This is a genomic window from Alterinioella sp. (assembly GCF_058343375.1).
This window is the reverse complement of sequence record NZ_JBTUJH010000007.1, coordinates 1-81209: the sequence shown is the minus strand read 5'-3', so window position 1 is coordinate 81209 and position 81209 is coordinate 1. Positions and strand designations below refer to the sequence as shown.

Sequence of the window (81209 nt, the reverse complement as noted above, 5' to 3'; positions counted from 1 at the left end):
GTCGCGCCAAATCGAATTCACCGGCCGACCCGAACGCATTCGATTGCGCGAACGCTGCCTCGGTCCGGCCGATGAATGCTCGAATCCGATCAGGCGCGACGCGCTCTAATTGAGGCCGTTATAGCCGCCGGTGCTGCTGCTGCTGACCGTGGCCAGGAGCAGGATCAAAAACAGGATGGGCACCAGAAGATGGCTCTCCTCGAGGCCGACACCGGTGGCATCCTGGGTGACAATCTCGACCGGCATGGTCGGTGCGGTCTGCGCCTGCAGGCCCGTTGCGCCCAAAAAAGACAAGGTGGTCGCTGCCGCCAATAGCGTTTTCATCATGTTCTCCCCCTGGGGACCGAGTGACAGCAAGGTCCAGCTTCTTGTTGATCCAAATCCTTTCGCATGTCGCGGGCGAAAGCAAGGCTCGCAGTCGATTCGCCGCAGTTGACGGCGGAAGGTGCTGATATCCTTGACGATCTGTGGCGGTTCAGGGCGCGGCCAAATTGACACGGTATGCATGCGCCATGATTCGCCCAAGCTTGATTCGCAAGCCGATCTGGGCTTGGCTGGTCGGGCTGCATCGCAAATCTGCCAAAATTTGACGTTGCCGGGGAATTTGAGAATGATTTTACGCCGAACTCTTTTGGGTGGGGCTGCTGCGTGCCTTGCCTTGCCGGCCATTGTCGGGCGGGCCAATGCGCAGTCGGGGCCGGATTATTCGATACCGATTGAATTGACCCAAGGGGGCCCTTCGACCATCACCCGCGTGCCGACCAGTCAACCGGTTGTCGCCATGACATTCGATGACGGGCCGCATGCAAGCCTGACACCGCAATTGCTTGATATTCTGGCGGCGCGCAATATCCGCGCCACCTTTTTTGTTCTGGGCCGCAGGGTGAACATGTATCCGCGCCTGACGCGGCGCATCACTGTTGAGGGCCACGAAATCGGCAATCACAGCTGGAGCCACTCACGCCTGACATTGCTTGGCAATGAAGGGCTGATGCGCGAACTTGACAACACCGCATTGGCCGTTCAGCAGGCCGCGGGCCGAGCGCCGGTTATCATGCGCCCGCCCTATGGCCTGCTGTCGCAACGTCAGCGAAATCTGATCAGCGAGTCCCGCTACCTGCCGACGATCTTGTGGTCGGTCGATCCACAGGATTGGCGCCGACCGGGCAGTTCGGTGGTGGCCAATCGCATTGTCGCCGGTGCCCATACCGGCGCGGTCATTCTGGCCCATGACATCATCGGGGCCACAATTCGTGCGATGCCCGCTGCGCTGGATGGGTTGATTGCGCGCGGCTTCCGCTTTGTCACGGTGTCGGAACTGATCGGATGGCCGCGTTGGAATGAACGCAACATCACGCTGCGATACGCGCAGGCCAACCATGGTTGAGCCGGTTTCAGAGCATGTCGTTCAAAAGTGGGAACCGGTTTTGAGCTTCTCGGACATGCGAAAACAAGGCGTTAGAGCGTCTCGCGTGAATGCGAATGAACGCGACGCGCTATAATTGCGCCCTGGCGCTGGTGAAATCATTTTCCGGGCGCTACGCTGTCGATGAATTGGAAACAATCATCGGACGGGGGCATCATGGCCACATCGGCAAAGACCAGCAAAGCGGCGACAAGCGGCAGAAAAACGGCGCGCAAATCAACTGCCGCCGGCAAGACAGTGACCACCGCCAGAACGGCCGCCAAAACGGCCGCCAAGCCGCCAGCCAAGGCCAAGCTGACCGGCGTAACCGCTGCCCCGGACGCTGTCGCGCAGGCAAAGGCCCCGCCAGCCCCGGTCTTCAAGATGCAGGACCTGATGCAGGCGTTGGAGGGAAAATCCGAGCTCAAGCGCGGCGAGTTGCGCCTGACCGTGGGCCATGTGCTGGAGGCGCTTGGCGCGGCCCTTGCCAAAGGCCATGACATATCGCTGCCCGGATTTGGCAAGATCACCGCCAAGCGGCGCGAGGCCAAACCCGGCGGTGAACAGATAATTGCGCGGATCAAGCTGAACACGCCCGCGCCCGACCCGGTGCGCACGCCCACCCCCGGCGCGGACTGATTTCCTGCCTGCCCCCTCTTGCGGCGGGCGAAAACCGGCGATAAACCCCATTCCTGCGGCGGGTGATTAGCTCAGTGGTAGAGCGCTTCGTTCACATCGAAGATGTCAGGAGTTCAAATCTCTTATCACCCACCATTTTCCCTGCAGAAGTTCGCAATCCATCCGGGCCGCTCTTGTCGAAACATGGCGTCGGGTCGCTAGCTGAATGGACAGTCCGATGACCCTGCCCGAGTTGTGGATCCTGCGCCATGGCCAGACAGAGTGGAATGTCGCCGGGCGTTTGCAGGGCCATCTCGATTCACCGCTGACGGAAACCGGCCTTGCACAGGCCGCAGCACAGGGGCGCATTCTGGCACGCCTCCTGCCGCCGGATGTGACCGTGATCAGCAGCCCGTCGCCGCGCGCGCTGATCACCGGCCAGATCGCCTTGCCGGGCCATCAGATCGCACAGGATTCGCGCCTGAAAGAGATTGACCTGGGCCAGTGGCAGGGCCGCAGCCTGGCCGATCTTCGGGCCACATATCCCGAAATTGCGGCCGACCCCGATCCGAATCTGTGGAAGTTTCACGCGCCCGGCGGCGAAAGCCTGCCCGCGATGCAGGCGCGGCTGCGTGGCTTTCTGGCCGATCTGACCGGTCCTGCGGTGCTGGTTACGCATGGTGTCACGTCGCGGCTGATGCGGTGCCTGATCCTGGGCCTGCCGGTTAGCGCACTATCGGATATGCCGGGCGGGCAGGGGGTGGTGCACCATTTGCGCGATGGCGTTGCACGGGTGCTGGCCTGAATTTGCGGCGCGCATTGGTTGAGGGATTTCCGGCAAGATCCGCTTGGCGGGCAATCACGACAGGCGGCGCCTCAATCCGCTGAACGATCCGGGGATGGCGGGGCAGCCTCTGCGTTGCCTGCACTGCGATGATGCCAGATTGCCGCGGTCGTCAACCCGGCAATGCCCAGGCCCAACGAGACCCAAAAGCCGACATTGCTTTCGCCTTCCAGCGCCTGCGCCCCAAGATGGGCCAGCACGAAACTGGCCGGAATGATTCCCGCCAGCGTGGCCAGCCCGAACCGCCAGAATGTGATCCGGCTCAACCCGGCCGCATAGCTGATCGCGTCGAACGAGACAAAAGGCAAGAGGCGGCTGATGAAGACGGTGGCCATCAGGGCATTCTGCGAGCCGAAAAACCGGTTCTCCATATGTGCGCCAAGCCAGCGTTCGACATGGTCGCGGCCCAGATAGCGGGCGATGACAAAGGCCAGAAGCGCGCCCAATTCAGCGCCGATCGCCACCAGAACGGTGCCCCAGAGATGACCATAGACCAGCCCCGCCGCCAGCGCGATAGGGGCGCTTGGAATCGGGCTTGCCACAATGGCCAGCGTCATCAGCCCGATGACGGCAAAAGGCCCGACCGGCCCGGCCCGCATCACCAGGGCACGAATGCTTTCGGTGTCGATGCCGTTCAGCGCAGCGTTGATCGGCCCCCAGAACAATATGGTCGCCGCCAGGGCCACAAGGGCAATGGCCATGGCGATCAGGCGTTTGGGCCGATTTGGTGGTGTCATGGATCCAGCGGCCCCACGCCATAAAACAACGGCAGAAAGCCCGCCGCCAAGAGATCGAAGATCACGCAGAACGGTCTATACCATTTCGGCACCGAGACACCAAAGCCGGGTCTGCGATGGGGCAGGTCCCGAACGGCACCGCTCCTGTTCCTCTATCGCTGTGTGACCCTGATACGTAAAGGGTCGGCCCGATGGAAGGTCAATACCGTCTCTTGCCCGGCAAAGAACGTTCCTGTCACATCTGGTCGACCGCTTTCTTGAGGCCTTCGGTCACTTCGGCGGCGATCACCATCAGCTCATCGTTTTCGACCGCCGACATGGAGGCGGCCGGATCAATCGCGGTCACTTCGGTGCCTTCGGGCAATTCGCGCAGAATGACATTGCAGGGCAGCATGACGCCGATCCGCGGTTCGGCGGTGATGGCGCGATGCGCGTGGCGCGGGCTGCAGGCACCCAGAATGCGATAGCCGTCGATGGTGGCCCCGATTTTCTTTTCCAGCGTGGCCTTGACGTCGATTTCGGTCAGAATGCCAAAGCCCTGTTCCTCCAGGCTGTGACGGATGAGAATTTCAGCATCTTCCATCGTCGTGTCATTCAGCACGCGGGTATATCCATAGCTCATGTCGGTCTCTTTTCCTGTATCCTGGTTTTCTTGCGGCGCAGGTGGGTCTGGCGGCGTGAGCGAAAGAATGCCCACGCCGCCAGTGTCGGGTCAATTGCCGTTTGACATATTTTCCCCGTTCATGGCGGGCATCTGGCCATCTGCTGCTGCGCTGCCGTTCATGGCCGGCATCTGGCCGTTTCCTGCTGCGCTGCCCATCATGCCGCCCATCTGACCGGTCGCGCCAGCGCCACCCATCTGAGCTGCGCCGACCATGCCAGCCTGTGCCATCCGGTCGACCCGTGCCGTCATTTCATCGGCAGTGATCGCGCCGTCACCATCGGCGTCAAGAACTTGAAACCGGTCGACCATGGCTTCGCGCACCATGCTCAGATAAAGCTCCTGATATTCGGCCAGCGACAATGTGCCGTCACCATCCCGGTCATATTCGGCCAGTTCGGCCAGCAGCCCTGCACGCATTTCCTCTGCGGTCACGGTGCCGTCTTCATTGGCGTCAAACCCCTGCATCATAGCCGCATTTCCGCCGCCCATCATGCCGCCAGCGCCGCCGCCCATCATGCCGCCAGCACCGCCGCCCATCATGCCGCCCGCGCCGCCACCCATCATGGTGCCGCCCTGCATCGCGGCCATCTGCTGCATCATTTGCATCATCTGCTGCATCATTGCATTCTGGCCGCCGCCATGCGGCCCGCCCTGGCCTGCGCCCGGGCCATGGCCCAAACCATAGGTTCCGACCTGGCCGACCGTTTCTATCTTGGCGGCGTCGTTGGCGTGGTCTGCGTCGGCAAGAGCAGCCGATGTGAATGCCAGAGGCGCGGCTGCGGCCAGCGTGATCAACAAGAGCGGTTTCATGTGTAGTCTCCAATTCCAATTCCAATTTGAAACCAGAACGTGATCGCTGGCGTTCATATTTGCTAGGGCATGCCCCGCCCGATTGTGTATCAGTTCGTCACGGGAGTGGCCGCTGATACAAACGGTGACAATTTCCTGGCGGAAACGCCGGAATGAATATCGTAGAAAGGGTAAATGAAACCGGAAAGCCCTCATATCCTGGTGGTGGATGATCACCGCGACATCCGCGATGCGGTCACGCGTTTTCTGCAAAGAAACGGGCTGCGGGCGACATCCGCCATCGACGCGGCGGATATGGATCAGAAGCTCTCGGTCGGCAGTTTTGACCTGATTGTTCTGGATGTGATGATGCCGGGCGAAGACGGGTTGTCGGTGTGTCGGCGCCTTTCGGCAGAGGGATCGCCGCCGATCATCATGCTGACGGCGCTTGGCGAAGACACGGATCGTATCATCGGGCTTGAGGTCGGCGCTGATGATTACCTGCCCAAGCCCTTCAACCCGCGAGAACTGCTGGCCCGGATCAAGGCGGTGCTGCGACGCAGCGAAAGAACCGAGACGCTGGCCGGTCGGTTGGCCGGGATGACGGTTCGGTTCGCGCAGTGGACGCTGGATATGGATCGCCGGGCGCTGGTATCGGATGATGGGGTTGAGGAAAGCCTGTCCAATTCCGAATTCAGGCTGCTGTCGACCTTTCTGGAACGCCCGCGGCTGGTGTTGAGCCGGGAACAGTTGCTGGATCTTACGGCGGGCCGCTCGGCCGGTCCGTTTGATCGCACGATTGACAATCAGGTCAGCCGGTTACGCCGCAAGATCGAGGCCGATCCGATGCGCCCCAAGATCATCACCACGGTTCGCAATGGCGGCTACAGCCTGTCCACCGATGTGGAAATCGAATCATGATCGGGCGGTTTTTCATGAGCTTGCGGGGGCAGCTTATCCTTTTGCTTCTGGGGATTTTGCTGGCCGCTCAAGCCGTGGCGCTGCTGTTTTTCGTCGATGAACGCTCTCTTGCCGTGCGCGCGGCCCTTGGCTTTGAGGCGACAGGGCGGGCCGCGAGTGTGGCGCGCCTGCTGGAAGAGGCGCCGAGCGATCTGCATGCCGCCATTTTGCGCGCGGCCAATTCCCCGCTGGTGCGTTTCGAGATGACCGACGAGCCGGCGATCGGAATCAGCAACGAACGTGATTCCGGCCCTGTCGAGGCCAGAATCAGGGCCCTTCTGGACGATCCGTTCACCCGTGAAATTCGGGTCGATGTGCACGAGGTCGAAGGCACGATCCTGCCCTTGCCACATCTGTCATCCGGTGTGGCCAATATTCGTTCCGCGATGACCGGCGGTGATATGTCCACCATGATGGGCAATGACATGTCCGCCATGATGGGCAACGACATGTCGGCACTGGAAATGAGCATTTCGGTTGCGCTTCTGGGCGGCGGCTGGCTGAATGTCCAAACCCGGTTCGAGCGGCCCCCGCTGCAATGGGCCTGGGGATCGACCATTACATTCGTTCTGACGGCGGCAGGTCTTTTGGCGGCCGGGTTCTGGTTCCTGATGGCCCGAATTACCGGCCCCCTGCGCGATCTTGCGGTGGCCAGCGAACGCCTGGGCCGCGGCGAGGATATGGAGCCTGTCGATGCCACCGGCCCGACCGAGGTGCGCGATCTTACCGCGGCTTTCGGGATCATGCAGGAACGTCTGACCCGATTTGTCGAGGACCGGACCCGCATGCTGGCGGCAATTGGTCACGACCTGCGGTCGCCGCTGACGGCGCTTCGGGTGCACACCGAGATGGTCGATGACGAAGAAACGCGCGACCATATGGTCGCCAGCATCGAGGAAATGCAGGGGATGCTGGACGCGACCCTGTCTTATGCGCGCGGCGTCCGTGCCTCGGAACCCTCCGAGCGGGTCGAGATCGGCGAGGTTCTGACCAATATCAATCAGGCCATGCCGACACAGTTTGCGCTTGCGCCGGGGCCGAAGTTGGCTATCTCGGTAAGGCCTTTCGCGTTTCGGCGCGCATTGCGAAACCTGATTGAGAACGCGCAACGATATGGCGGCGATGCGCGGGTCACGTTTGAAGAACAGGACGGCGTTGCAGTGATCGAGGTTGCAGATCAAGGACCGGGTATTCCCGAGGATCAGCTGGAAGAGGTCTTTGCCCCGTTCCAACGGCTGGACCGGTCCCGGTCGCTGGATACGGGCGGGCACGGTCTGGGGCTTTCGATTGCGCGCAGCATATTGCGCGCGCATGGCGGTGATGTGACACTGGCCAATGCGCCCGGTGGCGGGCTGGTGGCACGTGTTACGCTCCCCATAGACACCACAACCGGCCCCGACGCCGCCGGGCCGGGCACGTCTTCGGCAGATTCAGCGCCATTCAACGACTACCAACCCGCATCGCGGGCCAATTCATGAGGCAAATATGATCCCTGAAATCGGCCAGTTTTCTCTGGCAATCGCCCTCGGTTTTGCCTTGGTTCAAAGTATCCTGCCGATACTTGGGGCCGCGCGCGGCAATGTGCTTTGGATGCGCAGCGCGCATGCGACATCGCTGGCGCAGGTCACCTTCACTCTGATTGCGTTCGCGGCATTGGTGCGCTCCTTCGTGGTCAGCGATTTCACGGTGCTGAATGTTGTCGAGAACTCAAACTCGCTGAAGCCGCTATTGTTCAAGATCGCGGGCTCATGGGGCAGCCACGAAGGCTCGTTGTTGCTATGGGTGCTGATTTTGACGGTGTTCGGGGCCGCGGTGTCGGTCTTTGGCAACAATATCTCGGAAGGCTTGCGGGCCCGGACCTTGTCGGTGCAGGCCTGGATCAGCGTCGGCTTCTTCAGTTTCATGCTGTTTACATCGAACCCGTTCGAGCGCGTCTTTCCGCCGCCCCCCGATGGCCAGGATCTGAACCCGCTGTTGCAGGATATCGGCCTGGCCTTGCATCCGCCGCTGCTCTATTTCGGCTATGTCGGTTTCTCGATCGTGTTCTCCTTCGCGGTTGCGGCCCTGATCGAGGGCCGTGTCGATGCCGCCTGGGCGCGGTGGGTCCGGCCCTGGACGCTGGCAGCCTGGATGAGCCTGACCGGCGGCATCGCCCTGGGATCGTGGTGGGCCTATTACGAGCTTGGCTGGGGCGGCTGGTGGTTCTGGGATCCGGTCGAAAATGTCAGCTTCATGCCCTGGCTTCTGGGCACTGCGCTGTTGCATTCGGCGATTGTGACCGAAAAGCGCGGCGCGCTCAAAAGCTGGACCATCCTGCTGGCGATCCTGACCTTTTCGCTGTCGCTTCTGGGCACGTTCATCGTGCGCTCGGGGCTGTTGACCTCGGTTCATGCCTTTGCGGTCGATCCCGAACGCGGGATGTATATCCTGGGGCTTCTGGGGCTGACCATCGGCGGGTCGCTGATCCTGTATGCCTGGCGCGCGCCGACGCTGGACCCCGGCGGTCTGTTTCGCCCTGTCAGTCGCGAGGCGGGGTTGTTGTTGAACAACCTGTTTCTGGCCACGGCCACCGGAACGGTGCTCTTTGGCACGCTTTATCCGCTGTTTGTCGAGGCGCTGGTGGGCGAACGCCTGTCGGTCGGTCCGCCCTTCTTCAACGCGACCTTCATCCCGATCATGCTGCCGCTGGTCATCCTGATGGGGTTCGGGCCGTTCCTGTCCTGGAAACGGGCCGATCTTGCGGGTGTGATGCAACGGTTGAAATTTGTCCTGGTGTTGTCTGTTCTGACTGCCTTGGTGGTCTGGTATCTGACCGAGGGCGGGCCGGTGCTGGCGTATCTGACCATTGCCATCGCGGCCTGGCTGTTCATGGCGACGCTTCTGGAATGGGCCGGGCGGATCCGGTTGGGCAAAGTGCCGCTGCGTGACGCGATGCGCCGGGCGCGCAACCTGCCCCGCGCAGCCCATGGGATGACACTGGCCCATGCCGGGCTGGCGGTTCTGATGTTCGGCTTTGTCGGGTCGACCGCCTGGAAGTCAGAGCAGGTGGTCTTTGTTACCCCCGGATCCGAGATTTCCATCGCGGGCTTTGACGTGCGCTTTGACGGGGTCGAACGGGTGACCGGGCCGAACTATGTGGCCAATCGCGGCACGCTGACGGTTTCGCGTGACGGGGAATATGTGACCACGCTCTATCCCGAAAGGCGCAACTACCCGGTGGCGCAATTCAGCACCACGGAATCCTCGATCCGGTCCACCGTGGCGGGCGATCTCTATGCCTCATTGGCCGAACCTGCCGATGCGCAGGCCAGTGCCGAAGGGGCCTGGACCCTGCGCATTCTCTATGAGCCTTTGGTGCTGTTCATCTGGACCGGTGCTGCGATGCTGATCCTGGGTGGCGGGCTGTCATTGTCGGACCGGCGCTTGCGTGTCGGTGCCCCCCGACGCGCAGCGGCGGCCACGGCCAGGGCCCCTGCGGCCACAACACCGGCGGAGTAATCTGATGAAACGTATCCTGTTCGCAAGCCCGGTGCTGGTCGCCCTGATCTTTGGCGGGTTTTTCCTGTGGGGTCTGAACCCGGAGCGCAACCCCAACGCGATCCCGTCGGTGCTGATTTCCAGACCGGCACCGGAATTTACCCTGCCCGAGGTGGCGGGCACCGGTGTGCCGGGCCTCTCGCGTGCCGATCTGGTGGGCAATTCGGGGCCGGTGGTGGTCAATGTCTTTGCCTCCTGGTGCGTGCCCTGCCGGGCCGAACACGCGGTTCTGACCCGGATGGTCGAAGAGGATGGCGTGCGCCTCTTTGGCATCAACTACCAAGATGAGCCCGAGGATGCGCTGCGCTGGTTGAACGAATTGGGCAACCCCTATGAGCGGATCGGATCCGACCTGAACGGGCGCGTGGCGATTGACTGGGGGCTGACCGGCGTGCCCGAAACCTATATCGTCGGCGGCGACGGGACGGTGCTTTACAAATATGTCGGGCCGATCCTGGGCGAAACCGCGATCCGCCAATTCAACACCGCATTGGCGCTGGCACGCCAGGAGGGATCGTCATGATGGCGCGTGTGATACTGATCCTGATGCTGGCCTTTGCTCCGGTCAGCGCGGTCTTTGCGGTCGAACCCGATGAGATGTTGTCCGATCCCGTGCTGGAGGCGCGCGCGCGCGACGTTTCACAGCAGTTGCGCTGTGTTGTCTGTCAGAACCAGGACATCGACAGCTCCAATGCCGGCATCGCGCGTGATATGCGCCTGCTGGTCCGCGAGCGGATCCTTGAGGGCGACAGCAATGCCGATATCCTTGACTTCATGGTCGTGCGCTACGGCAATTTCGTGCTGCTGCGCCCGCCCTTCTCGCCACAGACCTATGCGCTTTGGCTTGCGCCGCTGGTGCTGGCGCTGGTCGCGGGCGCTGTCGGAATTGCCGTCATTGGCCGGGTCCGCCGGCAATCGGCCCGCCCCGATGATCTGACCGAAGCTGAAGGGGCTGCGATCCAGACCCTTCTGGATGCGGATGCAAAGGACGAAACACAACCATGATGCTGATGTTGATTTTTGTAGGATTGGGCGCTCTCGCCCTCCTGTTCATGCTGTTGCCGCTTGCGGGTGGGGCGGAAGCCAATGATGACCGTGATGCAGGCGCGATGGCCGTGCTGCGTGACCAGTTGGCCGAGATCGGGCGCGATCAGGCGCGCGGTTTGATCAGCGAGGCCGAGGCCAGGGATGCTGGTATCGAGGTCAAGCGGCGGCTGCTGGCACTATCGAAGGCACCCACGGTTCAGAAACGGTCAACCACGCGGGGCGGATGGGTTCTGGGGGTTGCGATTGTCGTGGTCGGTGCCAGCGGCGTCGGGCTTTACAGCAAATTCGGCCAGCCCGATATACCGAGCATGCCCTTCGCCGAGCGCACCGCCGAGCGGGAGGCTTCGGCACGGATGGTCGAACTGGCCGATGAACTGCGCTCGCGTCTGGTCGCCAGCGAAGATGGCGGCCCGCTTGATGGCTGGGTGTTGCTTGCCCAAACCTATATGCGGATGAATGATTTCACCGGTGCCGTCGAAGCTCTGGCCGTCGCCACGGCGTTGCCTGATGCGACCTCTGCGACCTTTTCGCAAGCGGCGGAAGCGATCATTGCCTCAGAGAATGGCGTCGTGACACCGCCCGCACAGGCGTCGATTGATCGCGCGCTCGAGTTGGAGCCGCTGAACCCGGCGGCGGTCTATTATCAGGCGATTTCGCTGGATCAGGCCGGGCGCACCGCGACGGCCTATGATATTCTGGTCGACCGTATCGGTCGGGAAACCGAGATCACGCCTTGGATGGAATTCTATGTCGCCCGGATCAATCAGATCGGTGCCCGACTGGGCCGTCCGCCGGTCGGGCCGATGATGCTTTTGTCCAGCGCGCAGGGCGCGCCGGGCCCAAGCGCCGATCAGATCACGGCCGCCGCAGACATGTCGCCCGAAGAACGCGCGGCATTCGTGCAATCCATGGTTGACCGGCTTGCCGCACGGCTGCAGGACGAACCCGATGATCTGGAGGGCTGGCTGCGACTGGCCAATGCCTACCGGGTTCTTGGTGATGACGACGCGGCCCGCAATGCGCTGATCCAGGCCGAACCGTTGCTGCCGGAGGATGGCCCGCAGCGGCAGGCATATGAGGATCTGTCGGGCGATCTGGCAGACTGAAGCAGGTCTCGCCAATGGCTGGGACATGATGCGGTGTTTGGCGCGTTGAAGTCCTGGATTTCAACGCGCCAATCGATTCAGGCTGGTCTGAATGTGCTAGGGGCGGGGCCTCAGTTCCCGGCGGCCAGATTGCGGGTGGCCGCCTCGCGCAACGCCTCAAGAACCGCCTCGGTGCTCAACAGTTCCGACAACACGATGCCGTTCGGCGCGCCGGGACCATAGACGGCGTTGAAGGGAATGCCGTAGCGGTCGAAGGAGGCCAGATAGCGCGAGATATCCTCGTTCGGGCGGGTCCAGTCGGCGCGCATCGCGATCACGCCGGGTGCGGCCAGTTCGCTGACCACCGGTTCGCGGTCCAGCACCAGCAGCTTGTTGGCCTGACAGGTCAGGCACCAATCCGCGGTCACGTCGACGAAAACCACATCCCCCTGTGAGACATGCCGGGCAATCAGGGTGCGGTCGAACTCGGCCCATTCGGCCTGAGTAACCGGGGTCGCCGCCGCGGCCCGTTCGGCAAGCTGATCGGCGGCAATGATCGGGGCCAGCGCCAACACCGCGATGCCAACCCATTTCGGAGTGTTCGGAATACGGCGCAGGGCGATCACCGCGATCAGGGCCAGTGTCAGACCGACGGTCGCATAGGTGGCGGTCGGGCCCGCGACACCCGACATGACCCAGATCAGCCAGCTTGCCGTCGCGACCAGAAGCAGCCCCAGAACCGCCTTGAGCACAATCATCCAGCGGCCCGGTTTCGGCATCAGTTGCGCCAGGCGCGGATAGGCGGCGACGGCGAAATAGGGGGTCGCAAGGCCAAGGCCCAGCCCCGAAAACACCACCGCGATATCGACCGCGCCACCGGTCAGCGCAAAGGCAATCGCGGTGCCCAGAAACGGCGCAGAACAGGGCGTTGCCAGCACGGCGGCAAAGGCCCCGGTGGCAAAATCTCCGCTATGACCGGCGCGCGCGCCGCTATTGGCCAGCCGGGTCTGCAGCCCGGATGGCAGCGATATTTCAAACAACCCCAACATATTGGCGGCAAAGACCGCCAGGATGACAACCATCAGCGCCAGAAAGGTCGGGTTCTGGAATTGCAGCCCCCACCCGACCGTGACGCCAAACCGTTGCAAGCCGAATGTCACCGCCGCCAGGAACCACATGAACGCCATCACGCCAAGCGCCGAGGCCAGAAAACTGCTGCGGATGGTGCCAAGGCTTTTGCCCTTGCCCGACACCACCGAGGCCAGCTTGATCGACAGAACCGGCAGCACACAAGGCATCACGTTCAGGATCAGCCCGCCGACAAAGGCCAGCAGCGCGATCCAGGCCAGCGCGGAAAATGTGGTTTGCGCCTGTGTCAGCGTGAAGGGGGCGGGGGGGGCTTCGGTCAGCAACGTGGCGGTCAGCGTAGCGGCGCTATCGCCATCGGTAATTGTGATCGTGGGGGTGGCGGGGGCCTCTTCATCCAGGCTCAGGATCGGGAATTGCGCCCACAGCTCGGTCTGGCCGTTGCCAAGGCGGATATCGGGGGGTCCAAAGGCGGTATAGTCGCCCATTTCGGGGAAGATATCAGGGGCGTCAAAGGCGCTGGTGCCGCGTGCCGATAGCGTCAGGGTGCGGGCCTCCTCATCCACGAAGGCGGCCATTTCGGCCACGATCCCGGAGGCCCCTTCGACCGGAACCAGTGCGGCAAATCTTGCGATCCGGTCGGCCGATTGCTGATCAATAAGGCTGACCTGTGCCGACGAGCTCGCGGGCAGGTCGATGGTGAAGGTAAAACTGTTCGGCACGCAGACATCCGAGCAGACCAGCAGATCGACATCGGTTTGCAGACGGGCCGCTTCGCCGGGGCGTTCGAGATTGATCCGCACCGGCAGCACAATCTCGCCCGAATAGCCGAAATTCTGAATGCCAAAGGCGGTAAAGCGCTGCGGCGCAGGCCAGAGGATTTCGACACTGGCGACATTATCGGAGGCCGAGAAATCCATCTCGGGCGGCAGACCGACTTCGCCGGGGCTGCGCCAATAGGTTTTCCAGCCCTCGGTCATGGAAAGGTCCAGACCCGCCGATATCGAGGATGCGCCCGGTGCGATTGCGTTTTCGACCGTGATCAGCACCGCCTCGACAGCGACCGTGCTTTCGGTGGCCGAGGTCGCGGCCGATGCCGGCAGGGCAGGCGGCAAACCTGCGGCCAAGACGACGGCAATTGCACGGAAGGTGGCTTTCCATTTCATCAGGTTTACTTTCACGATTTAGGTCTTTGCGGGGTTGGATGCGAACAGGTCACTGGATCAGATAGCCTTCGCGGCCATCGGCACAAGCGACCCGGTAAACACCTTCTCCCAGATCCTCCACAGATTGGCAGCCGCTCTGCGCAACGGCAGGCAGATAGTTCGACGTGCTTTGCGTCACGATGTTATTATAGGGGCATTGCTGCGAAAGCGAGCCGCAGCCAGCCACGCCAAGTAAAATTACCGCGAGATAGCGGCGTTTGAACCGAAACCGGGGCAGGGGCCATTTGGCGATACCGCGGCGCGGGGCCCGTGCAATTTGCGTGTTCACAGTCCAATCCATGACGTTGTCACCTCGATTGGGCCCAATAAGGGCGTTCCTGCACTGGAAGGTCAACGTTACATACGGATACAAAAATCCCTGCGATGCAGACTGGCCCGCAGTTGACGTTCCGCCTCAGGAATGTTGGATATGGGATGCACAGCTATGTTTCGAGCGCAAAGGCAGTCATGAATAATAAGGATAATCTCTCGATTTCACGCCGGAATCTGTTGATTGCAGGCGCAGGCGGGGCGTCAATGATGGCGGCACCGTCGGTTTTGCTGGCCACCAGTGACACTGCGGGTGGCCCCACAAGACGCAACATATCTTCCTTTGCGCTGCACGAATGGCAGGATTATTTTGATGCGCTCGGGCCGGGCGTCATCATCTCGGATACCAACCGGCGGGTGTTGCAGCACTGGACCTCGGATGGGGAAATGCGGGTCTATCCGACCTCGGTTCCGCTTACCGATGAACTGACCCGGCGCGGTTATACTTCGGTGGTCGAGAAACGCGAAAATCCGGGTTGGGCCCCGACGCCGTCGATGCGCATCCGCAATCCGGAATGGCCGGCATATGTGCCCGGTGGCGATCCGCTGAACCCGCTTGGCACCCGTGCGCTGTATCTGAGCTGGCAGTATTACCGCATTCACGGGACGGCGGATTCGCGCAAGATCGGGCGGCGGTCGTCGAATGGCTGCATCGGCCTTTACAATGAACAGATCGAAGAAGTGTATGATCGCACCCCATTGGGCACGCAGGTCATTTTGATTTAGGGCACTTCGGATTTCATTACCCTGGAAAGTTTACTTGATGTCAAAAACAGGCCTTAGGATCGGCGCGATCATCCTTGTCGGAATTGTTGTGCTGGCAGGTGTTTACCTGACCCGCGATCCGCAGAGTGCGCGCGAAAGCCAGACTGCAAATGCACCCGCAACCGGGGGGGTCACTCTGGATCCGGCAAACCCGATGGCGGCACCCGATACATCCGGGATCGAGGAATTCGGGGCCCTTGTCCAGATCAACCTGCCGGACGAGTTGTCGGCACAAGCCCAGATCGGTGAGCGGGTGTTCAATGCCGCCTGTTCCGCCTGTCATGGCACCAACGCGGCCGGGCAGAACGGCGTCGCGCCGCCGCTGATCTTTACCACCTACAGGCCCGGTCACCATAGCGATGGGGCGTTCCTGAACGCCGTGCGCAATGGCGTTCAGGCGCATCATTGGGAATTTGGTAACATGCCGCCGGTTGAGGGGCTGACCAATTCCGATATCGCGGCACTGGTGCGCTATATCCGGGAAATTCAGCGTGAGAACGGAATTTTCTGATGGGCCGCGCAGGCCGAGAGGCGTGACGACGGTTACCCGGGCATGGATGGCCCCGGCATCTGACGATTGAACCCAACCAGCGGGCCAGCTGCATGTTGAAGGACAGTGTGACCATGCAAACCAGACGACAGTTCATGGCAAGCTCTGCGGCAGCGGGCCTTTTTGCAGGCGCCATGCCGCATATGGCCCGCGCCACCACGGATTTCGAGATCATCGAGGCGCGCGCCGCGACGGTGCAACTGGCCCCGGCGGGCTACCCCGCGACCGATATCTGGGGCATTGACGGTGCCATTCCAAGCCCGGTTCTGCGTGTTGCCCAAGGCGCGCGGCTGCAACGACGTCTGCTCAACAGCCTGCCACAGGCAACGACGATGCATTGGCACGGAATCGCGATCGACAATGCCATGGATGGTGTGCCGGGCCTGACCCAGGATGCCATCGCGCCTGGTGCCAGTTTTGACTATGATTTCATCGCACCCGATGCCGGAACCTACTGGTATCACTCGCATAATCAAACGGTCGAGCAGGTCGCCCGAGGGCTGCGCGGTGCTCTGATCGTGGAAGAGGCCGATCCGATCGAGGTCGATCGCGACGAGGTTCTGGTGCTCGATGACTGGCTGATCGACCCCGAGACCGGACAATTGACCACCGATTTCGCCTCCGCCCACAGCCGCAGCCATGCCGGCCGGATCGGCAATCTGGTGATGACCAACGGGGTCTTTGACATGGCCCTGAATGTGCAGCGCAACCAACGCCTGCGTCTGCGCCTGATCAATGCCGCCAATGCCCGGATCTTTGGCCTTGGTCTGATCGGGCTGGAGGGTTGGATGGTGGCGCTGGACGGGATGCCGCTGCCGGTGCCCGAGCCGGTCACCGATACGTTCACGCTTGGACCCGGACAGCGGGTCGACCTGATTGTCGATGTCATGGCCGAAGATGGCGAAACCGCGTTTCTGGTCCGCGCCGAGAATGGTGGCGCGCAGTCACAGGTCACCTTTCAGGTCAGCGGGCTGGCCAGCCTCGCGCGCCGTCCCGCGCCGGGTGCCTTGCCGCCCAATCCCGATCGGGCGGTCGATCTGTCCGGCGATGTGGCGATGCTGGAGCTGAACATGCAGGGCGGCGCGATGGGGGGGATGCGCCAGGCGGTGCTGGATGGCGAATCGATGAATTTCCGTCAATTGGCGGCGGCCAATCAGTTCTGGTCCTTCAACGGCATGGTCGGCATGACGGATACACCGCTGGCAAGTTTGGGTCGCGGCCAGACCGCGCGCCTGTCGGTCTTGAATGACACCAGTTTTCCGCATGCCATGCATCTGCACGGGATGCATTTCCGCGAAGTCATGGCCGATGAAAGCCTCGGGCCGCTCCGCGATACGCTGTTGATCGGCAGGGATGAGCGCCGCGAAATTGCCTTTGTCGCGGATAATCCCGGCGATTGGCTGTTTCATTGCCACATGCTATCTCATGCCGTGGCCGGAATGATGACATGGGTCAGGGTCGCATGAAAAACACCTGGGCAATAGGGGCGGTCAGCCTGGCGCTTGTGGCGCTCGGGGTCGGCGCATTTTCGGTTTCGGGTTCGGCCGGGGCCGATCAGGACAGGCCACGCCTGGTGATGCCGGACACGGTCGATATCGAACAGGGCGCGGCTCTCTATGCCCAAAGCTGTGCCGCCTGCCACGGAACCCAGTTGGAAGGGCAGCCCGATTGGCGCAGCCCCGGAGCGGACGGGATTTTGCCGGCACCGCCGCATGATGTCAGCGGGCATACCTGGCACCATGCCGATCGGGCTTTGTTCGAATATACCCAGTTGGGCGGGCGCGAGGCGCTGGCTCTGCAAGGTCTGGATTTCGAGAGCGGGATGCCCGCTTTTGGTGACGCTCTGAGCGATGCGGAAATCTGGAATATCCTTGCCTTCATTCAATCCACCTGGCCCGACCGGAATAGAGAAATTCAAGCGTCACGAACCGAGGCCGACCTGGCCCGAGGAGATTATTAATATGAAAATGATGATACGATTGGCCCTTGCCGCCTGGCTGGCGGTGTTTTCTCCGGCGATTTTGGCAGCCCAGGAGCTGAGTGAGGACCGGGTCCGCGAATTGGTGCGCGAAACCCTGCTGGCCAACCCCGAGATTTTGATGGAGGCGATCGCGGTGCTTGAAAGCCGCGCCGCCGAAGCCGAACAGATGTCGCGCGCCGAAATAATCGAACAGCAGCGCCTGACGCTGGAACGCGATCCGAATGCGCCGGTGCTGGCCAATGCCGATGGCGACGTCACGGTTGTTGAATTCTTTGATTACAACTGCCCCTATTGCCGCCGTGTGATGCCGACGGTCGAGGCCCTGACCGAGGCCGATACCGGGGTGCGCCTTGTCTATCGGGAATGGCCGATATTGGGCGAGGGGTCGGTTTTTGCGGCGCGGGCGGCGCTGGCAGCGCGCGAACAGGGGCTTTATGAGGAATTTCATCTGGCCATGATGGGCATGTCGGGCCGGGCCGAAGAACGCTCGATTCTGACCATTGCGCGCGAGGTTGGTCTCGATGTCGATCAGCTGCTCATCGACATGGAAGCCCCGGAGGTTGATGAACATATCCAAACCTCGATCCGGCTTGCCGAAATGTTGGGCATTACCGGCACGCCGACATTCATTATCGGGACGAACCTGATTCCGGGTGCTGTCGAACAGGCATCCTTGCAGGCCCTGGTCGATGAGGCACGGGCATCTGCGTCAAATTGACGGAGATATCTTGCTTTGCACATATTTTGTACGAAAATTTGGCGGTGTCACGGCAACAGGTGGTGGACGAAATACCCGTTCACCAAAGCGTGAATGGATCGTTTACTTTATAGAGATCACCATTGAAGCAAGAAAGTGTCGAAGGAGGATGTCACATTGAGTTTTAAAATTGATCGGCGCGGGTTCGCGGCCGGGGTAGGTGCTACGGCCCTTTTGGCGGCAAATCCGGGTTCTGCACACCCGTTTGAAATGCCCGAGCGGTTTCTGCCGCAGCTCGTGAATACCGGGCAAGAGGATTGGTTGCCAGGCGAAGTGCATGTCGACCCTGACAATTTCTTCCTCTATTTCATGCTGCAAGACGCCATGGCCATTCGCTATGGGGTCGGCGTGGGGCGCGGCAATCTCTATCATGACGGCATCTTTACCGTGCAAGACAAGCAGGAATGGCCGCGCTGGCGCCCGACCGATGCGATGATCGAACGGGATCCCGATGCCTATCTGCAATATATTGATGGCGTTGAGGGCGGACCCAGCAACCCGTTGGGCGCGCGGGCGCTCTATCTCTATGATGACAACAACCGCGATACCTATCTCAGGATCCACGGCACCAACCAGCCAAGCACGATTGGCGTGGCGGTGTCGAATGGCTGTGCGCGTCTGACCAATGAATATGTCACCGATCTTTACCCGCGGGTCGCTATGGGTGCGCGCGTATTCCTGCATCCCAAAGTCACCACAGCCTGAATCGACGGTGGTTCCTTTGAATGTTGAATCGTGAAACCCAAGGTCGCCGGGTCAGGCGGCCTTGGAGTCATACCCGGCAGTAGAAATTGCCGATTGCAGGCTGGCATCGTCCAGACCGCTGTCGATATCGACAACCCGATTTTCCATGTCAAATTCGATTTTCGCAATTGGATCAACGGTCTTCACGGCGGATTCAATGGCCGATCTGCAGTGGCCACAGCTCATTTTGGGAACAGAAAAACGCATCGTTATCTCCTTGATGCCGGGTGGGTGTCTGACGCCGATATGGAACGTTGCTGCACCGGAAGGTCAAGACCGGCAGAAAAAATGATTTCGGCCTTGACCTTCCAGCTACTGGAACCCTTATCTACCTCGCTGAATATGATTCAGGAGACGATAAATGTCCGCGACAGCAACCCCCAAAACCCTCAGCATTGATGGCATGACCTGCGCATCCTGCGTTGGCCGCGTCGATCGCGCCCTGTCCGCGGTCCAAGGGGTGCGCGATGTGACCGTAAACCTGGCCACGGAAAGCGCGGCTCTGGTCGTAGACAGCGCGGAGGCTCTGAAAGATGCGGTCGACGCGTTGCAGGATCTGGGCTATCCGGCCCGCACCGGGCGCGTGACCCTCGCGATCACCGCCATGACCTGCGCATCCTGTGTCGGGCGGGTGGACAAGGCGCTGGCAAAACTGCCGGGTGTTGTGGAAGTTTCGGTCAATCTGGCCGCCGAGACCGCCCTGGTCACTTTTGTCGAAGGGGTTGTCAGCACCAGCGATCTGGCCAAGGCTGCCACCGATGCGGGCTATCCGGCATCCGTGCTCAGCGCCGATGCACCGCTTGACCGGACCGCCGAAAAAGAGGCCGCAGCGCTGCGCGCCCGGAACAAGACGATCCTGGCCGCGGTTTTGTCGCTGCCGGTTTTCCTTCTGGAAATGGGCCCGCATATCTTTCCGGGTCTGGGAGATGCAATCGGTCGGACCATCGGCCACCAGAACAGCTGGCTGATCCAGTTCGTGCTGACCTCGTTTGTTTTGTTCGGGCCGGGCAGGTCGTTCTACACCAAGGGCTTTCCGGCGCTGTTCAAAGGCGCGCCCGATATGAACAGTCTGGTCGCGTTGGGCACTTCTGCTGCCTACGCCTATTCGCTGGTCGCCACTTTCGCGCCCGCGCTGCTGCCTGAAGTTGCGCGCGCGGTCTATTTCGAGGCCGCCGCCGTCATTGTGGCGCTGATCCTGCTTGGCCGCTATCTTGAGGCGCGCGCCAAAGGCCAGACCGGGGCTGCGATCCAGACGCTGTTGGGGCTGCAAGTGCGCACGGCACGGGTCGAGCGCGACGGTGAAATCGTGGATGTGGCGCTGGAAGACCTCGCCACCGGCGACATCCTGATCGTGCGCCCCGGGGAACGGGTCGCGGTCGATGGCGAAATTGTCGATGGCAACAGCCATGTCGATGAAAGCATGATCACCGGCGAGCCGATCCCGGCGGAAAAGACCATTGGCGATGCGGTCACCGGCGGCACCGTCAATGGGGCCGGCAGTTTCCGGTTCCGTGCCACCCGGGTGGGGGCCGATACCACATTGTCGCAGATCATCCGTATGGTGCAGGAGGCCCAGGGGGCCAAGCTGCCAATTCAGGATCTGGTCGATCGGGTGACCATGTGGTTCGTGCCCGCAGTGATGATCCTGGCCGCCCTTACAATCACCGTCTGGCTGTTTGTCGGCCCCGACCCTGCGATCACCTTTGCGCTGGTGGCCGGTGTCTCGGTTCTTATCATTGCCTGCCCCTGTGCCATGGGTCTGGCCACGCCGACCTCGATCATGGTGGGCACGGGCCGCGCCGCTGAAATGGGCGTGCTGTTTCGCAAGGGCGATGCCTTGCAGCAACTGGGCGATGTCACGGTGGTGGCGTTGGACAAGACCGGCACCATCACGATGGGGCGCCCGGAGCTGACTGAACTTGTTCTGGCCAACGGGTTTGAACGGGCTGATCTGTTGTCGCTGGTGGCGGCAGTCGAGGAGCAATCCGAACATCCGATCGGTGAGGCCATTGTGCGCGCGGCCCGCGCCGAAAATGTGGGCCGTGCCGAGGTGACCAGCTTTGAGGCAATTCCCGGTTACGGCGTTCATGCCACGGTGGCGGGCCGTGATGTGCTGGTGGGCGCGGATCGTCTGATGGCGCGCGAAGGCATTGCGGTTGGTGATCTGGCCACAACCGAGACCGAGCTGGCCGCCAAAGGGCGCACGGCGCTGTTCGCGGCGGTGGACGGCAAGGTTGCCGCCGTCATCGCGGTCTCGGACCCGGTCAAACCTGCCAGTGCGGCGGCAATCCGTGCGTTGCAGGATCAAGGCCTGAAAATCGCGATGATCACCGGTGACAAGCGCGAGACGGCCATGGCCATTGCGCAAGAGATCGGCATTGATGAGGTGATCGCCGGGGTTCTGCCCGATGGCAAGGTTCGCGCGATCGAGGATTTGCGCGCCGATGGTCGCAAGGTTGCCTTTGTGGGGGACGGCATCAATGACGCCCCGGCGCTGGCGCATGCCGATGTTGGCATCGCCATTGGCACCGGCACCGATGTGGCGATTGAATCGGCCGATGTTGTGCTGATGTCGGGCGATCTGGCGGGCGTGGTCAATGCCTTCGAGGTTTCCCGGCGCACCATGCGCAATATCCGGCAGAACCTGATCTGGGCCTTTGCCTATAATACGGCGCTGATCCCGGTTGCCGCTGGCGTGCTTTATCCGGTCATGGGGGTGCTGTTATCGCCGGTCTTTGCCGCTGGTGCAATGGCGCTATCATCGGTATCGGTGCTGGCCAATGCGCTGCGCCTGCGCCGCATCAAGACCGCCATGCGCGAAGGCGGCGGCGGCGCGGTGGAGGTCGCACCACCGGCCCCTGTCCTGCAACCGGTCGCCGCAGAGTGACCTTGCTGACCCACCAAGAGGAGAGACAGCCATGAATATCGGCGATGTTGCAAAAGCCGCGGGCGTGCCTGCGAAAACCATCCGCTACTACGAGGAAATTGGCCTGATCCGGCCCTTGCGCGGTGGCAATGGCTACCGCGCGTTCCGCGATACCGACGTTCACAAACTGGCCTTTCTGGGTCGGGCGCGGGCGCTTGGGTTTTCGATCTCCGATTGCCGCAACCTGTTGCAGCTTTATGAAGATGACGGGCGCACCAGCGCCGAGGTGAAAGTTATTGCCCAGGAACATCTGCAAGAGATCGAAGGCAAGATCCGCGATCTCGATGAGATGCGGGCTACATTGGCAGATCTGATCTCGTCCTGCGCTGGCGATCACCGGCCGGATTGCCCGATCCTGTCATCGCTGGCGGATCGAGATAAACTGTCCTGATCCGCGCCACGCGTTTTAGATGATGCCGCGTCCCGGGCGAAGCTGATCCAAAGGCTGCTATTGCAAAATTGGCAGATACCGGCCATCGGGCCCCAAACAGTGCATTCCGGTCACGGTTGCTGGCTGAAAACGACCGGAAAATTGCGGTTTTCGTCAGAATTTCCTTGTTTTGCCCCTGATTGCATGGTTACACAAAGGGGCGGATGCGGCACGGGACGTTGACCATGCCCCCGCGGTTCACCCCCCGTTGAACATATTCGGACATAGTAGGGACAGCCGCTTAGAACACCGCAAACTCCGATCTTGGGGACCATGACCGGACATCCGGCAGCGGCCTTCAGGAATGAATGACCCCAGGACCACTGGAACAGATACAGACACATGAGATCATCTAAAAACCGCTCGCGGTCGAAGGGCAACCGCAACCGCACGATGGGTAATATCACCAATCGTGTGTTCGACAGCTCTGGCCCCGAAAGCAAGGTGCGGGGAACCCCGCAGCAGATAATTGATAAATACAATCAATTGACGCGCGATGCGCAGTTGGCGAATGACCGCGTGGCTGCTGAGAATTTTCAGCAGCACGCGGAGCATTATACCCGCATGTTGGGCGAGGCCCTGCGTGAGCAGGAGGCCAAGCGCATCGAGCAGGAGGCGCAGCAGGCACAACATGCGCAACAGGCCCAGGCCCGTGCCAATCGCCAGCAGCGCGATGATGCCAGCCAGCCCGGTGCCGCGCCGTCCGACCACAGAAGCCAGGCTCAACCTGTGGTTGTCGCCCCGCCTCAAGCCGCGCCACAGACCGCGCCGCAGGGTAAATCCTTTGATTCCGTCATCGACATGCCGGGCGATGCGACATCGGGTCTGGTCGAAACGCCTGAAAACGCGCCCCGGCCCAAACGCAGCCGGACGCGCAAACCGGCAAAGCAACCAACCAATGAACCCGCGTCGTCGGATGAAAATGGCCCGAAGGCTGCCGAATAAAGCCTGTCTCGCAATAGTTGAGACAGGGGGGATCGCCGGGCGCGTTGAAATCACTGATTCCAGGCAGCGTCAGGTGATACAGGGTTTCTCAGACATGCTATAGGTCTTGTCGGCCCGCTCAGATCAAGGCGATCTGACGGGCCAGTGCGCAGAACCCCTCGACCGGCACCTGTTCGGCCCGGTCGGTGGGTTTCAGCCCCGCCGCGATGATCCGATCCTCGATATCGGGCGCGATCCCCTTCAGCGCCGCGCGCAGCATTTTGCGGCGCTGGTTGAATCCGGCTGCAACAATGCGCGACAGAATGCGCGGATCAGCGGCAAAGCGCGGCTCGGGCAGGGCCGCAAGATGGACCACGGCAGAATGGATTTTTGGCGGTGGCGTGAAGGCTTCCGGCGGCAGGGTCATGACGATTTTCGCGGTTGATCGCCACTGTGCCAGGATGGCCAGGCGCCCGTAGGTCTTGGATCCCGGCCCGGCCACGATCCGGTCGGCAACTTCGCGCTGAAACATCAGCGTCAGGCTGTCCCAGAGCGGCGGCCAGGCAGGCGGTGTCAGCCAGCGCACCAGCAATTCGGTGCCGACATTATAGGGCAGGTTGGCCACGATTTTCACCGGTGGCGTCAGATGCGCCGCCCAGTCCAGATCCAGCGCATCGCCATGCAGCACCTCAAGCCGCCCCGGATAGGCCGCTGCAATCTCGGCCAGGGCAGGCAGGCAGCGGGCGTCCTTTTCAACCGCGACCACCCGGCGCGCGCCTTCAGCCAGCAATCCCCGCGTCAGACCGCCGGGGCCGGGGCCGACCTCCAGCACGTCACAGGCGGTCAGATCCCCCGCCGCGCGGGCAATCTTGGCGGTCAGGTTCAGATCCAGCAGGAAGTTCTGGCCAAGCGATTTGCGCGCGCTGAGCTCATGCGCGGCGATGATGGCGCGCAGAGGGGGAAGCCCGTCTATCGTGGTCATGGGCCATCTCCGGAAATCATTGAAAAACACCTATTCACGGGCTTCTTGCGCATCACCGCTTTGCCCGTTGGGCGGCCATATCGCGCGCCATTCGCAGTGCTGCGACCATGCTGGTGGCATCGGCGCGGTCTTGCCCCGCGATGTCAAGCGCGGTGCCGTGATCGGGCGATGTGCGAATAAAGGGCAGCCCGAGCGTGACATTGACGCCGCCCGAAAAATCCAGCGTCTTGATGGGGATAAGCGCCTGATCATGATACATCGCCACCGCCACATCATAGCGCGCGCGGGCGGCGGCATGAAACATCGTATCGGCGGAATAGGGACCGCTGATATCCATCCCCTCGGCGCGCAAGCGATCCAGCACCGGGGCAATCAGCGCAATTTCCTCGGCCCCCATCGCGCCGCCTTCGCCGGCATGCGGGTTCAGCCCGGCCACGGCAATGCGCGGCGCGGGCGTGTTGAAATCGCGGATCATGGCATCATGGGTGATGCGCAGAGTGTCGCTCAGCAGGTCGGGCGTCAGCGCTGTGGGCACGTCCGCCAGCGGAATATGGATGGTGACGGGAACCACCCGCAGCGCGTCGCAAGCCAGCATCATCACCACGCGCGGCGTGTTTGAAAGTGCGGCCAGATATTCGGTATGGCCGGGAAAGGCAAAGCCCGCGCCATCCTTGAGGGCCTTTTTATGGATCGGCGCGGTGCACAGGGCCGCCGCCGCGCCGGTTCTGACCAGTTCCACGCCGCGTGCGATCACGTCGATCACGCCTTGTGCGTTTTGCGCCGTGGGGGTGCCGGGCCGGGCCGGGGCGCCAAATTCATGTGCCAGCAGGGGCAGGGAATCGGCGGCGACGCCCGCGGCGCGTATTGGGTCGTCGATCACTGCCAGGGCCATGCCGAGGCCTGCGAAATGGCGCGGGTCTCCGATGGCGAAAAACGGCAGGTCGCGGCCCAATGCGGCACGCGCCTTGACGATGATCTCAGGGCCCACGCCTGCCGGTTCGCCACAAGAGACGGCGACAGGGGGCTGGGTCATGGATTTTCGTCGATGATGGCATCGGCGCGCAATTCAGCCAGATAGCCATTGGCGTAGCTTTCGATACGGGCCTGAAACAGGGCGTCGCGCACTTGCTCGCGGCCGCCTTCGGGCAGTTCGACCGAACGCCCGCAAAGCATTATGAATAACAGCTGCGTGCCGCCCGCGCGGGTCAGCGCCATGGACACTTCATTGGCATCGAGCCGCGCCAGTTCAATGGTGATATCGCCGGGCACGTCGGCCACCGGCAGGCTGGTGATCGTGAACCCGCCGGGGCGCAGGCCATACAGGTCATCGCAGGTATCCAGACTGTCGCGCAGCGCAATCGCCTCGGCCATTGCGTCAGCCCCGCCGGGGATCAGCACTTCGGCATATTCCACTGCCGTCACCTCAGGCGTGACGAAGCCGCGTTCTTCCAGCCCGCGCAATTGGAAAATGGCAACCGCATTGCCAAGCGGCACCGGTTCGGTGACGCCGCCAATGGCCATCGGCAACAAGATGGCGCGCAATTGCGGTGGAATGCTGGAGAGCGGCCGCCAGCCCAACCCGCCGCCCTGCTGCGCCGAACCTGACGCCGAATATTGCCGCGCCGCCGCCGAAAAGCCGCCGATCGAGCCATCCAGGGTCTCGGCAAGCTGCGTAATGCGCGCGCGCGCTTCCTCTGCGGTCTCGGGCGTGACCGGGATCACCAGTTCGGCAAAATTGATCTGCGCCCCTTCATCGCTGGCAGCAAGGGTCAGGGCGCGGTCGATCTCATCTTCGGTAATCTGCGCGCGCGGGCCGAAACGCTGCCGCACGACATTTCGCCAGGTCACCCCTGCGGCCACGAAGTCACGAAACGATTCCTCCGAGATGCCTTCGTTTTGCAAGGCCCCCAGAAAGCTCTGCACATCCATATTGGCGCGGGCGGCAAATTCTTCCATCCCGGCTTCGATCTGTTCGGCATCGGCGCTCAGGCCCAACCGGTCCCCGACCTCGGCCTGCAAGCGTTCCTCGATCAGTGTCTCGCGGGCGCTTTCGGTAAGATTTCCAGGTGCGTTCAGAAGCTCCAGAAAGCGCGCGCGCTGGTCGATCTCGTAATAGGTGACGGCGCGGCTGTTGATGGTCACCGCCGCCGAAAACGGGCTTTGCTGCGCCGAGGCCGCACCGGCGGCCAGACACAGCGCCAGGGCACCGATTACGCGGGGAAGTCGAAAACTCAGGTTTGCTCGGGTCGTCATCGTTTTTTCTATCCGTTCATTCGGTTCAGGCATCCGGGGTCACTGGCTGCAGCTGCGGGCAAATTGGCGCCCGTCGCGGGACGCTCCAAAACCGTTCAATGCCACCGTCAGACCAAATTCCGTTGCCGGCTCCAGGGTAGCCGAGGTTGTGAAGCGACGCGAGAGCGAAAACTCCACCGCGATACATTCGGTTGCATAGGCAACCGCCAGTCCCGCGCGGGTGGGCTCATTGGCCTCGAAATCATAGCGCCAATCGACCGACGCCTCCCACGGGTTGTCGAAATTATAGGCGGCATCAAAGGCCCATTCGGCCATATCCTGCGGACGTCCCTCGGCCGGGTCGGCCTGAAGCCAGGTCAGCGATGAGGCGACATCGAAGAATTCGGCCTGCCAGGCCAGCGACAATTCATTGGATGTGACATTGAAAGCATCGCTGAACAGAGCGCGGTTCATCAGCAGAAAATCGGGCCCGAATTCAAGCGAGGTAGAGACCAGCCAGTCGGACCGGGGGCCATCAAGGCCGGAGCCTTGGGTGAACTGGCCATAATTGCGGTCCCGAAAAACGCGCCCCACCGTCAACCCGAGCGACCAGCCAAGCGGGTCGTCGCGGGTATAGGTCAGGCCAAAGGCCAGCCGTTCCCCGATTTCATGGCCATCGGCACCGGGAAACCGGTTAAGGGAAAACAGGTTGCCTTCGTCAAACTCGACCACGCCGCTGTCTTCGTTGGGCACGGCAGGCGTGGTGTGGGGGGCCCAGACATATTGCACCACCGGCTCGATCAGATGCGACACGCCGTTGCCATTGGCGCGCAGCAGCGGCCAGCGCAGTTCGGCGGCCAGAAACGGCGTCGAACGGGTGATGATGTTTTCATAGCTGCTGTCCTGCTGGACATTGTAGATATCGCCCAACCATTGCGCCTCGACCGCGCCCAGCATGCCCGCCGGCAGCACCCAGTCGCGCCGCCAATTGGCGTCAAAGCTGAGCCGCGCCACATCGCGACCCGTCACATCGGCATCAGACCGGCGCAGGGCGCTGTGGGTTGCCACGCCAAATGTGGCGATGCCGCCGATCATGCCCGGGGCAAAGCGGCGGATTATTTCGGCATCGCTCATCAATGTCGGCAGGGTGAAATTATTGTCGGAATCGCGCAGCGACCGGAACCGGGTCAACGAGGCCTCGATATATTCATCGCGCCGGGCCCGGCTGACGGTCAGGCTGCTGTTCAGCCGATCCTCCTCGGAATAGCCATAGCTGAGCAGATAGGCCGGGTCCGAGACGGTCTGATAGTCGAATTCCAGAACATAATCGCGCGGCAGATCGAACCAGCCATCGGCAAATACATATGATCGCGGGTTGTCATCCGTCAGCCCATCCCAGCTCATGGCACCGTTGATCTCGACAAACCCATTGCGAAAGGCACGCCTGAACCGAGCCTCGATAGATTGGCTCTGCCCCAGCGTCACATAGGGGGTCAGGGTCAGGTCGGTGCTCTGTCCGAGGGTGATGAAATAGGGGATGCGGATACCGGTGCCGATCTGATCGTCAGAGCGAATTTCAGGCGGCAGGAACCCGGTGGCACGTTCCAGCGTCGGGTCGGGCAGGCGCAGACGCGGCAGATACATGATCGGCACGCCGAGGGCGCGAAACTGGGCTTGCTCGAAATACAGCTGACGGGCCTCGGTATCATGGACAATGCGCCGGGCCCGGATCTGCCATAGCGGCACCGGATTGGCGGCGCAGATCACGCAAGATGATGCAACCGTCTGATAAAGCTGCGTATACCGGCCATCGACACGGTCGATCTGAGACGCCGATATCTGCAATTGCCGGTTCAACACCAGACGCGCCGATTGCAGCACACCGTTTTGCAGATCGGCCGAAAGCTGGGCGAAATCGGCGAAAATGATGGTGCGCCCATCCGCTTCGGTCAGGGTGATCGGGCCCTCGACGACAATCTGATCGGTGGTCCCGTCATACCGGATGGTTGTCGCCTGCAGGCGGGTCCCATTGTAGAAAACCTCGACACTGCCGCTGGCCGTTACGGTATTGGTGGCCCGCGTGAAGGCGATATCATTGGCGATCAGCGTGGCACCAAGCTGCGTCTGCGCCCAGGCCGGAACGGCAAAGACCATCATCAGCGCGACAAGGCGGAGCACGGACATCTAGCCATCCTCCGTATGCAGCAGAAACCCGAGCGACAGCAATATCGCAGCAATCGGCGGTGTCCAGGCCGCAACGGCGACGGGCAATTGCCCGGTCTCGCCCAGAACCTGCGCGAAATTACGCAAAAAGAAGATGCCAAAACCCAAGAGCAGCGCAAACAGAACCATCAACCCGGTTCTGCCAAACCGGGTATGACGCATGGTGAAACTGGCCCCGATCAGCACCATCGCCGCCAGCATCAGCGGATTGGCCAGTTCCGACATCAGCCAGACCCGGTGTTGCAATGCCGCAAAACCGGCGGCGCGCAGCTGCCGGATAAAGCTTGGAAGCTCGTAGATCGGCACGGTTGACGGGCGCCCGAAACTGTCGCGGATCTGGTCCGGGGTCAGGGTCGAGGGCAGCGAAAAACTGCTTTGCGTGGTGGCTTCGGCTTCCGGATTTGCCACGCCAAGCGGCCAGATCTTGGCATTGGTCAGCTCCCAGGATCCATCGGTCAGCTCCGCCCTGTCGGCGTCGATCCGGCTTTGTGCCCGGCCATTGGCGTCATAGACAAAAAAACTGGCCTCAAACAGCGACGTGCCATCCCCATTGGCGCGGCTGGCGCGGATCACGGTCTGGCCGAACAGCCCGCCCTGGCGCAGCCACAGCCCATCGCCCGCGACGGAAAGCGTGCGTTCTTCGCCGGTCTGGAAACGCTGCACGGACACTTCGTATTGGCGCTCGGTCGCGGCGACCAGCGGATTTATGACCAAAAGACCCAGGATACCGATGCCGAACGCGACAAATACCGGTGCCAGGGCCGATTTCAGCGCCGAGCGCCCCGAGGCGCGGATGACCACCAGCTCGGATGTGCGCGCCAGCGACAAAAACAGAACCAGCGTCGCAAGAATGGTGAACAGCGGCAGCATCCGGTAAAGCGCGCCCGGCAGATTCAGCATTGCAAGCTGGAACGCAGCCGTAAGGCTCGCGTCGGGCGTGCCGATGGCGCGCAGCTGTTCGGCCAGGTCAATGGGCAAAAGGATGGCGACGAACACCGCCAGCACAATGGCGAAAGACCGCAAGAACCGGCGCGCGAGGTAGATATGCAGGATCATGCCGTCACCGCGTGGCGCCGGGGTCTGCGCCCGCGCATTGCCAGGTTGATCATGATCGCCGCCACCAGCGCGGCAAGGGCAGGTTGCAGATAGGCCAGTTGGGCCATGCCTTCTTGCCTCGTGCCGATGCTTTCGGCGACATTCCAGGTCATTTGCAAGGGCACGATCAGCGCGATGGCCAACAGGATCTGCGGCCAGATGCCAAAGCGTGAAAACGCCCCCAGCATCAGGGTCGCGGCCGCAATCACCGGCACGAAGATCACGAATATGCTGCGTGCAATGCGGTCGTTGCCCTCGAACCGATAGGCCGCCAATGTCGATCCCTGCGCCTCGACAATGTCGCGCGGGGTCATCAGCAAGGCCGGCGTCGACATTTCGCGGATCGACGGGTGCCTGTCAGTCGGGGCGTCGATCAACCCGGCAATGTCATAGGTGAAATCCTCGAACTCGACGACTGACAGGCGCTGGCTGTCCAGCTCCACATTCTGGGCGATGCCCTCGAACATGACCAGACGCGGGCCTTCATCGGTTGAAACCAGCAAGGCCCGGCGCGCGGTATAGGTGGTTTCGACATCGCGGGCCGACCGGTCTTGCAGAAAGACATCGCGAAACTCGCCCAATTCGGTGATCTCGCGGATATAGACGGTGATGCCATCGGCCGGGTGGATGAACTGGCCTTCGCGCAGAAATCTGCCGGTCATGTCGCGCGATACTTCAAAGCTGCGTTCCATGAATTGGGCGCGGGCGGCGGGCACCAGGACATGGGCCAGAATCGCCACCAGAAGACCGGCGATGATTCCAAAGATCCAGACCGGTCTGAGCAGGCGCATCGCCGAACATCCGGCCGTCTGCATGACCACCAACTCGCTGTCCGAAATCATCCGGTTTGTGACATAGATCGCCGCGACAAACGCCGATACCGGCACCACCAGAAGGATGATCTGCGGCAGTGAAAGCGCAGAAAACTCTAGAAAAACCCGTAGGTTCTGGCCATCCGAGATCAGGCTGTCGAACAGGCTGACGGCGCGATTGACCCAATAGACAGAGACCAGAACGATTGAGAAAAAGCTGAACAGAACCAGCAGCTGCGACAGGATATACCGGTCATAGCGCCCCACGTTTTACCCTCTCAAATGGCCGTTAACTTTTCGCCTTGAAACGGTTTTAATCCAATCGCAGCCACAAGGACAGGCATATCTGGCCATTGCCGCCCACTAGGCCTAGTGTCCGGCGACGAAACAAAAATCTGCACGAGGCCCGACATGACCACCCCGATCACGATCACTGCAATTGAAACCGATCTGGACGCGCTGGCAGGTGCCGAGGGCAAGCTGGCGATACTGGTCACGCCTGATGGCAAGCTTGACCTGGCCGCGCGGCGGGTAAACCGGCTGACCAGGGGGGCGGTGGCCCGGCTGATCGCGTCGGATCGGTGGGAAAAGCTGAAACCCGGCGAGGGGTTCGTGATCGGGTTTCCGGTCGGGCTGGCGGCGCAGGCCTTGAGCGTGGTCAAGCTCGACCGCCGCCCCTCCGTGACCGAAGCCCGCAAGGCAGGCGCGGAGCTGGCAAAGTTCAAGGCCGATGCGGGGCTGATGCTGGCGGTCGGAAACCAGGGCAAGATGCGGGATCTGGCGCTTGGCCTTGCCCTGCGCGCCTATGCGTTCACCGATCACAAGACCGAAGACAAAGAGCCAAACCAGGATGCCACGCTGATGGTCAACAAGCCGGGTGATCTGGCCCCGGATCTGGTGCAGGTGGCAGCCCTGGCCGAGGGCGTCTTTTTCACCCGCGATCTGGTCAGCGAGCCTTCCAACATCCTGACAACGCAGGAATTTTCTGACCGGCTGGAGGCGATGCGCGATCTTGGCCTGTCGGTCGAGGTGTTGGAGGAGGCCGCGTTGGAGGCCCTTGGCATGGGCGCCTTGCTTGGCGTCGGGCAGGGGTCGGACAGCCCCACCAAGATCGTCATCATGCAATGGCATGGCGGCGGCGATGAGGCCCCTCTGGCGCTGGTCGGCAAGGGCGTGGTTTTTGACACCGGCGGCATCAGCATCAAACCGGCCGCCGGCATGGAAGACATGACCATGGATATGGGCGGCGCCGGCGTGGTGGCAGGCGTTATGCGCACCCTGGCCCTGCGCAAGGCGCGCGCCAATGTCGTGGGGCTGGTCGGGCTGGTGGAAAACATGCCCGATGGCCGCGCACAGCGCCCCGGCGATGTCGTGACCTCGATGAAGGGCGACACCATCGAGGTGATCAACACCGATGCCGAAGGCCGCCTGGTGCTGGCCGATGTGCTTTGGTATGCGCAGGATCGGTTTGCACCGTCAGCGGTGATTGATCTGGCGACGCTGACCGGGGCCATCATCGTCGGGCTTGGCCATGACAATGCGGGCGTATTCGGCAATGATGACGCCTTTGCGAACCGGTTTCTCAAGGCCGCCCGGGCCGAGGGCGAAGGGGCCTGGCGGATGCCGCTTGGCGAGGGCTATGACAAGCTGATCAAAAGCCAGGTGGCCGATATGAAAAATGTCGGCGGGCGGGCGGCGGGGTCGATCACCGCGGCGCAGTTCCTGCAACGCTTCATCAAGGAAGGCTGCGCGTGGATCCATCTCGATATTGCCGGGGTGGCCAAGGTCACCACGCAAACGGCGCTGGCCCCCAAGGGCGCGACCGGATGGGGGGTTCTGGCGCTGGATCGGATGATCCGCGACGGCTATGAGGCGGAGTGACGGATATGGGGGCGGTCTATTTCTACCATCTGACACGATCGGCCCCCGAGGCCACGGTGCAGGCCCTTCTGGACAAATCGCTGGCGGCGGGTTGGCGCGTGGCGGTGCGGGCCGGGTCAGACGCGATGCTTGACCGGCTCGACGATCTGCTGTGGCTGATGCCCGAGGACGGGTTTTTGCCGCATGGCCGGGCCGGTGGCGCGCAGGATGCGGCGCAGCCGGTGCTGTTGGGCGCATCGCCGGATCTGCCCAATGGGGCCGCCTGCGTGATCGCGCTTGAAGGGGCCGAGATCAGCCCGGATGAGGTGCAGAGGCTTGAACGGGTCTGCATCCTCTTTGACGGCATGGACGCGGCTGCGCTGACCCATGCGCGCGGCCAGTGGAAGGCGCTGACAGATGCCGGATGTGCGGCGCAATACTGGTCGGAGGATACTGGGAAATGGGTTAAAAAGGCCGAGAAACCCGCGGCTTAACGGCTGAGAATCATCTGCCCGTTTTCAATCGAAATCCGGTCGAACCGGTTCAGATACGCCATGCCAAGCAGGCTTTCCTGCATCGGTGATCCATTGACAACGGCCGGCACCGAGCGGTCGGTGATGTCGCCCAGGCTGACCCGGTCCAGCCTGATCATGGCGGTTTCGACCAGGCCATTGGCCGTCATGGCGCGGTTATTGTAGTTCAATTCGGCCAGATTGATCCCGGCCCGGGCGGCATCTTGCGGGGTCAGCACGATATCGGTGGCCCCGGTATCGACAACGAACCGTGTCGGCACGCCGTTCAGCTCCAGCGTCAGGTAGTAATGCCCATCATAATTGCGTGGAACCACCACCTCGCCGGTGCCGGTCACCACCGATTGCTGCGGCAGAACCGAATTGCGCAGTTCCGGCCACAGGCCGATACCGGCCACCGCACCGACAAAGATGAACCCCCAGATCAGCACATATTGCGCCATCTTGCCGATCTGATGCCGATTGGCCGAGACCATCGAGCCCACCAGCGCAATGGCCAGCAGTCCGAGATAGATAAACGATGCGATGTCGGTTTTTTCCATATCGGGCCAAATCTTGCTGTGGGTCGGGGTCTCCATGCCTCAATATAGGGCATTTCCCTGTCAGATCACCCGCAGTTCGAGAATTCCGTCAATGACGAACTGCACCGAAAGCGCGGCCAGCAGCATGCCAAGAATGCGCGTGACGACATTGATGCCGACCGGCCCGAGCAGTTTTTCCATCGCCGGGGCCAGCAGGAACGAGATGAAAACGCTGATCAGAACCACCAGCAACACCAGATGCACGGCCAGGATATCGGTCGCGGTATTGCCCTCGGCCCCGGCCAGCAGGATCATCGTGGTAATCGCGCCCGGCCCGGCAAGCAAGGGCACGGCAAGCGGAAAGACCGACGGATCATCATGTTCGGGGGTTCCATCGGCCTGGTCCTGGCGGCGCTGCGTGCGCCGCTCGAAAAGCATGTCGAGCGCGGTGAGAAACAGCAAGATCCCGCCCGCAATACGAAAAGCCGACATCGAAATTCCAAGGAAAGACAACAAGGTGTCGCCGATCAGCCCGAAGACTGTCAACAGGGCGAATGCCACCAGGCAGGCCCGCAACCCGATCGAACGACGATTGCGGGCATCTTGTCCCTTGGTCAGCGCAATGAACAGGGGGGCCAGCGCAATCGGGTCGATGATCACGATAAGCGTGACAAAAACGGTGATAAGCTCCGCGGTGCTCATGTCTCGGCCGCCTCCACCCGCTCAAGGGCTGCCAGCCACAGCGTTTCGGCGCGCGCCAGGCCGTCTTCGACCTCATTGAATTTCTTCTGCCATACCGCCAGATCACCGGCGCGCCCGCTGTCGTAAAGATCGGGATCGGCCAGTTTTTGCGAAAGCTTCTCGCGCATGTCGGTGATTTTGCTGACCCGCGCCTCGCATTTGCGCAGCTCGGCGCGCAGCTCCTGGATCTGGTCGCGGGTCGGGCGTTTTGGTTTGGTTGCGGATTTTTTGGATTTTGGCACGCTGTCACCGGTCAGAAGAAGGCGGCGATAGGCTTGCAGATCCTCCTCATAAGGCGTCACGCGCCCATCCTTCACCAGCCACAGCCGATCGGCCACCATCGACAGCAAATGCATGTCGTGGCTGATGAGAATCACGGCCCCCGTATAGGCGGTCAGCGCCTCGACCAGCGCTTCGCGGCTTTCGATATCAAGGTGGTTTGTCGGCTCATCGAGGATCAGCATATGCGGCGCATCGAGCGTTGCCAGCAGCAGGGATAGCCGCGCTTTCTGCCCGCCTGACAGACGCGCAACCTCGGTATCGGCCTGATCGGCCCCAAGGCCAAAGCCGGCAAGGATGGCGCGCAGCTTGGCAGGCATATGGGCGGGGCGCATCCGGCGCAGGTGCTGCAGCGGCGTCTCATCGATAAAAAGCTCATCGACCTGATGCTGCGCGAAATAGCCCACACGCAGCTTGCCGCTTTGCGTCTTGCGCCCGTCCATCACTTTAAGTTTGTCTGCCAACAGTTTGGAAAAGGTGGACTTTCCTTCGCCATTCCTACCCAGAAGTGCAATCCTGTCATCCTGATCAATGCGCAGGTTCAACCGGCTCAACACCACGCGGTCGCCATATCCCACCGCCGCGCCGTCAAGCTGCACGATAGGCGGCGACAACTGCTCGGGCTCGGGGAAGGAAAACACCCGAAAGGCGCGTTCCTGCGGGCTGCTGATCGGCTGCATCTTTTCCAGCATCTTCAGCCGGGATTGCGCCTGTTTGGCCTTTGACGCCTTATAGCGGAACCGATCCACATAAGATTGCAGATGCGCCCGCCTTGTATCTTGTTTCTTGGCATCGGCAGCGGCAACCGCCAGCCGGGCGGCGCGGGTTTTCGCGAATGTGTCATAGCCGCCCTGATAGAGCGTCAGTTTGCGGTCTTCGAGATGCAGGATATGGCCAACCGTGCGGTTGAGAAGCTCCCGGTCATGGCTGATCACCAGCACGGTATGGGGGTATTTCGTCAGATAGCTTTCCAGCCACAGCGCGCCTTCCAGATCCAGATAGTTGGTCGGCTCATCCAGCAAAAGCAGGTCGGGTGCTGCAAAAAGCACCGCCGCCAGCGCCACACGCATCCGCCAGCCGCCCGAGAAATCCGAACAGGGCTGCAATTGTTCTGCCGCGTCAAAGCCAAGCCCGCGCAGGATGGTGGCGGCGCGGGCCTCGGCGGACCAGGCGTCGATATCGGCCAGCCGGGTCTGCACATCGGCAATGCGGGTCGGGTCGGTCGCGGTCTCGGCTTCGATCATCAATGCGGCGCGTTCGGTATCGGCGGCCAGCACCGTGTCGATCAGGGAGGTCTCCGAGGACGGCACCTCCTGCGCGACACCGCCGATGCGGGCGCGCGAGGGCAGGGTGATGCTCCCGCCTTCCAGGGCCAGTTCCCCCCGGATCAGCCGAAACAGCGTGGTCTTGCCGGTGCCGTTGCGCCCGACAATGCCCACCTTGTGCCCATCCGGGATGGATGCGCTGGCATTCTCGATCAGCGGGCGGCCCGCAACCGAATAGGAGATATCAGAGATCCGTAACATGGGGCGCGGTGTGGCTGAGCCGCGCGCGGGTGTCAATTGCCGGGTTTCCACGGCCGCGCACCCATGCTAGCAGCCGCGAGAAATGAAACCTTACCGCGGAGCATATCCCATGGCGCTGGAACGCACTTTTTCGATCATCAAACCCGATGCCACCAAACGCAACCTGACCGGCGCGATTGTCGCCAAGTTCGAGGCGGCGGGCCTGCGGGTCGTGGCCTCCAAGCGCATTCAGCTGACCCTGGCCCAGGCGCAGGAGTTCTACGGCGTCCATAAAGAGCGCCCGTTCTTTGATGAATTGTGCGAGTTCATGATTTCTGAACCCATTGTGGTGCAGGTGCTGGAAGGCGAGAACGCGATTGCGAAGAATCGCGAAGTGATGGGTGCCACCAACCCCGCCGATGCCGCTGCCGGCACCATTCGCAAGGAATACGCATTGTCGATTGGCGAAAACTCGGTGCATGGGTCGGACGCGCCGGAAACCGCAGCGGCCGAGATCGCGTTTTTCTTTTCCGGGCTTGAGCTGGTCGGTTAATTCCTGGCCAGACACAAAAAAGGCCGCGCTCCGCTATCGGATACGCGGCCTTTTTCATGCCTTTTGGCCACTCAGTCGGTGCCGCGATAGGGCTGGACATATTGCAGGGCCATATCCCAGGGAAAGAATATCCATGTATCCTGACTGACGCCGGTGACGAATGTGTCGACCATCGGCTCGCCCTTTGGCTTGGCATAGACGGTGGCGAAATGGGCCTTGGGATACATGGCGCGGACCACTTCCAGCGTCTTGCCGCTATCGACCAGATCGTCGATCACCAGCACACCGTCGCCATCGCCCACCAGCGTGGCATCGGGATGGCACAGTATCACAGGCTGGCTTTGGGTCTGGTGGTCATAGCTTTTGATCGAGATGGTATCGACGGTGCGGATATCGAGTTCGCGCGCGATGATCATGGCCGGGGCCATGCCGCCCCGTGTGATGGCCACGACCGCTTTCCAGGCCCCGTCTTCACCGGGGCCGCGCTTGTCCAGCCGCCAGGCCAGCGCGCGGCTGTCGCGGTGGATCTGGTCCCAGGAGATGTGAAAGCCTTTTTCATGCGGCAATCGGGTGCTCATCGGCTCAGCCTTCCTTCTTGTCCAGCGTCATGTCGGGCGCGTCGATGGCCTTCATGCCAACCACATGATAGCCGGCATCGACATGCAGGTTTTCGCCCGTCGTGCCGGATCCGAGATCAGACAGCAGATAGAGCGCGGCCTTGCCGACCTCATCCTGGGTCACGTTGCGGCGCAGCGGTGAATTGAGCTCGTTCCATTTCATGATATAGCGAAAATCGCCAATGCCCGAGGCCGCAAGTGTCTTGATCGGCCCGGCCGAGATCGCGTTGCAGCGGATGCCGTCCTTGCCCAGATCCTCGGCGATGTATTTTACCGAGGCCTCAAGGGCTGCCTTGGCCACGCCCATCACATTGTAATGCGGCATCACCTGTTCGGCCCCGTAATAGGTCAGCGTCAATAGCGAACCGCCCGGGCCCATCATCGCCGCGGCGCGCCTGCACACGGCGGTAAAGGAATAGACCGAGATATCCATCGTTATCCTGAAATTGTCGCTGGAGGTATCGACATAGCGACCGCGTAATTCAGATTTATCTGAAAAACCAATGGCATGAACGACGAAGTCAAGATTGCCCCAGCTCTCTTTCAGGCTGGCAAACAGCGCATCCATCGAACCCGAATCGGTGACGTCGCATTCAACCATCAGGTCCGATCCGACCTGTGCAGCCAGCGGCCGGACCCGTTTCAGCAGCTGCTCTCCCTGATAGGAAAATGCCAGCTCCGCGCCCTGGTCGGCGCAGGCCTTTGCGATGCCCCAGGCAATGGATCGGTCATTTGCGAGGCCCATGATAAGCCCGCGTCTTCCTGTCATCAAACCCATCGCGTGTCCCTTTGGTGTGTATCATTTTATTAACACTTTGGTCGGTTTAGGCTATTGGCGCGGTTGCTTCAAGGCGGCTGACGCCCGGCGCTTGCAGGGGTCTGCAACCGGGTATAGCCTGCGCGGACGGGCCAGACGGGGCAGGGGTCAGGGCATGAGCGAGCGAAGCGGAATATTTGCGGGCGACGATCCGTTTGCGATTGCGCGCGCCTGGCTGGGCGAGGCCGAACAATCCGAACCCAATGACCCGAACGCGATCGCCCTGGCGACGGTCGACAGCGATGGTCTGCCCAATGTGCGCATGGTTCTTCTGAAAGAAATCGAGGCCGGAGCCTTTGTTTTCTACACCAATTACCGGTCGGCCAAGGCCGTGGAAATAACCGCCACAGGCAAGGCGGCCTTTGTGTGTCATTGGAAATCATTGCGCCGCCAGATCCGGGTCCGCGGCATGGTCACCCGCGAGGACGGGCCGCAGGCCGATGCCTATTTTCACAGCCGGTCGCTGACCAGCCGGCTCGGGGCCTGGGCCTCGGATCAGTCGCAGCCGCTCAGGTCCCGCAGCGCTCTGATGGCCGAGGTTGCGAAAATCACCGCATCCAAGGGGCCCAATCCGCCCCGGCCGCCCTATTGGGGCGGGTTCCGCATCACGCCGGTCGAGATCGAGTTCTGGGCCGATGGTGCCTTTCGCCTGCACGACCGGTTTCGCTGGAGCAGGGCCACCCCGTCAGACGGTTGGAACATTCAACGCCTGAACCCCTGAAAACCCTGTGACAATCGCGGCTTCCGCGCCGGCAGGCCAGCAACCGCCGGAATATTTGTAATTGGAACCTATTGAAAAGGATAGGTTTCTTTCCCCTTGCGAAACCTGATACTAACCGTCAGGTTGCTGGAAGGATCAGACCTGATCATTTACCGCAAATAGGGGTTGGGGAACCATGGCGGATGAAGATCGCCCGGAGGGCGCGATGATTACGGGTATTGTTAAATGGTTCGATATTTCAAAGGGCTTCGGCTTCATCGTGTCGGATGAAGGGGGGCCGGATATTTTGCTGCATGCAAATGTCCTGCGCAATTTCGGCCAGGGCTCGGTGGCGGACCATGCCCGGATAGAGGTGATTGTCCAGCAGACTGAGCGTGGTGCCCAGGCGCAGGAGGTCATTTCAATTTCGCCGCCCGATCAGGCCTGTGTCGACGAGGATTTCGGCCCCGCGATCGAGATCCCTGACGACGTGCCGTTTGTCTCGGCGCGCGTCAAATGGTTCGACAAGGCAAAAGGGTTTGGCTTTGCCAATGTATTCGGTCATCCTGAGGATGTGTTCGTTCATGTCGAAGTGCTGCGTCGCTATGGCCTGGCCGATCTGCAAGCGGGCGAAGCCATTGCCATGCGTGTCGTTGATGGACCACGTGGTCGGATGGCGGGCGAGGTGCGGAGCTGGGATTTTGTGCAGGAGAGTTGAGATGCGGGTTTTTCTTGGGGCCTTACTGGCCTTTCTTGTTGCCAGTGCCGCTTACGCTCAGGCGGCTTGTGTGGAAGACCGCCTGGAGCTGCGCGGCGATTGGGGCATGGCCCGGTTCCAGGTCGAGGTGGCCGATGATGTTCAGGAACGCGCCACCGGTTTGATGTTCCGCGAATCGATGCCGTCGCGGGCGGGCATGCTTTTTGTCTATGAGCGCCCGCAAAGCGTGGCGTTCTGGATGGAAAACACGCTTATTCCGCTGGACATGATCTTTGCCGATGAAACCGGCACGGTCACCCGGATCCATGAAAACGCCATTCCGCGCGATCGCACACCGATCCCTGGCGGCGACAACATCCGCTTTGTGCTGGAGATCAATGGCGGCATGACCCGGACACTTGGCATCACGCTCGGCTCGCAAATTCGCCATCCGGCGATAGATCCGGAACTGGCTGCGTGGCCTTGCTGATTATCGGGCTTCCATCGCGGCCAAACACCGGATAGGAGATGCGCCAGTCGGGGCGTGGCGCAGCCTGGTAGCGCGTCTGTTTTGGGTACAGAAGGTCGTGAGTTCGAATCTCGCCGCCCCGACCATCTTCTTTCTTCGCCACCCTTGCGCCGCTGTGATCGGACAGGCAGGAAAGACCCATGTCGCCTGCCCATGATCCGCCCGATAAATTGCCCGATACCCCGATGCCGATGGGGCAGGGTGCTATTCTTATGGGGCTCCATGACGGTGCCGCCCATCTGGCCGCGCAATTGCAGAGCTTTGCCGATCAGACCTGTGGCAATTGGCAGCTTGTGGTGGGCGATGATGGCTCCACCGATGATGGCCCCGCGATCCTGCGCGCCTTTGCCGACAAGATGGCCGCGCTTGGGGGCCATGTGCAATTGCTCGATGGCCCCTGTCAGGGTGTTGCCAGAAATTTTCTGAGCCTTCTGAGCAATGCGCCAGATAGTGACTGGCTGGCCTTCAGCGATCAGGATGATGTCTGGCTGCCCGGGCATCTGGCAACCGGCTTGGCGGCATTGGCGGATGTGCCTGCGGATATGCCCGCGCTTTATGGTGCAAGCAGCTGGATCTGTGACGCGGATCTGCGCCGCCGCAAGATGTCGCCCCGGTTTCGGCGCCCGCCCGGATTTCGCAACGCATTGGTGCAGAGCATCGCCGGCGGCAACACCATGCTGCTGAACCGGGCCGGGGTCGAACTGGCGCGCGCCGCATCCCGTGAAGCACTGGCGGCGGGCGGACCTGCCACGCATGACTGGTGGCTGTATCAACTGATTGCGGGGGCAGGCGGTCAGGTGATCCGCGATGAAACCCCGACGATCCTTTATCGCCAGCATGGCGGCAATCTTTTTGGCACCAATCGCGGGTTTGGCGCGGCTCTGCGCCGGCTTGCGCAGATCCTGCGCGGCGATCTGGCCCGGTGGATTGATGCCAATATCGCGGCTCTTTCGGCCTCGGCGCATCGGTTGACGCCTGCCAACCGTGCAATCCTGGCCGATTTTGCAACGCTGCGGGGCCAGGGGCTGGTGGCGCGGCTCAGGGGATTCGCCCGGCTTGGCCTTTATCGTCAGGGGCGCGTTGGTCAGGCAATGCTTTGGCTGGCGTTAACCATGAAAAAGCTCTGAACCTGGGGGTTCGGCCCAAAATCTCCACCATATCTTGTGTCCTGAATGCCACGTTCCCCGGGTTTTCTTTGTCGGCACGCGCCGTTCATAATTCTTAAGAAAACCGGCCGCATTTTTGCCTCGGGCATCAATTGCACCTTCTAAGGCTGCCGGGTTTCAACAGAAAACGGCGGCTCGGGCCTGTGGATGAATCGATCACATCCGCCCTCATGGCCGCCTGCCGCATATTGCAAGAAATTTAATCCGGCAAAGAGGTGAATTTTCCGTTGACCGGACCGGCCTAAATACGCCACCTTGTAGCGGCCGACAGGGCCAACACTACATATAGTGGGCCCGGGCATAAAGGGGCAGATGATTTCTTCTTCACAAGAGATGCGCTCTGGCGCGTCGGGCTGGCATTCTCAGTGGGGCCAGTGCGGGAAAGATCTGCCTGAAACGGGCACAGCAAAAACGGCGATTGCGGAAACACGCGGATCACGCCGACAGTAACGGGGACAAGAGCCAGACATGAAGATCGAACGCAGATTCACTTCGGCAGACGCAGATACCTATGCAGGGCTGGAATTCAAGCTGACATCATCCGAGATCCGCAACCCCGATGGCACCGCCGTCTTCAAACTGGACGAGCTGGAAGTGCCCGCTGGCTGGAGCCAGGTCGCATCAGATGTTCTGGCGCAGAAATATTTTCGCAAGGCAGGCGTGGCCGCGATTCTGAAGCCGGTCAAGGAAAAGGGCGTGCCATCGTTTTTGTGGCGCTCGGTTCCCGATGAGGCGGCAATGTCCGATCTGGCCCCGGGCGACCGCATGGGCGGCGAAACCAGTGCCAAGCAGGTGTTCCGTCGCCTGGCGGGGGCCTGGTGTTACTGGGGCTGGAAGGGCGGCTATTTCACCGCCGAGAGCGACGCCCGCGCCTATTTTGATGAAATGCAGCTGATGCTGGCGCGCCAGATGGCGGCACCCAACAGCCCGCAATGGTTCAATACCGGCCTGCATTGGGCCTATGGCATCGACGGGCCGGCGCAGGGCCATTATTATGTTGATTACAAAACCGGCAAGCTGACAAAATCGAGCAGCAGCTACGAGCACCCGCAGCCCCATGCGTGCTTTATCCAGGGCGTTCAGGACGATCTGGTAAACGAAGGCGGCATCATGGATCTGTGGGTGCGCGAGGCGCGCCTGTTCAAATACGGATCCGGCACCGGCACCAATTTCAGCCATCTGCGCGGCGAGGGCGAGAACCTGTCGGGCGGCGGCAAATCCTCGGGTCTCATGGGGTTTCTCAAGATCGGTGACCGGGCCGCCGGTGCCATCAAATCGGGCGGCACCACGCGGCGCGCGGCCAAGATGGTGATCGTCGATGCCGATCACCCCGATATTCAGGCCTTTATCGACTGGAAGGTGCTGGAGGAACAGAAGGTCGCCTCCATCGTGGCCGGATCAAAGATGCATGAAAAGATGCTGAACGAGATTTTTGCAGCGATCGCCGCCTGGGACGGGCTGATCGGGGATGCCACCGATCCGGCAAAGAACGACGGCCTGAAATCCGCCATCCGGGAAGCAAAAAAAGTCGCGATACCAGAGACTTATATCAAGCGCGTGCTGGATTATGCCAAGCAGGGCCATACCAGCATCGAGTTTCCCACCTATGATACGGATTGGGATTCGGAGGCCTATAGCTCGGTTTCCGGCCAGAACTCCAACAACTCGATCCGCGTCACCGATGCGTTCCTGAAGGCGGTCGAGGAGGACGGGGATTGGGATCTGATCAACCGCACCGACGGTTCGATCTCGCAGACGATCAAGGCGCGCGATCTTTGGGAAAAGGTCGGCCATGCGGCCTGGGCCTGCGCCGATCCCGGCATCCAGTTCCATGATACCGTCAATGCCTGGCATACCTGCCCGGCCGATGGCGAAATCCGCGGCTCGAACCCGTGCTCGGAATATATGTTCCTCGATGATACCGCCTGTAACCTTGCATCAATGAACCTGCTGACTTTCCTCAAGGATGGCGTGTTCGATGCCGAAAGCTACATGCATGCCACGCGGCTCTGGACGCTGACGCTGGAAATATCGGTGATGATGGCGCAGTTCCCGTCCAGGGAGATTGCACAGCTATCCTATGATTTCCGCACGCTCGGTTTGGGCTATGCCAATATCGGCGGGCTCCTGATGACCATGGGCCATGGTTATGACAGCGATGCCGGCCGCGCCATCTGCGGCGCGCTGACCGCGATCATGACCGGTGTATCCTATGCGACCTCGGCCGAAATCGCAGGTGAGCTTGGCCCCTTCGCGGGCTTTGATCGCAACCGCGACCACATGCTGCGGGTGATCCGCAACCACCGGCTTGCCGCCAGAGGGGCCAGGGATGGCTATGAGGCGCTGGCGGTGAAGCCGGTGCCGCTCGATCACGCCAATTGCCCCGATGCGACGCTGGTGGCGCTGGCCCAACAAAGCTGGGACGAGGCGCTGGAACTGGGCGAGATCCACGGCTATCGCAATGCGCAGGTCAGCGTGATCGCGCCCACCGGCACCATCGGGCTGGTGATGGATTGCGACACCACCGGGATCGAGCCTGATTTTGCCCTGGTGAAATTCAAGAAGCTCGCCGGTGGCGGGTATTTCAAGATCATCAACCGCGCCGTTCCGGGCGCATTGGAAAACCTCGGCTATTCATCCGCGCAGATCGAAGAGATCACCTCGCATGCCGTCGGCCACGGCACGCTTGGCAATGCGCCGGTGATCAATCATTCCTCGCTGGCCGGGCATGGCTTTGGCCCCGGCGAGATGGAAAAGATCGAGGCCGCCCTGCCATCGGCCTTTGACATTCGTTTTGTCTTTAACCAATGGACCCTGGGCGAGGATTTCTGCACCGGCACGCTTGGCATACCGGCGGCCAGGCTGAATGATCCGACCTTTGACCTGCTGCGCCATCTGGGCTTTTCGCGCGCCGATATCGAGGCCGCGAACGACCATGTCTGCGGCACCATGACCCTGGAAAACGCGCCGCATCTGAAGGCTGCGCATTATTCCATCTTCGATTGCGCCAATGCCTGCGGCAAGAAGGGCAAACGCTTCCTTTCGGTGAACAGCCATATCCACATGATGGCGGCAGCGCAGAGCTTTATCTCGGGCGCGATCTCCAAGACCATCAACATGCCCAATGACGCCACGATCGAGGATTGCCAGAAAGCCTATGAATTGTCGTGGTCGCTTGGCGTCAAGGCCAATGCGCTCTACCGCGACGGATCGAAGCTCAGCCAGCCGCTGGCCGCATCCCTGGTCGAGGATGATGATGAGGCCGCAGAGGTGCTCGAATCCGGCAACGTGATGGAAAAGGCGCAGGTTCTGGCCGAGAAGATCGTCGAAAAGGTGATCATCAAAGAGGTCATCAAGGTGCATCGTGAAAAGCTGCCCTCCCGGCGCAAGGGCTATACCCAGAAGGCCATCGTCGGCGGGCACAAGGTTTACCTGCGCACTGGCGAATATGAAGACGGCAATCTGGGCGAGATCTTCATCGACATGCACAAGGAAGGGGCCGGTTTCCGGGCGATGATGAACAATTTCGCCATCGCCATCAGCGTGGGCCTGCAATATGGCGTGCCGCTGGAGGAATTTGTGGACGCCTTCACCTTCACCAAGTTTGAACCGGCCGGCATGGTGCAGGGCAATGATTCGATCAAGAATGCAACATCGGTGCTGGATTACATCTTCCGTGAATTGGCGGTCAGCTATCTCGATCGTACCGATCTGGCGCATGTGAAGCCCGAAGGTGCCAGCTTTGACGATCTCGGCCGCGGCCAGGAGGAGGGCGTGCGCAATTTCCAGGAAGTGCCGCAAAGCCGCGCCTCATCGCCGATTGATGTGCTGCGCCAGATCTCGTCCACCGGGTATCTGCGCAAGCGGGTGCCGCAGGAATTGGTCGTGCTGCAAGGCGGCGCAAGTGCGATCACCGCCTATGATCCCAAGGGCGATCCGGTGGCATCGCTGGAAACGCTGGTGCCGGAAGTGGCGACCAGCACAATCTCGGTGTCTACGACAACCGCAATTGCCAGCGGGGCAGTGTCATTGGATGCGCGGGCCAAGGCCAGAATGCAGGGTTACGAGGGCGAGGCCTGCGGCGAATGCGGCAACTACACGCTGGTGCGCAATGGCACCTGCATGAAATGCAACACCTGTGGGGGAACTTCAGGCTGTAGCTGAACGCAACCGGAAACTCCTTTCAAAAGGAGTTTTCAAAACTCTTCGAAGAGTTTTGGTTGCGCAATGAGATCGGGTGTCGCGCCATTGCCCCGGCGCGGGATCTGAAACACGGGGCGGGTGCGCTCGTCCCCGACGCGGTTCAGGCCGCAGGCAGAAAACACGGGCAGTATAAACAAGTGAGCCTGAATAGCGAAACTGGGGAAGCCTTGGCTTCCCCTTTTTCTTTTTTATCAGGGTGTTATCGTCTGGTGTTAGAGCGCATCGCACCAAATCGAATTCACCGGCCGACCCGAACGCATTCGATTGCGCGAACGCTGCCTCGGTCCGGCCGATGAATGCTCGAATCCGATCAGGCGCGACGCGCTATAATCCGAAAATTCAGGCGCTTTCCGGGGCTTCCAGTTCCGCCGCCACAGGATCAGCTGTCGCCAGTTCGATCACCGGGGTCATCCGCGCCAGAATATCATCGGCCAGATGGCATTTGATCTGATGGCCGGATGCCAGTGTTTTCATCGCCGGAACCTCGATGTCGCACAGACCGTCGGGCACCTCCGATTTCCACCGGCAACGGGTCTGGAACGGGCAGCCCGAAGGCGGATCCATCGCCGATGGGATGTCGCCTTCCAACACGATATGGCGTTTCTTGACCGAAGTGTCGGCGATGGGAACCGCCGAAAGCAGCGCCTCGGTATAGGGGTGATAGGGCGGCGAAAACACCTGGTCGGTATCGCCGATTTCGACAACATGGCCGAGATACATCACCATCACCCGGTCGCTGAGATAGCGCACAATGGAAAGATCGTGGGAGATGAACAAAAGCGTGGTCTTCTCTTCGCGCTGGATCTCCATCAACAGATCCGTCACCGCCGCCTGCACCGACACATCCAGCGCCGAAACCGGTTCATCGGCCACCACGATCCGCGCGCCGCCGGCAAAGGCGCGGGCGATGCCAACACGCTGTTTCTGTCCGCCGGAAAGCTGCCGGGGCATGCGTTCGGCAAAGGCGCGCGGCAGTTTCACAAGATCAAGCAGTTCAAACATGCGCTGGCGGCGTTCGGCTTCATTATTGCCGATCTTGAATATCTCAAGCGCCCGGATGATTTGCCGCCCCACACTCATTGACGGGTTCAACGTGTCAAACGGGTTCTGAAACACCATCTGGATCGACGACACGGTCTTGGTATCGCGTTCCTCGATCGGAACCGCCTCGATCCCCTTATTGTCCAGCGCGACATGGCCATCGGTGGCCGTCTCCAGCCCCATCAGCACCTTGGCCAGCGTGGATTTTCCGCAGCCGGATTCACCCACAATGGCCAGTGTCTCGGATTCGCGGGCCTCAAAACTCACCGATTCGTTGGCTTTGACAACCTTGGTTTCGCCGGAAGAAAACAGCGAACTGGCAGCGACCTCATAATATTTCTTGAGGTTTTCAACCTTGAGCACAACCTCGCCAATCGGGGCCTTTTCGGTTTTTATGGCGGCTGCAATCGGTGCGTTCCAGTCAATTTCCGTGACCTTCACGCAGCGCGAATCGTGGCGATCATCGCCTGCGACGGGTGCCATGCGAATATCGCCTGCATCGCAGTTTCCGCTTTCAAAATAGTCGCAGCGGGGGCCAAAATTGCAGCCATTGGGCCGCTCGTGGGGCAGAGGAAAATTGCCGGGAATGGCCACCAGCGGACGCGAATATTTGTCGGCACCTGGCAGCGGGATCGACCGGAACAGCGCCTGCGTATAGGGGTGCTGCATCTTGTCGAACACATCCTTGATCGACCCGGTTTCCACCGCCTCGCCGGAATACATCACGCAGATCCGGTCGCAGGTTTCCAGCACCAGGCCCAGATTGTGACTGATGAACAGCATCGAGGTGCCGTATTTCTTGCCCAGATCCTTGACCAGTTCGACCACGGCCGCCTCGACCGTGACATCGAGCGCGGTGGTGGGTTCATCGAGGATCAGCAGCGACGGGTTCGCCATCAACGCCCTGGCAATGACGATCCGCTGTTGCTGGCCACCCGAAAGCTGATGCGGGAATGCGTTGAGCATCCGTTTGGGGTCTGGCAGGCGCACATCGCTCACCACCTCAAGGGCGCGCTGATAGGCCTCTTTGGCCGACGCCCCATCATGGATCATCGGCACTTCCATCAACTGCCTGCCGATCTTCATCGCCGGATTGAGCGAGGCCATCGGTTCCTGATAGATCATCGCAATCTCGCGGCCGCGGATCTTGCGCAGTTCCTCGGGCGACATGTCGTTGAGTTCGCGGCCCTTGAACTTGATCGAGCCGCCGACAATGCGCCCGTTCACGCCCAGATCCTGCATCACGCCAAGCGCCACGGTGGATTTGCCACAGCCCGACTCGCCGACCAGGCCCATCGCTTCGCCGGGCATCACCTTGGTGGAGAAATCCATCACCGCCGGGATTTCGCGCAGCCGGGTAAAGAAGCTGATCGACAGGCTGTCAATCTCAAGGATCGGGCCGTCATATGTGTCGTCGGTCATTGGGTGTGTCCTCTCTGCGCAGTGCAAAGAAAAATCTTCGGGAAGATTTTTCGGGCCGAAGATTTTTCAGGAAAAATCTTCATGGCTCAGTCCTTCAGGCTTTCTTCACGCAGGCCATCGGCCAGCAGGTTCAGGCCAAGCACCATCGTCAAGAGCGCCAGCGCGGGTGGCAGGGGCGGATGCGGATAAATCGTCAGAAGGCGGCGGCCTTCATTGATGGTTGACCCCCAGTTCGGGCTTTCGGGATCCACGCCCAGACCAAAGAAGCCAAGCGTTCCCAAAAGGATGGTGGTGTAGCCGATGCGCAGGCAGAAATCGACAATGAGCGGCCCGCGCGCATTTGGCAGGATCTCCCACAGCATGATATACCACGGCCCTTCGCCACGGGTCTGGGCGGCGGCCACGTAATCCCGGGTCTTGATGTCCAGCACCAGGCCGCGCACGATACGGAATACCGTGGGGCTGTTCACGAACACGACCGAGACAAAGACGATCAGCACGTTGCCGTCGATATTGATGCCGATCAGCGGCTCATAGGACGCGCGCGTCAGCGCCATCCATTCGCCCACCGGATTGCCCTGGTTGAGATAGCCGATGAAGGATGTGGCCAGCCAGACAATCGGATCAAAGCGGAACACCGTGCCCAGATAAAACAGGAGCAGCAGGATCACGATAGGCACCGCAACCCATTTGATGATATGCGGCTGCGCCCGGTAGCGCGAATAGAGCAGCACCCAGATGAAACCAATCGGCAGCACGAACAGAACGGCGGCCATATAGACCGGCACGCCGGCCTCGATGATTTCGGGCGTGACCAGCAGGTAGAAGAGCAAGATCACCGGAAAGGCCAGCACCAGATTGGCCAGGAAAGTGATGATCGTGTCGAACCGTCCGCCCAGATAGCCTGCGGGAAGGCCAAGCGTGATGCCGACCATGAAGGCGAAAAGCGTGGCAAAGGGGGCGATGGTCAGCACCTCACGCGCGCCCATCACCATCCGGCTGAAGACGTCGCGCCCCAGACCATCACCGCCAAGCAGATAATAGGGAAACGCGCCATCAACCCCCGATACGGCCGAGCCCGGAGGATCGTTTCGCAGGCTTGCAATCACGTCGATCGGGCCATGCGTGGCCACCATGTTGGCGAAAATCGCGGTAAAGACCCAGAACATCACCATGCCAAAGCCGATCATGCCGACCGGATTGTCGAAAAGCTTGCCGTATAGGCCGAGGCGGAGTTTGAACCTGATCGAGACCACGTAAGTCACGATCAGCGCGATCCAGACCGGCAGAAATTGCGCGCCCACGGCACCGATGATGCCCTTGGCCTGGAAACTGGGTTGCAGGATGCCGCCCAGGATATAGATCACGATGGCCGCGAGAAAGACGAAGGTCGCGTATTTCATCGCCAGCACCATGTAATCCGGCGCGCCAAGGCGGTAGCTGATGGTGTGATCGGCGTTCACGATCGGCTCGGCCGGGCGCATGCCGATCACGGTCATGAGGATATTGAGAACCAGGGCGGCCGCAAAGACCAGCACGGTGCCCAATATCAGCGGGTTCAGGAAGGGCCCCAGAGACCCGGACCAGGTAAGGGGATCCATTGCTCTTTCTCCTTCATGATATACGGATGCGCGGGTTCAGGTAGACATAGCCGATATCGGATATCAGCTGCGTCGTCAGAACCACGATCACGGCGACGATCGAGATGCTCAGCAGCAGCTCGATATCGTTGTTCGAGGCTGCCTGCACCAGGGTCCAGCCAAAGCCGTTATAGTTAAACAGGGTCTCCACAATCACCACGCCGGTGAGCAGCCAGGGGATTTGCAGCATGATCACCGTGAAAGGCGCGATCAGCGCGTTCCTGAGCGCGTGTTTCAACACGATATTGCGGAAACTGACGCCCTTCAGCCGGGCGGTGCGGATATATTGTGCAGTCATCACCTCGGCCATCGAGGCCCGCGTCATCCGCGCGATATAGCCCATGCCAAAAAGCGCGATGGTCATCACCGGCAGGGCAAAATTCCAGAATGTGATATCCTCCATCGCAGATCGGGCCGAGCCGAGAAACAGCGTGCGCCCTTCGATCCAGCCATTTTCCGCCAGCCAGGGCGACAGCCCGGCCGTCGATGAGGCCAGAAGGACAATGAAGATCACGCCCGATACATATTCCGGTGTCGCGGTCGAGACGATCGAAATTGTCGATAGCGTTCGGTCGGTGCGGCTGCCTTCTTTCATGCCGGCAAGAACGCCGATGATCAAAGCCCCGGGCACCATCACGGAAAATGCGATCAGCATCAGCCAGCCGGTCAATACCAGCCGCCCGCCGACGATATTGGCCACCTCGTCGTCTGACACGGTGGAAAACCCGAGATCGCCCTGCAACAGCCCGCAGAGAATGGGCGCATCTTCAAGCGTCATGCCGAAATCGATGCAACGCCCGGTTTGGGTGCCGTCATCGGCCACACGGGTCCAGCCCGGAACAACCCCAAGCCATTCACCGTAGCGCACCAATAATGGCCGGGCATAACCCCGGTTCTCGAGCCACTGAACCACATCGGCATCCGACATCCGGTTGTTGCCCTGGGTCTTGGCCAGCTTTTCAAGGTTGGGCCCAAGGTTGGTAAGAAAGAATACGATGAATGTCAGACAAAGGGCGGTCAGGATCATCACGCCCAGGCGGCGCAGAATAAACAGTCCCATCGGAGGTCCCCGTTTGTTGTGTTGCCAGATAACGGAATCTCATTCGGTTTCTTGGTGAACCGTTCGCTGTCGGGTGGCGCGTGCCATCCACTGGCCAGACGAAAAAGGGCGGCACCGGTTTCAGTGCCGCCCCTTGCAATGTGCTAGGCTTCGACGCCCAGATAATGGACGTTGATCTCGAATTTGGGATGCATCTGGGCGTTGATCACATTCGGGCGCGCATGGCGATAGAGCGACCGCCAGAACGGCTGATTGGTTACGCCTTGTTCTTGCATGATGGTCTGAAGACGGACCATCAACTCACGCCGCTCATCGGCATCCTGAATGCCGTTGGCCTGATCCAGAAGAGTGTCAAACTCTTCATTCGCAAATCCGGACTCGTTCCATGGCACACCACTGCGATAGGCCAGGTTCAGGATCATCACGCCAAGCTCGCGGTGGTTCCAGTTCGTGGAGCTGAGCGGATAATTGGTCCAGTCGTTCCAGAAGGTCGAGCCGGGGATCACGGTGCGTTCGACGTTGAAACCCGCATCACGCAGCTGCGAGGCATAGGCATCGGTCGAATCGCGGCGATAGCCATCATCGATCGAGACCACTTCGAATACGTGGTCGGCATTGCCCGATTCCTGCAACAAGGCCAGGGCTGCCTCCTTGTCCACCGTCATCGGCGGCAGTTCGGCATATTCGGGGTGGATCGGCGCGACATGGTGATTTTCGGCGGTGGTGCCAAGACCGGCGATACCCAGATCCAGGATCACCTGATTGTCGACCGCCATCAGCAGCGCCTGACGCACCATCTGGTTGTCATAGGGCGGGTGCGCCTGATTGGGGCGGATCACGATGGTGGCGGCCGTGACCACTTCCGAGGGCTCGAACCCGATCGAAGTGAAGAGATCGACGAAATCCCCCACGGTCTCGTAGGTCATGTCTATTTCACCGGATTCCGCGCCGGCAATCCAGGCGGCAGGGTCGGTGCCGAGATCGACAAACTCGATCCGGTCCAGATAGGCTTCGCCCCAATATTCATGGTCGGTATTGCGTTCCAGAACGGCAGAAACACCAACCTCGTGGCGGGCCAGACGGTAGGCACCGGTGCCGACGCCATGGTCCAGCGGATCGGTCCCGATGAGGGAGCGGTGCTGAATGGCGGCAGGGTAATCGGCGAGGCCGGGGATGATGGTGATATCGGGGCGCGGCAGGTTCAGTTGCACGGTGCTGCTGTCGACAACCACAATCGCGCCTTCGAGGGCCTGGTTCGTCTCGGGATCGACCAGCACACCCATCCGGGTGGCCATCGAGTTGCCTTCGACATTGCCATCACACCATCCGATGATATTTGCAGCCACATCCTCGGCGGTCAGATCGTCGCCATTGTTCCATTTCACGCCCTGGCGGACATTCAAGGTATACTGGGTGGCGTTCTCATTGGCCGACCAGCTTTCCAGCAGGATACCCGAGAAAGAGCCGTCATTGTTATATTCGACCAGATATTCAATTATCCCGCGGCTGAGATTGGCCATTTGCGACCAGTCATAGGTGCGCGGGTCCTTGCCGACGCGCACTTCCATCTGAATCTTGAGCGAGCCGCCCATCGGCGGCGTCTGGCGATGCGCCATGGCGTTGGCCGGGTTGATCCCGATCATCGAATAGGCAGCGACGGTGCCGACGCCCAGTGCGGTCGCGCGCACCAGAAATTCGCGGCGGTCGAGTTGACCGGCCTTGTATTCCCTGGCGTACATTTCTGCTGCGGGATGGGTCTGCAAGTGGGGTTTTGTGGATTGGATCATTCTTGTCTCCCTGTGACACGATCTTGTTGGGTCTTCCAGCGGCGGTTGTTTTCCGATCCAGGTCGGGTGCCGTCCGTCTTACCACTCATTACGGATCAATCACGGCCATCGGTCAATGGTGTCAGGGCGGGGATTTATGTCTGTTTGCGACAAGCGAAGCGTCTGAATGCGACATGTCGGAAATTGGCGGCCGAAACCTGCAGTCGGATTCCGCTTATGTCAGCCTGGCTTGAACAGCTGTTGGGCCGGGTAGAGCCTGCGAAATTCTGACGGTGTGCGCCCGGTCAGGTTGGAGAAAGACCGGGTGAAATAGGCGGCAGAAGAAAAGCCCAGATCCTCTGCGATTGTGCGCGCGGGCAGGTCGGTATCGACCAGAAGCGTGCAGGCCTCATGCATCAGGCGCTCGTGTAGAATGGCCAGCGCCGGGCGCCCGGCGGCGTCGCGGCAGATGCGCGACAGATGCGTTGGCGTCACCCCAAGCGCTTCGGCATATTCGGCCACACCCCTGCCGCTGCGAAATGTCTGTTCCAGCAATTCAGCGTATCTTTCTGCCAGGATATGCGTCCGGTCGCGCAGGATCGAGCCATCCTGCTTGTCCAACTGCCGTGCGATCCAGACCGAGATCAGCAGGCCCCAGGCCCTGAGCGCCTGATCGCGGGCCGGACCAAACCCGGCCAGCTCGCGTTCGATCATGTCAAAATAGCCCGACAGCGTCGATTGCGCCTCGACAGTGCCGACGCGCAGGTGAACCGGCTGCGCCGGCAGTTCGAGCGTCGGATCGACCGGCAGCCGCACCAGCACACCCTGCGCCTGCGCCGACAGATCCAGCGACATCATCACCCGCGCCGGGATGAAAACGGCCGTGTGCGGCCCGTATCCGCGCGTGATTGCACCAATGGTGAACCGCCCCTGACCGCGTGTGAACCAGAAAAGCTGCGCATGTGGTTTTGAATGCAGCGTGGCGTAGCGCCATTCGGCGCGCATGCGCAGTTGCGCAAGAGGAGTAACAGCATAAGAATCTTGCATGCGTTGGATGCTAGAGGTGGGAAATGTGAAAGGTAAGCCCGGAAATTCTTGGGATAGCCGATGTATTTATTGAATTATCCACAGTCGGCAGAAACTCGCCGCCAATTGCCCATCCGTGCGCGGAACCATGTCCGTTGCCGTTTTGCATATTGACGCGAGCCGATGATTGCCGCGTCACGTGCGGCCTCCAGGCTGATCTCGCCGCGCAAATGGGCGATCAGTTCGGGCCCGCCAATGGCTTTGCGCGCGCCCTTGGCCCTGTCCCACAAAGGCAAAACGGCGCGGGCTTCCTGCAAGGCACCCGTTCGCAGCATCGCGTCGAATCGGGTCTCGATCCGGGCATTGAGCCAGGCCGGATCGGCGTCCAGCACAAGCGGCTGACAGGCGGCAAGCGGCAGGGCGGGGGGTGGGGTATCGGCCTGCCAGTCAGACAGCGGCCTGCCGGTGGCGCGCAGCACCTCCCAGGCGCGCTGCACCCGCATCCGGTTGGCCCGGTCGATCCGGGCGCCGATCACCGGGTCTTCGCGGTCGAGATCGGCCAACATCACATCCAGCGGCAGGGCATCGGCCTGCGCGCGTATCGCGGGCGGCACCGGCGGGATATCGGCCAGCCCGTCGGTCAGGGCCGAAAAATTCAACCCGGTGCCGCCCAGAATGATCGGGCGCGGCCCAGTGGTCAGCAGGGGCACCACCTCGCGCAGCCATTGGCCGGTGGAGTAGTCACCAAGGAACGGAACATGGCCATAAAGCGCATGCGGCACCCGGGCCTGGTCTGCGTCTGACGGGCGCGCGGTCAGCACCCGCCAGCCATCATAGACCTGCAGCGCATCGGCATTTATGATCCGCCCGCCCTGGCGTTCGGCGATCTCAAGGGCCAATGCCGATTTGCCCGAGGCGGTCGGCCCGGCAATGAGAATCGGCAGCTCCGTTGATAATGTATCTATATCAATCAATATCTTGTGAGCCATTCCTAAAGTTTATCGCCGGTCAAGCGGTCGCTTCGTTTGGCCGTTGAACCCGGCCCCCGTTTAGGCCATGTTGGCCCGGGCCGCAAAACCGGCCCCGCGCATGCCATCACACAGGACACCCCACATGACCACAGAACCCGCTGCCCCGCCCGCCTATTCCCGTGTCATGCTGAAGATATCGGGCGAGGCGTTGATGGGCGATCAGGGCTATGGCCTGCACCCGCCAACTGTGGAACGGATTGCCGCCGAAGTGCAAACGGTCCATGAGATGGGGGTCGAGATCTGCATGGTGATCGGCGGCGGCAACATCTTTCGCGGCCTGCAGGGCAGCGCCCAGGGCATGGAGCGCACCACCGCCGATTACATGGGCATGCTGGCCACCGTGATGAATGCGCTGGCGATGCAGGGCGCGCTGGAAAAGCTGAACATCCACACCCGCGTGATCAGCGCCATCCCGATGGATCAGGTCTGCGAACCCTATATCCGCCGGCGCGCCGTGCGCCACCTTGAAAAGAAACGCGTGGTGATCTTTGCCGCCGGCACCGGCAACCCCTATTTCACCACCGATACCGCGGCCACGCTGCGCGCCAATGAAATGCGCTGTCAGGTGATTTTCAAGGGCACCAAGGTCGATGGCGTCTATGACAAGGACCCGGTCCTGCATGCCGATGCAAAACGCTATGATCAGATCACCTATGATGAGGTGCTGGCGCAGCATCTGGGGGTCATGGATGCCTCGGCGATTGCTCTGGCGCGCGAAAACGAAGTGCCGATCATCGTCTTTTCGCTGGATGAGCCGGGCGGGCTGCGGGGGATTCTGGCGGGCGAAGGCACCTATACAAAGGTGTGCTGATACCGATAAAAGACCCGTTAAACACACGATCTGACGGAGAGATGCAGCATGTCCGACGATATAGAGATTGATCTGGACGATCTGGTGCGCCGGATGGAGGGCGCGCTGGCGTCGCTCAGAACCGAGTTTGCGTCCCTGCGCACCGGCCGCGCCTCGGCCTCGATGCTGGAACCGGTGATGGTCGATGCCTATGGCAGCCTGACGCCGATCAATCAGGTCGGCACCGTGAACGTGCCCGAATCGCGCATGGTCACGATCAATGTCTGGGACAAGAGCCTGGTTGGAAAGGTTGAAAAGGCGATCCGCGAAAGTGGCCTGGGCATCAACCCGCAACTCAACGGCACCATCATCATGCTGCCGATCCCGGAACTGAACGAGGAACGGCGACGCGAATTGACCAAAGTGGCTGCCAATTACGCCGAAAACGCCCGCATTGCGATCCGCAATGTGCGCCGCGACGGGATGGACCAGATCAAGAAGGCAAAGGCCGAGGGCATGTCGGAAGATGATCAGAAGATCTGGGAGAGCGAGGTGCAGGATCTGACCGACATCCATATCGGTAAAGTTGATGCAAACCTGTCCACCAAACAAGAAGAGATCATGCAGGTTTGATCGCCTGCCTGATCGCCCCAATAGCGGAGCGCCCATGGCCCCCAAGGACCAAGCACCGACCCCTCCGCGGCATGTGGCGATTATCATGGATGGCAATGGCCGGTGGGCGCAATTGCGCAAACGCCCGCGTCTGGTGGGCCATCATGCCGGGGCCAAGCGGGTGCAGGAGATCGTTGAGGCCTGCCCGGATCTTGGCGTCAAATATCTGACGATGTTTGCCTTCTCGACCGAGAACTGGAAACGCACGCAATCCGAAGTGGCCGGTCTGATGCGGCTTTTCAAGCGGTTCATTTTGGCCAAGGCTGCGGAATTGCATTCAAAGAATGTGCGCGTGCGGTTTATCGGTGATCGCGTCCGGCTGGAGGCGCGATTGCAGGAAATGATGGATGATCTGGAACTGCTGACGGCCGAAAATGACGGCGTGCATCTGACCATTGCGCTGAATTACGGGGGCCGCGACGAGGTGGCGCGCGCGACGCAGCGGCTGGCCTATGACGTGGCGGCGGGCAAGCTTGAACCGCGTGACATTGATGATGAAACTCTGCCGAAATACCTTGATACCTATTTTCTGCCCGACCCCGATCTGGTCATTCGCACCAGCGGAGAGGCGCGCATTTCCAACTTTCTGCTATGGCAGTCAGCCTATGCCGAATATGAGTTCATCGACACGCTCTGGCCGGATTTCAACCAGGCTGAATTTGCCACGGTCGTGGCGCGGTTTGGCCGCCGTGACCGGCGGTTCGGCGCAGTAGAGTCATGAGCGTTGCGGGAAAATGGGGCGATCTGGCACCGCGGCTGATCTCGGGCGTGGTCATGGCGGGGGTCGGGTTCGGCCTGCTCTATATTGGCGGCTTGCCCTTGGCGGCGGGTCTGATTGCGCTTGGTGCCATCGGCATGTGGGAATTGCACCGGATGCTTGGCGGCACCGTCGCCAGGCGCGCCGGGGCGATTGCCGCGCTGGCGGTATTTGCGGTTCTGGCGGCGCAGATTTTCGCGCTGGCTTCGGGCTATGGGTTTTTGGACAATCTGGCTCTTACGCCCTGGATCATTCCGTTTCTGGGCGTCGCGCTTTGGGCCGGTGTGCAGAGCATCGACCTGCGCCACCGGTGGGTCTATTGCACCTATGGGGCCCTGTTTCTGTTCGCGGTCATCGGCATGTTCTACCTGCGCGTCGTGCATGGGTTTATCTTTGTGTTGTTTGTTGTCGGCGTTGTCGTGGCCTCTGATATTGCCGGCTATTTCGCGGGCCGGATTCTGGGCGGCCCGAAATTCTGGCCGCGCGTCAGCCCCAAGAAAACATGGTCGGGCACGGTGGCGGGCTGGATCGCGGCCAGCGCTGTGGCGGTGGTGTTGTTGGGGTTCGAGCCGCTGTTCGTGTTTGTGGTGGCACCCGTTCTGGCGCTGGCGGCGCAATTGGGCGATATCGCGCAAAGCGCCGTCAAGCGACGGGTCGGTGTCAAGGATTCCTCGAATCTCATTCCGGGCCATGGCGGTGTGCTGGACCGGTTTGATGCCATGGCCGGGGCAGGGGCGGCGGCAACGCTGGCGATGGCCGGTTTCGGGCTCTGGCAATGACCCGCAGGATCAGCATTTTCGGGGCCACGGGATCGATCGGGCAGAACACGCTGGATCTGATCCGGCGGGATCGGGACCGGATCGAGGTGGTGGCGCTGACCGGCGGGCGAAACGTGGCGCGGCTGGCCGCCGATGCGCGTGAATTCGGGGCCGAGATCGCCGTCACCTGCTACCCGGGCTGCCTGCCCGATCTGCGCGCCGCACTGGCGGGCACGGACGTCGCGGTTGCCGCCGGGACACAGGCCATTGCCGAGGCCGCCGAGCGCCCCGCCGATTGGATCATGTCGGCCATCGTCGGCGCGGCCGGGCTGGCACCGGGGTTTCGGGCGCTGCAACATGGCACCACGCTGGCGCTGGCCAACAAGGAAAGCCTGGTCACGGCGGGCCCGTTGCTGATGGCAGAGGCCGCCCGCCACGGGGCCCGCATCCTGCCGGTCGACAGCGAACATTCAGCGGTGTTTCAGGCATTGGTGGGCGAAGATATTGCGGCTGTCGAAAAGGTCATCATCACCGCCTCGGGCGGGGCCTTGCGTGACTGGTCGGCGGATCGGCTGCAATATGCCACGCCGGGCGATGCCTCAACGCATCCGAATTGGGATATGGGCCAAAGGATCACGATCGACAGCGCGTCTATGTTCAACAAGGCCCTTGAACTTATTGAAACGCATGAATTTTTCGGGATTGCACCGGCAAGTATCGAAACCGTTATTCACCCGCAAAGCATCATTCATGCGCTGGTGGGATTTACCGATGGGGCCATGATGGCCCATCTTGGTGCGCCGGATATGCGCCATGCCATCGGCTATGCGCTGAATTGGCCCGAGCGCAGCCATTTGCCGGTGGCGCGCATCGACCTGAGCCAGATTGGCCGGCTCGATTTCCGGGCCGCTGACATCGCCCGCTATCCGGCCCTGTCCCTGGCGCGCGATGTGATGGATATCGGCGGCCATGCCGGGGCCGTCTTCAATGCCGCCAAGGAGGTCGCGCTGGATCATTTCATCGCCGGAAATATCGGTTTCATGGACATGGCCCCGGTGGTTGCGGACACAATGAACGCGATGTCGCGCGAGTTTCGCCTTGCCGATGCCATCAACACCCTTGAGACCGTGACCGAAACAGACCATCTGGCAAGGATAAGAGCAGCCGAGCAGGCCAGCCTGAGACAGGAGAAACACGCGTGACCGAACTTATTCCGCAATTCGGCAATTTTGCCTTTACCATCATCGCCTTTGTGGTGGCGTTGTCGATCATCGTGGCGATCCATGAATATGGCCATTACATCGTCGGGCGCTGGACCGGCATCCATGCCGAGGTGTTTTCGCTCGGCTTTGGCCCGGTGCTGGCCTCGCGGGTGGACCGGCATGGCACGAAATGGCAATTGGCGGCGCTGCCCTTTGGCGGCTATGTCAAGTTTCTGGGTGATGCTGATGCGGCCTCGGGCAAGGATGGCGCGGCGATAGATGCATTGGATGCGCAGGAACGGCGCCGGTCAATGCATGGCGCACCGCTTTGGGCGCGGGCCGCGACGGTTGCCGCAGGGCCCATCTTCAACTTCATCCTTTCGATTGTGATCTTTGCGACCATTCTTTTGATTTCCGGCCAGGCATCCGATGCCCCGCGCGTCGGCGATATTCGTGCCATGCCCGCCGATATTCTGGTGCTCGAGATTGGCGATGAGATCACCGCCATCGAAGGCGCGCCGGTCGAAACCCTGTCTGATGTGTTCGAACTTGGCCGCACATTGCCGCCCGCCGCGACGCTGCGCTATGACATCCTGCGCGACGGTGAGGCGTTGACGGTTGATGCGTCCTTTCCGCTGATCCCGGTGATCGGCAGCGTCACGCCGCGATCGGCCGCGATGGATGCCGGCCTGGCCGAGGGCGATGTGATCCGCCGCATCGACGGCGTGCCGGTCTATGCCTTCAATCAGCTGCGCGATGCGGTTGAAGCCAGCGAAGGGGCGGAACTGGCGCTTGACGTCTGGCGCGATGGCGAAATGATCGAGATCGCGCTGGCCCCGCGGCGGATGGATCTGCCATCCCCCGAGGGTGGCTTTGAAACCCGTTGGCTGATTGGCGTCACCGGCGGCCTTTTCTTCAGCCCCGAGATTGAACGTATCGGTCTGGGCCAGGCGGTGACTGCCGGGGCCTCGACCGTTGTTCTTGTCGTGCAAACATCGCTATCGGGCCTGTGGCACATGATTACCGGCGCAATCTCAAGCTGTAACCTGCAAGGGCCGATCGGCATCGCCGAAACCTCGGGCGCGGCCGCAAGCCAGGGCCTGGATACGTTTTTCTGGTTTGTGGCGGTGCTGTCCACGGCGGTCGGACTGCTGAACCTGTTTCCGATTCCGGTGCTCGATGGCGGCCATCTGCTGTTTCATGCCTACGAGGCCGTGGCAGGGCGTCCGCCATCAGACAAGGCGCTGCGCATCTTCATGACCGTGGGGCTGACATTGATCCTTGGCTTGATGCTGTTTGCACTCACCAATGACCTGTTCTGCCCATAAAGCATGTCCCGGAAAATTTGCGACAGGGTGCATCGCTTGGACCGCGTTGAAATCCCTGATTTCAGGCAGCGTCAAGGGATGCATGTTTTCCGAGACATGCCATAGCCAAGGGGTGAAGATTTCGTGAATCGGCCATGTCAGTGCCCAAATCCTGCCCCATTCGAGGGGCAGATATGGGCCTGTGCAGAACGTTCCTCTGCCCGAAGATGAGGCCAGACCGATGAAAATCATCAATCAAAACTACCGTTCGTTCAGCATGCTTGTCGAGGTCAACCTGGACCGTTTTCTGGTGCCCCTGACCATCATCGGCGCGCTCACCGTTGCCGGATGGCTTGTGAGTCTCTGATTTCGCCGAAAAATTCCGCTGCGGCGCTGATCGCAGCCCGATATCTGCAAACATGTATATCTTGTGCCACTGTGGATAAATACCTCCACCCCTGTGGTATTTGGCGTTTTGACAAGCCTTTCCGCGCGCGGTAGAGCATCTTGCAAGAGCTTTAATACGGCGGGGCGGATTCGATGGGTTTTGGTGCAGGTATTTTCAGGCGTGGGGGGCAGCTGGCAGCCGCCTTCATGTTGCTCGTTACGGTGCTGTTCGCGCTGTCGGGCAACGCCGAGGCGCAGACCTATCGGTTTTCCAGCTTTGACGTGCAGGGAACGCAGCGGGTTGACGCCGCCACGGTGCTGACATTCGCGGCCATCCCGCGCAATGAAACGGTGACGGCGGGTCAGCTCAACGATGCCCGGCAACGCTTGCAGAACTCCACCCTGTTCGAAATGGTCGAACTGGTGCCGCGCGGGTCTGTGCTGGTGATCATCGTGCAGGAATATCCCACCATCAACCGCATCAATATCGAAGGCAACCGGCGCCTCGATGATGAGGATCTGTTGCCCTTGCTGTCGTCGCAGCCGCGCCGCGTCTATTCGCCCTCCCAGGCCGAGGCCGACGCGGCCGAAATCATCGAAGCCTATCAGCTTCAGGGCCGTCTGGCCGCCACCGTGGTGCCGCTGATCATCCGGCGCAGCGACAACCGGGTCGATCTGGTCTTTGAAGTAACCGAAGGCCGCGTCGTCGAAACCGAGCGGATCGCCTTTGTCGGCAACCGCGCCTTTTCCGACCGCCGCCTGCGCCGGGCACTGGAAAGCACGCAAGCGGGCATTTTCCGCACCCTGATCCGGTCTGATACATTCATTGCCGACCGGGTTGCGTTTGACCAGCAATTGCTGACCGATTTCTACCGCGAACGCGGCTATATCGACTTTGTCGTGCAAAGCGTAACCTCTGAACTGTCGCGCGAACGCAACGCCTATTTCGTCACCTTCAATATCCGCGAGGGGCAACGCTTTTCGATCGGCGAGATCACCACCGTCACCGATGTGCCGGGTATTGACGCCGATGAATATCAGGCCGTCATCCGGCTGCGCTCCGGCGTGACCTATTCGCCGCGTCTGGTCGACAATACGATCACGCGTCTGGAAAACCTGGCCACCCAACAAGGCCTGCGCTTCATCCGGGTCGAGCCGCGCCTGACCCGCAATGACGAGACCCTGACCCTGGATATCGAATTCGCCATCACCCGGGGCGACCGGGTTTTCGTGGAACGGATCGACATCGAGGGCAATGCCACCACGTTGGATCGTGTGATCCGCCGCCAGTTCCGCACCGCCGAAGGCGACCCGCTGGACCCGCGCGAGATCAGACAGGGGGCCGAACGCATCCGCGCCCTGGGCTTTTTTGCCGATGCCCAGGTGGCCGCGCGCCCCGGTTCCGGCGAAGGTCAGGTTATCATCGATGTGAATGTCGAGGAAACGCCGACCGGGTCGCTCGGTTTTGGCGCCAGTTTCTCCACTGATTCCGGCGTCGGGCTGAACGTGTCATTTTCGGAGCGCAACTTTCTGGGGCGCGGTCAGTCCTTGAGCTTTGGGTTTGATACGTCCGAGGCGACGCGCAGTTTCAATTTCGCCTTCTCGGAACCCGCCTTTCTGGGCCGTGACGTGGCCTTCGGGTTCAGCGCCAATTACACCACGACCGAGTCCGCTGATGCCACGTTTGATACGCTCAATTACGGTATCCGGCCCTCATTCGGCTTCCCGCTTTCGGCCAACAGCCGGTTTGGCCTGTTCTACAGCTACAGCCTGGACAGCATCCTGAACGTGCCCCTGACATCTTCGCCGATTCTGATTGCCGAAGAGGGCGAATTCGTCACCTCTTCCATCGGGTATGATTACGTCTATGACACGCGCGGTTCGGGGCTGAACCCGAATGCCGGCCTGCGGTTTCGGTTTGGTCAGGAATTTGCCGGGGTCGGCGGCGACCGCGAATATATCATCTCCACCGCATCGGCGACGGCCGAAACCGCGATCCTGCGCGAGGAAGTATCGATCAGGGCCACGCTGGAGGGCGGCGCGCTCAATATGTTGTCCGGCAACAGCCGGGTCACGGAACGGTTCCGGCTGAATTCCCGCCAGCTGCGCGGGTTTGAAACAAATGGCGTCGGCCCGCGCGACCTGACGGATACCTCTACGGATGACGATGCGCTTGGCGGCAATTACTATGTCGTGGCCCGGTTTGAAACGGCCTTCCCGATTGGGCTGCCGGAAGAATATGGCATCACTGGCGGCCTGTTTTACGATATCGGAACGGTTTGGGGGCTGGATAATACGGCCGGTCTTGGCGGTCCTGTCGATGACAGCATGAATTTGCGCCAATCCATCGGGTTCTCGATTTTCTGGGATACGCAAATTGGCCCGTTGCGGTTCAATTTCAGCCGTGTTCTGGATGCGGAAGCCTATGATCAGACCCGCAGCTTCGATTTCACCATCGAAGCCCGGTTCTGACCACTGGTTGCGGGGATGCGTCCGCTTGCCTGTGCCCTGGTGGGGGTAAGCCTGCTGGCAGCATCCCCCGCTCCGGCGCAGCCGCTTTCCTTTGGCCAGATCGAAGGGCCGGCTGTTGTGATGCTCAATCAGGAGCGGCTGTTTTCCGAATCGCTTTTTGGCCAGCGGGTCCAGGCCGAGATCGAAGCCGCGACAAGCGCCTTGGCGCGTGAAAATCGCGAAATTGAGGCGGCGCTGCTGGAAGAAGAATTGCAGCTGACGGCGCGGCGCGCCGAGATGAGTGCCGAAGAATTTCGCCCGCTTGGGGATGAATTTGACACCCGCGTCGAAGCCATCCGCTCTGAGCAGGCTGAACGTCTGCGCCGCCTGACCCTGCAGGCCGATGCCGCGCGGCGGTTCTTTATTCAGGCGACGACACCGATACTTGTTGCGCTGCTGCAGGAACGCGGCGCGGCGGCGGTGCTGGATTCGCGCGCGGTGATCTATTCCGTTGAAGGCATCGACATCACCGACCTGGCGCTGGAACGCATCGACGCCGAAATGGGCGATGGCGGTGAAGGCCCGATCCTTGACCAGCTCGGCACCGGCACGCCCTGACCTGCTTGTCGGGTCGGGCCTGAATTGCTACCACAGGGCTCTGCAATAAGAAGGACCAAATCCCCGATGACAGCCGCGACGCCCACAACCGCCGATATCGACCTGATCCAGCGCATCATCCCGCATCGCTACCCGTTCCTTCTGGTCGATAAGGTGCGCGAAATCGTGCCGTTTCAATCGGCGGTCGGCATCAAGAATGTCACCATGAACGAGCCGCATTTTCAGGGTCATTTTCCCGGCCTGCCAATCATGCCCGGCGTCACCATCATCGAGGCGATGGCGCAGGCATCGGCGGTCATGGTGGGGGTGTCTGCGGATCTGGCCGACAAGGAATTTCTGGTCTATTTCATGGCCATCGACAAATGCAAGTTTCGCCGCAAGGTGGTGCCCGGTGATGTGCTGGAACTGCATATCAGCGTAATCCGCGGCAAACCCGGTGGCAAGGTCTGGAAATTTCTCGGCCGCGCCGAGGTCGAGGGCGACCTGGCCTGCGAGGCCGAGTTCACCGCAATGATGGACCTGCCGACGGAGGGCTGAGGCGATGGCAATTGATGCCTCTGCGCATATTCATCCCTCGGCGGTGATCGAGGACGGGGCCGTCATCGGCCCGGGCTGCACAATCGGCCCGTTTTGCGTGGTCGGGCCCGAGGTGCGCCTGGCCCAGAGCGTCGAGCTGCGCAGCCATGTGGTGGTGAACGGCCAGACCGAAGTGGGCGCTGAAACGGTTATCTTCCCGTTCTCGGTTATCGGTGAGATTCCGCAGGATCTGAAATTCAGGGGCGAGAAATCGCGGCTGGTGATCGGCGCGCGCAACCGCATCCGCGAAAGCGTGACGATGAATTGCGGCACCGAAGGCGGCGGCGGTATCACCCGGGTGGGCGATGACGGGCTGTTCATGGCGGGCTGCCATATTGCCCATGATACGCAGGTGGGCGACCGGGTGATTGTGGTCAATTCCGCCGCCATCGCGGGCCATTGCGTGCTGGAAGATGACGTCATCATCGGCGGTCTGTCGGGCGTCCATCAATTTGTGCGCATCGGCAAGGGGGCCATTATCGGCGCGGTCACGATGGTGACCAATGATGTCATTCCCTACGGGCTGGTGCAGGGCCCGCGCGGCCAGCTTGACGGGCTCAATCTGGTCGGGCTGAAACGGCGCGGCGTGGCGCGCTCCGACATTACCGCGCTGCGCGCCGCGTTTCAGATGCTGGCCCAGGGCGAGGGCGCGTTTCTTGACCGGGCGCAGCGGCTGGCCGACGAAAACCCCGAAAGCGCCTATGTGCGCGACGTGGTGGCCTTTGTTCTTGGGGCCAGCGAGCGCTCCTTTCTGACACCGGGATAGGCAGATGGCGCGTGCAATCATCGCAGGGGCAGGGGTTTTGCCGGGGCTGTTGCTGGCGGCGGGACCGGCCCATATGGTGCGGCTGCACGGCGTTGTGTCCGAGCCGCAAGATGCCCCTGAGATCATGGCGCGGTTTGAACGGTTTGGTGCTCTGTTCAAGGATCTGCGGGCGGCCGGTATCACCCATCTCATCTTTGCCGGCGCGTTGTCGCGTCCGACCCTTGACCCGGCCCTGATGGATCCCGAAACCATGGCGCTGATGCCCCGGATCGCCGCTGCAATCGGGCAGGGCGATGATACGCTGCTGCGCGAAATAGCGGCGATTTTCGAGGAACAGGGGTTTTGCGTGCAGGGGGCCCGTGACCTGCGCCCCGATCTGGTCGCCGAACCCGGCCCGATCATCGGTGCGATCAGCGCCGCGCAGGAAGCCGATGCCGCCCGCGCCCGCGCGGTTCTGGCGGCACTCGGACCGCTGGATATCGGGCAGGGCGCGGTGGCGGCGGGCGGTCAGGTGATCGGGATCGAGACCCTGCAAGGCACCGATGCGATGTTGCGTTTCGTGGCAGTCACCGCACCGGATTCGGGCGGTGTGTTCGTCAAGCGTCCCAAACCGGGGCAGGATATTCGCATGGACATGCCGGTGATCGGTCCGGCCACCGTGATGAAAGCCGCCGAAGCGGGCCTCTCGGGCATCGAGATTGCCGCCGGGTCTGTCCTGATCCTGGATCGTGAGGCAACCTGTGATGCGGCCGAGGCGGCAGGTGTCGGCCTCTGGGCGGTCTGATGGCGCTGCGGTTTTTTCTGATTGCGGGCGAACCTTCGGGCGACCGTCTGGGGGCAGCCCTGATGGCCGGGCTGAAAACGCTGGCCGGTGAGGTGGAATTTCACGGTATTGGCGGGCCGCTGATGGCGGCAGAAGGACTGCAGAGCCTGTTTGCGATGGAGCGGCTGTCGGTCTTTGGTCTGGCCGAGGTGCTGCCGAAACTGCGCGAACTCTTTACCCTGAAGGACCGCGCCGCGCGCGCGGTGCTCGATCTGCGCCCCGACGCGCTGATCACCATCGACAGCCCCGATTTCTGCCTGCGGGTGGCCAAGCAGGTCAAGGCCGGCGCGCCCGATCTGCAGACCATCCACTATGTCGCGCCCTCGGTCTGGGCCTGGCGCCCGAAACGGGCCACAAAGATGGCCCGCCATATCGACCATGTGCTGGCGCTGTTGCCGTTCGAGCCTCCCCTTATGGAGGAAGCGGGCATGAGCTGCGATTTTGTCGGTCACCCGGTCGTGGCAGAACCCCTGGCCAGCGCGACGGAAGTCACCGATTTCCGCAACGCGCATGCCATTGCCCCCGATGCGCCGGTATTGCTGGTCCTGCCCGGATCGCGCCGGTCGGAAATCACCCGCCTGGCCCCGATATTCGGTCAGGCCATCGCGCCGTTGCTGGGCGCGCATCCCGATCTGCGGATCATTCTGCCGACCCTCGCCCATATCGCGCCGATGCTGCCCGAAATTCTGGCCGATTGGCCGCTGGCCCCGCTGGTGCTGGACCCGACCGGCCTGTCACGCGATGCCGCCGCCCGGCAAAAACGCGCTGCCTTCGCGGCGGCGGATCTGGCGCTGGCGGCTTCGGGCACGGTGTCGCTGGAACTGGCGGCCAGCGCAACGCCGATGGTCATTGCCTATGACATGAACAGAATCACCTGGGCCCTGATGCGCCGCGCGGCGCTGATTGATACCGCTACGCTGGTCAATCTGGTCTCCGATACCCGCGTGATCCCGGAATTTCTGGGGCCCGCCTGCCAGCCCGACGCCATTGGCGCGGCGCTGGTCGATCTGGCCTCGAACCCGGCCGCGCGCGCGGCGCAGGGCGCGGCCATGGCCACCACGATGACGCGGATCGGGCAGGGCGGTGAGGCTCCGGGCCTGCGCGCGGCACGCTCGGTTCTGGCCAGAGTCAGCGGATGAAATCCGCCGCCTCGGCCCCGCTGAGACGCATCAGATCACCCGGCGCGATGGAAAAGATGTGGCGCGGAGTGCCCGCCGCCGCAAAGACCTGGTCAAAATCGGACAGGCGCGGATCGGCCCAGGCCCGGATCGGGTTGAGATGGCCCAAAGGGGCCACGCCGCCAATGGCAAAGCCGGTCTGGGCCCGGATCAGCCCGGCATCGGCCTTGCCCAGGGCCTCACCCGCCAGGGCGCTGGCCTTGTCGGCACAGACCTGATTGCCGCCTGCCGTGATGAACAGCAGCGCGGTGCCGCTGGATTGGCCGCGAAAGATGATCGATTTGGCGATCTGATCCAGCGCACAGCCTGCCGCCGCAGCAGCCTCAGCCGCCGTGCGGGTGCCTTGTGCCATCTCCTGCACCTGCACCGCCAATCCGGCATCGGCCAGCGCGCGGGCCACCCGTTTCAGGCTCTTGCTCATTTCTATCTCCCTTGTCTGCGAGCCTTTTGTGCCGCCTGCGCCGGACCAAGGCAACCCGATCCCCGTTGACGCCCGCGGCCCCGCCCGCCATCAAAGCTGCATGAGTTTCACTGCCGCCCTGACCCGCCATCCCATTCCTTTCGATCCCGATCTGGGGGCCGATGCGTTGACCCATCTGCCCGGTCTGCCCCCCGAGATGCGCCCCTTGATCATTGGCACGGCCGGGTGCAGCCCCTATCTGGCGCAGCTTTTCGCGCGCGAAAGCGGCTGGCTGGAGGCCGCTCTCAGCGCCTCACCGGCGCAGGTGCGCGCTGAATTGTTGACCGAAACCGCAGCGCTGGATCTGGCCGATCTGGCATCGGGCCTGCGCCGCCTGAAACGCCGGGTGCATCTTTATGCGGCCCTTGCCGATCTGGGCGGGGTCTGGACGCTGGAAGAGGTCACCGGCCTGCTCACTGATTTTGCCGATGCCGCCGTTTCGGTCACCCTGCGCCGTCTGATCGCGGCCGAGGCCCGGCGCGGCAAGATCCCCGGCATCACCGAGGAAGACGCGCAGACCGGGGCCGGCATGGTGGCGCTGGCGATGGGCAAGATGGGCGCGCGCGAGCTGAATTATTCCTCCGATATCGACCTGATCTGCCTGTTTGACGAAACCCGGTTCGATGCCGGCGATGAGATGGAGGCGCGCGCCGGTTTCATCCGCGTCACCCGCCGCATGGCCGCCACGCTGAATGACATCACGGCCGAGGGCTATGTCTTTCGCACCGATCTGCGCCTGCGCCCCGATGCCAGCGTCACGCCGGTCTGCATCTCGATGGCGGCGGCAGAACGCTACTATGAGGCCGAAGGGCGCAATTGGGAACGCGCCGCCTATATCAAGGCGCGCGCGGCGGCGGGCGATATCGCGGCGGGCGAAAAATTCCTGAACGTCCTGACGCCCTTTGTCTGGCGCAAGCATCTCGATTTTGCGGCCATAGAAGACAGCCAGAACATGCGCCAGTTGATCCGCACGCATAAGGGGCTGCACGGGCCGATCACCCTGCAAGGCCATAACATGAAGCTTGGGGCGGGCGGCATCCGCGAGATCGAATTCTTTGCCCAGACCCGCCAGATCGTTTCCGGCGGGCGCGACCCCGATCTGCGGCTGCGCGCCACGGTTCCGGCGCTGGCGATGCTGGCGCAAAAGGGCTGGATCGAGGGCGCAGTGGCGGCGGCGCTGACCGATCATTACCGCGCCCACCGCGAGACCGAACACCGGCTGCAGATGATCCATGATACCCAGACCCATGACCTGCCATCGAATGCGGAAGGTTTCTTGCGGCTGGCAAATTTCTGTGGCCAAAGCGATGTGATGGCGTTCCGTGCCGATCTGAAAGACCGTTTGCGCAGGGTCGATGCGCTTTGCGAGCCGTTTTTCAAACCGCAAGCGGCCACGCCGGCCCCGGAACCGGAGCTGAGCCCCACCGCCGAGGAGATCATCGCCCGCTGGCCCGGCTATCCGGCGCTGCGATCGGCGCGCGGGCAGGCTATTTTCGCCCGGCTCAAGCCCGAACTTCTGGCGCGGTTTCTGGACACCCCGCGCCCCGATGAGGCACTGACCAATTTTGACGGCTTCCTGCATGGCCTGCCTGCCGGCGTGCAGCTGTTTTCCCTGTTCGAAGCCAATCCGACGCTGATTGACCTGATCGTCGATATCTGCGGCACGGCACCGGGCCTGTCGCGGCACCTGTCGCGCAATTCGGGCGTGCTGGATGCGGTTATCGGCGGCGGGTTCTTTGCCGACTGGCCCGGCGAGGCGGCGTTGCAGGCCGATCTGGAAGAGGGGCTGGCGGGGCTTGATTATGAGGATGTGCTGAACGCCACGCGGCGCTGGAAAAAGGAATGGCATTTCCGCATCGGCGTGCATCACCTGCGCGGCCTGATCACCTCCGAGGAGGCGGGGTCGCAATATTCGCAGCTGGCCGGTGCCATCGTGCGGGCGCTGTGGCCCCGGGTCTGCGCCGAGGTCGCGCGCCGACACGGGCCCGCGCCGGGGCGGGGCGGGGCGGTGGTGGCGATGGGCAGCCTGGGGGCCGGGCAGCTTTCGGCCGGTTCCGATCTCGATCTGATCGTGATCTATGACGCGGACGGGCAAGAGATCTCCGAGGGCCGCCGCCCGCTGGATGCGCGCGGTTGGTATGCCAAGGCCACCAAGACGCTGATCACCGCGCTATCGGCCCCGACCGGCGAGGGCACGCTTTACGAGGTCGATATGCGGCTCAGGCCGTCTGGCCGTCAGGGGCCGGTGGCGACCTCGGTGCAAAGCTACCGCAATTACCAGCTGACCGAGGCCTGGACCTGGGAACATCTGGCGCTGACGCGGGCCCGGCCTCTGGCCGGGGACGCGGGCCTGCTGGATGATATCGAGGCGATCCGGCTTGAGGTTCTGAACGCCCCACGCGCGCCTGCCCGCATTGTTGCGGATGCGCAGGATATGCGCGACCGGCTGGCCGCGGCAGGCCGGGCGGGCGACGGGCTGGATGCCAAGGAAGGTCCGGGCCGGATGAAGGATATCGAATTGCTTGCCGAAACCGCCGCATTGATCGCCGCGAGCCCGCTGCGCGATGTGGCGGGGCAGCTTGAGGCCGGCGTTGCGATCGGCTGGCTTGACCCCGATGATGCCCGCGCCCTGGCGCAGGCGCATCGCCATTACAGCCGTCTCAACCAGGCGACGCGGCTCTTGACCGACCGGCGCCTTGATCTCGATGAGGTCGGCCTGGGCGGGCGTCGTTTTCTGGCGCGTGAAACGGATGTCGCGGATGGCGCTGAACTTGCCGCAAAAACCGAAAGCATGCGGGCCGCGGCTGAGGCAATCATAGCGGATGCCATGACCGACCCGCCAAAGGATCCCGGATGACCGATATCAGCGACCCCAAGAACCTGATCCGCGAATCCTATCGGATCGAGGGCATCGACAAAAGCCAATGCCGGTCGATCTTTGTCGATTGGGCGCTCAGCCTGACAGATCCCGACCCGGCCCCGCATTTGCAGATCCTGCTGGCGCGCCATGCCGGCGACAACCCCGACCACCCGATGACCGCGGTGCTGCGCGAAGGGCTGGAACGCCCGCCCGCAAAGGGCCGACGCGGCGGGCGCGCGGCGCGGCTGCGCGAGACCTAGGATAAAATCCTTGCTGCCTGCGTGCCGCGTTCGCGGTAGGGTGTGGTGTCGTAATGGGCCCGGTAGCATTTGGAAAAATGCGAGGGCGAGGCAAAGCCGCAGGCCAGCGCCACATTGATCACGCTCATATCGGTCTGTAACAGCAGATTGCGCGCCTTTTGCAGCCGCAGCTCCATGTAATAGCGTTTCGGGCTGCGGTTCAGATAACGCCGGAACAGGCGCTCCAGCTGGCGCGTGGACATGCCCACTTCCTGCGCCAGAATCGAGGGGCTGATTGGCTCCTCGATATTTTGTTCCATCATCCGGATGACCTGGCTGAGCTTGGGATGGCGCACCCCGATCCGGGTCGGGATCGACAGGCGCTGCGTATCCTGATCGGTGCGGATCGAAGAATAGATCATCTGATCGGCGACCTGGCTGGCCAGTTCCTCGCCATGATCGGTGGCAATCAGCGTCAGCATCAGGTCGATCGACGCGGTGCCGCCGGCCGTTGTCATGCGGTTGCCATCAATCACGAATACCGATTTGGTCAGCTGAACATCTTCGAACTCTTCGGTAAAACTGTCCTGATTTTCCCAATGGATCGTGGCGCGTTTGCCATCCAGCAGCCCGGCCTTGGCCAGTGCAAAGCCTGCGGTGCAAAGCGCCCCCATGGTCACCCCGCGCCGGGCCTCGCGCCGTAGCCAGTTGATCAGCTTTTTCGTTGTGGCCGCCTGCACCTGGACCCCGCCGCACAGGATGATCGTGTCTTCGCGGCCAAGCTCTTCAAGATCCATTTCAAGCTTCATGACCGCGCCGGAACTGCTCTGCGCCTCAACGCCGCCCTCACCGGCAAAGGAAAGGTCATACAGCTTTGCACCGCCCAATCGGTTGGCAATGCGCAGGGCATCTATCGCGCCGGCGCAGCTCAGCATGGTGAAATGATCCATCAGCACAAAGACAAATCGCTTTGGGTGCCTGGGCACGCCGTTCAAAAGGGCGACCATTTTGCTGCCATACTCCCATTTTCGTCAGCAAGACGTTGTTGCATTACAGCGAAAACACCATTTCCCGCCCTGCGCAATCCCCCGGTGAATGGAATTTCGCATTGGACCCTGCCTGCGGGATGCGTATAACCACCCCGGACATGATATCAGGAGAGCCCAAGATGGCACAGGCGTGGACGAAATCGGGCTGGCGCGAAAAACCCCGGGTGCAGATGCCCGATTATCTGGATGCAGCGGCCCTGGCCCGCGTTGAGGCGCAGCTTGGGCTTTATCCGCCGCTGGTTTTTGCCGGCGAAGCGCGGCGTCTGACAAGCCAGCTGGCGGCGGTGTCGCGCGGCGAGGCGTTTTTGCTTCAGGGCGGCGATTGCGCCGAAAGCTTTGCCGATTTCTCGGCCGATGCGATCCGTGACACCTATAAGGTCATGCTGCAAATGGCGGTGGTGCTGACCTATGGCGCGAAAGTGCCGGTGGTGAAAGTCGGCCGCATGGCCGGGCAATTCGCCAAGCCGCGTTCGGCCCCGACCGAGGTCAGGGATGGTGTCGAATTGCCATCCTACCGTGGTGACATCATCAACGAGCTTGATTTCACCCCTGAGGCCCGCAGCCCGGACCCGGAAAAGATGCTGCAGGCCTATACCCAATCGGCGGCGACGCTGAACCTGATACGCGCCTTCAGCCAGGGTGGTTTCGCCGATATCCACCGGGTCCATGCCTGGACGCTCGGCTTTACCAAGGATGATGAGGCCGACCGCTATCGCGACATGGCCAACCGGATTTCGGACGCGCTGGATTTCATGTCGGCGGCCGGTTTGAACGCCGATACCGCACATACGCTTGCCTCGGTTGATTTCTATACCAGCCATGAGGCGCTGTTGCTGGAATATGAAGAGGCGCTGTGCCGGATCGATTCGACCTCCGGCCTGCCGGTTGCCGGCTCGGGCCATATGATCTGGATCGGCGACCGCACCCGTCAGCCTGATGGCGCGCATGTCGAATTTGCCCGTGGTGTGCAAAACCCGGTGGGCCTGAAATGCGGCCCGACCACGACCGCTGACGATCTGAAACTGCTGATGGCGCGGCTGAACCCGGAAAACGAGGCCGGGCGGCTGACCCTGATCGCGCGGTTCGGTGCCGGTTCGGTGGGCGACCACCTGCCGCGTCTGATTGAAACCGTGCGCAGCGAAGGGGCCAATGTGGTCTGGTCCTGTGATCCGATGCATGGCAACACGATCAAATCGGCCAGCGGCTACAAGACCCGGCCCTTTGACAGCGTGCTGCGCGAAGTGCAGGAATTCTTTGCCATCCATCGCGCCGAGGGCACCGTGCCCGGCGGCGTGCATTTTGAGATGACCGGGTCGGATGTGACCGAATGCATTGGTGGCGTGCGCGCGGTGACCGATGAGGATCTGTCGGATCGTTACCACACGGCCTGTGATCCGCGCCTCAACGCCTCGCAATCGCTGGAACTGGCGTTTCTCGTGGCCGAGGAACTGTCGGCGCGCGGCGTGTCACCGGCGCAGGCAACTGGTTAATACCGGGCCTGATGACGGCATGAAAAAGCCCCGGCTGCTGCAATGGCATCCGGGGCTTTTTTTTCCGGTGGCAGATCCACGGTTAATATCAGGGCCTCAATGCTTGCCACCATCCAACAGCGTCAACCGGGGCCTGGGCCTGCGCCCCGGCTCGTCATAGGGGCGCGGTGCCTCCGCAAAGCCGGTGGCGCGGGCCTCGATGGCATCGCCAATTGGCTTGCCCGGCTGGATCGGATGCAGGGAAGGGCGGCGAATGCGAAACCGGCGCGGCGGCAATCCGATCACCCCATCGGTGACCATGATGCCAAGCGCACGGCTGACGCGGCCTTCGCTGTCTTTCAGCGGCATCAAGGTCATGCGGCCATCCAGCGGCGCGCGGCCCTGGGCATCCGATACCAGTTCGATATCCAGCGAACAGGGCCCTTCAAATACCATTTCCACGTGTTCCATCAGACGCTTGCGGTCTGACAGCTCAAAGAATGACCGCAGCGGCATACCGCGCACATCCATGCCCATCAGCTCGGTCAGGTGCTGACCGGCCAGCCGAAACCGGACCGTGCCCGGGCGGATATGATCGAGGATGAAGGCGTAAGACAGCGCTTCGCTGATCTCGCGCGGATCGACATCGGCCCGGCGCGGCACATCCGCCCCCTGGCGCAGGCCCTCCCAATACCGAATAAGGTCACTCACAACTGGATTGATCATGGCATCCCGGCGCTGCCAAAGGGCAACGACATTGCTTGGTGTTACAGAAACCTGGCTCACGAGTGACGCGCTCCTACCAACATTAGGCCCCCAGAAACTCCCCGGCCTTGGCGTCACACGTTCCCTTGTGTTAACGCTACGCCCGAAATCCTTACCCAATTCTTAATAACACGTCTAAAAATGAACGAGCAGGGGGGAATATCTTAAGTGGTTAATTCGATGACGGGCTTTGCGGCCCTTGATATGGCCGGTGACGGCACCATCCGCGCCTGGGAATTGCGCAGCGTGAATGGCAAGGGGCTGGACCTCAGAATGCGCCTGCCGGAGCGGCTTGGCCGGATGGAAAAGACCCTGCGGGACCGGCTGAAGGCCCGTCTTTCGCGTGGCTCGGTCACGCTGAACCTGCGCCTGACCCGTGAGGCGGCAAGCGGCAGTCTCAGCGTCAGTGAACCGGCGCTTCTGGGCGCGCTGGCGGCGATTGCGCATGTCGAACGGGCCGCGATGGCGGAAGGGCTGCACATGACCAGCGCCCGGCCCACCGATATCCTGTCGATGCAGGGCGTTCTGACCAATGACGGGGCCGAGATCGCGATGCCGGGCGATGATCTGTTGCTGGCCGAATTTGACGCGCTGGTCGCGGCGTTCCTTGGCGCGCGCGCCGCTGAGGGCGCGGCGCTTGCTGATACGCTGAATGGGCAGATCGCCCAGATGCGCCCGCTGATTGCCCGCGCCGCTGCCATGGCGGCCGCACGCAGCGATGCCGCCGCCGACCGCCTGCGCGACAATGTCGCCAGACTGCTTGCCACATCCGAGCCGATGGACCCTGACCGCATCGCGCAGGAACTGGCCGTGCTGGCCGTCAAGACCGATGTCACCGAAGAGATTGACCGCTTGCGCGCCCATATAGACGCCGCCGAGGCGCTGATCGCCACCGATGGCCCGATCGGGCGGCGCTTTGATTTCCTGATGCAGGAGTTCAACCGCGAGGCCAATACGCTGTGTTCAAAATCGGGTGACGGCGCGCTGACCCAGGTCGGGCTTGACCTCAAACTGCTGATCGATCAGATGCGCGAGCAAGTGCAGAACCTGGAGTGATGATGTCCCTGAACCAACCGCGCCGCGGTCTTCTGATCATCCTGTCCTCGCCCTCGGGGGCCGGAAAATCGACATTGGCCAAGCGGTTGATGGCCTGGGATCCTTCGCTCAGCTTTTCGGTATCCGCCACCACCCGGGCCCCGCGCCCCGGCGAGGTCGATGGCAAGGATTACCATTTCCTCGACAAGAGCGCCTTTCAGGCCCGTGTCGCCGATGGCGCGATGCTGGAACATGCGCATGTCTTCGGCCATTTCTACGGCTCGCCGCTGGCCCCGGTGCGCGCGGCCATTGATGCCGGGCGCGATGTGCTTTTTGACATCGATTGGCAGGGCGCACAGCAGATCCGAAATTCGGTTCTGGGGCGCCATACGCTGTCGATCTTTCTGTTGCCGCCCTCGATCACCGAATTGCGCCGCCGGCTTGAGGCGCGCGGCCAGGATGATTCTGAGACCATCGCCAAACGGATGCAGAAATCCTGGGATGAGATCAGCCATTGGGACGGTTATGATTACGTGCTGGTCAATGACGATCTGGACAGCACCGAAGCGCAGCTCAAGACCATCGTGCAGGCCGAACGTCTGCGCCGCGAACAGCAGCCCGGGCTGGCCGATCATGTCCGCCTGTTGCATCAGGAATTTATCGAGGGGCAGGAATGATATATTCATTTGAAGGGGTCGCACCCGTTCTGGACGATGACGCTTGGGTTGCGCCGGATGCCAATCTGATCGGAAAGATTGTGCTGGAGGCCGGGGCCTCGGTCTGGTTCGGGGCCACATTACGTGGCGACAATGAAGAAATCCGGGTCGGTTCCGGCAGCAATATCCAGGAAAACTGCGTGCTGCATACCGATATGGGGTTTCCGCTGGAAATTGGCGCCAACTGCACCATCGGCCATATGGCGATGCTGCATGGATGTGTCATCGGTGAGGGCAGCCTGATCGGCATGGGGGCCACGGTTCTGAACGGTGCAAAGATCGGGCGGGGCTGTCTGATCGGGGCGGGTGCGCTGATTACCGAGGGCAAGGAAATCCCCGATCATTCGCTGGTGATGGGCGCGCCGGGCAAGGTTATGCGCCGCCTGGACGCCGCCGCGCGGCAGGGTATTCTGGCCTCCGCCAGCAGCTATCAGGGCAAGATGCGCCAGTTTCGCGCCGGGCTTGCCCCGGTCTAACCCGTCACCTCCATTTCCAGGCTCCGCGCGTCGGCATCAACCGTGACCGTCAGGCCGCCGCCACGGGCCGCAATCTCTTGTGTCAGAAGGGCAAATTGCACCCGGTCCGGGGGCGGGGCCGCTGTCAGACCCGGTGCCATCAGCGCCAGCCAATTGGAATCCTCAACCGACAGTTTGCGCCCGGTTGCGGTCAGTTGCCATCCGCTGGCCCCGCGCGAAATGCAAATTGTGCCGCCAAGCGGAAAGGCGGTTTCGGCACTGTTCAGGATCAGAAAGCCAAGCTTGACCTCGGCGCGCGGCAGATCCTCGGTAACCTGCCATTTGACCTCCAGCCGACCGGTCCCATACAGCCCCGCCAGCACCTCACGGGTTTCGCGGGCCGAGATCGTCTCACCGGGGCGGGCGGCCCCAAAGGCGATGCGGAAAAACCGGATCCGCGCCAGCGCATCCTTGACCGCGTCGCCGATCAGCTCGATCTCGGGGGTGGGGGCGGCGCCGGACAGGGCCAGCAGCTCCAACCCGTTGGAAATTGCGCTGATCGGGTTTACAAGGTCATGGCACAGTCGCGAGCCGACAAGCTGTGCCAGGTCACTGGGCGGAAAATCCTGCCGGTCATCCATGAAATAGGTGCTCCACTATGTCAAAAGGTCTCAATGCGATGCTGGAACCGGGGATGCTGGTGCGCCACCCCGACCAGCCCGAATGGGGGCTTGGCCAGGTGCAATCCAACATTGACGGGCGCATCACGGTAAATTTCGAACATGCGGGCAAGGTGGTGATCAATGGTGCGCGTATCGGTCTGATCATCGAACCCTGACCCCTCCTTCGGGCTATCTCACATGTCAGCGAACGCTACTGCGAGGAAGGTTAACACAACCCTAACAGAGGGCCGCGCGGCGTTGCAAACCGGCGGGCAATCGCCTACCTCGTCATGGCGTGCCCGGATCAGCAAGCACAGGACCCGCAGATGTTCATCGACGATGCCCAACTGGAACTGCGCCTGGCGCGGGGCAAACCCGATCTGGCGCTGGTGCAGAACCTGCGATACGAGGTGTTCGTGGCCGAACTGGGCGGCGATGGCGATATGGTCGATCACGGTGCCCGGCTGGAGGCGGATCGGTTCGACCCGTTCTTTGACCATCTGATGCTGCTCGATCATGGCCGCGCGGGCAACCCATGCGTCGGCGTCTACCGGCTGATGCGCGAGGCCCAGGCCGATGAGGCCGGTCAATTCTACTGCGATGATGAATATGATCTGGACTGCCTGCGCGCCTCGGGGCGGCACCTGCTGGAACTTGGCCGCTCCTGCCTGCATCCTGATTATCGCGGCGGCACGGCGATGATGCATCTGTGGACCGGTCTGGCGGGCTATGTCGAGGCCCATGGCATCGAGCTGATGTTCGGCGTCGCATCATTCCACGGCACCGATATTGCCCCCCTGGCGGCTCCGCTGTCATTCCTGCATCACCGCCATCTGGCACCAGAGCCGATCCGCGTGCGGGCGCGTGCGAATGGCTATCAGCGCATGGATCTGATTGCAGAGCGGGATCTGGATCGGGCCGCCGCCAGCCGGGCCATTCCGGCGCTGATCAAGGCCTATCTCAGAATGGGCGGGTTCGTCGGTGACGGGGCGTTTATCGACCGGCCCTTCAATACCACCGATATCTGCCTGGTCATGGATGTCGCCAAGATTCCGCGGCACCAGCGTGCCCGCTACGGCCAAGGCCTTCGGGCATGAGCACCTGGGATGATGGCGACAGGCCCGAACCGGTGCCGATCACTGCCGCCGGATGGGCGCGGGTGCTGCTGCGCGGCTTGCCGGTTGCGGCGCTGCTGATGATCAGTTTCCCCGCGCTGCTGATACTGCGCCTGCCCGAGAGCCTGATTTTCGGGGCGCGCAGACCCATGACGCCATGGATCACGCAATTCGTATGTATAACAACGCTTTGGATCATTGGCCTAAAGCGAAACATGAACGGTTCAGCGCTGATTGGCGGCGGCGCGATCGTGGCCAATCACGCGGCCTGGCTGGATATTTTCGTGTTGAACGCCGCCGCGCGCGTGACCTTTGTGTCCAAATCCGAGGTGGCCGGCTGGCCCGGCATCGGCTGGCTGGCACGCGGCACCGGCACGATTTTCATCCGCCGCGCCCGGTCCGAGGCCGCGCGCCATCGGGCACTGTTGGAGGCGCGCATGAAGGCGGGTGATCTTCTGGTGTTTTTCCCGGAGGGCACCAGCACGGATGGACAGAGAATATTACCTTTGAAATCAACGCTTTTTGAAGTGTTCTTTGCAGATGACATGAAGCATGGAACAAAGGTGCAGCCGGTGTCCATCCGGTATCAGGCACCGGCCGGTGCCGATCCCCGGTTCTATGCCTGGTGGGGCGATATGGATTTCGGCCCAAGCCTGCTGAAAATTCTCGCAGCCCCCCGCCAGGGCGCGGTGCATGTAACCTGCCACCCGCCGCTTGATGTGGCCGGCTTCAGCGATCGCAAGGCTTTGGCGGCGGCCTGCGAAGCGGCCCTGCGGGCGGGTTTCAGCGCAACGGGGCGGTAAGCTCGGCCAGGGCCTGGGCGGCATCCTCGGCCCCCCAGATCTCCGGCCCGATGGCGAAGAAATCGGTGACCGGCGCAAGCGCGGCCACCAGATCAACATTCAGCGCGCCTTCGGCCACCACCGGCAGCTCGATCATCTCGGACCACCAGGCAAACAGATCAGACCCGGCCCGGGTGCCATCGCCAAGCGGGCTGTCTCCGACCGGCCCGAAGCTGATGTAATCGGCCCCGGCCTCGCCCGCGCTCATGCCGTCATGGGCGGAGGCCCCGCAAAAGGCCCCGATAATGGCATCCGGGCCCAGATCCTTGCGGGTTGCGCGCACCGAACGCGCCGCATCGCTCAGGTGAACGCCATCCAGACCAAGCCGTTCGACCAGCCCGATATGACGTTCAATGACCAGTGGCACATCGCGCTCATGCGCGATCAGGCGCAGCGCATCGGCGGCGCGCGCAACCTCATCGCCATCGCTTGAGGCATGGGCCAGCCGCAGGCAGGCGATCTCATGGCCATCCAGCACCGCCGCAAGGCGGGGGGTGAAACTTTCCAGATCAAATGCGGGCGGGGTCACCAGGTAGATCTGCGGCGCATCGCGGGTATCGTCATCAGCCATCGGGGCGGTCCTTTGCAAGCATTGCCCGCCTGATAGCGCCTGCGCCGTCGCGGAACAATGGCTTGCTTGCCTAAGTGCTGCGGCCCGATTACGAGGGCGGTCATGACCGATCCCACGCCTGACCCCGCCTTTGTCCTTATCCGTCCGCAGATGGGCGAAAATATCGGGGCCTCGGCCCGCGCGATGTATAATTTCGCGCTGACCCATCTGCGCGTTGTCGCGCCCCGCGACGGCTGGCCCAATGAACGCGCCGTGGCCCTGGCCAGCGGGGCCGGGCGGCTGCTGGATCAGGCCGGAATCATGGCCACGACCGAAGAAGCGATCCGCGATTGCACCTATATCTTTGCCACCACGGGCCGGGTGCGCGGCCTGACCAAACCCATCCTCACGCCCGAACGCGCCATGGCGCAGGCGCGCGCCATTCATGGCGCCGGTGGCAAGGTGGCGGTGCTGTTCGGTCCTGAAAATGCGGGGCTGGAGAATGAGGATGTGGCGCTGGCCAATGCCATCATCTCGGTGCCGGTGAACCCCGATTTCCCATCGCTCAATCTGGCCCAATGCGTGCTGCTTGTCGCCTATGAATGGCGCCGCGCATCGGTTGAGATTGCGCCAGAGGTGATGGAACTGGCCAAGACCGATTTTGCCAGCGGCCTGGAGATCGAGAAACTGGGTGATCATTTCGAGGAGCGGCTGGAGACGGCCGGGTTCTTTTTCCCCGAGACCAAGGCGGCAACGATGCGGGTGAACCTGCGCAACATGTGGGCCCGGCTGCCGCTGACACGCGCCGATGTGCAGATATTGCACGGTGTGTTGCGCCAGATGGTGCGCTGGAAGGAGCGCGGCTGATGGCGTGGCAGGGATTCCACCGCGCGGATGCGCGCGCTTGAACCCGCCGGGGCAGGGGGCTAGGTCTTGCAGCGAGATGTTTGAAGGGGGCAGCGCATGAGCCGCAAACGCAATATTTTCGAGGAAGTCGACAGCGCGGAAAAACCCGCGCCCATGCCCGGCGCACTGACCCGGGGGCAGGGGCGCGGGCGCGGCTTTGCGCGGGCCTGGCTGATGGTTCTGTTTGTGCTGGTCGTTGCCATGGTCGTGGTCGGCGGGCTGACCCGGCTGACCGATAGCGGCCTCTCGATCACCGAATGGGCCCCGATCAGCGGGGCCTTGCCGCCGCTATCGGCCGAGGATTGGCAGGACGAATTTTCCGCCTATCAGCAGACCCCGGAATTCCAGCTGCAAAACTCCGCGATGCAGCTTGAGGATTTCAAATATATCTTCTGGTGGGAATGGGGGCATCGTCAACTGGGCCGGGTGCTTGGTCTGATCTGGTTTGGCGGTTTTGTGTTCATGGCTGCCACGGGGCGGATGCCACGCGGCTGGTCGGGTCGGTTCGTGCTGGTTGGCGTGCTTGGCGGCAGCCAGGGCGCGCTTGGCTGGTGGATGGTGTCCTCAGGGTTGCAGGACGGCATGCTCGATGTCGCCTCCTACCGGTTGGCGATGCATCTGGGGCTGGCCTTTTTCATCCTCGGGCTGATCGCCTGGTATATCCTGCGCCTTGGCCGCGAGGAGGCCGAGCTGTTGGCGGCGCGGCGCAATACCGACAAGGGCCTCAAACGCTGGAGCACCGAATTGCTCCATCTTGGGTTCTTGCAGGTCATTGTGGGGGCTTTGGTGGCGGGCATTGATGCCGGGCGCAATTTCCCCGACTGGCCGTTGATGGCGGGCGGGTTCTTTCCGCCCGATATGTGGGTGCTGGAGCCATTCTGGCGCAATATTTTTGAAAATGACGGCACGGTGCAGTTTTTCCATCGCATCATCGGCTATGTGCTGGCCGCGGTTGCGGTGGCGGCGATCGTGATGGCGCGCCGCTCGGGCAAGATCGCGTCGCGCCGGGCATTGCGGCTGGCCGGGGCCATGGTGCTGGTGCAGGCGGTGTTGGGTATCGTGACGCTGATGAATTCCTCGCCGCTATCGCTGGCGATCATTCACCAATTGGGCGCGGTGGTGACCATCGTTTTGATCCTGCGGGCGCGGTTCCTGGCGATCTATCCGGTGATGCAGAGCGTGCGGCGGGGCCAGGCAAAATGACCGCGTATCGCGATCTGATGGGTTTTCAAAAGGAAACCGAGGCATTGGCGCAGGTGATGGGCCGGCTTGGCTGGGATCAGGAAACCATGATGCCGCGCGGGGCCGCCGATCAGCGCGCCGAGGAAATGGCCGCGATGGAGGCGGTGCTGCATGCGCGGCGCAGCGA

At 61.8% G+C, this 81209-nt stretch carries 79 protein-coding genes, 2 tRNA genes and 1 pseudogene; 53 read left to right on the top strand and 29 right to left on the bottom strand.

The window, feature by feature from the left end; all coding sequences use genetic code 11:
• Window positions 1-105 precede the first annotated feature (105 nt).
• Window positions 106-327, bottom strand: coding sequence for a hypothetical protein (locus ACW8PS_RS01450; protein ID WP_491525470.1), 222 nt, complete (start codon window positions 325-327; stop codon window positions 106-108).
• Window positions 328-505: 178 nt separating this feature from the next.
• Here ACW8PS_RS01450 and ACW8PS_RS01445 point away from each other — a divergent pair, with 178 nt between their 5' ends.
• The 4 genes from ACW8PS_RS01445 (at window position 506) to ACW8PS_RS01430 (ending at window position 2828) form a co-directional block, all read left to right on the top strand.
• Window positions 506-1387, top strand: coding sequence for a polysaccharide deacetylase family protein (locus ACW8PS_RS01445; RefSeq protein WP_491525469.1), 882 nt, complete (start codon window positions 506-508; stop codon window positions 1385-1387).
• 195 nt (window positions 1388-1582) lie between these two features.
• Entirely contained in the window at window positions 1583-2044 is a 462-nt protein-coding gene (locus tag ACW8PS_RS01440) for an HU family DNA-binding protein (protein WP_491525468.1), read from the top strand.
• 60 nt (window positions 2045-2104) lie between these two features.
• Window positions 2105-2179 (top strand) — tRNA-Val (locus ACW8PS_RS01435).
• Between the two features lie 82 nt (window positions 2180-2261).
• Window positions 2262-2828, top strand: a complete 567-nt coding sequence (locus tag ACW8PS_RS01430) for a histidine phosphatase family protein (RefSeq protein ID WP_491525467.1) — start codon at window positions 2262-2264, stop codon at window positions 2826-2828.
• Window positions 2829-2899: 71 nt separating this feature from the next.
• Here ACW8PS_RS01430 and ACW8PS_RS01425 read toward each other — a convergent pair whose 3' ends face one another.
• The 3 genes from ACW8PS_RS01425 to ACW8PS_RS01415 form a co-directional block, all read right to left on the bottom strand.
• Window positions 2900-3604, bottom strand: a complete 705-nt coding sequence (locus tag ACW8PS_RS01425) for a TVP38/TMEM64 family protein (RefSeq protein ID WP_491525466.1) — start codon at window positions 3602-3604, stop codon at window positions 2900-2902.
• Between the two features lie 235 nt (window positions 3605-3839).
• On the bottom strand, window positions 3840-4226 hold the full coding sequence (locus ACW8PS_RS01420; RefSeq protein WP_491525465.1) for a DUF302 domain-containing protein: 387 nt from the start codon (window positions 4224-4226) through the stop codon (window positions 3840-3842).
• Between the two features lie 90 nt (window positions 4227-4316).
• Complete coding sequence (locus tag ACW8PS_RS01415; RefSeq protein WP_491525464.1) at window positions 4317-5078, bottom strand: EF-hand domain-containing protein; 762 nt, start codon at window positions 5076-5078, stop codon at window positions 4317-4319.
• Window positions 5079-5252: 174 nt separating this feature from the next.
• Here ACW8PS_RS01415 and ACW8PS_RS01410 point away from each other — a divergent pair, with 174 nt between their 5' ends.
• The 6 genes from ACW8PS_RS01410 to ccmI are packed head-to-tail and all read left to right on the top strand — an operon-like array spanning window position 5253 to window position 11707.
• Window positions 5253-5978, top strand: coding sequence for a response regulator (locus tag ACW8PS_RS01410; RefSeq protein WP_491525463.1), 726 nt, complete (start codon window positions 5253-5255; stop codon window positions 5976-5978).
• 14 nt (window positions 5979-5992) lie between these two features.
• Window positions 5993-7495 (top strand): ATP-binding protein, encoded by a 1503-nt coding sequence (locus tag ACW8PS_RS01405; protein ID WP_491525462.1) that lies wholly within the window; start codon window positions 5993-5995, stop codon window positions 7493-7495.
• 7 nt (window positions 7496-7502) lie between these two features.
• Complete coding sequence (locus ACW8PS_RS01400) at window positions 7503-9515, top strand: heme lyase CcmF/NrfE family subunit (RefSeq protein WP_491525461.1); 2013 nt, start codon at window positions 7503-7505, stop codon at window positions 9513-9515.
• A 4-nt stretch (window positions 9516-9519) separates the two neighbouring features.
• A complete protein-coding gene (locus ACW8PS_RS01395) occupies window positions 9520-10077 on the top strand; it encodes a DsbE family thiol:disulfide interchange protein (RefSeq protein WP_491525460.1) in 558 nt (185 codons plus the stop codon).
• A complete protein-coding gene (locus ACW8PS_RS01390; RefSeq protein WP_491525459.1) occupies window positions 10077-10559 on the top strand; it encodes a cytochrome c-type biogenesis protein in 483 nt (160 codons plus the stop codon). Before ACW8PS_RS01395 ends, ACW8PS_RS01390 begins: the two co-directional genes overlap by 1 nt.
• Complete coding sequence (gene ccmI, locus ACW8PS_RS01385; protein ID WP_491525458.1) at window positions 10556-11707, top strand: c-type cytochrome biogenesis protein CcmI; 1152 nt, start codon at window positions 10556-10558, stop codon at window positions 11705-11707. Before ACW8PS_RS01390 ends, ccmI begins: the two co-directional genes overlap by 4 nt.
• A gap of 110 nt (window positions 11708-11817) precedes the next feature.
• On the opposite strand, the gene ACW8PS_RS01380 is transcribed toward ccmI, so the two are convergent.
• Window positions 11818-13938, bottom strand: a complete 2121-nt coding sequence (locus tag ACW8PS_RS01380) for a protein-disulfide reductase DsbD family protein (protein WP_491525457.1) — start codon at window positions 13936-13938, stop codon at window positions 11818-11820.
• A gap of 49 nt (window positions 13939-13987) precedes the next feature.
• Window positions 13988-14278, bottom strand: coding sequence for a hypothetical protein (locus ACW8PS_RS01375; protein ID WP_491525456.1), 291 nt, complete (start codon window positions 14276-14278; stop codon window positions 13988-13990).
• A gap of 167 nt (window positions 14279-14445) precedes the next feature.
• On the opposite strand from ACW8PS_RS01375, the gene ACW8PS_RS01370 reads away from it, so the two are divergent.
• The 6 genes from ACW8PS_RS01370 (at window position 14446) to ACW8PS_RS01345 (ending at window position 19065) form a co-directional block, all read left to right on the top strand.
• Window positions 14446-15033, top strand: coding sequence for a L,D-transpeptidase (locus tag ACW8PS_RS01370; RefSeq protein WP_491525455.1), 588 nt, complete (start codon window positions 14446-14448; stop codon window positions 15031-15033).
• Between the two features lie 37 nt (window positions 15034-15070).
• Window positions 15071-15583 carry a c-type cytochrome gene (locus ACW8PS_RS01365; protein WP_491525454.1) on the top strand — a complete coding sequence of 171 codons (513 nt, stop codon included), beginning with the start codon at window positions 15071-15073 and terminating at the stop codon, window positions 15581-15583.
• A 113-nt stretch (window positions 15584-15696) separates the two neighbouring features.
• On the top strand, window positions 15697-17088 hold the full coding sequence (locus tag ACW8PS_RS01360) for a multicopper oxidase family protein (RefSeq protein WP_491525453.1): 1392 nt from the start codon (window positions 15697-15699) through the stop codon (window positions 17086-17088).
• Window positions 17085-17582: a c-type cytochrome gene (locus ACW8PS_RS01355; protein ID WP_491525452.1), complete on the top strand. Its 498-nt coding sequence runs from the start codon at window positions 17085-17087 to the stop codon at window positions 17580-17582. The genes ACW8PS_RS01360 and ACW8PS_RS01355 overlap by 4 nt, the downstream gene beginning before the upstream one ends.
• A 1-nt stretch (window position 17583) precedes the next feature.
• Complete coding sequence (locus tag ACW8PS_RS01350) at window positions 17584-18321, top strand: DsbA family protein (RefSeq protein WP_491525451.1); 738 nt, start codon at window positions 17584-17586, stop codon at window positions 18319-18321.
• A 156-nt stretch (window positions 18322-18477) separates the two neighbouring features.
• Entirely contained in the window at window positions 18478-19065 is a 588-nt protein-coding gene (locus ACW8PS_RS01345; RefSeq protein WP_491525450.1) for a L,D-transpeptidase, read from the top strand.
• A gap of 51 nt (window positions 19066-19116) precedes the next feature.
• Here the strand turns inward: ACW8PS_RS01345 and ACW8PS_RS01340 are convergent, their stop codons facing one another.
• A complete protein-coding gene (locus ACW8PS_RS01340) occupies window positions 19117-19311 on the bottom strand; it encodes a heavy-metal-associated domain-containing protein (RefSeq protein WP_491525449.1) in 195 nt (64 codons plus the stop codon).
• A gap of 154 nt (window positions 19312-19465) precedes the next feature.
• Here ACW8PS_RS01340 and ACW8PS_RS01335 point away from each other — a divergent pair, with 154 nt between their 5' ends.
• The 3 genes from ACW8PS_RS01335 to ACW8PS_RS01325 all read left to right on the top strand — a co-directional run bounded on the left by ACW8PS_RS01335 (window position 19466) and on the right by ACW8PS_RS01325 (window position 23405).
• Entirely contained in the window at window positions 19466-21991 is a 2526-nt protein-coding gene (locus ACW8PS_RS01335; protein WP_491525448.1) for a heavy metal translocating P-type ATPase, read from the top strand.
• 31 nt (window positions 21992-22022) lie between these two features.
• Window positions 22023-22421 carry a Cu(I)-responsive transcriptional regulator gene (cueR, locus tag ACW8PS_RS01330; RefSeq protein ID WP_491525447.1) on the top strand — a complete coding sequence of 133 codons (399 nt, stop codon included), beginning with the start codon at window positions 22023-22025 and terminating at the stop codon, window positions 22419-22421.
• A 381-nt stretch (window positions 22422-22802) separates the two neighbouring features.
• Entirely contained in the window at window positions 22803-23405 is a 603-nt protein-coding gene (locus ACW8PS_RS01325; protein WP_491525446.1) for a DUF4167 domain-containing protein, read from the top strand.
• Window positions 23406-23523: 118 nt separating this feature from the next.
• On the opposite strand, the gene rsmA is transcribed toward ACW8PS_RS01325, so the two are convergent.
• The 6 genes from rsmA to lptF are packed head-to-tail and all read right to left on the bottom strand — an operon-like array spanning window position 23524 to window position 30995.
• On the bottom strand, window positions 23524-24366 hold the full coding sequence (gene rsmA / locus ACW8PS_RS01320) for a 16S rRNA (adenine(1518)-N(6)/adenine(1519)-N(6))-dimethyltransferase RsmA (protein WP_491525445.1): 843 nt from the start codon (window positions 24364-24366) through the stop codon (window positions 23524-23526).
• A 52-nt stretch (window positions 24367-24418) separates the two neighbouring features.
• A complete protein-coding gene (gene pdxA / locus ACW8PS_RS01315) occupies window positions 24419-25399 on the bottom strand; it encodes a 4-hydroxythreonine-4-phosphate dehydrogenase PdxA (RefSeq protein WP_491525444.1) in 981 nt (326 codons plus the stop codon).
• Complete coding sequence (locus tag ACW8PS_RS01310) at window positions 25396-26619, bottom strand: peptidylprolyl isomerase (protein ID WP_491525443.1); 1224 nt, start codon at window positions 26617-26619, stop codon at window positions 25396-25398. The genes pdxA and ACW8PS_RS01310 overlap by 4 nt, the downstream gene beginning before the upstream one ends.
• Window positions 26620-26658: 39 nt before the next feature.
• Window positions 26659-28782, bottom strand: coding sequence for an LPS-assembly protein LptD (locus ACW8PS_RS01305; protein WP_491525442.1), 2124 nt, complete (start codon window positions 28780-28782; stop codon window positions 26659-26661).
• Window positions 28783-29877 carry an LPS export ABC transporter permease LptG gene (gene lptG / locus ACW8PS_RS01300; protein ID WP_491525441.1) on the bottom strand — a complete coding sequence of 365 codons (1095 nt, stop codon included), beginning with the start codon at window positions 29875-29877 and terminating at the stop codon, window positions 28783-28785.
• Window positions 29874-30995 carry an LPS export ABC transporter permease LptF gene (gene lptF / locus ACW8PS_RS01295; RefSeq protein WP_491525440.1) on the bottom strand — a complete coding sequence of 374 codons (1122 nt, stop codon included), beginning with the start codon at window positions 30993-30995 and terminating at the stop codon, window positions 29874-29876. The genes lptG and lptF overlap by 4 nt, the downstream gene beginning before the upstream one ends.
• 144 nt (window positions 30996-31139) lie before the next feature.
• On the opposite strand from lptF, the gene ACW8PS_RS01290 reads away from it, so the two are divergent.
• A complete protein-coding gene (locus ACW8PS_RS01290) occupies window positions 31140-32609 on the top strand; it encodes a leucyl aminopeptidase (protein ID WP_491525439.1) in 1470 nt (489 codons plus the stop codon).
• A 5-nt stretch (window positions 32610-32614) separates the two neighbouring features.
• Window positions 32615-33082: a DNA polymerase III subunit chi gene (locus ACW8PS_RS01285; RefSeq protein ID WP_491525472.1), complete on the top strand. Its 468-nt coding sequence runs from the start codon at window positions 32615-32617 to the stop codon at window positions 33080-33082.
• Here ACW8PS_RS01285 and ACW8PS_RS01280 read toward each other — a convergent pair.
• Genes ACW8PS_RS01280 through ACW8PS_RS01270 form a run of 3 tightly spaced genes read right to left on the bottom strand, consistent with a single transcriptional unit; the run spans window position 33079 to window position 36185 of the window.
• The gene (locus ACW8PS_RS01280) at window positions 33079-33660 is read right to left on the bottom strand and encodes a retropepsin-like aspartic protease family protein (protein WP_491525438.1); all 582 of its coding nucleotides are present in this window, start codon (window positions 33658-33660) and stop codon (window positions 33079-33081) included. The two genes, ACW8PS_RS01285 and ACW8PS_RS01280, sit on opposite strands and share 4 nt — an antisense overlap.
• Before the next feature lie 60 nt (window positions 33661-33720).
• On the bottom strand, window positions 33721-34341 hold the full coding sequence (locus ACW8PS_RS01275; protein ID WP_491525437.1) for a MarC family protein: 621 nt from the start codon (window positions 34339-34341) through the stop codon (window positions 33721-33723).
• The gene (locus ACW8PS_RS01270) at window positions 34338-36185 is read right to left on the bottom strand and encodes an ABC-F family ATP-binding cassette domain-containing protein (RefSeq protein ID WP_491525436.1); all 1848 of its coding nucleotides are present in this window, start codon (window positions 36183-36185) and stop codon (window positions 34338-34340) included. Before ACW8PS_RS01270 ends, ACW8PS_RS01275 begins: the two co-directional genes overlap by 4 nt.
• 109 nt (window positions 36186-36294) lie before the next feature.
• Between ACW8PS_RS01270 and ndk the strand changes: the two genes are divergently transcribed.
• Entirely contained in the window at window positions 36295-36717 is a 423-nt protein-coding gene (gene ndk / locus ACW8PS_RS01265) for a nucleoside-diphosphate kinase (protein WP_491525435.1), read from the top strand.
• 71 nt (window positions 36718-36788) lie between these two features.
• On the opposite strand, the gene gpt is transcribed toward ndk, so the two are convergent.
• On the bottom strand, window positions 36789-37295 hold the full coding sequence (gene gpt, locus ACW8PS_RS01260) for a xanthine phosphoribosyltransferase (protein ID WP_491525434.1): 507 nt from the start codon (window positions 37293-37295) through the stop codon (window positions 36789-36791).
• Window positions 37296-37299: 4 nt separating this feature from the next.
• Window positions 37300-38112, bottom strand: coding sequence for an enoyl-ACP reductase FabI (gene fabI, locus ACW8PS_RS01255; protein ID WP_491525433.1), 813 nt, complete (start codon window positions 38110-38112; stop codon window positions 37300-37302).
• A gap of 154 nt (window positions 38113-38266) precedes the next feature.
• Here fabI and pdxH point away from each other — a divergent pair, with 154 nt between their 5' ends.
• The 6 genes from pdxH (at window position 38267) to ACW8PS_RS01225 (ending at window position 45407) form a co-directional block, all read left to right on the top strand.
• Entirely contained in the window at window positions 38267-38872 is a 606-nt protein-coding gene (gene pdxH, locus ACW8PS_RS01250) for a pyridoxamine 5'-phosphate oxidase (RefSeq protein ID WP_491525432.1), read from the top strand.
• 205 nt (window positions 38873-39077) lie between these two features.
• Entirely contained in the window at window positions 39078-39569 is a 492-nt protein-coding gene (locus tag ACW8PS_RS01245; protein ID WP_491525431.1) for a cold-shock protein, read from the top strand.
• 1 nt (window position 39570) lies between these two features.
• Window positions 39571-40038, top strand: coding sequence for a DUF192 domain-containing protein (locus ACW8PS_RS01240; RefSeq protein WP_491525430.1), 468 nt, complete (start codon window positions 39571-39573; stop codon window positions 40036-40038).
• 48 nt (window positions 40039-40086) lie between these two features.
• Window positions 40087-40163 (top strand) — tRNA-Pro (locus tag ACW8PS_RS01235).
• A 54-nt stretch (window positions 40164-40217) separates the two neighbouring features.
• Entirely contained in the window at window positions 40218-41204 is a 987-nt protein-coding gene (locus tag ACW8PS_RS01230) for a glycosyltransferase (protein ID WP_491525429.1), read from the top strand.
• Between the two features lie 507 nt (window positions 41205-41711).
• Window positions 41712-45407 carry a vitamin B12-dependent ribonucleotide reductase gene (locus ACW8PS_RS01225; protein ID WP_491525428.1) on the top strand — a complete coding sequence of 1232 codons (3696 nt, stop codon included), beginning with the start codon at window positions 41712-41714 and terminating at the stop codon, window positions 45405-45407.
• A gap of 378 nt (window positions 45408-45785) precedes the next feature.
• Here ACW8PS_RS01225 and ACW8PS_RS01220 read toward each other — a convergent pair whose 3' ends face one another.
• From ACW8PS_RS01220 to miaA, 6 genes are all read right to left on the bottom strand, one after another.
• On the bottom strand, window positions 45786-47909 hold the full coding sequence (locus ACW8PS_RS01220) for an ABC transporter ATP-binding protein (protein WP_491525427.1): 2124 nt from the start codon (window positions 47907-47909) through the stop codon (window positions 45786-45788).
• A gap of 86 nt (window positions 47910-47995) precedes the next feature.
• A complete protein-coding gene (locus ACW8PS_RS01215) occupies window positions 47996-49510 on the bottom strand; it encodes an ABC transporter permease (protein ID WP_491525426.1) in 1515 nt (504 codons plus the stop codon).
• 13 nt (window positions 49511-49523) lie between these two features.
• The gene (locus tag ACW8PS_RS01210) at window positions 49524-50609 is read right to left on the bottom strand and encodes an ABC transporter permease (protein WP_491525425.1); all 1086 of its coding nucleotides are present in this window, start codon (window positions 50607-50609) and stop codon (window positions 49524-49526) included.
• A gap of 143 nt (window positions 50610-50752) precedes the next feature.
• Window positions 50753-52396 carry an ABC transporter substrate-binding protein gene (locus tag ACW8PS_RS01205; protein WP_491525424.1) on the bottom strand — a complete coding sequence of 548 codons (1644 nt, stop codon included), beginning with the start codon at window positions 52394-52396 and terminating at the stop codon, window positions 50753-50755.
• Window positions 52397-52615: 219 nt separating this feature from the next.
• The gene (locus ACW8PS_RS01200) at window positions 52616-53422 is read right to left on the bottom strand and encodes an AraC family transcriptional regulator (RefSeq protein WP_491525423.1); all 807 of its coding nucleotides are present in this window, start codon (window positions 53420-53422) and stop codon (window positions 52616-52618) included.
• Window positions 53423-53496: 74 nt separating this feature from the next.
• Window positions 53497-54390 (bottom strand): tRNA (adenosine(37)-N6)-dimethylallyltransferase MiaA, encoded by an 894-nt coding sequence (gene miaA / locus ACW8PS_RS01195; protein WP_491525422.1) that lies wholly within the window; start codon window positions 54388-54390, stop codon window positions 53497-53499.
• Window positions 54391-54514: 124 nt separating this feature from the next.
• On the opposite strand from miaA, the gene pyrH reads away from it, so the two are divergent.
• The 13 genes from pyrH to lpxB all read left to right on the top strand — a co-directional run bounded on the left by pyrH (window position 54515) and on the right by lpxB (window position 66678).
• Complete coding sequence (gene pyrH / locus ACW8PS_RS01190) at window positions 54515-55243, top strand: UMP kinase (RefSeq protein ID WP_491525421.1); 729 nt, start codon at window positions 54515-54517, stop codon at window positions 55241-55243.
• Between the two features lie 48 nt (window positions 55244-55291).
• Window positions 55292-55855, top strand: coding sequence for a ribosome recycling factor (gene frr, locus ACW8PS_RS01185; RefSeq protein WP_491525420.1), 564 nt, complete (start codon window positions 55292-55294; stop codon window positions 55853-55855).
• Window positions 55856-55889: 34 nt separating this feature from the next.
• Window positions 55890-56615: an undecaprenyl pyrophosphate synthase gene (uppS, locus tag ACW8PS_RS01180; protein ID WP_491525419.1), complete on the top strand. Its 726-nt coding sequence runs from the start codon at window positions 55890-55892 to the stop codon at window positions 56613-56615.
• Window positions 56612-57430: a phosphatidate cytidylyltransferase gene (locus tag ACW8PS_RS01175; RefSeq protein WP_491525418.1), complete on the top strand. Its 819-nt coding sequence runs from the start codon at window positions 56612-56614 to the stop codon at window positions 57428-57430. Before uppS ends, ACW8PS_RS01175 begins: the two co-directional genes overlap by 4 nt.
• Window positions 57427-58611, top strand: coding sequence for a 1-deoxy-D-xylulose-5-phosphate reductoisomerase (gene dxr, locus ACW8PS_RS01170; protein WP_491525417.1), 1185 nt, complete (start codon window positions 57427-57429; stop codon window positions 58609-58611). The genes ACW8PS_RS01175 and dxr overlap by 4 nt, the downstream gene beginning before the upstream one ends.
• Complete coding sequence (gene rseP / locus ACW8PS_RS01165; RefSeq protein WP_491525416.1) at window positions 58608-59939, top strand: RIP metalloprotease RseP; 1332 nt, start codon at window positions 58608-58610, stop codon at window positions 59937-59939. Before dxr ends, rseP begins: the two co-directional genes overlap by 4 nt.
• Before the next feature lie 220 nt (window positions 59940-60159).
• Window positions 60160-60285 (top strand): hypothetical protein, encoded by a 126-nt coding sequence (locus ACW8PS_RS01160; protein WP_491525415.1) that lies wholly within the window; start codon window positions 60160-60162, stop codon window positions 60283-60285.
• Window positions 60286-60512: 227 nt separating this feature from the next.
• Window positions 60513-62777: an outer membrane protein assembly factor BamA gene (gene bamA / locus ACW8PS_RS01155; RefSeq protein ID WP_491525414.1), complete on the top strand. Its 2265-nt coding sequence runs from the start codon at window positions 60513-60515 to the stop codon at window positions 62775-62777.
• A 15-nt stretch (window positions 62778-62792) separates the two neighbouring features.
• On the top strand, window positions 62793-63374 hold the full coding sequence (locus ACW8PS_RS01150; RefSeq protein ID WP_491525413.1) for an OmpH/Skp family outer membrane protein: 582 nt from the start codon (window positions 62793-62795) through the stop codon (window positions 63372-63374).
• 66 nt (window positions 63375-63440) lie between these two features.
• Entirely contained in the window at window positions 63441-63911 is a 471-nt protein-coding gene (gene fabZ / locus ACW8PS_RS01145) for a 3-hydroxyacyl-ACP dehydratase FabZ (RefSeq protein ID WP_491525412.1), read from the top strand.
• 4 nt (window positions 63912-63915) lie between these two features.
• Complete coding sequence (gene lpxA, locus ACW8PS_RS01140) at window positions 63916-64716, top strand: acyl-ACP--UDP-N-acetylglucosamine O-acyltransferase (RefSeq protein WP_491525411.1); 801 nt, start codon at window positions 63916-63918, stop codon at window positions 64714-64716.
• 4 nt (window positions 64717-64720) lie between these two features.
• Window positions 64721-65500, top strand: coding sequence for an LpxI family protein (locus tag ACW8PS_RS01135; protein ID WP_491525410.1), 780 nt, complete (start codon window positions 64721-64723; stop codon window positions 65498-65500).
• A 5-nt stretch (window positions 65501-65505) separates the two neighbouring features.
• Window positions 65506-66678 carry a lipid-A-disaccharide synthase gene (lpxB, locus tag ACW8PS_RS01130; RefSeq protein ID WP_491525471.1) on the top strand — a complete coding sequence of 391 codons (1173 nt, stop codon included), beginning with the start codon at window positions 65506-65508 and terminating at the stop codon, window positions 66676-66678.
• On the opposite strand, the gene ACW8PS_RS01125 is transcribed toward lpxB, so the two are convergent.
• Window positions 66668-67138: a YbaK/EbsC family protein gene (locus tag ACW8PS_RS01125; RefSeq protein ID WP_491525409.1), complete on the bottom strand. Its 471-nt coding sequence runs from the start codon at window positions 67136-67138 to the stop codon at window positions 66668-66670. The two genes, lpxB and ACW8PS_RS01125, sit on opposite strands and share 11 nt — an antisense overlap.
• Window positions 67139-67238: 100 nt before the next feature.
• Here ACW8PS_RS01125 and ACW8PS_RS01120 point away from each other — a divergent pair, with 100 nt between their 5' ends.
• Window positions 67239-70034: a [protein-PII] uridylyltransferase family protein gene (locus ACW8PS_RS01120; RefSeq protein ID WP_491525408.1), complete on the top strand. Its 2796-nt coding sequence runs from the start codon at window positions 67239-67241 to the stop codon at window positions 70032-70034.
• Complete coding sequence (locus tag ACW8PS_RS01115) at window positions 70031-70297, top strand: hypothetical protein (protein WP_491525407.1); 267 nt, start codon at window positions 70031-70033, stop codon at window positions 70295-70297. Before ACW8PS_RS01120 ends, ACW8PS_RS01115 begins: the two co-directional genes overlap by 4 nt.
• Here the strand turns inward: ACW8PS_RS01115 and ACW8PS_RS01110 are convergent.
• Complete coding sequence (locus ACW8PS_RS01110) at window positions 70294-71283, bottom strand: GlxA family transcriptional regulator (protein WP_491525406.1); 990 nt, start codon at window positions 71281-71283, stop codon at window positions 70294-70296. The two genes, ACW8PS_RS01115 and ACW8PS_RS01110, sit on opposite strands and share 4 nt — an antisense overlap.
• 161 nt (window positions 71284-71444) lie before the next feature.
• On the opposite strand from ACW8PS_RS01110, the gene ACW8PS_RS01105 reads away from it, so the two are divergent.
• Window positions 71445-72815, top strand: coding sequence for a class II 3-deoxy-7-phosphoheptulonate synthase (locus ACW8PS_RS01105; RefSeq protein WP_491525405.1), 1371 nt, complete (start codon window positions 71445-71447; stop codon window positions 72813-72815).
• Between the two features lie 96 nt (window positions 72816-72911).
• Here ACW8PS_RS01105 and ACW8PS_RS01100 read toward each other — a convergent pair whose 3' ends face one another.
• Window positions 72912-73505, bottom strand: coding sequence for a PAS domain-containing protein (locus ACW8PS_RS01100; RefSeq protein ID WP_491525404.1), 594 nt, complete (start codon window positions 73503-73505; stop codon window positions 72912-72914).
• A 222-nt stretch (window positions 73506-73727) separates the two neighbouring features.
• On the opposite strand from ACW8PS_RS01100, the gene ACW8PS_RS01095 reads away from it, so the two are divergent.
• The 3 genes from ACW8PS_RS01095 to ACW8PS_RS01085 are packed head-to-tail and all read left to right on the top strand — an operon-like array spanning window position 73728 to window position 75786.
• Complete coding sequence (locus tag ACW8PS_RS01095) at window positions 73728-74615, top strand: YicC/YloC family endoribonuclease (protein WP_491525403.1); 888 nt, start codon at window positions 73728-73730, stop codon at window positions 74613-74615.
• A 2-nt stretch (window positions 74616-74617) separates the two neighbouring features.
• Complete coding sequence (gene gmk / locus ACW8PS_RS01090) at window positions 74618-75271, top strand: guanylate kinase (protein WP_491525402.1); 654 nt, start codon at window positions 74618-74620, stop codon at window positions 75269-75271.
• Window positions 75268-75786 (top strand): gamma carbonic anhydrase family protein, encoded by a 519-nt coding sequence (locus ACW8PS_RS01085; protein WP_491525401.1) that lies wholly within the window; start codon window positions 75268-75270, stop codon window positions 75784-75786. The genes gmk and ACW8PS_RS01085 overlap by 4 nt, the downstream gene beginning before the upstream one ends.
• Here the strand turns inward: ACW8PS_RS01085 and ACW8PS_RS01080 are convergent.
• The gene (locus ACW8PS_RS01080) at window positions 75783-76406 is read right to left on the bottom strand and encodes a histidine phosphotransferase family protein (protein ID WP_491525400.1); all 624 of its coding nucleotides are present in this window, start codon (window positions 76404-76406) and stop codon (window positions 75783-75785) included. The two genes, ACW8PS_RS01085 and ACW8PS_RS01080, sit on opposite strands and share 4 nt — an antisense overlap.
• 17 nt (window positions 76407-76423) lie before the next feature.
• On the opposite strand from ACW8PS_RS01080, the gene ACW8PS_RS01075 reads away from it, so the two are divergent.
• The 3 genes from ACW8PS_RS01075 to olsA all read left to right on the top strand — a co-directional run bounded on the left by ACW8PS_RS01075 (window position 76424) and on the right by olsA (window position 78345).
• Window positions 76424-76603, top strand: a complete 180-nt coding sequence (locus ACW8PS_RS01075; RefSeq protein ID WP_491525399.1) for a DUF3553 domain-containing protein — start codon at window positions 76424-76426, stop codon at window positions 76601-76603.
• Between the two features lie 150 nt (window positions 76604-76753).
• Window positions 76754-77524 (top strand): L-ornithine N(alpha)-acyltransferase, encoded by a 771-nt coding sequence (olsB, locus tag ACW8PS_RS01070; protein ID WP_491525398.1) that lies wholly within the window; start codon window positions 76754-76756, stop codon window positions 77522-77524.
• Window positions 77521-78345 (top strand): lyso-ornithine lipid O-acyltransferase, encoded by an 825-nt coding sequence (olsA, locus tag ACW8PS_RS01065; protein ID WP_491525397.1) that lies wholly within the window; start codon window positions 77521-77523, stop codon window positions 78343-78345. The genes olsB and olsA overlap by 4 nt, the downstream gene beginning before the upstream one ends.
• On the opposite strand, the gene ACW8PS_RS01060 is transcribed toward olsA, so the two are convergent.
• A complete protein-coding gene (locus ACW8PS_RS01060) occupies window positions 78326-78955 on the bottom strand; it encodes a thiamine phosphate synthase (protein WP_491525396.1) in 630 nt (209 codons plus the stop codon). The two genes, olsA and ACW8PS_RS01060, sit on opposite strands and share 20 nt — an antisense overlap.
• Window positions 78956-79057: 102 nt before the next feature.
• On the opposite strand from ACW8PS_RS01060, the gene ACW8PS_RS01055 reads away from it, so the two are divergent.
• The 3 genes and pseudogenes from ACW8PS_RS01055 to ACW8PS_RS01045 form a co-directional block, all read left to right on the top strand.
• Complete coding sequence (locus ACW8PS_RS01055; RefSeq protein ID WP_491525395.1) at window positions 79058-79801, top strand: RNA methyltransferase; 744 nt, start codon at window positions 79058-79060, stop codon at window positions 79799-79801.
• A 96-nt stretch (window positions 79802-79897) separates the two neighbouring features.
• On the top strand, window positions 79898-81043 hold the full coding sequence (ctaA, locus tag ACW8PS_RS01050; protein WP_491525394.1) for a heme A synthase: 1146 nt from the start codon (window positions 79898-79900) through the stop codon (window positions 81041-81043).
• Window positions 81040-81209, top strand: a pseudogene (locus tag ACW8PS_RS01045) (carboxypeptidase M32); the annotation flags it as partial. The gene ctaA and the pseudogene ACW8PS_RS01045, both read left to right, overlap by 4 nt.

Bases quoted from the DNA above. Each gene is read 5' to 3' on its own strand.
- olsB (WP_491525398.1), top strand. From the start codon at position 76,754: ATGTTCATCGACGATGCCCAACTGGAACTGCGCCTGGCGCGGGGCAAA.
- ccmI (WP_491525458.1), top strand. From the start codon at position 10,556: ATGATGCTGATGTTGATTTTTGTAGGATTGGGCGCTCTCGCCCTCCTG.
- gmk (WP_491525402.1), top strand. From the start codon at position 74,618: ATGTCCCTGAACCAACCGCGCCGCGGTCTTCTGATCATCCTGTCCTCG.
- ACW8PS_RS01210 (WP_491525425.1), bottom strand. From the start codon at position 50,609: ATGGGACTGTTTATTCTGCGCCGCCTGGGCGTGATGATCCTGACCGCC.
- ACW8PS_RS01355 (WP_491525452.1), top strand. From the start codon at position 17,085: ATGAAAAACACCTGGGCAATAGGGGCGGTCAGCCTGGCGCTTGTGGCG.
- ACW8PS_RS01270 (WP_491525436.1), bottom strand. From the start codon at position 36,185: ATGTTACGGATCTCTGATATCTCCTATTCGGTTGCGGGCCGCCCGCTG.
- ACW8PS_RS01085 (WP_491525401.1), top strand. From the start codon at position 75,268: ATGATATATTCATTTGAAGGGGTCGCACCCGTTCTGGACGATGACGCT.
- bamA (WP_491525414.1), top strand. From the start codon at position 60,513: ATGTTGCTCGTTACGGTGCTGTTCGCGCTGTCGGGCAACGCCGAGGCG.
- pdxA (WP_491525444.1), bottom strand. From the start codon at position 25,399: ATGACCCAGCCCCCTGTCGCCGTCTCTTGTGGCGAACCGGCAGGCGTG.
- ACW8PS_RS01390 (WP_491525459.1), top strand. From the start codon at position 10,077: ATGGCGCGTGTGATACTGATCCTGATGCTGGCCTTTGCTCCGGTCAGC.
- ACW8PS_RS01375 (WP_491525456.1), bottom strand. From the start codon at position 14,278: ATGGATTGGACTGTGAACACGCAAATTGCACGGGCCCCGCGCCGCGGT.
- pdxH (WP_491525432.1), top strand. From the start codon at position 38,267: ATGAGCGAGCGAAGCGGAATATTTGCGGGCGACGATCCGTTTGCGATT.
- ACW8PS_RS01325 (WP_491525446.1), top strand. From the start codon at position 22,803: ATGAGATCATCTAAAAACCGCTCGCGGTCGAAGGGCAACCGCAACCGC.
- ACW8PS_RS01205 (WP_491525424.1), bottom strand. From the start codon at position 52,396: ATGATCCAATCCACAAAACCCCACTTGCAGACCCATCCCGCAGCAGAA.
- ACW8PS_RS01290 (WP_491525439.1), top strand. From the start codon at position 31,140: ATGACCACCCCGATCACGATCACTGCAATTGAAACCGATCTGGACGCG.
- fabZ (WP_491525412.1), top strand. From the start codon at position 63,441: ATGACAGCCGCGACGCCCACAACCGCCGATATCGACCTGATCCAGCGC.
- ctaA (WP_491525394.1), top strand. From the start codon at position 79,898: ATGAGCCGCAAACGCAATATTTTCGAGGAAGTCGACAGCGCGGAAAAA.
- ACW8PS_RS01285 (WP_491525472.1), top strand. From the start codon at position 32,615: ATGGGGGCGGTCTATTTCTACCATCTGACACGATCGGCCCCCGAGGCC.
- ACW8PS_RS01245 (WP_491525431.1), top strand. From the start codon at position 39,078: ATGATTACGGGTATTGTTAAATGGTTCGATATTTCAAAGGGCTTCGGC.
- ACW8PS_RS01105 (WP_491525405.1), top strand. From the start codon at position 71,445: ATGGCACAGGCGTGGACGAAATCGGGCTGGCGCGAAAAACCCCGGGTG.
- ACW8PS_RS01080 (WP_491525400.1), bottom strand. From the start codon at position 76,406: ATGGATGACCGGCAGGATTTTCCGCCCAGTGACCTGGCACAGCTTGTC.
- ACW8PS_RS01305 (WP_491525442.1), bottom strand. From the start codon at position 28,782: ATGTCCGTGCTCCGCCTTGTCGCGCTGATGATGGTCTTTGCCGTTCCG.
- ACW8PS_RS01230 (WP_491525429.1), top strand. From the start codon at position 40,218: ATGTCGCCTGCCCATGATCCGCCCGATAAATTGCCCGATACCCCGATG.
- ACW8PS_RS01215 (WP_491525426.1), bottom strand. From the start codon at position 49,510: ATGGATCCCCTTACCTGGTCCGGGTCTCTGGGGCCCTTCCTGAACCCG.
- rsmA (WP_491525445.1), bottom strand. From the start codon at position 24,366: ATGACCACGATAGACGGGCTTCCCCCTCTGCGCGCCATCATCGCCGCG.
- ACW8PS_RS01220 (WP_491525427.1), bottom strand. From the start codon at position 47,909: ATGACCGACGACACATATGACGGCCCGATCCTTGAGATTGACAGCCTG.
- ACW8PS_RS01200 (WP_491525423.1), bottom strand. From the start codon at position 53,422: ATGCAAGATTCTTATGCTGTTACTCCTCTTGCGCAACTGCGCATGCGC.
- ACW8PS_RS01120 (WP_491525408.1), top strand. From the start codon at position 67,239: ATGAGTTTCACTGCCGCCCTGACCCGCCATCCCATTCCTTTCGATCCC.
- pyrH (WP_491525421.1), top strand. From the start codon at position 54,515: ATGACCACAGAACCCGCTGCCCCGCCCGCCTATTCCCGTGTCATGCTG.
- ACW8PS_RS01060 (WP_491525396.1), bottom strand. From the start codon at position 78,955: ATGGCTGATGACGATACCCGCGATGCGCCGCAGATCTACCTGGTGACC.
- cueR (WP_491525447.1), top strand. From the start codon at position 22,023: ATGAATATCGGCGATGTTGCAAAAGCCGCGGGCGTGCCTGCGAAAACC.
- miaA (WP_491525422.1), bottom strand. From the start codon at position 54,390: ATGGCTCACAAGATATTGATTGATATAGATACATTATCAACGGAGCTG.
- ACW8PS_RS01160 (WP_491525415.1), top strand. From the start codon at position 60,160: ATGAAAATCATCAATCAAAACTACCGTTCGTTCAGCATGCTTGTCGAG.
- ACW8PS_RS01115 (WP_491525407.1), top strand. From the start codon at position 70,031: ATGACCGATATCAGCGACCCCAAGAACCTGATCCGCGAATCCTATCGG.
- ACW8PS_RS01425 (WP_491525466.1), bottom strand. From the start codon at position 3,604: ATGACACCACCAAATCGGCCCAAACGCCTGATCGCCATGGCCATTGCC.
- lpxA (WP_491525411.1), top strand. From the start codon at position 63,916: ATGGCAATTGATGCCTCTGCGCATATTCATCCCTCGGCGGTGATCGAG.
- ACW8PS_RS01175 (WP_491525418.1), top strand. From the start codon at position 56,612: ATGAGCGTTGCGGGAAAATGGGGCGATCTGGCACCGCGGCTGATCTCG.
- ACW8PS_RS01440 (WP_491525468.1), top strand. From the start codon at position 1,583: ATGGCCACATCGGCAAAGACCAGCAAAGCGGCGACAAGCGGCAGAAAA.
- ACW8PS_RS01280 (WP_491525438.1), bottom strand. From the start codon at position 33,660: ATGGAAAAAACCGACATCGCATCGTTTATCTATCTCGGACTGCTGGCC.
- ACW8PS_RS01075 (WP_491525399.1), top strand. From the start codon at position 76,424: ATGTCAAAAGGTCTCAATGCGATGCTGGAACCGGGGATGCTGGTGCGC.
- ACW8PS_RS01055 (WP_491525395.1), top strand. From the start codon at position 79,058: ATGACCGATCCCACGCCTGACCCCGCCTTTGTCCTTATCCGTCCGCAG.
- dxr (WP_491525417.1), top strand. From the start codon at position 57,427: ATGACCCGCAGGATCAGCATTTTCGGGGCCACGGGATCGATCGGGCAG.
- ACW8PS_RS01415 (WP_491525464.1), bottom strand. From the start codon at position 5,078: ATGAAACCGCTCTTGTTGATCACGCTGGCCGCAGCCGCGCCTCTGGCA.
- ACW8PS_RS01420 (WP_491525465.1), bottom strand. From the start codon at position 4,226: ATGAGCTATGGATATACCCGCGTGCTGAATGACACGACGATGGAAGAT.
- ACW8PS_RS01340 (WP_491525449.1), bottom strand. From the start codon at position 19,311: ATGCGTTTTTCTGTTCCCAAAATGAGCTGTGGCCACTGCAGATCGGCC.
- uppS (WP_491525419.1), top strand. From the start codon at position 55,890: ATGGCCCCCAAGGACCAAGCACCGACCCCTCCGCGGCATGTGGCGATT.
- fabI (WP_491525433.1), bottom strand. From the start codon at position 38,112: ATGGGTTTGATGACAGGAAGACGCGGGCTTATCATGGGCCTCGCAAAT.
- ndk (WP_491525435.1), top strand. From the start codon at position 36,295: ATGGCGCTGGAACGCACTTTTTCGATCATCAAACCCGATGCCACCAAA.
- lptG (WP_491525441.1), bottom strand. From the start codon at position 29,877: ATGATCCTGCATATCTACCTCGCGCGCCGGTTCTTGCGGTCTTTCGCC.
- frr (WP_491525420.1), top strand. From the start codon at position 55,292: ATGTCCGACGATATAGAGATTGATCTGGACGATCTGGTGCGCCGGATG.
- ACW8PS_RS01365 (WP_491525454.1), top strand. From the start codon at position 15,071: ATGTCAAAAACAGGCCTTAGGATCGGCGCGATCATCCTTGTCGGAATT.
- ACW8PS_RS01225 (WP_491525428.1), top strand. From the start codon at position 41,712: ATGAAGATCGAACGCAGATTCACTTCGGCAGACGCAGATACCTATGCA.
- ACW8PS_RS01275 (WP_491525437.1), bottom strand. From the start codon at position 34,341: ATGAGCACCGCGGAGCTTATCACCGTTTTTGTCACGCTTATCGTGATC.
- ACW8PS_RS01110 (WP_491525406.1), bottom strand. From the start codon at position 71,283: ATGGTCGCCCTTTTGAACGGCGTGCCCAGGCACCCAAAGCGATTTGTC.
- ACW8PS_RS01135 (WP_491525410.1), top strand. From the start codon at position 64,721: ATGGCGCGTGCAATCATCGCAGGGGCAGGGGTTTTGCCGGGGCTGTTG.
- ACW8PS_RS01400 (WP_491525461.1), top strand. From the start codon at position 7,503: ATGATCCCTGAAATCGGCCAGTTTTCTCTGGCAATCGCCCTCGGTTTT.
- ACW8PS_RS01430 (WP_491525467.1), top strand. From the start codon at position 2,262: ATGACCCTGCCCGAGTTGTGGATCCTGCGCCATGGCCAGACAGAGTGG.
- ACW8PS_RS01125 (WP_491525409.1), bottom strand. From the start codon at position 67,138: ATGAGCAAGAGCCTGAAACGGGTGGCCCGCGCGCTGGCCGATGCCGGA.
- ACW8PS_RS01450 (WP_491525470.1), bottom strand. From the start codon at position 327: ATGATGAAAACGCTATTGGCGGCAGCGACCACCTTGTCTTTTTTGGGC.
- ACW8PS_RS01335 (WP_491525448.1), top strand. From the start codon at position 19,466: ATGTCCGCGACAGCAACCCCCAAAACCCTCAGCATTGATGGCATGACC.
- olsA (WP_491525397.1), top strand. From the start codon at position 77,521: ATGAGCACCTGGGATGATGGCGACAGGCCCGAACCGGTGCCGATCACT.
- ACW8PS_RS01240 (WP_491525430.1), top strand. From the start codon at position 39,571: ATGCGGGTTTTTCTTGGGGCCTTACTGGCCTTTCTTGTTGCCAGTGCC.
- ACW8PS_RS01445 (WP_491525469.1), top strand. From the start codon at position 506: ATGCGCCATGATTCGCCCAAGCTTGATTCGCAAGCCGATCTGGGCTTG.
- ACW8PS_RS01370 (WP_491525455.1), top strand. From the start codon at position 14,446: ATGAATAATAAGGATAATCTCTCGATTTCACGCCGGAATCTGTTGATT.
- ACW8PS_RS01395 (WP_491525460.1), top strand. From the start codon at position 9,520: ATGAAACGTATCCTGTTCGCAAGCCCGGTGCTGGTCGCCCTGATCTTT.
- ACW8PS_RS01410 (WP_491525463.1), top strand. From the start codon at position 5,253: ATGAAACCGGAAAGCCCTCATATCCTGGTGGTGGATGATCACCGCGAC.
- ACW8PS_RS01350 (WP_491525451.1), top strand. From the start codon at position 17,584: ATGAAAATGATGATACGATTGGCCCTTGCCGCCTGGCTGGCGGTGTTT.
- ACW8PS_RS01310 (WP_491525443.1), bottom strand. From the start codon at position 26,619: ATGACGACCCGAGCAAACCTGAGTTTTCGACTTCCCCGCGTAATCGGT.
- ACW8PS_RS01360 (WP_491525453.1), top strand. From the start codon at position 15,697: ATGCAAACCAGACGACAGTTCATGGCAAGCTCTGCGGCAGCGGGCCTT.
- gpt (WP_491525434.1), bottom strand. From the start codon at position 37,295: ATGAGCACCCGATTGCCGCATGAAAAAGGCTTTCACATCTCCTGGGAC.
- ACW8PS_RS01150 (WP_491525413.1), top strand. From the start codon at position 62,793: ATGCGTCCGCTTGCCTGTGCCCTGGTGGGGGTAAGCCTGCTGGCAGCA.
- ACW8PS_RS01405 (WP_491525462.1), top strand. From the start codon at position 5,993: ATGAGCTTGCGGGGGCAGCTTATCCTTTTGCTTCTGGGGATTTTGCTG.
- ACW8PS_RS01380 (WP_491525457.1), bottom strand. From the start codon at position 13,938: ATGAAATGGAAAGCCACCTTCCGTGCAATTGCCGTCGTCTTGGCCGCA.